Raw genomic sequence first — 115,343 nt, 5'->3', positions numbered from 1 at the left:
TGCGGGAAGTGCACCGGGCCACCCATCCGGCGAAATGGGACCAGCGGGAAGGCGAGCGGATCGAACTGTTGGAAGCCCTGGACCTGGAGAGAGAAGGCGACGACGACTGAGGGCACCATCCACCGCCGCGCTCAAGGTTCACCAATGTTAAGCGAAAAAGTGCCTTGGGGGTTGTAACCTGATAATCTATACGCGCCTTGGCGCAAACGCTCTTTAACTTGTTGATTGCATTGGGGTTGTAGCGGAAATAACGGCGGGCCCGCGTCGGAACAACTCTTCTGGCCAGAGTAATGAAACTGATGGAATCTTAAGTGGCCTAGGAAAAGGCATTGTTGATTTATTGGGTGCCTCGATTTCAGAAGCCCCACTGTATCAAACTCCTCTTATTGATCCATTGCCGGGAGAGGCTTCGAGCTTTGGAGAGGCTTTCGGTGGCTACCAATCTCCTTTTGCTCCACCGCAGTCCAATGAAGCCCAGTTGGGTTATGACTTAGCTCCGGCTGTTTTACTCGGAGTGAGTCTTATATCTAGAAATCCAGTAGCTACGGCCCCAAGGGCTCTTGGCCATTTACGTATCGGCCATACAGTTCCCTGGGCTGATATGACAAAGGCTCAACGTAGGGCATTTCAACACTCTTACTCACGGCATGGAACTGAGTTAGGGCTTCCAAAATGGAAGCAAGGAAATGCAGAAGCATTAAGAGGACAATTCAATAGCGTTGTTGGACATATTCGTGAAACTGGAACCCACTTAGGAACTAGAATAAAACCTTTTAATGGAAGATCAGTGCGGGTCAATTATTTCGAATCAAATATTCAGGGTACTAAATATTACTATTATGAAACGATGAGTGGCCAATTTGTTAGTGCAGGAAAAGCAAGATAAGGGGGGCTGCAATGGAAATCATAGAAATTTATATCCTTTGTAAAAATAGATCCAAAAAGTTGGTTTTCGAATTCCTGGATAAATTTCTTCCCAATAGGGAGGCTTCAGCTGAAGAATACCCGTATCCAGAATACGTTGATCAACCAGAGCATGTCTATAGTGACGTTGCTGAACTAATGGCTGTATTGGATAGCAATGAAGATGAGTCATACTCTCTGTATTGGGATTCTACTGATAACGCTAAAGTTAAAAATGCGATGGTTTTCTATACTGTGGATGGAGGGTTAATCGTTGGTATTGCTGTTGAAGATGATCATAGGGAGGCTTGGCTTAATAAGCTCTCCAATTTAGTTGGCGGTGAATTTGGTTATGTTAGTTTTGAGATGCCTCCCCCTGAGACTGTTCAAGAATTTATAGAATATAGTGAAAAATCAGACCAAGTAAGACTGATTTCTGGAAATATAGTGAAGGGCTAACTTTTGTTGGCCCAATTGATAAGATTCTCAGCTTCCTCTTCTTACTTGATACTATAAATTCAAAATCCCGACAGACTCTTCTGTCGGGATTTATTTTTAGCAGGCTCATTCAACAGTCAGCACCAAACACCCCGCCATCACTCTGACCTTCACCGACGTATTGATCTCAAAACCTGCCTGGCGCAGCCAATGGCCTTTCATCTGAATCCACGGCACGGAGCGGCTGGCAGCTAACTGAGAAGTAGAGGCATCAGCGAGCATGGGAAAATTTGCGGCAGAATCCACGGGTCATATGACAGCTAATACAGGTACGATAGCAGTGCAATGGAATGTTATCGGGCAAGCCTTACTTTCTTCCTGAGAACTGTTACCCTTTTATTTCTCAAAGTAGTTGGGGTTTGGCGGTAGTCGGTCCCTTTCAAAGAAAGAATAAATACTTAAACAGGGCGTTCACTATGCGCGTAAAACCGATGCTGCAGTATCTGGCAGCGACCACCTTGGTTGCATTACTGCAACCCGCGGCAGCGGACCCGGGGGAAAAAGCCTCAGAGTCTCGTTCTCTGCAGTTGAGCGTGTCCCGCGAAGACGCGTCTCAGGCGCAGCGCAACAGGCAAGCCTGGCCGGAGGTGATCAGATATCGCCCGAATGAAGAGGTGCGCATTATCATCGAACTGCGCGGGCCCTCCGCTGCGGAGCAGGCTGGCTTGCGGGCATCGGGCGCTATCGGCACACGGCGGGATATGCGCGCTTTCGCCGCCCGGCAGCAGGAGTTGGGCCTGCGCCAGCGGCAAATGGTCGCCAAACTTCAACAGCGCAAACTGATCGCGAGCCATAGCCACCGCTTTACCCGTGCAATCAACGCCATCAGCGCAACCGCCAGGGTGGATCAGCTGCCCGCTATCGCCGCCATGCCGGAGGTGCGCGCGGTAACGCGGGACCGGCAGGTGCGCGCTTTTCAGACCGGCAGTCCGCAGCAGGTACGCGCGCCCGAGGTGTGGGCAATGCGCGATGCGCAAAGCAGGGCCGTCCAAGGGCAAGGGACCAGCATCGCCATTATCGATTCCGGTATCGATTACACCCACGAAGACCTGGGCGGCTGTTTGGGCAGCGGCTGTCGTGTGGCCGGTGGCTACGATTTCGTGAACGACGATAGTGATCCCATGGACGACCACTTCCACGGCACCATGGTGGCCGGCGTGGCTGCGGCGGTGGCGCCCGCTGCCAAGCTCTACGCCTACAAGGCGCTGAATAGCGATGGCATTGGCAGCGGGAGCGACGTCATCGCCGCCATCGAGGCCGCGCTGGACCCGGACGGAAATCCGCAAACGGACGACGCGGTGGACGTAATCAATCTTAGCCTGGGCGGCGTGGGTGGAAACAACTCGGTTATGTCCGACGCCGCCAACAATGCCATGCGCGCCGGTGTCGTGGTGGTCGCCGCCGCCGGCAACGACGGTCCCTTTCTCAACTCCATTGGCAGTCCCGGTTCCGCAGAGGAAATCGTCACCGTGGGCGCGGTGGATGGGGTGGGCCACCTGGCGGACTTCAGTTCGCGCGGCATGTTCGGCATTAGCCTGGACCTGAGCAGCAACAGCGTCAAGCCGGAGATGCTCGCGCCAGGCGTGGCTATCACCAGTGCCAACCTGGGCGGCGGCCTCCGCACTGAAGACGGTACTTCTTTTGCCGCGCCCCATGTGGCAGGCGCCGCGGCGCTGCTGCGCCAGCTGCACCCGCAACTGACCAGCGCCGAGATCAAGGCGCTGCTGGTCAACCGTGCCGCGCAGGTAGCTGGCCAACTGGCCGAGGTGGGCAACGGGCAGTTGGATGCCTTCGCGGCCGCGAGCGCGCGTTTTCTGGTCAGCCCGCCGACCCTGTATGCGGGGCACTTCGGACAGGGCGCTCACAGTCGAAGATCCCTGCAGGTGACGGTGAAAAACCTGGGCGCTCCCGCCGAATTCTCAGTTGCGGACGAGGGTACTTTCCCTGCCGGCGCCGACTTGGATCTTTCCACCGACCAGTTCGAGTTGGAAGCGGGTGCGAGCAGAGCCCAGCTTGTCGATCTGAATGTCGATCACGGTCGGGTGCCCTACCGCGAACCGCTGGAACTCGCCCACGATTCGGCGCTTGAATATTTATCCGGCGAAGAGCGGGTGCGCCTGCCAGTAGCCTTCCATCGCGCGGAGGTGCTGGCCATGCGTGAATCCGAGGCGCCGGGGGAATTCTGGTCCTATTCCGCATTTTTGTTCAATGAGAGCTGGTCTGCCTGGAGGCAGCTCTCCCATTTCGAAAGTGCTGAACCGGTCCTGCATATGGCGGTGCGTGACGAGCCGATCAATATTCTGTTCAGTACGGACGTCCTTGCTGTCAGTACGGACGTTTTCGCTGCTGGAGAGCGGTATGACGTTTGGCATGCGTTTGAAAACCGGCACACGTCCGATGGTGAATTGGTAGTGCCTGCAAGAGTTCGGGGGGCTGGTATTCCCCCTCTGCAAACAGAAAGCGGCAAGACGCTCCAGTTTATGGAACAGGTACTTGAGCTGACCCACCCTGAAATGCCCGGAGCCTTGAGCCTAGGTTACGGTGGGGATACGCCGATGAGAACCCTGCGCAACCTGTCTGATAACTTCCATGTCAACTATATGGGCCTGGCGGAGGAAGGGAGCGCACACCCGCAGGACCGCAAGCTGTATACGGTTAAGCACGGCCAACAGGGCATGGCTGAAGATCTGCACTTCGATCTCAGCAATCCCGGCAGTACGCAATTGCTGATCAGCAATCCGTTCTGGAATCGGGAGGGTTATGCCGTGGGTTGGGGGCTCAAAATGTACGAGTCCGTTAGCAACTGGAGGACGATACCGAGCGAGTTGACCCACAAATCGTCACTGCTTACCCTGCATGGGCACGAGGAGGATATCACCGCTTGGCCCACATTTTTGAATTTAAATGTCCCCCTACGGGAAGATTGGACCGTGAGAACCGACAGCAACGAAATTTCCGTCGGCCGCACGGTCTACCGCAAGCTGCGGCGTAGCGATGAGGACTTCACTATCCCCGAGGTAATACTGGAGCGGTCCAGTGGAATCATGCTTATGGGCCAGGGTCCCAGGTATTTTGCCGGGGGCCTGCGCAATGACAGCGGTTTTTATCGCTTGCTTCCCAGCGACGGGGGCTCCACTTCTTCTTCCTTGATAATGGACAGCTGGGGCAACGGCTACAGCCGGGAGACGAGATACCGCGCCCTGTGCCTGCCCGGCGATAGTGAATTGAGCAGCGGCGACTTTATTCCAGAGTTCCTGTTCTTCGCCGGCAGCGAATGCACCTCGGTGCAGATGGATTTCGAGTACACCACGTCTCTCGGTGAAGATGATTACACCTCCAGCGCCCGGGTACAGCTCAACAATCTGGACGGTGTCGCCGCGCCGCGTATCGCTATGCTGGAATTGCTGGACGACGGCGTGATTTCCCACTATGCGCGCCGCAACGCCAAGCTGTTTTTGTCCCTCGAAAGCCAGTTGCCACTCGACTCCGTGACCACCGAACTGGCGCTGGACGGGGGTGACTGGTTGTCGCTGGAGACCGCACCGGTGGACGGTCGCTACCTTGCCCTGGTGCCCGAAGTGTCGGAATCTGCCGTCGCCGACCTGCGCATTGTTGCCACAGACAGTGCCGGCAACAGTGTGCAGAACACGATTCGCGGCGCCTTCGTGCTGGGCTTGAATGCGGCAACGGTAGTGGATACCGATAATGACGGCGCGGTGGACAGCGAAGATGCCCAACCCTTTAACCCCCGCTTCCGGCAGGCATCGAGTTCAGGCGTGAAGTTCAATTCGGGTACTGCGGGCGATCGCGAGGCGAGTCCCGGCGAGGAGGATGTGGTGGTGCAGGTATTTAGCCTGGAGACGGACGTAGATTCGGAGCTCAACACCCTGACCTTGCAAGCATCCGGCAGCGGGGACGACGGATTGGATATCGCCCTGGCAACACTCTACCTGGACAACAACAGCGACGGAAACCTGGATGAGGGCGACACCCTACTTGCCAGCAGTGGATTTCAAACAGATAACAGCGACCTGACTTTCCAACTCGACATGCCGGGACCGCTGGCGCTGGAATCTGGCGAGGGCCATTTCATCGTCACTTACGACTTTGTGCAATGAAGGAGCGCAAACTGATGAACGGGAAAAACTTCATGCTTAAATCTGCGGTCCCCGCTCTGCTGCTGGCTCTGAGTGCTTGTGGCGGCGGTGGCGGTAGCGGTAGCGGTGGCTCGGACAGCCCGATAAACCCGCCGCCTGGCGATTCCGTACCCAAAACCTTCTCCAGCAGTATTACCGCCGTGGATATTCGCCGAAAAGACAGCGGTGATTCGCTGCCGGTATCCGGATTGCCTGGGAAGGGTGCAGAAATTACGCTGAGCGAATGAATTGCTTTTGGGTATAGGAAGTCTAAAAGCCTTTTTGCCATCCACAAGCAAACACCAACTGTAGCGCTCCACTTTGGGTTCTGTCGCAAACTTTATGTCTGGCCGAAATACACCGATGATCTGGGCGCAGTTACCCTGCGGCCGCCATAAACTGGCGATAGGCTGGTATGTCAGCCTGTCCCAGTTGCCCTTTTCGGATCATATGTGCTGCTTCAATTTCATCGAGAGTGACAGCGGCTGAAAGCCCATCATAGGCTTGGTTACCCTAGCTGCGACAAGAATCCCACGGTAACCCTATTGAACTCGGTTATAGCGTTTCAAGCCATCGCCTTTACCTCAGCCACGGCCATGTCAATCTCTGCAGATGTGTTGAGCAGGCTCGGTGCGAAGCGGGCGTAGGAGTTACGGTAGGGTGTAGCGCTGGCAATGATCCCTTTGCCGCGCAAGCGTTTGACAACCTCCACCTGGGGCACGCCCTCAACATCGAAGCATACCAGGCCGGATGACAGTTCCGGTGATATCGGCGTGTAGAGCTTGACGTGGTCCAGCTCGGCAAGTCCCTGCTTGGTCTGCGTATTCAGATCGTGGATACGCTCCTGCACCCGCGCCTTGCCCACGGCGAGGTGCAGGTCGAAGGCCGCGGGCAAAGCCCAGCGGCTCTCGAATGAATGGAAGCCGCCCGGGGTCATGTGCTGACCTACCGGCACCTTATCCGGCGTGGTCTGGCCCAGCCAGACGCTGTAGCTCTCGCTAAAGCTGGGAATGACGGGGCGAGCCATAGACCAGGCGCGCTCGTTGCCCCAGATGACGCCAGTGCCGCGCGGGCCGAAGATCCACTTATGGGTGCCGGCCATAAAGAAGTCGCAACCCAGCTGGCTGACATCTTGATCTTCGACGCCGAATCCGTGCACGCCGTCCACGCAGAACAGAATCTGGTCCTCCTTGTCGCGTTTGAAATTGATCTCGTCGATGACGGTGGACATGGCCTTGATCGGCAGCTTGACGCCGGTAGAGGAGTGCACCCAAGTGCAGGCGAAGACCCGGGTCTCGGATTTAATGGCATCGTGCAATCGGCTGCAGACGCCGTCCACCGACACCAGGGCCGGATCGTCGTACAACGAGATCTGACGAACGCTGGCCCCAGTACGCTTGGCGCGCAGCTGCAGCGATAAGTCGGTGGAATAATGGTCGTGGGTGGTTTGCAGTACCTCCGTACCGGGGGCGAGCTGCAGCCCACTGTAAACCATGGCCAGGCCCATGGTGGTACTGTCGGTGAGCGCGATGTGACTGCCGATGCCGCCCATGTAGCGCGCCGCGCTGCCGGTGATCTTGCTATCGATGGTCTTGTAGTGGCGGTGCCAATAGTCGGCAGGGTTCTCATCGAAGGCCCTACGATGCGTTTCGATCGCCTCGGCAACCGGGCGCGGGTGCGAAGCCAGCAGAAATGTTGCCAACTGTATATAGTCACGGGTCAGTGGAAATAAGTCTCGAAATGCGTTCCAATTTGTCGCGGCAGCACCGATGCTCGTTGGGGCAGCTTGGGCTGCGCCGGTGCCGTTCAGTGTGACGGCGCCAATAGCCAGCCCCGCCCTCTGCAGAAACTCCCTTCTCTTCACGGTTGTGCCCCCCCAGAACGCATTCCATAAACCTTCAACATAGACCACAGGGATCGGAATGCCAAACGTTCAGCAGCAATGCTCAATTTGAACGCTATTGTAGCTAATTCAGCTCAGGTCGGAATCTTATGACCAATCACTTGGGAAATTCTACGGCCACAAAGTAAAACGTTACACGCTACTCAAAAAATTTTTACTGAACTACCACTTGTAAGGCTGGGAAGAACCTCGCGTGCGCTGTTATTGTAGCGAAGGAATAGGTCGCCACTCAGTGGCTATGGAGTTTCGTTGCTTAGCCCTGGCCGCTTTTCGTCTGTGAATGCTCCCAAAGTCTCTCCGTGATGCCCACCATTTATTGCAAATCTACCCTGTGGAGTGAAGTCCACATTTTCTGGATCGGAAAACAGAGGATCAACAAACTGCGAGACCTGGTCAGGATCAGATTGCAAATGTGTATGAAGCGTGTCGGTGAAAGCACTCGTCCAATCGCTAAAGCTATTAAACGTTTGAGGATTTTCGCCTCCAAGGTCCAGTAGCCATTCGGGGCCCGTTGAGGCAGTGTAGTCTGTGTGCCAGAAAAGGTTGTAATCCATCTCACTGATATTAGTTGAAATACCCAGTTGGCTGGAAGCCCGGGTAATCAGGAGGTCTCGTTCAACATGGCTGAAAATATTATTGTAAATGGTAACGTCAGTCATGCCCGAGAGGTTTACTGCAATACGTTCGATATCGTGAAAGGTATTGTTGACAACACTGAGATCTTGCGATTGCTCTCTGGTGTTTCCCATGTCCAGGTCAATAGCACTGGCTGTTTCAAGGAATAAATTGCCCTGAATTTGCAGTTCGCTTATCTTGCTGTCTGCGTAGGGGGCACCATTCAGTGAATTAGTTGTTCCGACAACTGCCTTGTCGAGCAGTTCGAAGTGATTGTCTTGAATAATGATATCTGACAGTTGTTTATCATTTTGAGTCTGGAGTCGAACACCGGTGTCGGAATTGGAGAAGTGGTTCTGCCTGATGGCTATCTCCGTGATGTCACCGCTGTCTGCGGTCACGATGGGAGTGTTACTTTCCCTATCGCTCTGGTAGATGTCGTGGATTAAATTGTTGCTGATCTCCACCTGGCTGGCACGTGACAACCTTATACCGCCAACATTTCTGTCACCATATACATGGTGGATATGGGTGTTGCGGATCTTGATACCGTTGGATTCACAGTCGCCGAGCGATGATGAAACCCCAGAAGAGTGTACATTTTTGATCTCAAGGTTTTCAATAACAACATGGCTGGCGCACAAAAGGTAAATGCCAACCACGCTGTCTTCGTCGGTCGAGGTAATGCCCTGGTCAATAACCGGTGCAGAGGTGTCGTTACTTGTATCACCAGCAATGCGGATCGGGGCGTCTGCTGTTCCGCTGTTGGCCAGTGTAAATCCTCGTATGGTTTCACCGGGGAAGCGATAGTTAGTTCTGTATTGGCGACCGCCTCTGATAATGATGGTATCGCCTGCCTGCACCTTTTGTAGCGCATCCTGCAAGGCTTGGCTGCCATCGACTTCGTAGGTTTGAGTGTTTGGGGGCGGTGGTGCCTGGGTGTCTGGGGTTACAACAGAGACCTCCCCGCCGGACCCGGATCTGCTGCAGGCGATAATCGATATGGCTGTGCATGCTGCGACGGAAAGAGGGAGCAAAACCCTTTTAGTCTTTGTAGTGGGCATTTTATAAGTACTCAAATGAATCGTTGTAAAAAATAGCGAATTACCATCGAGGCTAAGCCAGGTTTCAGCAATCTTTCCGGCATTGGTGGCGTGCAGAGAGACACATAGGTGAGCCGGGGAATGAATGCGCAAAGATCGAATCTGCGCTTGAATCTATACTGGAATTCCACCAAATAGCGCCGCGCATATTCAGGGCGGATTGCATGGTGATAGGTGCTGCGCAAGGCACCCGTTGAATTGTCGGGTACTGTATTCACCTGATCAAGCTCAGGCCCTCCAACGCAAGCGCGGCCACCACCACAGACAATCGGATTGCGTGTGCAGTTTGCCCTGGTAACGGCCTGGAAGTACGCGAGGCCATCTGAGATGGCGGTGAGAAATTTCATCATTTTAATGCCTTTCTGAAGCTGTACCTTGTTGCGAGCTATGATGGAATTCTTTTCAGATCAATGAGATGCCTGTGTTTATAGACACACTTAAATGTCACTTAACAAGTGATGGCACTCAAAAAATGATATGATATACTATACGTGTTTTGGCGCTTGGGCAATTCTGCAAGGGTATCTTCTCTGATCGTATCTGAGCAGTGTTGTCCGGGTTATCGTTTGTGAAAATACGACGTTTTGCTGCTCGAATAATTCATAAATTATCGAATAACTTATAAATAAAAGATAAGGAGATCATCCATGCAGAGTATCTTGAAATGGATTGCCGCGGGCGTGTTGGGTGCCCTGGCTGTTCAGTCCCACGCGCAACACAGCGATGTTACATTTGACGTTGACAACGGTCAGATTGTTATCGAGCTTGAAGGGCATATGCACGAATCAGGTAAAGGCGAGGCCCCCGAAGGGGGTGTCCTTACCAGCGGTGGAGAGGTATTGTTGTTTGAAGCCGACTTCTTCGATTTCGGTCTGGGCCCCTTTGCCACAGACGATCCGGGGTACGCCTCCCATGAAGAGACTGATGTGTTGAACCCCGGCGATTTCATCGGTTTCTCGGGTGTTGCTACATTGCAGTTCTGGGACGGTAGTGCCTGGACGACGACGACAGCTGACCAAGTGACTGTGGTCGATGTTTTTGGTGCAGAGACCGTATTTAGTTCCGCAGGCGTAGCCGCTGGCAGCTCTGGTTTTGTCGGTGTTGCAGATGCTGTGGGTGGTTTCCATTCACATATCGATTATGAGATCAACCCGGATGCAGCGATGGGTGCTTACCTGATTGAAATGCAGTTGTTGGGCTTTGACAGCACGGGCAGCAATCAAATTTATGGCACATCTGAGAGCTACTACATCGCATTCAACTTTGGTTTAGATGAAGCGGCCTATGAAGCGAGTATCGACGCTTTCCTTGCCAATGCCTCTGCCGTAGTGCAGCGACAATAATGATGTCCTCTGTACTGTTACGCGTGGGGGCTTGGTGCACACAAGAGGTTTAAATCACCGCCCCCCTGTCTTCCAGTCTGCTTGACAGGCATCTGGCCCGCTCCGCGGGCCCTTTAACTCATTCACTCAACTACATACATGAGGTATCAAGTGCTGAAGGCGTTTAGGCAGGTAGCAGGTTGGTTCGTCGTCCTGGCTATCCCCCAGCCGGGGCTAGCAGAAGATCCCGAGGACAAAGAACATGAAGAGATTGAAGAGGTCACTGTCTCTGGCCAGAAAGAACCAGGAGCCCATGACCAGTTTCGAACCGGTCAGTCTGGCGTAGTCCTGGCTGGCGATGAACTTCGCCTTGAGATCAGCAATACCCTGGGAGAGACATTGGCAAGCCAGCCGGGGGTTCACAACGCCACCTTTGGGCCCAGTGTTGGTTTGCCAGTATTGCGTGGTTTGTCTGGTGTACGCGTCAGGATCATAGAAGATGGCATCGGAAGCTGGGACGCCTCCTCGCTCAGTCCAGATCATGCTGTCGCTATAGAGCCAATACTAGCAGAACGCATAGAGGTACTTCAGGGCGCTTCAAGTATTGAGTTTGGCAATGCTGCGGTAGGGGGCGTCGTACACGTCGATACACAGCGTATCCCCTTTACAAAAGCAGGGCAGTCACACTCTGGTGCTGTTGAGTGGAGAACAGAACTTATTAACGATCACGCTCAAACAACCACTGCCGCAAAGTTCAATATTGAGAATCAGCGCTTCGGTTTTCATATTGATGGGTACAACAGAAATCACGATGATGTCGAGATCCCCGCTTGCGCCATTGATGTCGCGCGTGTGAATCGCCAGTTTGGTTTTGATGCAAGTCAGTCGAATACCTGTGGCTATATTGCCAACAGTGATGCTGAGGCGAATGGCTATTCGATCGGTGCCGCATTGACCGAGGAGCACTGGTACATCGGCGCTTCGGCCCGAAATATGAAATACGACTACGGCATACCGCCGGGAAGTCATACAGAACCTCGAGACAGTGGCCACAGCCACGGTGGTAGCGAAGGTGGTGATCCGCTGATCCGTATTGATCTCGAACAACAGCGTTACGACTTTAGAGCGGGCTATCGATTTCAGCAAAACGTTTTACAGCAGCTAGAGCTGCAGATAGCGACAGTAGACTACGAACATTTCGAAATGGAGAGAGGATTAGCGGGTACGCATTTTGTCAATGATGTAACCGAGGCAAAACTGAGTCTTGAGCACAACCTTGCTGCAGGCCTTGAGGGTGTGATCGGGATGGAAGCCATTGATCGCTACTTTTCTGCCACGGGTAGAGAGAGCTTTGTGCCACCCTCGGATGTGACCAGTTTTGGCGTGTACCTGGTAGAAAAATGGCAGCGCGGGGCCTGGACCTTTCAGGCGGGCGGACGTTTCGATGTCACGGAGATTCGCCAGCGCGAACTCACAGCCCCCCTTCGCCCCGATAATTATCAGCTCATGCACGCGCCCATTGAATATAAGACCGGCAGTTTCCAGCTGGGTGTTGACTATGGACTGGAGCACCATCAATGGTTCGCAGCACTCGGCAGACATCAGCGTACGCCCGATGTCCATGAGTTCTTGTCATTGGGGCCACATTTGGCGACCCGCAGTTTCGACCTCGGTTTGCTGCTGCGCTCCAATGGTGATATTCCAGACGCAGAGCTGTTTAACACCTTGGAATTGGGGTGGGATTGGTCGCACGGCCTGGGCAGTACCCACATCAGGCTATTTCGCAGTGAGGTGGATGGGTTTATCTATCAGAATAATACGGGGATTTTCTACGACCTCGCCGAACAGCTATTTCGTATTAACTGCGTTCGGCTAGCCGAGTGCCTGCCCGTTTATGAATACCAACAGAACGATGCAGTAATACAGGGTGGCGAAGTGCAATGGCTGTGGCCTGGTGTTTCTGTCGCTCGCGGTACCTTGCAAGTCGACTGGTTTGTAGACTACGTGGAGGGAAATTTAGAAGGTGCTGGTGACAGTGGCACTGGTAATGAAGACATTCCCCGAATGCCACCCTGGCGTCTTGGCGCAGGGGCTGAATGGTCTTCGACGCAATGGTTGTTCGATATCACGGCGACTTATGTGGCTGCGCAAAACAACCCCGGCGCCTTCGAGACAGAAACCGACAGTTATCTTGAAGTGAATGCGAGTTTGCACTACAGGCTGACGGGATGGCTGGACAATGCCAGCGTGTTCCTCAAAGGCAAGAATTTGAGTGACCAGGAAATTCACAATGCTACATCATTTATTCGAAATTTTGCTCCGGAGCCAGGTCGTTCCCTGGAGTTGGGGCTCAGCTGGGAGTGGTAAGATGGGGATACGATGTGTGGTTTGCTGCTATAGGCAGTTACGGAACTTAGTGGGCGTGCTATTGCTGGTCGCAACAAGCCTGAAGGTGAGCGCTCAACACCGCAGCTGTAACGACTTTGGACACTTTGACCTTTTCATTGATATTGTCCCACCGGCTGCAGTAGGCGCTAAAATCCTGGTCGACTCTGCGGGCTCTTTTCCGCTCAGTGCGGATACCGGCAACATCGTGGTGCCGGCAGATTTTGGTGACCTTCCCGGTGGACCACACAAAACGGATGACCCTGGTTGGGTGGTAAATACCGGCGGCCTTTTAGATGGCGAGAAACTGTGGTTTCGTGCTTTGGGAGCGCTCCGCTACTGGGATCCAACTATCGAGGCGTGGATAGGCCCCGTCAATGGGGAGCGCGTACGGTATTTTGGCACTATTCCTTTCGAAGTTTTTTTGCGAAACGATCCGGTTGAATTGGCATTCTACAAACAGGGAACGATATGGTCGTACGGCGGTCTCGAAGGCCCCCTCGAATCACCAATCGACCAGGCTGCGCCGGACGGCAGCATGCATACGCACCTGGATTTCTGTGTGGAAGCCGCCGATGGTGACTGTGCGCTCCGTGGAGTTGGGCACACTGGCAATCCATCGACCGGTGCCTATCTGATAGAACTGCAGTTATTTTCCGATGCGGGAGCAGGTGAGAAGTACAGAAGTTCGCGACCTATACAGGTCTTATTGAACAACGGCTTGACCGGGGATCAGTGTGGGACCGCGATCAACGCGTTGATTCAGCCAACTAATGTCGATTCGTCTGAGGCCCTGCCGGGGGCAGGGGTGCTCATCATGACGGGGTACTAACGCACACGGACCTGTACTGTGTCTGTAGCTTCGTCTGTTCATAGAGTACCCCTTTGAAAAAGGGGGTACGCTACGACATATCGACTGGCCTGGAAAGCCTGGGGCTGGTGAGGCACTTACCATTATTCCACCGTGTTTCGCACATCCGCTCACTCAGTTTCAGCGGCACTGGTGATCCACTCCAGGGTTGGCGCAGTACGGTGATGGGTTGCCTGTTCATAGCTGTAGGCAGCCCCGATCAACAGCGACTCGGTATTGGCACCGGAAAAAAAGGAGATCCCGACCGGCAATCCCTCCACATAACCCATTGGCACCGTAATGTGTGGGTAGCCGGCTACTGCAGCCGGGCTGCTGGCCGAGCCTTCGAATTGATCGCCACGCTCATAGTCGGTCTGCCAGGCCGGCCCCACAGTCGGAGCAATCAACAAGTCCACATCGCAACGATCGAGGGCGGCATCAATCCCCTCTTTACCGGCCAGGCGCCTGGCACCTTCCTGCGCCTGTATATAGGCGGAATCTGTCAATGCGGGGGCTTGTAGAGCGTACTCGAACAACTCCTGCCCAAAGTGGACAAGCTCCTTGTCCGCAAGCTGCTTATTGCCCTCAACCAGCGCCTTAAGGTTATTCACCTCAGGCAGGTCAGCCTGCTCCAGATACGCATTGATGCCCGCCTTAAACTCCGATAACAGGACGGTGAATTCCTGCTCTGAAAACTGCCCGACAGTGGCGATGTCACAGCTGTCGACCAGCTCCGCGCCCTGTGCCTGCAACGCTTTCAATTCCGCATCAAAGGTGTTATCCAGGTTTTGGTCGTAGCCCATCAGATTGCGTACCACGCCAATACGCTTCCCATTCAAACCGTCTTTCTGAAGCGCTGAGCTGTAGTTCACCGTAGAGTCGGTCATGGATTCCAGCAACAGGGCAGCGTCGGCAACGGTGCGTGCCATTGGCCCGGCGGTGTCCTGACTATGGGCGATAGGGATAATGCCACCCTGGCTGATCAGGTTCAGGGTTGGCTTGATAGTGACAATGCCGTTAATGGCTGCCGGGCAGGTCAGCGAGCCATCGGTTTCGGTGCCCACTGATACGACTACCAAATCCGCGGCCACGGCCACGGCCGAACCACCGCTGGAGCCGCAGGGGTTGGCACCCTCCTGATAGGGGTTACGAACCTGTCCGCCCACCGCACTCCAGCCACTGCTGGATGGATGCGCGCGAAAGTTGGCCCACTCACTCAGATTCGCCTTGCCCAGTATAACCGCGCCCGCCGCACGCAGTTTTGCCACCAGAGGGGCGTCCCGCTTGGGCAGGTTATCCTTCAGCAGCAGCGACCCTGCGGTATTTGGCATCTTATCGGCGGTATCGATATTGTCTTTTAGCAGTACCGGGATACCGTGCAGAGGGCCCCTACTACCTTCTTGTGCGCGCTCCTGGTCCAATTGCCTGGCGATATCAAGGGCATCGGGATTCACCACAATGATTGAGTTTAAGCCCTTTTCGCCCTGATCGTACCTGGCAATACGCGCCTGATAGTACTCCACAAGCTGCACCGAACTGAGTTGTCCATCGGACATCATCGCCTGCAATTCCGCGATACTCTTCTCACTCAAGTCTGGTGTCTTGGCCCCACTGCAGCCTGCCAGTGACAATACTGCCCCAAGTGCCAGGATTTTTATCCACTGTGACACGGCCTAACCACCCTCTTCTGATACTTGTTTCAGGACCCTGACCCCCACTGCTTCTATGGGGCCTTATTCACTGCAACCTACCGGATTTCGCCTGTTTTGTCGATCAATGACTTGATCCAGCATTTCAGTACCCCCAGTTACTCACAAGGCGAAAGGGGAGAATACCCTTATCTCGGGACCGTATGAGGCATGGGCGCCGATTACGAGCGTACAGGGCGGTATTCACAGCGTGACCCGAGAGGAGGGTATTCTTTGCTTCCGACCCGGTAGTAAGCCGCTTTTGTCACCTTTGCCATTTCTGACTCATCTTGATGTCGACTTTGGTAAACAGAATTATTTACACTCTTAAATAGTATATCAATGCTGTACAAAATTAAAACATGGTTGCCCATTTGGAAATTAAGATCGCTTGAAATAAGTCTCCCATGAAAGCCTCAACAGCAAATCCTGCCGGCACTTTCTGTTACTGAAACCTATCTGGGGTCCAAAAATCAAAGGAACGGCTATCAACCCGCATTGACCAAGGACTGCCGGAATGAAAAAAGAATTTTGCTAAACAAGCATCGGGTTTTAGTGGCTGAAATAGATCAAATCGCACACACTATTTGATTGGCGAACCTGCCCTGCAGCCCCAATTTAATTTTTGCACTGCGTTCGGTGCAGGAACGGAAAAATGAACACACCCCATTAAATAAGAGCCGAACAAATTGGCCACTGCAGGCCTGAAGTCATTGTTATGAAAACCAAGCCGGGCCGCTAATGCGGCCCGGCGAGGGTTAAAATGCGATCAGGGAGCTACTTAACACTTCTCTGAGAGAAGCGAGCGTGCCACCTAGTTAGTGGTACAAGTTAATAGCCAGGTTTTAGTAATGCCACCAGTGTCACCTCCGGGAGCCGGCACATTGGCCGAAATTTTCACGGGACTTGAACGACCCGGTACGGCATTAACAGGGGCAATAACTGTGATCGCGAAGCGACTGGGACCAATGTCACTGGTATTCCCAACCGAATTCACCTCTGGCTCCACGTCACAATAGTCTGACTCAGTCGTAACCGTCGTACCCAGAGGCAACCTTCCGTTGTACTTATCAGACAGATATAAATAAACTGTACGGGAACCGCTAAGTGAAATATTGACATCATAAGATTCAAGGGGAACATCTGCGCCTGTAAATAGCTCTCCGTAGGGCTCATCTCCTGCTACCAGAATCTCCAACTGAGTACGCGCATGGACCAGTTCCTTAGAGCAGGAACCCGCTATTTCGGCGGCGTCGGAACAGCGAGAGCCGTTATAAATACCATTCCCATGATCATAGACACCATTTTCAATCAAAGATATTAACTTCTCATCGTCACCAGCCGGGGCGGGGCAATTAGGATGGCAACTACCAACTGTCTCTGAGTGACCAAACGCCCCATCTTCATTAAAGTCCACATACGCTTCCGGCAAATCATCGAATTTTTCACCGACGTCATACAACCCGTTTTCATTTGCATCATCAAAGCTTTCCTCTCCCAGCGTATATGCCAGGATTGAAGAGCGCGCGCCATAGGGCTGCCCCAGAAGTTCCGGACAGGGGACACCTCTAGGCACATTAGGGACACTACAATCCGTATTGAAAATGGTTCGAAGCGAAGCCACATTACCATCGTCATCAACGAAGGTGTAGAACAGTGATTTTCGGGGATTCTGGCTTCTCCAGGTCACGGAACATGTACCATTTACAGTAGTACAGGATCCGCTTTCTTCAAAACCGCCGTATTCAGTCTGAAAAAATACTGCGGTATCATCGGGAACGGAGATCTTGAAGAAATCGGTAACAAAAGCAGTGATTGTCGTGGTTAGGCCGTTAAAGTTATCACCACCCGGATTCAGGACCGTAGCAGACGCAGAAAAGTTACCCTGGTACGGTATGCCTGAAGATATCACCAGCTTATTAGACACGGTTGAAGCAACAACCACTCCATTATCCACAATCGAGGCTACTACCAGAACCGGCCCCGCAACGGTACCGGAAGAAACCGACACACTCACTTCGCCCGCTGCATCGGTCACGCCCGAGTTGCTGGTAAGGCTTACCCCTCCGACCTCTGTGGACAATTCGAAGTTGACATCAATCCCATTGGCTGGCAAACCATCCTTATTGAAGACGCGAAAAACAAGGGTTGACGTCTCCTTACCCCCGCTACCTTGAAGAGAAATAATCGCAGGCTCTGCGCTGATAAACTCAATGGAACCTACCTCGGCAGGCGACACCTCAAGCTGGCCACTAGCCGATATCCCTGGATAAACCGCTAGCGCTGCAGTGACAGTATCCTGGCCTTGACAGCCTTCAGCGGTATAGGTCGACGTTGCCGCACCATTTGCCGTAGGCACCGGAGAATCAAGGGTGGCAGCGGGTGGTTCGCTCCGGCTGCAATTACTGGAAAAGACCACCTCTAACGGCTCAGGGTAGCGATCACCATCCGGACCCTGCACAATGACATTTATGGGCGTACTACCAGTAGAAGACAGAATCGGCGCTTGAATATCCAGACTGCCCACCACAAACTGCCCATTGTTCATATAACCGAGCTGTAAAGCAGGCTCTACAACAGTAAATGTCAATGGCGAGAGTGGCGCCTGATCAGTACTAGTGGTATCGTAGGTAACAACTATCTCCCCGGCACTCCCAATCTCCTGCCCTTCAACATCCAGCTCTATCAGTGCGACACCAGTTTCATTAGTCAGTATTTGTCCACTCTCGGGTGTCAAGCTACCCAAGGTTGTGCTGACACTCACGTTACCGGAAACAACAGGATTATCATCGTTATCCTTGACAGTCACCTGGACATGTACTGGCTCCAGTGGACTGGGATTATCAATCTGCTCACCAGTATCAATATCACGCAATTCTACAGCAATACTATAGGAGGCATCCGGCTCCTGTGTAGTATCATCCGGGGCGCTAAACCCGTTATCGCTACCGCCTCCACCACCACAGGCGGCCAGTGAAACTGCAATGGTCAACCACAGGAACCATCGCGAAATTGATTGGTACAGCGTAAGAGTGTGCATCTACTTATCCTTCACAATATCTTTTGCACCCAGTGGCAACGGTCAGCATCCCCCCAACTGGGTGTTTACAGCCTTTACCGACATGGCTAAATACGTTTTAGTTTTCATTGACCACTCATACAGGTGAGAAGCCAATTGGTACATCTGTTGGTGTGTTTGGATAAAGAGCCGCTTTGTCAAAAAAACACTCCAAAGCACAAGCCCAACAGTCGCCATTGGAGACTATCCTGAATCAGTGCCATAAATTCAAGCTCTTTGTGTACCACCGTGTGCGCTTCTTCGATCAAGAGCATGGCCCGGGCGCACTTGATGCACCGCAACGCCCTCTTCAGCCTGCTGGAGGAGTCTTACTATCTGGCTGTCTGTCGGTAGGGATTTGTACAATGCCTCCCTGAGCGGGAAACAGGTGTTCGTTAATTTTGAACTGCGATTTTGAAACTTTCATCCGCAAAGTTTATCATATTCAGTGCAGACAGTCCCCAGCCTGATGAAGCGTATCGCCAAACTGGTACAAACGTTTTTCTAAAAAACTGTTTCAAATCTTTCCGGCACTTTGGTCGCCACCACATTGATTTTGTCTTGAATGACAGCTGGCTTTGGTTGTTTAGTCTTACACGGAGTATCCTTGGCAAAATACACTCAGGCACCGGCTGGCTTGCTTCAATGGACGGCACTGGGCCAGCTTGTTGCGGTGTTCAATGACGATCTTTGCTCTTTCCAGTCCCCGTAAAGCCTCCATGCTGGCCGCCAGCTGATTTGCTTCTTTTAGACTTTCATAGAGATCACTGGTAAAGGTGGCCAGCATGGCAACATGCTGAAACAGGAGGCAAGCCCTCCTGCGACAGGAATGCCCTTTAGGCTTGTCACTGGCAGAAACTGTGGACTTCCTGACACCAGCCACCACAGCCGCCGAAAGTGAACGCTCACCTCACCCCAATAAAGCGCAGACCGCACCGGCCCGATGACTGACTGGGCTTAAGCCCGCAATACCCCCCAGGAACCGGTCTTGGACTTCAGTGGCTGATATTTAGGGAACTGAATCCACGTCCCGCCCTACTACCAGGTCATTATCTCAGACAACCCACGAAAGCTGCGTGAACCGAGTGTTTGCGAAACGCTTGCAAATCCTGGGGCAATTTGGGGAAAATTAACACCACTGACATTCTTACGACAAACTGATCAAGTAGAAAAACTGCCAGTGGTACCCAGTTCGATAGTATGTGAGGAGATTTATATATGGATTAGTCTACACCTGAAATATACTACAGGCTTATTTACACAATTTATTGACCAATCGTCTTTTCATCCAATGAGTAAATAATATTCGTCACTGGTAGTATCAATGTTTTTAATATCTTCTGACCTGTTTTAGAAACCTCAGTATCTGGGTTAAATACCGATACAGTATCTTCCGGTTTCGCTATATACAGATCACCCTCCAGCTCGAATGAGTTTTTTTTCAGCAATAATTTTTAATACCTGAGTTAATTCAACGTTGATTCAAATCCGAAGTGCATCACTTGATTAGGTAGAAATTGATTAAAAAGAGGGAATGACAACCAGCCCTTTACACTCACCCTCAACTTTACGATTTACCCACGAAATGATCTGAATCAAGTTATGTTTTGAAACCCGCTTATCGATATACGAGGTATAATGAAGCACTCCTGGTCTTTAGCAAGGTTGCCGGTCTATCTCGTACTGACACCGATTTTTCGCTTTGATTGGCCGCAATCGGGCCGACTGGTCGCTATTCGACCAGATTGAGCAAAAAGCAGGCGACGCAAGACTGGCTATCGATTGACTTTAAAGGGAATCTGCATAAGATGCTAAAAAATTAACCCTGAAAAACGCCAAAGTACAATCAGACAGTTATTTAGTGAGGATAGTGAGGAGCTTTTTCGGAGAGCTAACCTTCAACGGGATTAAGTACCGCTTTAGGCTTAAAGTTATTTTCCATCCACAGTCAGAAGAAAGAATGAACAAGATTTTTACCATTATTGCATTAGCCGTTGCCACCACTTCCTGCATGAAGCTCGAAGTAAAACCTGACGGCATTATTGGGGATACCGTAGATGCCGGCAAGGAGGCCTACAAAAGTATCAAAAGAAGCCGAAATGGTGAAGAGGAGCGTAATTTCTCTCACAAAATAAGCTATAACTCCGCTATCTCTAATGCAGTCAATATCGCTAATTGCAAAAAGGAAATGATGGAGGTTATTTCTGTCTTTGAACTCACCGTATCCAAGATACTGACCGAGTCCTCGGAAATTGTAGGGGAAGACGAACGTAGAAGCGTACAGTGTACTGTGAAGGCAGTAGTACGTAAAAGCACCTGAAATCTCTCAGAGTAAAACTCTACTGTATATACAGCCTCGACACTATAGGTTTAGAGGCTGTAGTCACACACCTAAAGCCCTGATCAGCTGGCCTTGTTCGGGGCCATGAGGGGATGAATTTAATGCGATGCTGATTTATAACGCTATCCACCCCTCGCAAAATTTCACCGTCCAAGGATAGAAAAATGACAAGATACTTGGCCATTTTCCTTGCTTTTATTTCCTCCATGTTAGTTCCTCTTTCAATACAGGCAGATAGCGCACCTAAGGAGATAAACCACCTGATTCAATTTGTCTCTACCTCTGGCTGTACATTCATCCGAAACGGCAGCGAACACAGCAGCTTGGATGCGGTGGAGCACATGAAGAAAAAGTATCAATATTTCTCCAGCAAAATTGACAGCGCCGAAGCGTTTATCGAACTGAGCGCCAGCAAAAGCACCTTTAGCGGTCAGCCTTACCATATCAAGTGCGAAAACCAGCCAAAGGAAAAGTCTCAAACCTGGCTCTTAAATGAACTGACACGGTACCGTATGGCCGAGAAATTAGAAGTAGACGACACTTAACTAGTGGCTGGAAAAGCCGTACAATGCTCGACTCGCGAGAAAACCATCAAAGGGGATAATGATTTTCCTCCCCACCCTCCCCCTTCTGGGAAACCAACTAAAGCGCTGCTTTGAATGGTAAGTCTATGTTTCCCAATAGTCATATCAAAATGGGGTAAGTATGGAAAGTGAACTGCTGTCGCTTCGTGCGGATCTGGCTTTACTGGAACGGGACAACCAGCGCCGCCTCGATACCTTTGAGCGCAGGCTATCGGCCCTTGAGGTGCAGCTGCAGCGGGCTAATGCAGCGCAAAAAGAAGCGTTGCCCGAGGTGACTGCTGAGCTGGAAGATGAGCTGGCCCTTCTTATGGGCACGCATCCCGAGGCCCACCGGGCCGCAGAGCAAACTCAGCCGGCAGCCATAGCTGCTGCAGCGGCATCGCCCGCGCTTAAATCCCCCGAACCCGGGCCTCCCCCCAAAAAAGAAAGTAAACCATCAGTATCCTCCGAATGGTTCCAGGAGGGGGTTGGCCTATTGGTACCGGCTCTGGAACCGCTCAATCGGGTGTGGGAGCCCCTTGTAGGCTTTTATCGTCACTACCAGCGCCAGGGCAAGGCGCCAGTATTCTTTATGACCGCAGCCGGCATTCTGGCGCTGGTACTTGGCTTTGCCTACCTGCTGCAATTCTCTTTCAACGCCTACCTGGGCCCAGCCGGCAAAGTGACCCTGGGCTTTTTAATTGCGGGCGCAACAACCTTTGGAGGCGTGACCTTCAGCCGGCGTATGCCGCAGATGGTAGGCTACGGTTCCGGGCTGATTGCGCTCGGGGTTATTCTTCTTTACCTGTGTGGTTACTTTGCCGGGTCCTACTACCAGCTGGTTCCTATTCCAATTGGGGTAGGCTTGCTAGTGGTGACAACAGGGCTGTCGTATTTACTCGCCCTGTTGTTTGAAACCCGGGTAGTGTCCATGGTGACCCTGCTGGGGGGCGCCACCATGCCGCTGGTGACGAATCATTTGGACCCATCGGCAGTTATTTACCTCAGCTATTTATTCGCACTCGCGCTCGCCATGCTGCATTTGTCCAGGCGGATACGCTGGCCGCAGCTGGCGATGGTGACCATGACCCTGAGTGCCGGTATGTTTGAGTTTTCGATCTCAAACCTCGACGAAACAGCCCCCACCTGGGGGCCACTGCTGCTACTGCACGGCTTCTTTTACGGGTTCGCCCATTACGCCCTACGAGGGCTAAGCACGAAAGGGCTGGAGCGAAGTCGCTTGGTTATTATTGCCGCGAACCTGGTGCTGTTTATCCATATCAGCTGGTCTTTGGCACCGAGCAGCAATGTGCTGGGCTTGGTGTGGCTGCTCAATCTTCTGCCCTGGGTAGCCTTCGCCCTTTATTCACGCTTGCTGTTTGGTTACAACGCCTGCAGTGATTGCGCCCGCGCAGTCCAGAATATGGCTTTGCTACACGGGGGATTGTTGGCTGGCCTGGCAGTCCTGGCGCTGTGCAGCCCCGCTTTATTGGGGATCGTATGGTGCCTTGAAGGCCTGTTGCTGATTTTTCTCGGGGCGCGTTTTGGTTTTACCAGCGTGCGCAGCGAGGGCTACATCGCCCTCGCCGCCGCGGGTCTGACCATGCTGTGGCAAGCTCTGGCCTGGGTAGCCGGTGGAATCGTTCCCGCACCACTGCTGTTGTCATTGAACGCAGACGCGGGCTGGGGTAACTGGCTGGCACTCTGCGCCACTGCCTTCGCACTCACCCGGTTGTTGCGCCATTGCTCCGACCAGATCACCCCAGCAGAGCACTATTTAGCGGCTCTCGCAGATAACGCCTTTGCCCTGTTTTTATCTGCAAGCTTCCTGCTGTCAGTCGCAATCCTCTGGCCCCAGGGCATGTGGTTGCTCGCCCTGCTACCCATGGGTTTCCTGATCTGGCGAGGCCAGCGCACAGGCTCCGCATTTAGCGAGTGGTTGGGGCTCAGTCACTACCTGCTGCTGTTTATCCCGTTGCTGGTGAGTGCATCCATTGTGGGTAACTTCCACTTCTACGACCAGATACCTTATGGAAAGATTGCCAGCGTGGAAGCCTTCCTCAGCCTTTGGCTGATTGCGGCACTTTATTATCGCCCGAATATGCAATCCAGCGGCTTCTCCCTGTCTTTGAAATTGCGCAAGCTGTTTTACGCATTGTTACCGCTATTTTTCCTGCCGACAGTCGCCCATAAAGCCAGCGATTACTTCCCCATCGCTGTGTGGCTATCCTGCGCCATTACCCTCTTCCTCTACACCCGCCTAAGACTGAAATTATTGCAGCAGGAACTGCGTGTTCTGATTACTGGGGCGAGCCTTGTGGCTATTTTCGCTTGCGCTCTGCGGGAGTTTGGGCACTGGCAGGGTATGGCCACAAGTGGACTGCTCTTGGGGCTGGCATCACTGGCTGGCCTTATGTGGATTGGTCGGGGATTGCAGCGAAAGCCCATTGGCCCGGATTGGCAATTGGCCCTGCACCAGGCACTCAAACCGATCTTTCCATTGGCCTTTTACTATCTCGCCGCAACGCTATTTATTATCGGTTACGCCCTGAGCCAGGACTTTGGTCTGGCCCTATTGCTGAGCCAGCTGTACTTCGCCAGCCTGTATGCCTTTAAGCCCAGGCTGGCACCGCTGCGCAACCAGCTAACGCCGTTTTACAGGCTGAGCCTGCGTTTGTTTGAGTGTATTACGTTGCTGCAAGTTGTCGCTGTGATTGCCGGCTCCAGCAAGGCGCCACTATTGGGCCTGTATAATCTGACCGCCCTGGGCATTGCCTCACTGCTGGTTTACCACCGGTTCTTCGCCAATCGAGCCGTATGGCCCGGTCGCCGGCTGTTTAACCTGTGGGCACTGCACCTGACAGCAATCCCGGTTTATATCGCCGTGCTGGCTCAGCTGTTAGAAACCATGTGGCTACCGGCGATATCTTTCGCCCTGGTGGTACACGCGACGCTGTTGCTATTCCAGACCCTGAAACCGGACACCCACAAGCTTCTGAAGTTGTCATTGCTATTGTACGGTGCTGGCGCATTGAAAATTGTGTTGTGGGATATGCAGGACTTTTCTCTGATACAGAAAATTGTGGTCTGCATGCTGGTGGGGTTGTGTATGCTGGGAGCGGCGTTCCAGTATCAGAAATTCCTCACGGCTAGAAATGAAGGGTATTCCTAGAAAACAGCGGCCCTAGTGTAGCGGCGATCAAATAGCTTGGAAAACGTATTGGATCGCCCATAACCCGTTAAACAAACCGCCAGTTTCTGGCAGGATCGCCGGTCACATAAAGATAAAAAGCTAACCGCACCAAGCGCTAAGCCCAATTACACCTCAATTCGGCAACGTATTAGCGCAACAGCCGTAAAACCTTCTGCCCTTTGCCGGCCCGGCGCGGCTAAATATACCCAAAGGGCTCTCCTTTGCGACCTCCTCATGCTTAAATTTTAGACAGTTGTGTAAATCAACGTCAGAAGCTAATCGGTTATACCTTTCTTAACTGTCTAAAGGGCTGTTGAAAAAAAAACAGCCCTAAGGCCAACCCTCTCGATGTGTGGGCGTCTATAATTGTCCGACGATACCCGGCAGCAGCCTGGAAGTTTTGCGGCTGGGCATCGCCGTCCTTTAGGATGGGGAAGATGTCAATTTTTATCTAAATAGAATATATCCGTTTAATATCAAAGGCACGATTCTAGGTGTTAGGCATTCATCGATTGCCTAGATCTTACCTTACGCCTCTTTTGATCGATTACGGCCATATCTCATTCCAATAATAGTTTAAGGTATAAATGTTATTTAGTTACCTGCACCTGAATTATAAACACTTAATTGAGGGTGAAAATTATCTAGCCTGGATCTTATTCAAAAAAGGCATGTGAAAATTCAGATATATAAAGCCAATTTAATTGACTATTATAAGGAGAACTAAACTAATGTTCCAGCTCAATATAAGTAAGAATAAATTTTTTCTCGGCCTAGCTGCACTATTAGTTTTTCTACCATCGAGCCTGACAGCACAAACCAACTCAAAGATACTCTCACACAAAATACAAACTTTTTTGTCGACAGAAAAAGCGCAACAGCAAGTTTCGGCCTTTATTTATTTTAAAGATAAAGGAGACAATCTCGATGCAAAACTGTTAGCAGCAAAGCAGTCTCTTTCATCGCGCGCTTTACAGCGTCGGATTGTCAATCGTGGCATCGATAATCTGGTCGACTTGACCGATATACCGATCAATCCTGAGTACCTTAATTCGGTCAAGGCTAAAGTGAGTAAAATAAGACATCCCTTAAAAGCGCTTAATGCCGTCTCCGTAGAAACCACACCGATAGTGCTAGCGCAATTATCCAAACTAAAATTCATTAAGAAAATCACCTTGGTGAAATCAATCAAGCGTAAACCCGATCCAGTTAGCCCGCCGCAACAACTTAAAGACACGCAGCAGCCACTGCCGAAGCAACCTGAGGTGGCTACTTCGTTAGATTATGGCAATTCTTTTACCCAGAACAATCAAATCAACGTACCCCCTGTTCACGATATGGGCTATAACGGTAGCGGAGTCATCGTGGCTATTTTTGATTCAGGCTTCAATCGATTAACCCATGAAGCTTTTAATCAAATGTATATCGCCGGCACCTGGGATTTTGTCAACGGTGACCCAGATGTGGGTGACGGCGGCATGGGCAACGGTAGTCATGGTACCAACACTCTCAGCACCGTCGGTGGTTATAGCCCAGGCGATTTAATCGGCCCGGCGTACGGCGCGACGTATTATTTGGCCAAAACCGAAAATACCGAATCAGAATTACACGTCGAAGAAGATAACTGGTGCGCAGCGGCTGAGTGGGCAGATACAAACGGTGCGCAAATTATTACCAGCTCTCTAGGTTACAATGACTTTGACTCCGGCGGCGACTACTCTCCGTCGGATATGGACGGTGACACCGCCATCGTTACAATTTGTGCCGACCTCGCAGCAGAAAAAGGTATCGTGGTAATTAACTCTGCAGGTAATGGTGGAAACTCAAGCCAAAATACCTTAGGTGCGCCTTCCGACGGTCATTTTGTCCTGGCGGTTGGCGCGGTGACTTCGTCAGGTTCGCGTTCATCATTTAGCTCGGTCGGGTTATCGGCTGACGGTCGAATCAAACCGGACGTTATGGCGATGGGTTCAAGCGTGCGCGTCGCCAGTTCAAGCTCAAATACCCGCTATTCGTATGCCAACGGTACGTCTTTTTCTTGCCCATTAACTGCGGGGGTCGCTGCGTTATTACTCCAGTCCAACCCCAATCTTAGCGCGTCTCAAGTTCGGGATATTCTACGCAATACTGCCGATAATACGGCATCCCCAAACCGGTTCTACGGGTACGGCATTATTAACGCGTTGGCAGCGGTACAAGCTGCGGCAAGCGCGGAAATACCTGTCGGCTTCACCCACACAACTGACGCCTTAACCGCAAGCGCAGTTGCTAAGCAATCCCCGGAAAAATTCTAGGCCAATTAGGCTAAACCAACAGTCGATAGCAAGCCAAATAAAAAGGCTAAGCTTTTAGCCAAGCTTGAGGGATATCGGAAAGGCAGTCACCAGATGCCTTTCTTTGCCCTAACGCAGGAGCTTGCTGGAAAGCGTATCCTATTGCCTCTGGAGAATACCGGCTGAATCAGCCTGGGTTTGCCGGAGGCAATTTGATTGGAATTATGCCGCTTGGGCAGGCTCGGCTTGCTGATACGCTGGGTACATAGCTTGGGAAACTGTAAAATCCACCTTCCCGCCAGTATCTGAATCGATTACAAACCGCTATTAAGCGGGTATCCGTACCAATTGTGACCTCCTTATGCTTAAATTTAAGACAGCTGAGTCAATCAACGTCAGAAGCTAATCGGATATACCCTTCTTAACGGTCTACAGGCCTGTCGAGGAGAAAAAAACAGCCCTAAGGCCGACCCTCTCAATTTGTGGGCGTCTATGGTTGATTCTTCTCCAACGCCGCCAGACGCTTGCCCCCTCCACGGCAAAACCCAGCGACATTGCCTGACCCAGCCCTCTATAGTCGCCTGAAACTATGACGACCATGTCTTCAAACTGCCCTGTCATGCGGTGTGCTCCCTCTGGACCGGGCCTGGAATATCAGTTCAGCGCATACCAAGCGAATATTAAACGAGTATCAATAGCCGAGCGAAGTCATTACACTAGCACGCCCCCCAACCGGCAGTGACCACAGCAGTGATAAAGCCCCAATCAGTCCAAACTATTGATCTGCCACAGACACGGAGATACACATTGTGAGCGAAGGCAAGACTCAAGGCGTTGGCTCGCTGCGTCCGGTATTCGGTTTTCTCGCCCACTACAAACTGCGCGTTGTGGCTGCCATCGCTGCCCTTCTCTTCACTGCGGGCGCGACGCTCTCTATGGGTAGGGGCGTGCAAGTACTCATCGACAACGGCTTTAACGGTGACTCCAGCGCCGACTTGAAGAGCGCCATTACCTTGCTGATTATGCTTGCAACAGCGATGGCTGTGGGCACTTTTATCCGGTTTTACCTTGTGTCCTGGCTGGGAGAGCGAGTGAGTGCCGATATTCGCAAAGCCGTCTTCGATAACATCGTCCGGTTACACCCGGGCTACTTCGAGACGAATCGCTCGGGCGAAATTATGTCTCGGCTGACCACCGACACCACCTTACTGCAAACCATTATTGGCTCCTCTTTTAGCATGGCCTTGCGCAGCAGCCTCACCACAACAGGGGCGCTGGTGATGATGTTTATCACGAATCTCAAGCTCAGCCTCATTATCACCGTCGGGGTACCGCTGATTTTGCTACCGATCCTCGTGTTTGGCCGCCGGGTTAAAAAACTCTCTAACGAAAGCCAGGACAGTATCGCAAGTGTCGGTAGCTATGCAGGGGAAGTGATTCAGCATATTCGTGTGGTGCAAAGTTACACCCGGGAGAACTTCGAAAGCAGCGCGTTTTCGCGCGAAGTTGAAATCGCCTTTGCCATTGCACGACGACGCATCTGGCAGCGTTCACTGCTCATCTGTGGAGCAATCTTACTGCTATTTACTGGCATGTCGGGCATGCTTTGGGAAGGAGGGCAGGATGTGCTGAGCGGACGCATGAGTGGCGGCGAGCTCGGGGCCTTTGTCTTCTACGCAATCATGGTTGGATCAGGCTTCGCGACAATATCCGAGGTCTGGGGTGATTTACTGCGAGCCGCGGGCGCCGCCGAACGGCTAGTAGAGCTTATTGATACACCCAGCCTCATTTCATCGCCAGAAGAACCCGCTGTTATTGCCCGCAGCAAGCAGCCCGAACTGCGCATGACCAACATCAGTTTCAGCTACCCGACCCGACTCAATCAACGCGCGCTGGACAATTTCTCCCTCACCATAGAAGCAGGCAAAAGCCTTGCACTGGTAGGCCCTTCCGGTGCGGGAAAATCCACTGTATTCGAAATGCTTCAGCGCTTTTACAACCCACAGCAGGGCCGCATTGAACTGGACGGTCACGATATTCGCACCCTCAGCCTGGAGCAGCTGCGAGAAAACCTGGCGCTGGTACCCCAGCAGCCGGCGCTGTTCACCGGCGATGTCCGCTACAACATTCGTTACGGTAAACTCGATGCCAGCGATGAAGAGATCATTGCCGCCGCCCGTGCCGCACACGCTCACGAATTCATTAGCGCGCTGCCTGAGGGCTACCAAAGCCATCTGGGGGAACAGGGTGTTCGCCTTTCAGGTGGCCAGCGCCAACGCATTGCACTGGCCCGAGCCATCCTCAACAATCCCCCCATATTATTACTGGACGAAGCTACCAGTGCGCTGGATACCGAGAGTGAACACCAGGTTCAACTGGCACTACAGGAACTAATGCACGGCCGCACAACTGTCATCATTGCGCACCGCCTGTCCACTATTTTGCATGCAGATAAAATTGCCGTGCTGGATCAGGGCCAGGTCATCGCCACTGGCACACATCAGGAACTGCTGCGCAACTGCGAACTCTACGCCCGTCTGGCCAATCTACAATTTCGCGAAATGAGCCTTAATGAGTCGACTGAAATTACGGCCGATCAAATTTCACGCGCAGTGCCGGATTAATGCCCCTGCAGCTCCGCCTCACCTAAACCCAGTACGGCGAGGCCGTAACCGGCAATCAATTCTGTCAGCATTCGCCTGCCGACCACTGCTTAGCAGGCTGTTGAAATAGGCTCATGTATTTACTGGCTTTGGTACAATGCTCGGGCCGATACCCCACAATGAGATAGTGTATGCGCGGTGCAGATATTACGCAGGAAGCTTTGTTCACCACTGTTAACCTGGAAGAATTTGTCCCCAAATTCCACCCACTGAGAAAGATTTGCCAGGAATTTAATTTGGCATTGCAGCGTATCGACTGGCTGCTCGACTGCGCTTATGCACCGAACGGTAAGGAGTCCATCCCCCCCGAGCGATTACTGCGAGCCCTACTGCTACAGATTTTATTCAGCGTGCGTAGTGAACGCCAGCTGATGGAACAGACACGCTACAACCTATTATTCCGATGGTTCGTTGGCCTCAGTATCGATGATAAGGTGTGGAATCATTCCACTTTCAGCAAGAACCGTGACCGCCTGCTTGCCCACGATATTATTCCCACCCTGTTCGAAGAAGTGGTGCAGATAGCTCGGCAGAAGCAACTGTTGTCGGAAGAGCATTTCAGCGTTGATGGCACCTTGATTCAGGCGTGGGCTGTAGTGGTCAAGTATTTTTGGCCACCGTCTTTTGAGCATTCCAATATTTTTCTTCAGCCACATTCGGCGGCAAACCGTCGTTGTTCTGGTGTGGCCGTATCTGGCTATAGTAGCCGATGATGTAATCGTTGATCGCCTGTTTTGCTGCCGGGAAGCTCGAGTAGCCAGTCTCCGGTACCCACTCCGTCTTCAAGCTCCTGAAGAAACGCTCTGTCGGCGCATTATCCCAGCAGTTCCCACGGCGACTTAGGCTCTGCTTCATCTGGTAGCGCCACAGCAATTGCCGAAACCCCAAGCTGGTGTACTGGCATCCTTGGTCTGAGTGAAACATTACACCTTCAGGCTCACTTCTCGATTCATAGGCCATCGTCAACGCCTTCTTTACTAGCGCCGTATCTGGTGATAGCGACAACGCCCAGCCAACGGGCTTGCGCGCGAACAGGTCCAGAACCACCGCCAGGTAAGCCCAGCGAGTGCCTGTCCAGATGTACGTGATGTCGCCAGTCCAGGCTGTATCCGGTTCTTGAATGTCGAATTTCCGGTCCAGCAGGTTCGGGATATCGACATGGGGCTGCTCTGCCTTCTTATACGCATGCGAAGGAACCTGGGTGCTTTCCAGCCCCAGCAGCTTCATCCTGCGGCCAGCACGGTATCGGCTGAGAGGTGTTCCACTTTGCGTCACTATCTTGGCAATGGACCGGGCTCCCGCTGAGCCGTTACTGACTGTATGTGCGGCCTTCACCAAGGTCTGTAACTGAAGCTCTTCTGGCTTCGGAGCTGTTGGCCTATCGCACCAAACCCGGTAGCTGCTGCGGTGTATATCAAACGCCTCACAAAGGCGCTGAACAGCGTAGCTCTCCTGCAATCGCTCAATTATCGAGAATTGTTCAGCGAGTCCGACATCAAGAGAGCTGTAGCCTTTTTTAAGATTTCTTTCTCCTCTTCGACACGTCTGAGCTTGCGCTCTAGTTCCTGTATGCGTTGCTGCTCCGGCGTCAGGGCGCTTCCTTTGGGTGTTTTACCACCTCGCTCTAAGCGGAGTCTCCGCACCCATGACTCTATGGTAGATTTGCTGACGCCCATGGCTTCGCACGCGGCCTTTACCGTGTACCCCTGGTCAACAACTAGCTGAGCCGCCTCCAGTTTGAACTCTGGGCTAAATTTTCTTTTTGTGCTGGTCATTTATTCACCTGATCTTCGTTGTGAGTGATGTTATCACCCAAAGTCAGGTGGCCAAATTTACTATGCCACTACACTCCATATTTGGGCGGATAAGCAGGCTGGAGGAGACCTTTACCTACACCTTCGCCGGAAGGGCAAAAAATACGACAAGCGCCGTAATGGTAAATCGACACGGGGTCAGATAAGGAATCGAGTGAGCATAGATGACCGCCCTACGGTTGTTGACGACAAATCACGCATAGGTGATTGGGAGATAGATACAATGATAGGTAAAGGTCACAGCGGTGCCCTGGTTACCATCGTAGAGCGGGTGACTAACTTCACAGTATCCGGACAGGTTAACAGCAAGAGTGCTGCAGACGTTACCCAGGCCACTATCGCACTGCTGCGCCCGTTTAAAGAGGTTGTTCACACCATTACGGCTGACAATGGGAAAGAGTTTGCGTATCATGAAAAAATTAGTTCAGCGCTCTCTGCAGATGTCTTCTTTGCCCACCCTTATAGCTCTTGGGAGCGAGGGCTGAATGAAAATACTAACGGCTTGCTGAGGCAATATTTCCCGAAAGATACAGACTTGAAGAAAGTGACACAGGTGGAGGTGAGAAGAGCGGTGAAAAGACTAAATTCTCGCCCAAGAAAAGGGCTGGGATATAAAACACCAAGTCAGTTAATGAGCAATCATAGGGCTGTGTTAGCAGCTTAGGCTGTGATGCACTTCGGAATTGAATCCAAGTATATATAAATGAATAAAATAGACAAAATTATGAGAATTGCAAATATTATTTTAATAAACATTAAAACCAGCCTCCAACAGTTCCAATTATATTTCCTATAGTTTGGCCTAATTTTCCAGCATTTCCAACAGAATCAACACCAGTTAAAATATTTGACGCCCCTTCAGCAAAACCTTTTGCGAATCCAGAGGAAAATTGACTTAATGGGGATTTCTTAAGGCCTGGGTTTGTAGCATTAGATATATATTGCTCAGTTTTTGGGTTATAGGGTTAGTGAAAGCGGGCCCGTTAGAGCCCGCTTATTTTGTAAATTAATTTTTTACCATATTATGCCAAATTTTTTCCATAAATGAATATGAACGCGCATTGCTAAAGCGCTGAAACCGCCAATAAAAGCATAATTAAACAACCAAATTGTTTCGTTTTTTATATTTTCATTAAAAATAATTAAAATGTTTTTAAAAGTATTTGTATAAACTAAAAAACAAACCGTTAAAAATACTAATGCCCAGTACAAAATAGGAACAAAACCCCATTTATTAAATTTTAAATTATTCACCTTAATCAGCCTTGCCAATTATATTTACGTTAATATTGCCTGTTAATGATTTACTGCTGCGCATTCCATCATGATAAAAAGATGACGTGATAATATGTATATCACCAGCTTTCATACTGGAAAACCCTATTTTTGTTTGAGTCATAGCTAAACCAGAAGCCGTACCTATTGCTGTGCTTTTAACTAATCCAGTTTTTAGTACTCCTGAAATAAAACCACTTGCCAAACCTGTCGGAAAAGCAACCATTAGAGCGTTTAAAGAATTTATATATAACTCTTGTTTTTCAACATCACTAGAATTTATATGTTTAATTTCTTGTGTGACTTTACACGCTTGTTTTCCTTTACAATAAGCAGCGGCTTTTCTGTAAGCGGAGGAAGCTGCTTCTCTGACAATTGGGTCTGAATAAGGATCTTGACCCCAGTTTAATGTATGGGTAGAGCCGCGTTGGTTAGGTCTACAAGGCATTCCTGCGCGCGCGTAATCGTCACAATCTGCCTCTTTTACAACCTCTTCTATTTCCTGATGTTGTTCGGCCTGTTCTTCAGCTTCCTTTTCGTCTTTCTCTTCCTGGGTCAAGGGCGCATTTACAGGACCGCCAAAAGCACCACCAGCGCCGCCAAAATTTACCCAGTTAGTACTGTCTAAAAGGGAGCGTAGCATACTCATTTCAAAACCAGATAACCCACCCCCGCCGCATGATGCATCGCAATAGACCTCTACTTCCTCCATCATGCTTACAAATCCGCTAGGATCTGTTCCGCTGAGTGGGCTATTCATAATATAGCTGTAACGGTTCCAACTTTGGCTAAATGTGGGTGCTTGTACAATCGGGTCGGGGCTCAGGAAACGGCCCAAAACTGGGTCATAAATGCGCCCGTTCATATGGATTAAGCCAGTTCGGTCTAGCTGTTCATGGTTAGTAAACCCGCGATTTGTGCTGAGACCTTGCGCCGCTAAAATCTCCGCCAATTCGCTGTCACTAATGCTACCGGACCAATCATCGCTTTTGCGGGCGCCGTAGGGGTCAAACGCCAGGGCACCTATTAGCAAATTACCGTCTGCATCTGTTATTTTCTCTACAGAACCTAAGTGATCTCTATGCACATATTCAACCGTATTCATTGTGAGACCGGCGTGATCGGTAATCGCAAATACTATAACATTTGAATCGACGGCGGTTTTCTGTATACGGCGGTAATCTGGATCATTGCCCGGTAAATAGTCCTCAAATTCACCAATAATAAAAGTTTTATCGGTAATGAGTTGTTGTTGGCTTTCATCCCAATAACTGCTTTCGCGGTAGAAGCGCTGGCCGTCTGGCCCGTAGCGGAATCTATCGCGCGCCGTTGGCGTTGTCTTACTGCTGCCTACAACAATTTCCGTTGGCAATTGCCGGGCATTCCAGGTAATCCATTTATCATCCCCTGACGCTGCGTCATAGCGTGTAACCGCGCCGTTTTGGTTGTAGTGGAAAGTATGGGCGGTGCCGTCGATTGTGGCTGAGGTGACAGCATGGGCGCCCGCGTTGGCTGTTTGGCCGTACTGGTACCCTGTAACCTGGTTATCATTGGCAATACTGCTGGTTTTGCCTTGAATGTTACCGAGCCTATCAAAAAGCGTGGTCAAGGTGCGCTGGTTTGCACCATCTAACCAAGTCTGCGCCGTTTCTAGCCTATTTAAACCATCATAGCTAAATAGCTCGCGCTTGGTGGCAGATCCGCCTCCGCTGGCTGTGCGGCTTTCGAGCGTGCCGTTACTGCGCCAGTTGTAAGCGTTGTTTTGTATCTCCTGGGCACCAGTGGATACAATCGCCTCTAATCGGCCTGTGTCGGGGTTGTACGTCTTGGTAGTGGCTACGCCGTTACCATAGTTCTCTTGTGTGGCTTTACCAAAAGCATCAACACTGGTAAAGGTTTTAAGTGTGTTGGTACCGTCAGTAAGCTTTTGCAGGTACCCTCGGCCGTTGTACTCATAATGCACCGCAGAGCCCGCCGGATCGGTCGCAGAAGCCGCGCGGCCGCGTGTGTCATAGGTAAAAGAGCGCGCATAGCTGCGAGTCAAGCCGCCGGCTTTTAGCGTGGTGTCACTGGTTACTCGCTTTGCTGCGCTGTTGTAACTGTTAACTTCTTTAAATACTTGAGCGCCGCCGGTTGTGTATGTGCGTGTGCCCAATGCGCCGATACCGTTTACCGGGTCATAGGCCCATTCTGCTATACCTTCGTCATCTTCCTTAAAGCGCAAGCGCCCTAACTTATCGTAACTAATGACTACGCTTTGCCCGCTATTGTCGGTTTGACTGACTAATTGGCCTAAAGCGTTATATAAATTAGTCACTAGCCCGGCGTCAGGGGAGTCTATCGAAGATTGAAAACCGGCTGAATCATAATCAAAAATCGTTTTCGTTGAAGTGTTATTATCCACCAAAACGGAAGTCAAAAGCCCGGCGCCGTTATAAGTGTATTTTGTCGCGGTACGTTCAGAAGTGCCTACCGCATCGACGGTTAATAATAAATCCCCTAGAAAATCTAAAGTGCTGGTTTTAACCTGGGTTTCTAGGAAATCGCCATTGCCGTTTAAAACGTCCTGCTCATTAGTAATAGTAAAACGCCCAGCGCTGCCAGTGGGTGTATAGGTTGTGCGAACCTGGGAACCGTCAGGGCGGTCTATCCTGCTTACGCGATTACGTGTATCAAATTGATAAGTAATTAACTGTTTTTCATCCCCGACATAGAAAGGCAAAGTTTCTAAATACAGTCGGCCCAAAGAATCGTAATTAAATTCTCTCCTGGTTGTGGCCACTCCATCAAAGCCTTGTGTATCCTGTTGGATGATACGGCCTAAAATATCATAGTAACTTGTACTACTGGGTGTTATGGGTGAATCTGTCGTGATTTGATAAGATGCGGATTGGTTGCCATAAATTGGGCAAACACCAGCAGGGCAGAATTGGCGGGTAGTGGTAAATCCTACGCCGTCGCTATTGGTTGTTTTGACTTCTCTACCGAAATTGTCATATTTTATTTGCGTTGTCTGGTTGTTGAATTTCACCGATTTAGGCAAACCAAATCGCTGGTCATAGTTTACTGTACTTACTTGTTCCAGTGCGTTAGTTAATGTTGTTGGGTAGCGTTTATCTAAATACGCGTTAACTGTAGACACGCGCTCAGGCACGTTAACGCCTAAAACGGTTTCTGTAGCTATATTGCCGTTGCTGTCATAACTAAACGTGATTGTATTCTCATATTGTGAATCATTGGGAAAAAGTGTTATTGATTCAACTTTTTTTGTAGTTCCGTATCTGGTGTAAACGGCATTTTTAACTATGTCAGGCGCAACACTTAAAGGCCCGTCATACTGGCTAAGTTGTTCAGCTTCTTTAAAACCTATTACCCAGTCAGTAGTATTATTCTCAAAACTGGTAAGGGCTTCTACGCTGCGTTTAATACCTGTTACAGAAACGGGTTTAACTTCACCCCAAAAATTTTGATCGGTGGGAGCATTTGCATTCAGACCAAACCGCCCGGTTTTAGTCATGCTGGAAATTAATTCTCCGTAGTCTCCATAACTAGCCTTTTGTGGTGTGTTGATAGAAAACTTATAGCCCAGGGTTTGGCCGCTTTCAAAAACCCATTCTAGAGATTGTTTTACATAGATACTCTTTGAGCTGTTTTGCCCTGTAGATAAATCTAAACTTCCAAACCTGTTTTGGCTTTTTGACAATATTTCGCCGCTACCGGGGTAAAGCCCTATATACTGTACTTCTCTAGCAACATTTCCAATATATGGATAATCTAAGCGAAATTGACGATAGGTGACAATATCGGAACTAGTGTCATGTATTCTTTGCGCGTAGTAACCTAAAAACCCTCTACGCTGAGTACTAATAAACCCGGTCCCCTGGTAAGCATATTTGGTTTTATGCCACCCGTTCGCATTACCGCTAGAGCGCCATACTTCAGAAACCAAAGACCGGTATTTGCCATTATCAGCAACTAAAGGGGCAGCATTTGGTGGCGCAATACCATTACCAAAAGGGCGCTCGCTAAATTGTCCATTATTCGAGTTATCCGCAATAGTCTTAAATTTAAATTGTACTTCACGGCCTAGAGTATCAGTAAAACCAGATATTCCGGTTTTAGAATCTATGGCGCTATTATCTTGTGGTGTCAACCAGTCAAACGCCATAGGGTTTAAGCACTGCTCATTATTACCGTTTTCATCAAACGCGCATTTTTGAACATACTTTAACCGGCGATAATCTTCTATTTCACTTTCGTCTTCAGAAATCAGTTTATATTTTCTGAGTAGCTTATTATCAAGCAACACTTTTACATGATGCAATAAAACTAATTGCTCTTGCTGTATGTCATTGGCGTCTAACGGCTGCGGCGGGGCATCGCTGCGGGTGCCGTATTCAAACACTATGCGCGCGTCTGCATTGTTACCGTAACTAATTTCTAACGGGTAATTAATACCCTCAACCGTGTCGCGGTGGTAGCGATACTCTATTGCATTTCCGAAAGTATCGGTCACTTTGTTAAGCGACCAGCCAAAATGTGTAGACTTGCCAACTTTTAAACGACTGTCTGGTGTCCGTCCGTACTCGTATATATGACCGTCCGGGGTACGCACTTCAAACCATGTTTTATTATCATCTTTTTTTAGTGTAACTAAATGAAAGTTTTCTTTTTTCGCTCTATAGGTGCTGTTATTGGCCCAGCGATGCCCAGAAACAGTAACTAAAGGCCTGCCGTCAAGGCAAATAGAATCAGCTTCTGTTAACATTATTTTTTCATGGTTGGGCCGCCCGACAGTACAGCGGCGAATGCTACCAAACCCCCCAATACGCCAACCATAGCCTAAATAATCTTCCGGCAAAGATTCAGTATTTCTTTGTCTAAAACGCGCGCCGGAATAATTTATTTTTACTGAAGGTTGTAGATTATTAACGCCAGGCGCTACTTCCATTGGTAAATTGACAAAAATGTCGCCATTACGGGTTATTTCCTTAGAGTAAGGCATTTTTCCGGGGGTTGTACCTTGGGTAAGCACTACCGCCGGTTCTATGCCGTCCAAGTTATGTACTTTAACCCATGAGCTAGTTTTCCAACCGGTACAGGAATTCCCATTACAGGCCTTTACCCGGTAGCGGTATTTATCGGCGATATGACCGCGCGCTGCATAGGTTTTAGCGGTGGAATTATTCAGCTGTAAGGTGTGCCAGCCTTCGGCCCCGCAAGTTTCAACGCCGGTTTTACAGTAGCGCTGTAACTGGTAGGACGTAACCGCACCCAAAGCATTCCAAGTTATATCATAGTCGCCAAAGTCGCTAGATTCTGGCGCATTGATGCTAACCGCGCTAGGCGTGGGCATGGGGATATTTAAAGAAACCGTTTTATAGTTTGCTGGCGGCGTCCATGGACCCCATCCGGCGGCATTGTAGGCCCTAGCCCTAAACCGGTAACTTCCCGACGTGCCAGCGGTAAAACTTGTTGATTTTGACGTTGAGGTAATTAATTTACCGCCGCAATTGCTATAGACAAAAGCGTCGTTATTTCTTGAACATTGCAATTCGTATTGCGTTATTGCATCAAAAGCCCCAGTTGGCGCGCTCCAAGCTACTTGGAAATTCCCGCTCTGAGTACCGCCGCTGGGTTGGGTGAAATTAGTTACTGCATTAGGCTTACGGTCTACCTTTAAATACGCGGAGTACTCCCAATCGCTGTATTTTGTAGCGCTGCTTACTTTTAGATATGACCTCACGCGGTATCGGTAATTACCATTTGGTAAAGAGCCTGATGCGGGTACTCTTATTGATTTTTTATTTATCGCCGTAGAAGAGTAAATGTTTCCCCAACTACCGCTAGAACCGCAAGAACCTTTACATTGTTCAACCTGATAACCAGTTATCGGCGGTGGAGTGCTGGCGGCGCCCCATTTAAAAGTAAAAATGCCGTTTTGATCCTGTCCGTTTTCAGTATTTTTAAATTCAGTGATTCCAGGCGCATTAGGTTTTTTTATAACAATTACTTCGTTTAAGTATGACCAGTTTCTAACCGGCGGGGTGGGGGTTGGCCAGTTATTTTTACGCGCTACGCCGTAACGATATTTATAGCGCCCTAATTCCTGATTTCTGGCTTCGTGCCTATATTTATTATTGCCTAATACTTTTTTTCGGACTGTAAACCACTTGCCAGCGGGGCCGTATTCCTGAATAAAGGCCATATCACAGTCGCTGACAACCAAAGCAGAAAAATCAACGTTGTAGTTACCGTCTGTATCAACAATAGGCGATGCTGTATTAACAGAAGCGGACAAATTTACGCCATCGTTTTTTGCCGCCAATGGTTCTATTATATTGCATGGATCTTTAGGCCTTGCGTATGACATAGAAGTAATAACACTTGAACAAAGTAAAATAAAAATTAAAAATCGTTTAAACATAATTTAACCTGTTAAAATTAAAAATGAAGACAAATTTTTTATCCGATATAAAACTCCTCATATTTACTTGAAATATTTTTACGTGTTCAATCTAAGATTTTTTATTTGTACTGCGGCTTGTCAAAGTGTGCAAATCGTCACTTATCAAAAATTTTGCAATTGAACTTTCACAAATCGGCCTAATTGGTACATATAGATGTATATACACAATAGGTAACAATGACGCGCTCAAAATTTAATGTATGTACAAAATGATAAAGGATTTATCAGGTATATCAAAATGAACTCGATGAAAAATCGGGTAAAAAATTTATATTGATCACTTTTTGATCATATTTTCTGCATAACGATGTGAAGCGTGTCATAAATATTCCATAAGGTTCAATGTATTAGCTAGCTATAGCTAGTCATAACAACTTAGAAGAGAGGCGAACAATGGTGCATAAGGGAAGAGTGAAAAAAAGCCGCCGTATAGATAATAGCGAACCTGATGCTAACACAATACGAAGACCGGAATTTTCCTATAAAAAATTATCAGAAGAATGCAGCAGATGCGGCGCAACTGTCATACCTCCAGAATTTGAACCAAACATTTTAGACATTATTTGTCAGGATATTATGCGCGGTATCACGTTAAAACGTATTTGTGAAAATCCTAAAATGCCTAGCTATAACACTGTTACACGATGGCTCAACAATGATTCAGGTTTTATGCAAAGGTACTTAGATGCGGCGCGTGTACTTGTTTTGATGGATGCCGATGAAAGGGTATAGGAATTATAAACCACCTATTTGCCCTTGATCCAAAGTATTCTACTCGAAATTCCTGAGATTGCTTACCGCTCAAACCCCAAGCTTTAAGTTGAGGGCACTCAAAAATTATCATTTTTTGTTCGGTTTTGTCAGAAAGCCCTTACGAATGGTTCGCTGCGCGTAAGTCGCTCCACCGGTCCGTTGTCAGGCCCGCTGTAAGCTGTGAAAGTTGGCAGTGGTGGCTTTACGTCGTCAATCGAATAGACGAGCCTGCGAAGGATCGAACAGCTTAGCCCGAGGTGGTGCCCGCTCCGGCGGCAGTGTGTGGCGGGGCGTGTCGGTATTGGCGGCTTTCTGCCTAAGAGGTTTGAGAATGTGCTCAATTACTGCCGGATCTTCAATACTGGCAACCACTTTAACGTGACCGCGGCAACGTTCACAGACTTCAATGTCGATGCTAAATACCCGCTTGAGTCGCTGCATCCAGGTCATTGTTCTATGTCGGCCCTCAGGGCTCTTATGCAGCCAGTCACCCTCTGGAGATGCCGGCTTGCCTGGTTTCTTGCCACGCTTAACCGGTGTGATAAGAGCCCGGTGCTTGCTGTTGGGCGCAAAGTTACTGAGTGTGCATGGATTTGAGTCAGCACATCCTCTTCCAACCTCAACCAGGTATTCTCGGCATCGCTCTCAAGCAGGCCACGCCTTTCCAGGCAGCGAGCGATGCGGTGGCTCAGGGTGTGGACGAGCGTACTGAGCGCACTGTGCGTCGGCGCTTTGACGCGATGGAAGCGCTGCTTGGCGCAGGCATCTTCAACATAGGCACCATCGAGAAACGGCATGTGGAAATGGACGTTGAGATTCAACGCGGAGCCAAAACGTTGGATGAGGCTCACCGAGCCGGTTTGTGCCATGGCTTTGGTGTAGCCGGCTTTCTTAATAAGGTGGGTTGATAGGGTGCGGTAAACGATACTCAACACCTTACCCATCAGGTCCGGGTAGGCGAGTAAAAGACCGAGGAAGACCGACAGCAGCGCTGCAGCGCGGGTAGAAAAACGCCGCAAGTGGTTTGACCTGAACAATGAGTGTGATTATTTTCAATTGAACTGGAAGCCAAAATCCTGGAAACGCCGACGTCGCTTTGTGATCGTTCGTCAAGCGAGCAAGGTTCAACAAAAAGCCCCAGTCCAACTCGACATCTTTACAGCATTCGACTACCAGTGGGAATACAAGGTGGTTCTGACGAACAAGAAGCTGACTCCAGCCAAACTGATTGCTTACAATAATGGCAGAGGAAGTCAGGAATCCATTTTGCGGAATTAAAATCCTGCAATCAAATGGACTACGTGCCTACCCGCACATGGACAGGCAATCAAGTTTACCTACTGTCGGCAGTGATCGCGCACAACCTAGCGAAGAAATTACAGATGACAACGATTGCACCACAGCGTTCAACGGAAGAAAAGCGCCCTACATTGTGGAAGTTAAAAAATCAGGAACACTGAGAAAGGAAATCATTCAACGCGCAGGGAGAATTATACGTCCGAAAGGAAAGTTGGTGCTATCAATGGCAAAAAATGACGCAGTAAAAGATGGGATGTTGCAATTTTTGGACGGAATTGAGCGCGCGACATAACCTTAGCGGCTCAGTTTTTTTTGCAACGATAGGGTTCACTATGCACCGAAAAACTACTTATCCCTAATGTGACTAAAGCAAAAATCTACGATCTCCCAAGCTGCTTTTTCAGCAGTGGCAAAATCACCGTCATTTGATACCACTGCAACAACGACATTCGACGCAGGCTCAAACACAAGCAGCGCATACCACATAGTATCTGATCCATTATGCCAATATATAGTCCCATTAAACCAATCGCTTTCGACTCTTTTAGCCCAACCGAAAGCATAATTCTCTAGTTTAACTGTATGCAATTTTCTGTAGTTTTTAGCTTTCAGAAGCTTTCCCGCCCCCAATTCCCCCTGCAAGTGGTCATTAGCATATAAAACAAGATCTCGAAGCGTCATATGTATCGACCCCGCAGGATCAACAACAGAAGACATCTCCGAACCAGGCACGAAAAATCCCAAGAGCCTCCTATGCCCAACAGGCTGCGCGAGTCTTTCCTGCTCTTCGTTTGGGTGCCCAAAACCTGCTGAGCCCAATTTCAAGGGAATAAACACCTCATTGTTCACAAGCTGTTTCCATGAATTACCTGTGGCTTTTTCAGCGATGACCGAGGCAATTACATAGCCTACATTAGAATAGAGATATTTTGTTCCAGGTACAATCTTGGGAGGGCTCCTCAATACACGAAGAACCTCTATCTCTCTTAATTTTTTTTCAGAGTCACCATGGGCAGGAGTCTTGAAAAAAGTCGTATAAAAAGAAAAATTTACTTCTGCACCCGAAGTGGCAGTCAACAATTGCTCAACCGTAACATCCAGCCATGCTTCATGTATATCGGGATATTCCCGGAATACATCCTTAACCCTTGTTTGCCACGTCAGCTTACCATCTTCAATTAGACGCGCAATCATCGTCGCTGTAATGGATTTTGTGATTGAACCTATATGCCATTTGTCAGCATCGGTTACCTCCACCCCACTACCTTTTTTCCTCTCTCCCACAGCGGAAGAGAAAACTATAGATCCATTTTTAGCCGCCATGGCAGCAAGGGAAACCAATCCAGTTTCACGTCTTTTCTTGGCTAGAAGCGCTGAAAAAACTTCCTCATTTTCTAAAATCTCGCTTATTTTCATACTATTGCTGCTCTGTGCAGAGAATGATAAGTCACAATTTAAGAAAATCACTGCAAAATACAGTTTAATTAGAGTTTTTATTGCATAATCTCTACTCATTAGAAAATCTCATAGATAAGTTTTCACTCAATTTTCTTTCTAAAACAGCTTTCTTGAGAAAGAACACCATCGACCTTTCGCCCTCTTCATATCTCAACTCGAAAGCCATAAATGTAACGTTGACGTAACAACTACTTCAGCAATCCACCAATTGTTTTAGCTGAAACTTAAAGTCTTCAAAAAATTCCTGCATTTCTTCTTTACAAAAATACTGGGACTCATATTCTATATAACCGCTAATACAACTGCCTTGCTGGCGCGATATTGTAATTTTCAGAGCATGATGAAACCTATCAACCGAATGCCGAACTTCTACCACTCCACCGCCGAAATCTGATTTCTTCGAATTATATGATTGGTTATGGAAATTTATAAAATTAAAGGCAATATATGTTATACCACCAGTCTTCACTCCAACCAGATCGGAAAGGCAATCAATGGGATAAAGCGAGTAAGTATCAACCATGCTCAAAGTTGCGGATAGTTTCTCTATTGCGGTCACATCATCTTCTATGCCGTTACTACACACTGGCAGTAAATTCCAAAATATCCCAATGGCGCCGACAGGGTCACTGGGTATAGGAATTATAAACCACCTATTTGCCCTTGATCCAAAGTATTCTACTCGAAATTCCTGAGGTTGCTTACCGCTCAAACCCCAAGCTTTAAGTTGAGGGCACTCAAGAATTATCATTTTTTGTTCGGTTTTGTCAGAAAGCCCTTACGAATGGTTCGCTGCGCGTAAGTCGCTCCACCGGTCCGTTGTCTGGCCCGCTGTAAGCTGTGAAAGTTGGCAGTGGTTGGCTTTACGTCGTCAATCGAATAGACGAGCCTGCGAAGGATCGAACAGCTTAGCCTGAGGTGGTGCCCGCTCTGGCGGCAGTGTGTGGCGAGGCGTGTCGGTATTGGCGGCTTTCTGCCTAAGAGGTTTGAGAATGTGCTCAATCACTGCCGGATCCTCAATACTGGCAACCACCTTGACGTGACCGCGGCAACGTTCACAGACTTCTATGTCGATGCTAAATACCCGCTTGAGTCGCTGCATCCAGATCATTGCTCTATGCCGGTCCTCAGGGTTCTTATGCAGCCAGTCACCCTCTGGAGATGCCGGCTTGCCTGGTTTCTTGCCACGCTTAACCGGTGTGATAAGAGCCCCGTGCTTGCTGTTGGGCGCAAAGGCACCGTGAAATCGAGTAAGGTTGACACGAGGCTTGGGCACCAACGCCGCCAGTTTAGCCATAAAATCCAGCGGTTCAAAAATCACATGCGTGGTGCCATTGCGATACGGTGTTTTTAGCCCGTAGCGAACCTGTCCATTGGCCGTCAGAGATAAGCGCTTTTCTGAAACCGCAGGGCGACAAACGTAGCGGCATAGACGTTCGAGTTTATCGTGCTGATGCGCTTCAGCCATTACACCGGCATGTAGGGAAAAGCCTGCGTAGCTGGCCACTCGACTGCTCGTGCCGGTCTTCTCCTTTCGCCCTGGTAGGTTTGCAGAGTCAATACCTTGCGCCCCTGCTGAGGACCCATGGCGATGCGATAGGTTACTGAGTGCGCATGGAGTTGAGTTAGCACATCCTCTTCCTCCTCTTCCAACGTCAACCAGGTATTCTCGGCATCGCGTTCAAGCAGGCCGCGCATTTCCAGGCAGCGAGCGATGCGGTGGCTCAGGGTGTGGACGAGCGTACTGTGCGTCGGCGCTTTGACGCGATGGAAGCGCTGCTTGGCGCAGGTATCTTCAACATAGGCGCCATCGAGAAACAGCATGTGGAAATGGACGTTGAGATTCAACGCGGAGCCAAAACGTTGGATGAGGCTCACCGAGCCGGTTTGTGCCAGGGCTTTGGTGTAACCGGCTTTCTTAATAAGGTGGGTTGATAGGGTGCGGTAAACGATACTCAACACCTTACCCATCAGGTCCGGGTAGCGAGCCAGCAGAAATCGCAGTTGGAAAGGAAAACTCAGCACCCATTGGCGAATGGGTACTTTTGGAAAGACTTCATCCACCAATAGGGCGGCACTTTCTGCCATCCGCCGGGCACCACAGCTGGGGCAAAAACCGCGTCGTTTGCAACCAAATGCCACCAGGCGTTCATGCTGGCAATCTTCACAGCGTACGCGTAAGAAACCATGCTCCAGGCGGCCACACTGAAGGAAGCCTTCAAACTCCTGTTGAATGTAGAAGGGAAGGTTTTTCCCCTGAGCTTCTAGCGAGGCTTTGAATGCCGGATAGTGCTGCTCGACTAACTGGTAGAGCAGCGACTGTTCGGGTTCGTGACGTTCGTAGCTCGGCGATTGATTTGCTGTGGAACCCCTTGCCAATGACATGGGTATTTTCTTTGTGTACTGTTTTTATATACAGTACACCCACTGATGTTCAGGCGTCCAGCCTGGCTGGGTTGAAGCAATGCCTCGTGGCGTGCCACTATCGGCCCCGGATCCAGCAATGGTGATGCATTATCCTTTGCGCCTTTCATGCAGCTCTTCAGAGGACCACCCATTCCCACATCACCAATGAAGGTATCACCGGAACCGGTTGAAACAGAACCGCCGCAGCCGATACTATCCCCTACACGCCCTGCTTTTTTGCCGTTGATGAATACGGTAGCAGACCCGGCAGACAGGGAACGTGGATGAGGAGGGCATTGGGGGCAGCCATGCGGCGCAAATGCATCACCTAGCCTCACGGCCTTTCTGCCATTGATGAAGGTATCGCCGGAAGCGCTAATAGCCGGTGTCGGAGGAAAACAGCCATGGCCTGACCCAATATCTCCCAATCGTGCTGCTTTTGGCATTTCGCCTCTCCTTCAAAGTCAAAAATCAAAATCCGATGAAGCCCGCAACGAGCCCTGAATACCTTTGCGAGGCTTACAGAGGCATCACGGAGTAGCTCAGAAGCTCCTTGGGTTGACAGTTCCGTCACAAACCGCGACCGTTCCCCCAATATCAAGCCCTAACCGGTACCCGAATTCATGCTGAAACCGGCATTTCCCGCTCTCGAACTATTTGCGCAGCTGCCCACCAATGGACTGCTGCTCACCCCCAACAACCGCTTGCGCAACCGCTGCCAACAGCTTTACGCCGCGCAGCAATCGCCCGGCGCCTGCTGGTTGCCGCCACCGGTGGAATCCCTGCGCAGCTGGTTGGACAAGCTTTGGTTCGATCTGCAACAACGCAACTGGCGGCCCGCCCTGCAGCAGGTGCTGAATCGCGAACAGCGGCAATTACTCTGGCAGCGCGCCCTCGACGCATCCCTGGACCGGCAGCTGCTCAACAGCCAGCAACTGTGCCGGGATGCCGATAGCGCCCTGGCGCAGCTGCTCCAATGGCAGCTGATTTCCGATCTCTCGCAAATAGAGGAAGCGCTGGCGCCCCTGCTGGAACAGTTCGCGCTCTCTATGCGCAGCGACGAACTGCCTCTATGCGCCATGATCAAAGCCTTTGCCACTGAGCTTCAGGCCCACAGCGCCATCACCCCAGACCAGCGCGATCAACTGATCCTGCGCGCCTTCCAGGAAGGCATTCTGGAACCGCTGCCGCAAATTGATACCGCCGGTTTCGCCCAGATTTCGCCGCTTGCCGATGCCCTGATTCACGCAGGTGCCACCGCCGTTTTCACACGGCCAGGAATCACCCAGCCAAGTGAATTGTCCGCAGCGGCCTGCGCCAACCTGGATGAAGAGTTGTACCAGGCAGCCCTTTGGGCCGGGCAAAAACTCGCCGAAAATCCCGGCCACAGCGTTGGCATCGTGGTGAACAATCTGGGCCAATGCCGCGCCCAGGTGGAAGCGGTATTTTCCCGCGTGCTCGAACCCCAATACCTGGACCCGCAGCAACCGCGCTACACACTGCCGTTTAACTTCTCCGCCGGTACGCCCCTGGCGCAAACACCGGTCGGCAGCGCCGCCTTGCAATGGCTATCGCTACTGCAAGACGAATGGGATTACCCCCAATTGCAAAATATCCTGTTCAGCCCTTTCTGGGGCGACGACAGTGAAACCTGGCTGCGCAGCGCCCTGTTCCGCCGCTTACAGAAGCTGGAATTGCGCCGCATCGACGGCGCCACCCTGCGCTACTGGGCCGAGCGCAGCGCAGAAATCCTCCAATTGGAATCGCCACAGTTGCCCCGCCAACTGGAACAGCTGGCCGAACGCGCCCGCCGCTGGCATCGAGCCCCGGCAGAAATTTGGGCCGCGCGCTTTTCCGAAACGCTGAAAGCCATGGGCTGGCCGGGCACACGCAATCCCGACAGCCAGGAATACCAACAGCTGATGCAGTGGGAATCCATCCTGGAAGCGTTCGCCGCACTCAGCGCCTGCGGCGGCAACCTCAGCCTCAATCAAGCCCTGCAATTACTGCGTCAGATTGCCAGCCGCACCCCCTTCCAGGCGGAAACCCGCGATGGCCCTCTGCAAATTCTCGGAGTCCTGGAAGCCGGCGGCCTCGCCTTCGATCACCTGCGCCTGGTCGGTTTCGGCCAACAGCAATGGCCCCCGGCACCGGCACCCAATCCGCTGCTGCCAATTCAATGGCAAAAACACTGGAAGATGCCCCGCGCCAGCGCCGAACGGGAATTGGAGCTGGCCCGCGAACTCACCGCCGACTTGCTCAATGCCAGCGGCGATATCGTCGTGAGTTACACCAGTGAAGAAGACGGCGTGCAGCAAGGCTTGAGCAGCTTGTTTGAAAGCCCACAAAAAGCCCAACACTTTGCCGAAGGCGCCCTGCACAATCACTACAGCCAACTGGCCCAAGCCTGCCAACTGGAAAAAGTCGAAGACAAAAAGCTACCACCACTCACCCCCGCCGAGTGCGAACGGGTGCGCGGCGGTGCCTCGGTGCTCAAGGCCCAGGCCCTGTCCCCGTTAAATGCGCAATTGCGCTTCCGCCTCGGCGCCAGCGGTTTTACCCAACCGGATATCGGCCTCGGCCCCGCCGAGCGCGGTAATGTAGTGCACCAGGTATTGGCGGAATTCTGGCAACAGTGCGACACCCTCGCACAACTGCAAGCCATGGACGAAGAGCAATGCCAAGCGCAAATCGAACGCGCGGTGGAGCGCTCCCTCGGCGGTGTGCGCAAAAAATACAATCACCTGCCGATCGGGTTTTGGGCCATGGAAAAGCAGCGCCTGGAGCGCCTGCTGCAACAATGGCTGTCCGTGGAACTGGGCAGGCCCAATTTCTCCGTAGAAAAAGTCGAATGGGAACAGGCCGTGGAAATCGGCGGACTGCACTTTAACCTGCGCCTGGACCGGCTGGACCAACTCGCCAGCGGCGAACAACTGGTGATCGATTACAAAACCGGCGTCCCCAGTATTCGCGACTGGCTAAGCCTGCGCATCCGCGAACCCCAGCTGCCGCTCTACGCCCTATTCCAACCGGACGCCCACGCCATCGCCTTCGGCCAGGTGCGCAATGGCGACTGCAAATGGAATGGCTGCGGAGATCTGGAGCATCCCATCAAAGGTATTAAAGCCGTGGGCGATACCAAAAAAGAATCCCCCTATGGCACCTGGAGCAATCTGGTAGAGCACTGGCGCTACAGCCTGGAATCCCTCGCCACCGAATATCGCAGCGGTGTCGCCACCCTCGCCTTTGATCGCCCCACCGATAACAACAGTGAACTCTGGCCCCTGAACCGCTGGCCAGAAAGGGTGCAAATATCCGAATGAACGACGTTGTGATGACTCCCACCCTGCGCCGCCCTATCGATGCCGACGCTCGCAGCCAAGCCCTGGATATCAGCCGCAGCTTTGCCGTGTCTGCCCCGGCGGGCTCCGGCAAAACCGGCTTGCTCACCCAGCGGGTATTAAAGTTGCTCGCCGCCTGCCAGCAACCGGAAGAAGTGCTCGCCATTACCTTCACCCGCAAAGCTGCCGGTGAAATGCGCGAGCGCCTGATCGACGCCCTGCACAGCGCCCGCGACCAAACCCGGCCAGACAACCCCCACGATGCCATCACCTGGGATTTAGCCCGCGCCCTGCTGGAGCGGGATCGCGAACTGGAATGGGAACTGCTGCAAACACCCCAACGCCTGCGTATTCAAACCATCGACGGCCTCTGCCGCAGCCTCGCCAGCCAACTGCCCATCGAGAGCGGCCTGGGCGCACCGGGTGAACCCCTGGAGCGCACCCAAATCGCCTTCGAGCTGGCCGTGGTGAACCTGCTCAAACACCTCGATGGCGAAATCCCAGACGCAGACCTACAACAGCTGCTGCTCCACCTGGACAACGACCTGGGGCAGCTCAATAAGCTGCTACGTATTTTGCTGGACAAGCGCGAACAATGGCTCGGCCCACTTTTAAGCGTTAACTTCGACGGCGCCCAGGATTATTTCCATTTTGTCATCGACGAACTGGTAGCAGAAAAGCTGCAAGACCTCACCACAGCCCTCGGCAGTGTCGCCGGGGAACTGCTGGAGCTGGCAAGTTTCGCCGGCGGCAATCTACAAAAGGAAAACCCCAGCCACAGCCTGTGCCTCTTCGCCGAATTGGACGATTTCCCCAGCACAGACAGCAGCGGCTTGCCCGCCTGGCTCGCCCTCGGCAGCCTGCTTCTCACCACCACTGGTGATCTGCGCAAAGGCGGCGGCATCAATAAAAAACTCGGTTTTGGCCTGCCGGATAAAAAAGATCCCGAGCGACCCATCGCCGAAGAATACAAACAGCGCATGAAAGACCTGCTGGCGGAACTGGCCGGCAACGAACCACTGCTCTCCGCACTGCGAGAAGTGGGCAAGCTCCCCAGCGGACTGCAACAGAGCCAATGGCAACTACTGCAAGGGCTCGCCCAGGTACTGCCCAAGTTAGTCGCCGAATTAAAGTTGGTCTTCCAACAGCTGGGTGCCACCGATTATACCGAAGTGGCCCAAGCCGCACTGATCGCCCTGGGCGATAGCGATAACCCCACAGACCTGGCCCTAAAACTGGACCTGCAAACCCAGCATATTCTGGTGGACGAGTTCCAGGACACCTCCCACACCCAGCTACAACTGCTGGAAAAACTCACTGCCGGCTGGCAGCAGGGAGACGGCCGCACCCTATTTATTGTCGGCGACGGCATGCAGTCCTGTTACGGCTTCCGCAATGCCAACGTGGGTATTTTCCTGGATGCGCGCAAACGCGGTATCGGTGAAGTCCCCCTGGAGGCCCTCGACCTCCAGGTAAATTTCCGCTCCGAAAGCGCAGTGGTGAACTGGGTCAACGAGACTTTCCAAAGGGCCTTTCCGCAAGCGGACAATATCGGTCGCGGCGCCGTGCGCTATCTGCAATCCGAAGCTTTTAAAGGCAGCAAATGGGCCGAGCCCTCGGTGAATTTTTACGGCTGCATTGATGACGAAGACCGCAACCGCGAAGCCACCCAAGCGGTTGAACTGGTGCAGCAATTACAAGCGCAAGATCCGGAAAGCCGTATCGCCATTCTGGTGCGCAAGAAAAAACACCTGCAAAAGGTTCTGCCAGCCTTAAGTACTGCCAATATCGCCTTCCAAGCCCCAGAACTGGCGCCGCTCGCCAGTAAAATGGTGGTGTTGGATTTACTCAGTCTCACCCGCGCCCTGCTCGACCCCAGCGACCGAATCAGCTGGCTGGCCGTACTGCGCGCCCCCTGGTGTGGACTGCAACTGCCGGACCTCTACACCCTGGCCAACTGGGGCAATGGGGATATCACTGTAACCGATACCAGCGCGCGCCCACTATTTATGGCCTTGCAGGAAGTGGACGATATCGCCCTGCTCAGCGACGAAGGGCGCACACGTCTGGCCCAAGTGTCCCCCAAACTGCTGCACGCCTGGCAACAGCGCGGCCGCAAACCCCTGCGCACCTGGATTGAAGGCCTCTGGCTGGAACTGGGTGGCCCCGCTACCGTTGCGCAAAAATCTGACCTGAATAATGTGCAGGATTTTCTGCAATTATTAGAAGCCTTCGATACCGGCGGCGCCATTACCGACTGGCAACAGTTCACCTTGGCCCTGGAACAGCTCTACGCCCGCCCCGCCCAGGATGCCAAGGTGCAGGTGATGACCATTCACAAATCCAAAGGGCTGGAGTTCGAACATGTACTGATCCCGGGCCTGGACCAAGGCGGCAAACCCGGTAGCGACCAACTGCTGCGCTGGAGCGAATGGCTCAGCCGCGAAGGCGAAAGCCGCTTCCTGCTCGCTCCCAAAAATGCGCGCGGCGGGCGCGACCCGGTTTTTGAATACCTGAAGCACGACAACAGCGAGCGCGAACGCCTGGAAGGCACCCGCCTGTTGTATGTAGGTTGCACCCGCGCCATCCGCTCGCTGCATCTTTTAGCCTGCATCAACCGGGATGAAAAAAAGGGCCACCTAAAAGCCTCCGGCAACGCCGCCCTACTCGCCGGCATCTGGCCCAGTGTTTTGCACCACCAGGAAAGCGACTGGTGCCACTGGCTGGAAGCGGAAGAACCCTTGCTAAACCAGAACGAAGCCAGCAGAGATCACGACTACCTGCTGCGCCTGCCCAACCAATGGCAACCCCAAGCCATGCCCCGGCAGGAATGGCTGGCCCAATACCGCATGCCAGACTACCAACCCAAAACTGAGGAAGAAGACAATATTCCCGAGCTGGGCCAGGTAGCCCTGCGCTGGCTCAAACACGCCGGCACCGTAGCTCACGAAACCCTCGCTACCATTGCCGAGACCAATATTAACGACTGGACACCCAGCAAACTGGAAGCCCAACGCCCCCTATGGCAATTGCGTCTGAAACAATTGGGGCTATCCACCACCAGCCTGGAACGCGCCGCCGAGAAAGTGGAAATCGCCGTATGCAACAGTCTCGACTGCCCCACCGGCCGTTGGCTGTTGGATGGCTCACTAAGGGAATCCGCCTGCGAACTGGAACTGCACAGCGGCGGCCGGCAGTTACGGCGCTCAATTGTTGACCGCACTTTTATCGATAACGAAGGCACTCGCTGGATTGTCGATTACAAAACCGCAGAGCCCAGTGGTGAAGAGAGCCAGGAAGAGTTTATTGCGGCTCAGCTGGAGCAGTATCGGAATCAGTTGGATAATTACCGCAAGCTCTTTTATGCGCGGGGGGAGCGGAATATACGGTGTGCGCTGTATTTTCCGTTGATGCGGAGGTTGGTGGAGTTGGGTTAGGGGGATGTATAGATTATCGTGCGGCTTAAAGCCGCACTCAGTATCATAGTTAGAACGCTCACATTTTTCTGATAAAAACGATTTATGTAAGCATCACTCTACTTTCTGCTTCCTCCAGTTGTCTATGGCAGAGCCAAGCCGTGTTTGATCAACCTCGCCTTGCCATTCCCTCCAAAATTCTATAGTTCCACTATTCGGCTTTCTTACTGGCTCATCTATTCGTATTCTACTAGGCAATAGACTGGCATCACCCACTACCAATGCTTCACCAGTATCGAGCGTAGGTAGTATGTCACTAAAGCTACCCAGGCTATCTGGAAGTAATTTTTTGATTACACCTTGGTCATCAGAATTAGTAAGCCTCATTGAAACAAAATTACTACATTGACTAAGAATTGTTTTATTAACCTCAGATGGCCTCTGGCTAATTACCACCAAACTAAGCCCATATTTTCTACCTTCTTTTGCAATCCTTTCAAAGATTTTTATTGATATATCATCTGCTGATCCGGTGAGATTTCTATTTGGTATATAAAGATGAGCTTCATCACACATCAAGGCAATCGGGTGCCTTTTCTCTAGCGGAGTCCATTGCTGAATAGAGAATGATAATCGCGCTACCAATGAAACCATTAACGGCAATACATCAGATGGCACTTCTGAAAAATCTATAATCTTAACTCCACCAGTACCATTTTCATCAGCACAACCTAACAGTAAATTAGCCAAGCGATTAAGGTAATCAAATTGAAGAACATCACCGCCCCCCTTAAAAAGGAAACCCAACCTCCGGTCTGATATTTTATTTTCGAGCCTGGATATCAATCGACTTAGCTTCCCATTGAACTCTCCAGCTTTGGTACTCCCAGCCTTTGCACCAGCAACTCTCTCTTCATTAATTCTATTCAAACCTTCCATTACAGATGAAAGTTTAAAAGGAACAGGGCTATCTATAGTAAAATTTTCTAATATATCTTTATATTCATCGCCAGATAAATATCTAGTTTTTGCCGCGTTAACCTCTCTAGAAATGATCATCGCCTGATTTGGTGCATTTTGATCACTTCTATCTACGAATAATGAAACCATTGCCTCATAAGAAAGAAGCCAATAAGGCAAAAATATAGTGCCATCAGAAATGGTTCTCCCCGACTCCACATCTCCAGGCCCGGCGATCTTAAAATACTTCACTCCATCACCAGCCAGCGGAGCATACTCGCCATGAAGATCAAAAATAATTGCATTCGAATTTTTTAAGTGTGCGACTTGCTCAATGATCTTTGCAGTCGCCCATGACTTCCCCGCCCCTGTGCTTCCACCTATAAAAGCATGCCGTTGAAAAAACTTATTTCCATTAAGAAAAGCTTCGGCTTTATCATCTAACGTGTATCTACCAAGTACTAAGGAATTTCCATCACTCTCCGAATGAGAAATAACGCGCATAAATGCTGTAAGGTCTTCTCCCTCTAGCGAAAAACAATTTGCTTCAATCTCGGGTACGCTGTCCAATGTTCTTCGGAAGACATTTCGGTTAAGGCCCTCTGCATCGAGCAATGATCCTATCAATGAAACTTTGCAAAGATTCTGTTCATCAAACTCTTCGCCATGATTTTCGTCCTGATCTAGAGTCAACCGCTTTCGGGTAACTTGACTTATAAGACCGATCAAATGTTGCCCTGGCTTGCTGCTTTGTAAAACAGCAAGTCTATTTACTTGCAATCTTTTTAGCTTTTCACTGTCTTCAACAGACACGATTACAGTTGCAGTATCAACTGAAGAAACGGTCCCAAGTGCATCATCATCTGAAAAGTTAAAAATTGCCATAGCTAAGCCCTACATTATTAAATTTAAAAATCCGTCTAAAGACCAACAGTTGCACTCAACCTCAATCGGTTCCACGCATTGAGAGCTATACACTAACGAACCGGGACCATCTCCACACATTTCAATTGCCAAATATCGCGACAATTGGTTTCTACATAAAAAATCCCTTGCTGATTCAGAAAGCTTTTGTGTAACAATAATTATTGAGGCATCACCTCTTGCACAGCGATTCACTAGCTTCTCTTGAATATGATCATCATTAAATCCGAACCCGATACAAAGATATGAGGATGCAGCATCAATGACATCGTCAGCCTCGTGAATAATTGTTTTATATGGCTCTCTATGAGTATTTCGGTATTTTTCATTACCTGGAGTAACTATGAGAGGGGTTAAACCTTCAGGTGTTCTACCAATATTACCAAGCGAACAGACAACCCCTTGCTCATTAATAAACCACCCCAAAGAACCATGTACCTTCCAAATATTAACCTGCCTTGAGGGCTTCAAATAATCTTTTTTTTCTGGAAAGCCCTTATACCCATGTGAAAATCCACAAAAATGATGAATACCTTCCTGTTCACAAGCATACTCTGCCAATCGATCATAGTTTGGAGTAATAATATTGACCTGCCTTACAGTGCTCCTCAGCATATGCCTTAAAAGCTTGCCAAGCGGAAATAGTTCTTGATCAACTAGAGCCTTCTCAAACACGGCAATATCTTCGGGAGAAAGTAGATTCCATGTAGACAATACGACTTTACTTGTTAATGCTGGAGTTAAGCTAACCTTATGAAGAGCGGTTTCAAGATCAACCCCACCCTCAAGAAGGTCGCAGAATTCCCTCCACAATCCAACCTCTTGGCAACTTAAACCCTCAACCTCTACTGATCTAATTAGATGCTGAGATAAAGCTCCCATACCTGACATACCATGAGCAGCGGATGCACCACTACCCAAAATAATAACTGGTGTACTTCCATAATAGTCTTGCGCTTGTTTAGATATTAAATCGATTTCCATACCAGCCATAAAGATTCCTTTTTTACAACTCCACTATTAATAAATGGTGGCTCCATACACCTTCTAAACAGAAGTATAAAATGCTAAGAGTTTCAACAGAAGAACATCACACAAAACAGTAGCTATTCAATGATTTTCTTACTAACGTATCGGAAAATAATATAGGCGCCTAAATTATCTTATTGGAACTTATTTGGTTTTCCCTTTCGCCAAAGCCACGCAAAATCAAAAGATAGCCGTCAAAGTTGTGGTCTATAGCTAGACAAACTCTCACAAGACCAACACTCTGCAAGAGCCACAAAAATTTTCTAAAAGAACCTGCCCACAATAGGAGAAGGTAGCGTGAAGTAAAAATAGAGAAAAGGCGCTGACCCAAGGTGCTGCAACACCAGGGGCCAGCTAACCAAATTGATAAACCGAGTATCAAGATAGCTGTATGCATACTACGCTAGAAACCCGCTCATCTTCAATAAAGTGGAGCACAATCAGCAGCTTGGGGCGATTCCTCAAGCTCTGGGAGCCTAGCGCCCGCCTTTTCCTATTCTGCACCCACCGCCCCCGCGCCCCTCCCCTCACTTCCACCAAGTATCACTTACCAAGCTTCCCCACCAAGGAATGCCCACCCACGGCTTCAGTATCGCCAGGAAACAAATATGTTGGTCCTAAAGCGCCGAACAGGCGAGAATCTAAGAATTGGAACGAATGTCTCGATCACAGTGTTGGAAGTGAAGGGAAATCAAGTAAAGATAGGCATCCGTGCACCCAAATCCCTCCCCGTCCATCGGGAAGAGATCTATGTGCGCATCAATAGAGAACAAAAAGTAGGCAATGGAAGGCGTTGAGGGAAGGTTCTCCAAGGAAGGAGGCTACACCTCAATAAAGGCGCTATTAATAGCTAGTTATCTTCGAGGTATAGGGCAGTGAACTTATACAGCCCTCTTCAAAACTACAAAAAGTCACCTCTCCACAGAAAGGTAAAAGTCAACACAAATTGGATCGAACAAGCAGTATAACTAGCTCACAGAAGACTGTGGTCATTTTTCAACCTATTCTTCTTCATCACTACGATCTATTAGATTTTCCGGTGAGCCCAAAGTGCTATCTTTTTCAAGCTCTTCCTTAATATCTTCAGGAAGTGGCTTGAACAACTCTTTTGCCCTCTCTTCGGCTTTCTTTTTTGCCTGTTCGTATCTTTCTTTATCGTTCATAAGTCTCTTACCAGATAATGTGGATTGCCTTTCTTTGAACCAACCAATTTAAATCCACCATGAGACATATAATACTTTATGAGCTTATCATTCATAGGCTCCATGATGCGAATTTTCTTTGCGCCAATTAAATCTCCATAAATTTCATACGCCAATAGAGAAATACTGAACATTTCACCGGCATATGGACAATTCTTAGGGGCTCTCTCTATAAAATCTAAACGCATTTCGGTGCCCTTGAATGTAGGGCGACCAAGGGACATTGAACATAGAGTATTTCCTAACCAAACTGACATATCGAATGACTTCGGGTAGAAAATCTTATAGCTCCGGGAAAATTCCCAATCCCATGAAACCTTTCGTTCAGCGGTATTCTTCCAAGCCTGGAAAGCATTTAAGGTTTTGTGATCTATGCCTTCAACATTTAGAACGCCCTTCAGGTTTCCGGGCAGACTTTCTTTTGCTATATCTCTTGCTTGCGCTCGAAATACATCATACCGTTCTAACGTTTCCTTATGTGACGGTTGCATTTCTTCTCCTTAAATCTGCTTGTTGAGATCCGCCTTTAGCGGTCACTGGAGGCAGTATTTCCCCGGTTCATTGCGGTCCGACCAACCATGGATATTAATAAGTGAAAGCCTGATATGGATGAGTAATGATAACGCGAATGGCCATTTGAGCCTAGCACCCGCCTTTTCCTATTCTGCGCCCACCGCCCCCACTCCAGCTCCAGACTTCTCTATCCAAACTTCCCCACCAAGGAATGCCCACCCACAGCTTGAGTATCGCGGGTATAGGAAGCATAAACCACCGATTTACCCTCGATCCGAAGTACTCTACTCGAAACTCCTGAGGTTGTTTACCGTTCAAACCCCAGCATTCAAAGTTCAAACCCCAAGTTTTAAGCCGAGGGCATTCAAAATTGATTATTTTTTGTTCGGCTTGACCGAAAAGTCCTGACGAATGGTTCGCGGGGCGCAAGTCGCTCCACCGGTCCGTTGTCAGGCCCACTGTAAGCTGTGAAAGTTGGCAGTGGTGGCTCTTTACGTCGTCAATCGAATAGACGAGTCTGCGCGGGATCGGCAGCCTGGTCTGAGGTGGTGCCCGCTCTGGCGGCAGTGCGTGGCGAGGCGTGTCGGCATTAGCGGCTTTCTGCCTAAGAGATTTGAGGATGTGCTTAATCACTGCCAAATCCTCAATACTGGCAACCACCTTGACGTGACCGCCGCAACGTTTACGGGCTTCAATGTCGATGCTAAATACCCGTTTGAAGCGCTGAATCCAGGTCATTGCTCTATGCCGTTCCGCAGGGCTCTTATCGGAACAGCCGCAAAACCTTTTGCCCTCTGCCGGCCCGGCCGGCTAAATATGCCCAAAGGGCACCCCTTTCAGTTGGATCACTACCTGGAGCTGGTGGACTGGAGCGGGCGGCATTTAGAGCCCAAAAAACCCAGCGCTATTGCCGCCGATACCCCACCCACCCAACAGCGCTTGGGTATCTCCCCCAAACACTCGCTCTACTTCAAGCGTAACTTCGAAAGCCGCTTCAAGTGTTTGGTCGGCGCAGCAGAGAAAGTCCGGCAGGTCTGCTCTTAGTAGCATAAACGCTGGGTACATGGCTTGCGAGACTGTAAAATCTACCTTTCCACCAGTATCTGAATCGATTACAAACAACTATTAAACAGGTATCCGTACCAATTGTGACCTCCTCATGCCTGAATTTTAGACAACTGAGTAAATCAACGTCAGAAGCTAATCGGATATATCTTTCTTAACTGTCTAAAGGTCTGTTTAGGAGAAAAACAGCCCTAAGGCCGACCCTCTCAATTTTGAGAGTCTATGATTGCCTTATACTCTTGAGGCAAAGATCGGCCCGAATCAAAGCCACAGCCTGCTCTATCTCAATAGCCCCAACAGCTGGCAGATTGCCAATCGTCCCGAAACCCTGCTCATGATTACAGGGGACACTAGCACAGACTTGCCTGGAGTTGATCTTATCCCAAAATTAGTACCATTTACCGAAATAGGACACCAAACAAGGCCAAAAAAATCCATTGACGAAATACTGTGAAGCGCATTGAGCATTTATAATACCCTAATGCGGGCGCCGGCCAAGGCGCCACAATTAATCCGCTTGTTAACTATTTTTTTAAATTCCGCATATCTATAATTGGCATAGCACTTTGCCCCAGCATTGTAGAAGGCAATTTACCATCCCATGTTTGAGCCTCGGTAAGTTTTACAATCAAAGGGTTGTCTTTAAGCGCCTTGCCTTTTGCTTCAATGGCTTTAGCTTCGGCTTTGCCTTTGAGGAGTATTGACTGAGCCTCGGCTTCGGCCACTTTTAATATGCCTTTCGCCTTGGCATCCGCAGTGTTTACCGCGCGTAGCGCCTCTAGCCGTTGCCTTTCCAGTTTGTGCTCTTCCGCCGCGGCCAAGTTCTTTTCAGTTTGTTTTATTTCGATGGAGTTGATATATTTTTTGGGAAGAAGAATATTTTCTATTTGTATATTATCAACAACCACGGGGAATCCTTCCATTTCTTCGGATAACCTGTGCTCTATCCCTTGAATAGCTGATGCACGATCTTGAATTAGCTGTTCGGCTTCAAACTGGGGAATGGTATCCTTGGTGGCGGATCGAAACCTGGGATCTAGGATGCGTTGTTCGAATTGATCCAAGCCGCCATATTTTTTGAATAGATCCAATGCTGCCTCCTTATTCACAGTCCAGTTTACAGATACCTCCACAGTTACAGGCATTTGCTCTTTTGTGCTAGAGGCCATTTTTTCAGCATTTTTTCTGGTTCTTACTTCAATCATTTCCACAGTTTCAATAAATGGAATTTTGAAATGCAACCCAGGATTTTGTTGGCCTTTTGCCTCACCAAAACGCTTGACGACCCCGACATGCCCCTCGGTGACTATATAACAGGAGTTAACTATTGCTATTACTAAAATAACAATGGGGAACAATTTAAAATAATTAGACGGAACTAAGAAATTTTTGGAATTCATATTGTTCTTCGATTAGGTTGAGGAAGTATTTTTAATACCTTGGTGCGAAAGTCTCCGCAAGGTGATGGGAATCCGAAGGGTGCCCGCAGGGCTAGAGCACAAATCAAAAATTCTCCAACAGTATATTGATAGGTGGCCGCAAAATCAACATGGGAGCGTGGGTCATCACTGTTCAGGGTTATCGGCAGGGCAACACTTCAGTTTAAAAGATCGCGGATTCAATCCCGGAGTGCATACTATTGATGCGGCCTTAGCTGCGGAGCAGCCCTGCATTAAATTTTTTAGGAGGGTGGAATTCCAAAGTTTTTTCTGGCCTATTCTTTGGATCACATGGGTATAGAAAGTATAAACCACGTGTTTATCCTTGATCCGAAGTATTCTACTCGAACTTCCTGAGGTTGTTTACCGTTCAAACCCCAAGTGTTGGTGTGAGGGCATTCAAAATTTATTATTTTTTTCTGCTTGACCGAAAAGCCCTGACGAATGGTTCGCCGGGCCCAAATCGCTCCACCGGTCCGTTGTCAGGCCCGCTGTAAGCTGTGAAAAGTGGCAGTGGCTGGCTTTACCTCGTCAATGGAATAGACGAGCCTGCGAAGGGGCAGACAGACCGGTCTGAGGGGGTGCGCGCTCTGACGGAAGCATCCATATTGAATACCCGCTTTAGCCGTTGCATTCAGGTCATGGCTCGGTGCCGTTCATAGGGCTCCTGTCAATTTATTATCCCGCGTTCACAGGGCGATTTAAGCTCAACGCAATCATCGGGGATGGGTTTGATACGTCGCGTAGAAATAGTTTGGCTTTAAAACCCTCTCAACGCGCTAAAAACTGGCGATTTTTTATAGTTACCGTCTAACGTGAGAGGCGGTGAAGCGGCCTAGGGTATCCTGTACTTTTAATAGGCAATTGCAGTTTTCCAAACGCAGGCGATTAAAAATATAGGCACCAAAATGATCTTATTGGATTGTAATCGGTTTTCTTCAGGGGTAAAGCGGCGTAAGATTCAAAGGCATTGCTCACCATTACGGGCCGTAATTGGGCAGGTTTCTGTAAACCAACAATAAAAAACCCCAAACGGCCCAGGCAATGTCCAACAGATCCCTTCCTTTATCAGGAGAACGGTAGCGTGACCTAAGAATACGGAAAAGGCGCTGACCCAAGGTGGTGAGACACCAGGGGCCAGCTAACCAAATTGATAAGATAGATATCAAAATGGCTATATGCATAATACGCTAGAAACCCGTTTGTCTTCAATTAACTGGAGCACATTCAGGTGCCTGGAGCGATTCCCCAGGCTCTGGGAGCGTTGCGTCCGCCTGTTCTGCTGTTGCGTCTACCGTTCCCGCGCCCCGCCCCGTCTTGCCTTCCATCGTTACTTTCCAGGTATTCCCATCACGAAAAGTCATCCCGGGATTTGCAACCCGGAAGGAAAAGCTAATGTTGGTTGTAAAACGCCGGCCCGGCGAAAACCTCAGAATTGGTACCCATGTTTCCGTCACTGTACTGGGTATATCGGGCAATCAGGTCAGGGTGGGCATCGCAGCCCCCAAATCCCTGCCCGTACACCGGGAAGAAGTGTACCTGCGCATCCAAAAGGAACGGGCGCAAGGCGATGGAAATGGTTGAGCAGCGGGTGCGCCCCATTACTCTAAACTGCGGTTAGATGGCGGTCATGATACTCTTCAAACCAGGTATCTGCGGCGCTGCTGCCAAGGCGCAGGGACGCTATTGTATATAAATCGTACACATCCGTGTCGATGGGATGCTCCAGGGCGAGCGAAAGTAGTGCGGGTACCTGTACAACGTCATCCAGCCAGGTTTTTAAAACCTGAGTGCCCTCTTCTCCCCAAAAGGCTGATGGTGACTCTCCCTGGGTCAGTACATCTACCTGACGTACCAGGAACGCGATGATGCATTGCCGGGAAGCCGGGGAGTCATCATTCCACCATTCGCTCAGCTGCCTGGATACATTCCATCCCGCACAGGCCAGTGTGACCAAGCAGGTTTCTACTTGCGCAGCATCTTCCCAGCGTCCCCACTGCCACCACGCGTTTAAAAATACAGCCACTGCGTTTTGCTCAGGCTCTGGCCACCTATGCCATTCTGCGTATACAAGCTTGCCGGCGATTACCTCACTATAATGAGCTAATGGCATATCAGTGGCGATAAGTTCGAGAATCCTGGGTAGGAAATGCTTGAAGTCATCGTCTCCACCCCAGGTGGTCATCGCTTTATGGACAAATCTCTCAAGATCACTGCTGGTTAGCTCACCTAAAGGCGCACTATTTAGCGCTTTATGGTCTTCCTCTAAGACACAGCAAGGGCAACCACTGATATCTGCGGAACGGGGATACCGGGCGAAGGTATCGTAGGCATTCTCAATAGCGGTTTGTAACGCTGAAGAAGGCAACTTCATAATCTGACTCAGTAAAAAAAAGGGACTGCTGGAATGCGGCTTTAAAGACAACGGTGAGCGATAGTACCAGGCCGCAGTTGAGGATTGGGGAAAATCAGCTGCCCCCCTTATCAGTAAATGGACACCTGATGATACGTAAACCCCTCCTTGTAGCTACATCGGGTAACTGCCGCCGGTATTAAGGTTCCCTGGTCGTTGGCGCAGCCAGTGGGGTTTGTTGTGTAATTTGAGTAATACAAAGCGTGGCGTGCTCGGTAATCTGTTGGCTTTCGACCCCTGCTGTGTGTGCTGCCTTGTCAAGGCAGCGCCTTAAAGAATCGATACCCTCTGTTTTCCGGTCTCCTTTGGGGGCGTTTTTGCCTCTTTCATCACATTGAAAAGAGCAACGGTGGTGATCCAGCGAGCCTCCTCGCTGGCAGACTTCCAGTCAGCCAGCGAGATCGTGGCAGCAATATCGCGAATTTTTTGTGCGTCCTGTGATTTCTGAATCTTCCCGAAGAGAATAAATAGTAACCAAGAAAGCAAAAGCAAGCATACAATCAACCTGCCGCAGCCGTTGCGGGTTTTATCCGCATTGATAGCCTCCCCACAATCCTGGCCTGAGCACCCAGGCTTTAGGTTGTCTTTTTTACAAGCCTCGCAGGAATCATGTTTGCGCTTTGGCATGTGTGACTACTTAATCCCTCTGGATTTTTTGCATAACAGGAAACGTAATAAGCGCGTGAACTACCGCGCTTAATAACAGTAGGTAACTCATCCACTTGTTGCCTGTTTCTTCAAATCCATGCCATAGGTTTTGAGTAAATACTCTGCAACCTTTCCCTGGTGCATCCAGGATAATATTACCTTTTCTTGGTCAGGGCAATCACGCCAGAAAGGATTATGTAGTTTGCCACTGGAGATTGACTGTATATTCCGCTCAGTAAAACTGTACAAAGCCTGAGCGTGTTCGGGTTGCTCCATTCTCTGTAAATAGAAACTGATGTCACTTTCTATATGGGAGATCGCACATAACCAGGAATCCACCTTCAAATTATCATCTTCGCTCTTAAGTAATTGTAAATACTTCTTTCTTGATAGGCCTTTAATGAGATCTTTTTTTCTCTTATCCCATTGGCTGAATTTAGCTATGGCTATAGCTCCATAGATAATCTCCGGATCTACCCATTCGAATTCATCCTTCATGAGCAGATCGAAAACCCTGGGAAACAGATACATAAAATCATCAATTGAACCAACCGTTTTAAGTGCAGAGCAGGCATAAGTTTCTATTTCACCAGGAGTTATCTCTACCAATTTCTTTGTGGCAAGCACTTTTAACTGTTTTTCACTAATGCAGCACTCACAACCACTTATTTTCCGTGGCGGTTGAAACTCCGAGAAAGTGAGATAAAGGGCCACAGATTCATTCATAGGATTTCCAAATTACCAACCAGGCTCAGCACCAGTAACGCAGTATAGAGTTTGATCCTGAAAATAAACCACTTAACGAAAAATCGTCAAGCTTCTTTTCATGATCTTGATAGTGCACACTTAGGCTAATCAATACGGCCCCAGTATAGATAAAAGACGTTGGCACCCAGGGCCGACCAACCCAATTGATCACTCAGTATCAAACTGGCTCTATGGAAATACGCTAGAAACCTGCTCGCCTTCAATAAAGTGGGGCCCCGTCAAGGGCTTGGCGCGGTTCTCCCGGCCCTGGCAGCGTTGCGTCCGCCTTTTCTGCTTTACCGCTTACCTTTCCCGTGCCCCGCCCCACCCCACCTTGCTTTCAACGGTTACTTTCCCAGTATTCCCACCACGAAAAGTCACCCCAGAGATTGCGATCCAGAAACAAAGGCCCATGTTGATTTGAAAACGCCCGCTAAGCGATAACCTCAGAATTGGTACCAATGCCTCTCACAGTATTGGGTATTACGGGCAACCAGGTCAGGGTGGGCATCAAGGCCCCTAAATCCCCGCCCGTGTACCAGAAGGAAGGGTATGCGCGCATTCAAAAGGAACGGGAGGTGGGTGGCTAACAATCAGCCATGTCCCCAAGAGGGATTGCTCGATGGGGTCGTGTTGGGTAACGGGTTAATCTATCGACAATCCGACCATTTTGGCACTCTCCTGCCAGAGGCTGTCCCGAAGATTGTCATTGCTCGCCTGTGCAGAGGGGTCGGGATAGGTGAGTTCACCGCGCACCAGTGAAGCGTAAACCCGCCCAGTTGGCGGGGTTGCGTCACCCAGTGCCAGTTCGGCCAGCGCTTGCCCGGCGCGTTCGGGGGATCCCGGGTACATCATCGGAATGAAGGTGCTGCCCAGGCGAAGAAAAAAATGCAGAATAGCACTGTTCATCAGGAGCTGTTGCCACCTTGCAGAGTGACGCGCCAAGGAGGTGCCAACCGTTAAACCCGGGTTATAGGCAATAATCTTGCATTTTTTTTCCCTCACAGTGTCCTGAAGGGTCAGCGCGCGTGCCGTCAGCAGATTGCATAGCTTTGACGCGGCGTAGGCTTTCATTCCCGAGCCGTCCGCACGGGGGCTTGACCATGTGTGAATATCCAGGGGCTGGGGGGCTTGCGCGTGAACATCGCTGGTTGTAATGATTATCTTTCCTTCAGGCGCCATATTGGGCAGCAGTAGCCGCGCCAGCAGGTAGTGGGCCAAATGATTGACCGCGAAGGTGGTTTCAAATCCGTCCTCGGTTTTCTGGGCCGTGTTACTGAGGGCGATACCTGCATTCAGCACAAGGGTATCAATCCGGGCACCTGCCAGTGCTTTCTGAACCTTGCCGGCGAATGCGCGCACACTGGCCAGTGATGAGAGATCGAGTGGCAATGATTCACCGTACTCTGAGGGCGTGCTCCGGGTTCCCACTATGACACGCCGGTTTACAGTGGCGATCTGCTTTACTGCATGGGTACCGATGCCGGCAGTGGCGCCGGTCATCACGACTAAGCGCGGGCAAACGGTATCTCTATTATCCATCTTGGACATGACAATCTCTGCTCTGCTGATTAAAGTAAACGTTGTTGAGTTCTGCTCTTAGTTTTCACTCTTTGATTCCGGTATTGTCACCATCATTGCTCGGGAGGGAAGTGACATCATAAGCTTGTCCAATCTCCAGAGTGATAAATTCAGAGGGTTTGAGGTTAGCTTTCTTTTTGGCTTCCTCAAGTAGCTCGATCGGTTCGCTAATGGCTTCGGCCGTGAGCTGGAAGGCTCCGTAGTGCATGCCAATAGACAGGGAGGCTTGAAGCTCGGTGTGCGCTTGTACTGCCTCCATAGGGTCCATATGCACGGCTTTAAAAAATTCCCTGGGGGCGTAAGCACCGATTGGTAAGAAGGCAATATCTACCGGGCCAAAGCGGTCAAATGTGCGCTTATAGTGATCGGCATAGCCGCTGTCGCCGCCAAAATATATTTTCTGGCCATTAATTGCCAGCAGAAAACCGCCCCATAGGGTTGAATTACGATCGGTTAACCAGCGGCCTGAGAAATGTTGTACATCAAGGAACCAGAGTTGGAAATTGTCTGCAACTTTGGAAGATTCCCACCAGTCCAGTTCGATAAATTGTCCAGCACCCGACAGGCGTTCTCCTACGCCCAGGCCCATGTATATATTAGGATTATCCCGTTTGACCAACGCTTCTATGGATTTGAGATCCAGATGATCATAATGATCATGGCTGATAATAATGACATCAATCGGCGGTAAGTTTTCCAGGGTGATACCCGGTTTATGAACACGTTTGGGGCCTACGAATGAAAAGGGGCTTGTGCGTTCAGAGAACACCGGATCAGTAAGAATATTAAAGCCCCCGGATTGAATTAAAAAGGTGGCATGATTAATAAAGGTGATACGGGTATTGGAGCCGTTCACTCGCTTGAATGGTGAACGATCATCCTTTGTTTCAACCCATTCCGGCCAGACCGCAGGCTCTACCTCAGATTCAAATGAGGCCCGGAACATTTCCCAAAAGGACAGGAACTTGACCGGATTGGTATTTTTAAAGACATCGCCTTCAAAATTTGGGGAATGGTGTCTCTGGTCTACGTAAGCGCTGGCACAAGCTGCCAGCAAAACAACAAAGATACCAGTGGTTATACTTCTCATATTCAGATGACCTAAAAAGTGTGTGCAATTGCACCAGAGGGTTACGCTAAAATTGGCTGTATTAGTACTGCTAACGGACCCCATAGCTTTTCGGCTTTTTGTGCATCAAGCTCGGCGTCCCCTTCGGGCAGGGATTGCTTGTTGTACAGGGTTTTCGCTGATGTTTTTCAGCGCTTTAGTACCCCATGCCAGGGCCACCATCGACAGTAGTCCAGCGACTATTGCGCCTAACATCAAAGGTTGTACGCTCATATTGAAGGCTCCACCGATCAGCGAGCCAAACGCTAAAGCGATACAACCAGATAAAAAACTGATGATTGAATTTGCCAGCCCTGCAATATGGCCAAGGGGTTGCAGGGCAATGGCGTTCATATTCCCCATCAACAGGCCAAAACAGAAAAAGATCGCTGAGATAGCCGCAAGAAATTCACCCAGATGGGGAGTGCCGAACTGGCCGAGGAGGACCATCAAACCACTGACCGCGACTACCCCAAACAGCGCGAGCCGGCAGATGTCTTGCAAACCAAAGCGTTTAACCAACCTGGCATTCAGGACGCTGGCCAAACCGATGGAGACGGCAGCCAAAGCAAAATAAAAAGCGAATAATTCACCGGCGCTGAAAATAGCACGGTAGATCTGCTCCGCCGACAGGACATATCCGATAAAGACCCCCTGAATTAGCCCCAAGGCGATCATATGGGTGCAGGTTACGCGGTTTGACAAGGTCGTTTTGAGTCCCTCCAAGATCGGCGCAAACCCACCGGCGCGGCGCTTGTCGGGAGAGAGGGTTTCAGGTTGGCGCAGCCAGACCCAACCTGCCACCACACAGCTTAAGCCGAACAAAAGCCAGAAGATGGCTCGCCAGTCAGCCAAAGACACAATACCCTGACCCAGGATCGGGGCTATACAGGGTACCAGGATAAAAAACGACAGGGCCAAAGACATAATCCGTGCCATTTCAGGCCCTTCGTAGCGATCACGCACAATGGCAAGCGGCACAATGCGTAACGCCGCGGCGCCAACTCCCTGCAGGAACCGGCCAGCCAGCATGGGGTAAAAATCCCCTGCCAACACCGAAACCAGGCTCCCTGACATAAATAGTGCAACACCGATGAAAAGGATCGGTCTTCGCCCGAAATGATCGGAGAGGGGGCCGTAAACAAGCTGCCCCAGCGTCATCCCAAGGAGAAGGACGCCAATGATCAGCTGCCCCCCATCCCCCCCCAGCAGGTTAAAGCTCTCGGTTATTTGTGGTAGGGCCGGTAGCACCGCGTCTATGGAGAGGGCACCCAATGAGCTCATTATCGCGACTAGTGCTACGAACTCGGTGTCGCGCTGTTTGCTCATCGTGGACATATTCTCCTCGGTTTCAATATTCCGCCTGGTGTGCTGTTGCAAAGCATACTAACAGTCGGCATATTATTAACAACACGCATGTTATTGAGGTTATATATGCCTAATCCTGAGGTATTAAAGCTGGATGTGAAATTGCTAACCATTTTTTGTGCGGTTGCGAAGGAGGGGGCGATCTCAAGGGCGGCAAAACGCCTGAATGTCAGCCAGCCACTGGTTAGCCACGCGCTGGATCGGCTGCGTATTGCTTTTGGCGATCCCCTGTTCGTCCGTGCTGGGCGAGGGATTGTGCCGACTGAACGCGCCCTTTCTTTAGCACCTGAAATATCTGAAATCCTCGACCGCCTGCAGAGCCTTACCGCGCCGGAACCTCAGGACCTGACCCAGATCTCAACCCGGTTCTGCCTGGCAGCGTTTGACTATGAACGCCGTCTGATCACTCCCGGTTTATTGGCAAGGATTTTGCGTGAGACCCCATTGGCTAGCTTGCGTGTGATCCCGTCCAGCCGGGACGTTGTGAGTAGCCTGCGCGGGCGCGAGTGTGATCTGGCCATCACGCCCATTTCCCCTTCAGACCAGTTGGATATTTACAGTGCTCCCCTGTTCGAAGACGTGGCTATGTGTTTTTTTGATCCTGAAATGATCTCAGCAGACGAGGTCCGTTGCGACTTTAGCGCACTGCCCCATGCCTCCGTTCGTTTTTCCTTATCGGGCACCCCATTAGAAGAGCGCATCTTCGAAGAGCACGGGATTGCACGGAATGTCAAACTTGAAGTCTCCAGTTTTGAGGCGCTTCCATCACTGATGCGCGGCACGCGGCTGATTGCCATCCTGCCCTCTCGCCTGGCTGCAGATCTGTTTGCCGACTTTGCGCATATCCCCCCCCCATGCCCGTTTCCTACCAGTTGCTTCAACATGGTATGGCACAAGGCCACCCATCATTCTTTACCTCATCAATGGTTCCGTGCTGCCGTGCGCAAGGCCATACCTCCATACCCTCTTCTCGCTAAGCCAGGACACGATTGAGCCCTTTTAAAGAATATTCGAAGGCCGCACGGTAACGCCCGCAGAAGATGAGGCCGCAGAAGATGAGGCCGCAGAAGCCATGGCCCAGAGTTATAAATTAATCACAGATAAGCTCGCTGCATTATTGCCAGAGGAAATGTTGGAAGCCAGGGTACGAATGCTCTTGGTAGCGCTCTACTGGCCGGCAGATTAAGGCTACTGAATTCCCATTCTGATCGGAAAATATACACAGGAGATAGGACTACCTTACAAAGGTACTAATGAATAGAGAAGTATCCGGACGTTGGTGCAATTATTTTCACGTAGGAGCGCATGAATAGGACTAATACCAAAATTACTACCGGATCGGAAGGAAAGAATACCCCTCTCCCAGGACACGCTCTGAATACATCCTTGTACGCTCGTAATCGGCATCCATGCCTCATACGATCCTGGGAGAGGGCTATTCTTCCCTCCTGCTTTGCTAGTAGGTGTCCGAATACTTACCCACTCATTAGTCACTCTAAATATTGGACAGAAATCACTTCAACAACTACGGGACCTATCTTGAGCAAGTAGTTTGCTGAAACCACACCGCTTTTATGTTGATAAAGCAAAGGCCGGCAGTATACGTTTTTCGATTAAATCTAAGGTCTTTTCGTCATCCCCGCGACCAGTGATAGCAATAATCAAATCCAGGTCTTCAATGGCTATCACATACTGTCCACCGCCGCCCCAACCAAACTTTGCCACATATTTTTTGTTACCCACATGCATATTGGTTCGCCAGAAAAAATACCCATAGGAAAAGTTGGTGTAATCGAAATCATCAGCAGTTGGAACTGCAACCTTGCCTGTCGCCTTAGCAATAAACGCTTCCGGAATCAGCTGGCGGCTATTCCATTTGCCCTTATTGATTACCAAATTTCCCCACTTGATCATATTGCGCGATGTCATCATGGCCCCCCATGCACCTTCGGGCACACCACTGACATTTTCACTCCAGTGATAAATATTGATCCCCATCTTCTCAAGCAACTCATTTTTAATAAAGTCATTAGCAGAGCCGGGAACAACGGCATCCAGAACCAGCATTGCGATTCTTGGGTCTGAAGATTGATATAAGTAGGTTTGTGATTCAGAAGTGATCGGTTTACTATGACTCAAATAGGTTTGCACCAGCTTTTGCCCTTTTAACTGCTTGGGATTTTTTAATATGGCACGAAGCTTGTCTTCTTCAATACGGATACCTGAGCGCATGCTCAGTACATGGTCCAGTGTAATACGATCTGCACCTTCAATGAGTTGCTTTCTATCCAATTCTTTAAGAAAGGAAATGACTGGCTTGTCTAAATCTGCCATGGTCAAATAACCCAATTCTATCGCTCGCCCAATCGCCAAGGCTGTATAGGCCTTTGTCGCCGACGCTTGTGGGTGGGGCAAATTGACGCGACCAAGGGAAAAATAGGATTCAAATACAAGCTTGTTACTTTGGGCTATTAGCAGACTATCGTAAGGGGTATGTTGATTATCAGCAATTTCCTCGGCCAGTTTATTCAAGCTAGCTTTGATTGCATCAATCTCACCGACAGAAATACCATCTTTTCTATCAGCTGGGGCTGTATCAATAAAAGCTTTATTAAGTTTCGGCGTTGACTTTTCCAGGCTTGGGAAGTCACTACTGTGATCAGGCATATTTACTTCAGGTGCCAACCTGCCTCCTGCTTCCGCAAAAGAGCTTATGCTGCAAAATATGCTGATTGTAATTAGCCTTTTAAGGCTTCTATTTGTAATCATCATATATCCTGAAATTGTAGTTAGAGAAATTTTTTAATATCAATTGATTTAATATCGATTAGGGTTTCAATCGGTCGGCAAGCCAGTAGATGCTGCGGACCGATGTCTTCGGAAAAGCCGTAGTATGGTCGGCTGACTCAATAACCACCGATTCCAGTGATAAATTAGATAGCTTACGACGTTTTAATTGACTGACCAATCTCTCTACATTCGAGCCCAGTTCCTTCTCTAAAGCACCATAAGAAATAAAAACATTTGCTTGTTTTGGTAGATCTATTAATGCCTTATGGGAATCTGATTCAAACTGAGCGCTTATAAAAGAACCTAGTGATCGGGATGGACTACCTAAAATATAGTTTTGAAAAGTATCCGGTTGGCTAAACAAGGTATAAACACCAAAGAGACCGCCAAGTGAGTAGCCGAAGTAGGTACGGTTGTGTGGGTTCGCGCGGTAATTGCTTTCGATATGCTTTATAACGTCATTTCGTATAAACGCGAGATGCTTGTGAGCCTCACCCTTACCAGCTTTGTTATCCTCGGCAAGTGCCGGTTTAAAGTCCCGAAATCTACTCGACCATGCGTTTTTAGCCTTTGCTAGGTTTTTTTGCCAACTAATACCCACTAAAATCGCATCTTCGATGGCGTACTCTGCGGTTGCAGATAGCATTTCAACGGCCCACATAGCGTCGGTATAATAAATAACCGGATGTTTTTTGCTACCACTTTTATCATAGCTTTCAGGCAATTTTATCAACAGCTCATATTCTCTGTCGTTGCTAGAGTCCTGAATGGGCACCACCTGGATTCGGCGTAATTCCAGGGGCTTAGGCTCGCCTGCTTTCAGGGTTGCTACAGGGAGTAATAACAGAAAGGCTACTAGTAAGCGCTTTTTCATATCGGTGCTCATACTGTTATATTTGATCGAAGAAGCGATCAATGTAAACGGGCTGACCTTGAAATACGTGACGCACACCTGACTTTTAGATGACTTTGTGCTGATGCCACTTAATGTCTATTTATCAATGAGTTACAAGGTCAGCTTTAGCTGTAATCAGGGTTTATGCTAGTATCAGTTCCAAACTTTGATCAGGTAAGTACATCAATGGCTTTACAATATTGGGTGGGCGACTTCTTCGTTGACTTATCCAGGAATCAGATCACCAGAAATGGGCAATCTCGAACGATTCCCCCAAAAGCCCTCGCAGTCTTAACTTACCTGGCAAAACACCAGCGAAAAGTCGTGAGCCATGATGACTTGCTCACCGAGGTCTGGCCCAATACAGTAGTTACGCCAAATACACTGCAAAGAAGTATTGCGCAACTCAGAAAAGCACTGGGCGAAGATCGAAAGCTACAGTCCTATATTAGAACTCACGCCAAACAGGGCTACAGTCTGGAGTGTGATATTGTTTGGGAAGATGATTATTCCGCCAAAAAAGGGGGAACGGAGCCGCAGGAGAAGGCTATCTCTCCTGAGTCTCAAGTAAATAGGAAGCCTAAACAGCCAGATCATCAATCCCAGGTCTTTAAACCAAGTAGATATCTAGTCAGTTCGATTGTAGGGCTTGTATTATTAGGCTTCATTGGGTTCAAATTTTATACGCCCAAGCATACTTCTCAGCTCATATTTGACCGCTTACAAGCGGTAACCGCAACCGATCGTAAAGAGTTTGCCCCCACATACTCGCCCGATGGCCAGTACATTCTGTTTCACCGTTACTTGGATAAACTCTGTGTCAATAAAATCTGGGCCAGAAATATTCACAGTCAAAAAGAAACTCAATTAACCCCAGACTGGGGCACTTACGGCCGACATACATTATCGCCCGATGGTAAAACACTCGTATTTATTGCAGCAGAAGATTGCACCAAACCACTAACCCAGAATGTGTGTTACGACCTGGTAAGCTTGGACTTCCAAAAGGCTCTAGTGGGTCAACCATCGGCAAATGTTTTAATGCGATGTAAAAATTCGGCAATTAGTAATCCAGTATGGATAAACGACAATAATCTCGCTATTCTGCAAAAGGTGTCCCGTCGTTGGCGGTTAATCAACTATTCAGTTAATAATAATACGAGCCGCGTCCTTTACGACCTGGAGGATGGAAATCTAGTCTACTTCGATTACTCGAAAAGCGAAGACATAATAGCTGTAATCAGTAATCATCAGGATGGCCAGCTTTATATAGATATGCTCGATTCGAGCGGACAAGTTTTATCCAGCCACCCGGTAGATTATCCAGATGAAATACCGGAACACATGCGCATTTCTCCTAATTTTTCTCCACTAAATGAGCGGTTAATCTTTAGCACTGGCAGACGGTTCTTTTCCCTATCTTATGATGGCAAAGTCAATAAGCTTAATTTGCCTCTGGACCAACCCGCCAGCTCACCCTATTTTCATCCAGATGGGCAAAGAGCACTCTTAATTAAGGGCCGGTACGATAGTGATATCGCATCAATCCCTCTTAGCCAGCCTGAAGCAATCAGCATGCCGTCCGAAGCAGATGTCAGTAAAATCTATCCAAGCACAACACGGTCAATCTTGGAAGATGATGATGGCATTTTCCAACCCAATGGTAATTTGATCGCATTTACTTCTAGGCGCTCTGGTGACGACCAGGTGTGGATAACTGACGGCCGTGATTTACAGCAGCTCTCCCAGTTTCCAATGGATACCAATATCTACGGAATGAACTGGTCAGCCGACGGCCAAAGTATTCTGGTAAACGCCAATAAATCACTCACTCAAATTTATCTGGATGGCAGTATCAAGAATTTTTCACTAGCACATCCTGTTAACCGACAATTTCAGTGGGATAGTGTAAATAATACCGTGTTGTTATCTTTGACAATTAAAGGCATTACTAAATTTGCAGAAGTATACCTCGAAGGCCCGGAAGTTAAGGTTATCAATGAAAAACAGGTTAACTGGGCACAAAGAAGTGAGGATGGTCGGTTGATATATCTGGATCATATGAACCGATTCTGGCAGCCCGGCCCTGCAGAAGATCAACTCATCGAAAAGTTGGCTCTTCAGGGAAGTGAAAAAAGATTTGTTTTGAAAGAGAATGTAATTTATTCAATTAACCGAGACAATCAATTATGGTCATACGACCTTAAGACAGACAACTTCAATCCGATTAGAGAAATGCACAAAGACATTGACTACCTAACAGATATCAATCAAGAAAGTCTGCTTATTACTTATGTTGTTTCAGCAAAAAAAGAAGTGACTGAGCTTTTCTTGCGAGAATAATAAACTTCACCCAAAACCGAATGAAACAAGGATACCGATAACTACCGTACAGGGGGATATTCACAGCGCGCCCTGGGAGAGGGTTATCTTTTCCTTCTGCCCCAGTAGTAAAAAGTGCTCAGTCGGCGTATTGCTCCAACAGTTTCCACAGTGCTCAGAAAAATCACAATCTACCAGAATAATTTCCCTACTGGGCCAGATAGTTGATGCAAAATCTGGACCAGCCCTCAGAGTGAAGGATAAAGTCCTGACACAACCGATACGCCAGTGTGCCATTAACCACGGGTATCTTTTAGCGATTCTTCCCAAGCAACGACAAGCTTGCTTCTTCCGCCCCTCAATTCCTTGTATTTGCCCATTACCCAGCGCATCTACGGTGATTTTCGAATAGGGTATGACCAGCAAGTTGATGAGCGCGAAGCTCCTGTTTACGAGGCTTGTAAGTGCACTGTACGGATTCGGTTCTTGGATCTTCTCAAGGGAGAGCAAGTCAGCATTTGTGGAAGCCGGACAGCGTCAGCAGGAAGTCAGCTAAAAATCATTAGCACTTCAGGTATTTTAATTTCAGTTGACTTAAACTCAATTTCTTCATTTAGCCTCAAAAGAGAAAAGCCTAATTAATGTGAACTGTTATAAGACCCCAAGCCCGAAACAAATGGAAAACTCCTATGCAAAACATGTCAAAACAGCTGTTTTTGAGCGTCTGCTTATCATTCGTAGCCACTGAGACCAATGCTGCTGAAACCATCGCTATCAACCCAATCAGCATAGTACCGCTATTGGACGGCCGTTGCGGCAATGATGAATGGCAAGCAGCAACAAAGATCGAACTACCGGCGCAGGCTTCCATTTATCTATTGCATGATAAAGACTACTTCTACATCTGCGCCAAAGGCAAAGCAGAAGACATCACAGTCTTAGACCTTTACATAGAACATACAGAAACTGGCAATCTCCACAAATTTCATCTCTCCGCTCAAATGGGGGAAAGTGTACTCACAGACAAAGGATGGGAAGGTGTATCCGGCAAGTGGATTCTCAAGGATTATGCTGGATTCTGGGTACCCTATTCTGGACTTGAAGATCCTGAAAATAGAAAGGGCCCAAAATGGGCTAAAGGAACACACAGGCAAGTCCAAGTGTCACGCAATAAATTTCCGGGTAACACTTGGAATATGATGTTTGGCGTAAGCGCCATTAATCACGAAGGTAACTGGAATTCAGAATTTTTTTATCCCGAAAAAGCAGTAGCTACCGATAAGTCGACCTGGAGAAGGCTTTCATTGTCTGAATAAGGGCTCTAAATTCGATTATCAGGCTGCTGAAAAATCCTCTTCAGCTGAGTTTCTTAGATCTCGAAGACCGAAATCGAAAACTGAGCGAGCGTGACCCGCTGATTACTCTGCAGGAACTGATTGGTTGGGAAGGCTTTCGGAACACTTTGAATAAAATTCGCACCAAACTGCGAAAAAGTAGTGCAGACGAAAGCCCTTCGATGTCATTCTAATGTTCAAAGCGCTGATATTGCAGCATTTGTACAACTTATCAGACGATGAACTGGAGTATCAGATATGCGACCGCTTTACATTTTTCCGGTTTCTCACCCTGAATCCGGAAGACAGAACACCGGACGCCAAGACAATCTGGCTGTTTCGCGTACAACTGGTGAACGCTGAGTCTATGAACCCCCTCTTTCTCGAGTTCGATTTTCAGCTTGATGCACAGGGCTACAAAGTTCACAAAGGGCAAATAGTTGATGCCAGTTTTATTGATGCACCGAAGCAACGCAACAGTCGAGATGAGAATGAGAAAATTAAGACCGCCAAAGTACCGGAAAGCATCGAGAAAAAACCAAACGTCAAGCCCCAGAAGGATCTGCATGCTCGCTGGACCAAGAAAAATAATGAGACCCACTACGGGTATAAAAACCACGCCTGCGTGGACAACAAGCACAAACTGATCCGAGATTACGAGATCACCTCTGCCGAAGTGCACGACTCCCAGGTGTTCCATGAACTGCTGAGCGACAACACTTCCAAGGAAGTTTGGGCAGACAGTGCTTACTACAGTGAAGAAAGCGAGACACGGAAGAGAACCGTCGCAGGTCCAGAGTTCGAGTTAGAGTCGAGCACGTATTTGGGTCAATGGAAAATAAGCAGGGCGGTATGCTCGTGCGGTCTATTGGGATTTGGCACGCTGGGGTTAAGGTTGGCATGATGAATTTTGTGTACAACATGCGTCGATTTGTAAGCTTGCAGAGCCGATGTGCGCCCGTTGCATAAGGAATAAGGAGGAAACTTTCTCAAAACAGACCGAAATACCTCTGAAACTCATCAAATATCGTTTTTTGTGACCTTTAATGAAATTATGGTCGACAAAAAAGGGGCACCGAGTGCACTGAATTTTGGCAGTTTTATGTGAAGTCATAGAGGTGCCCTAAAGTCAGGTCACCAAAACGACATTGGCAACTCTTACACAGATACTACCGGGTCGGAAGGAAAGAATACCCCTCTCCCAGGACACGCTGTGAATACATCCTTATACGCTCGTAATCGGCATCCATGCCTCATACGATCCTGGGAGAGGGCTATTCTTCCCTCATGCCTTGCTAGTAACACTGCCTGTCTGGCTGTGTATCATCCTTTCCCTGCCGGGTAACGCCCTGACTCATACAGTGAGGACAGCTCACTCCATCGGGCCAGCAATGTTGGCGTATCTGTTCGTAACACTTTGTATTATCGAGGAGATCGTGAGGTTTCACCATGAGACTGCTTTAAAAGCGTTCAGCAGTCAATTCCATCGATAACGTCTCAAATTCTCACTTTCCCGAAATCCATAAAGAGCCATGATTTTATTAGAAATTATTAAAGAGTTGATGCAGAATTGCTTCCGGGATAGTAATCAGGACAATAGTGGTCACAGTGACCACTATATAAATGTTATGCTTTCTCAAGCTTCATTAGATACAGGTGATTAAAATGAAAAATATATTTGCTTTCTCTATTTTACTGCTTACTTCAATAGTCTCATATGCTCAGGACCTATCGCGCGACTCTCAGTTGGATCCATTAGATATATGTTTAATTACCGGTCTACCCCCGTCGGATGTGAAATTTGAAAAGATACAAAAAATAAAAATAGGGAAAAGTTCGTATGGTAGTGTTACTGATATTTTGCCAAAATTTGCTAATAAAGCTAAATCGCTAGGTGCTAATGCTGTTGTTAATTATATAGGCTCACAACGATTTGGGTTTTGGCCATGGCGCTTTGTTCGGCCCATCGTAAGAGGTGAAGCCGTAAAATTAAATATTGACTCAGAGAAAACATGTAAAGATGCTGGTGGTGCAACGGTCAGAGATGTTATAGCTACCAACAAAGAGCCGCATAAAATTTAGGAACAACAAAGCCAATCAGTGTGACACAAAACCTGCGCTTTACTCTGGTTTTTGTCCTCCTTCTGTCGGTGTTATTGCGGCAGGTACCCTATTAAATGGTAGACACAAGAAGTTACTTCGCGTTAGTAAAAATAATCCAGCCCCCAATTTGAGGAAGGATATGACACTTGGAAACAAACCTATGATCAAGGCAAAGCTGGTGCATTTGATATACCTTTAAAGGATACACTCGCTGCAATACTCGGAGCAGAGTGGGTTGAAAAGAAATGAGCCTAATCGGGTAAAGGCGGGTTTCTAACCCGCCTTCCACATCACCGTACCTGCGGCTCCGCATACGGCGATTCATAAAAACCCCGCTCGGGGTGTAAAATTTCAACCAGATATTCCTTACCGAACAAGCCCTGGATTCCCAGGGAATGCATTGCTGATGCCTTGCTGCACTGCAAACGTCTTCGCCAGCCGGTACGGCCCCTTGCAATTCAATCCGAGCGATATGGCCCGGCGTTCCGGTACGCCCGGTTTGATGAGATTGCAGATACGCGCTCGGGCCGGCGCCACTGCTTGGTGGTGCGATAATAGTCGCTCTTCTGAGCGTCTGGCGGTACCGCGCATTGATCGGCGCAGTGTATTTTTCGCCGGGTTCTACACCGTTAGCGTCGGTTGGATTTTTGCCCTTGGCATTGATTGACACAAACGGTTTCGGGGGCAAAACCCTGGCGGCTTTGCCCTTGCCCATCAGCAAAACGGCCACCGGCCATCTTTTCTCCGCCGGGGCAATTACAACAGCAGCCGGCGCACATCCGCCAGCACACTGACCAGATAGGTCAAAAAGCGTCCCGCATCGCTGCCATTGACCGCGCGGTGATCGTAGGATAACGCCAGTGGCAACAGCTTCCGCGGTGCAAACGTCTCGCCATTCCACACCGGTTTCACAGCCAGTTTGGAAATCCCGAGGATGCCCACTTCCGGGGCATTGACAATCGGTGTGAAGCCGGTACCGCCAATCGCACCCAGGCTGGAGATGGTAAAACAGGCGCCCTGCATTTCCTTCGTCTTCAGTTTGCCGTCGCGGGCCTTCATGGCTAACTCGCTGGCTTCCGCCACCAGTTCGTACAGCCCTTTTTTATCCACGTCCCGAATCACCGGCACCATCAGGCCCTTGGGTGTATCCACCGCCATCCCCACATGCACATAGTCCTTGCGCACAATCTGCTCGCCATCCTTGTGCAGGGACACATTAAAGCTGGGCTCTGCACGCAGGGCCGCGGCCACCGCTTTCAGCAGAAAGGGTACCGGGGTGAGCTTTACGCCGCGCTTTTCCGCTTCGGCCTGCATGGACTTGCGGAAATCCTCCAGTTCAGTGATATCCGCATCGTCGAACTGGGTTACGTGGGGCACATTGAGCCAGTTGCGGGACATATTGGCCGCGGTAATCTTGTGGATCTTGCTCATGGGCGCCACATGCACCGGGCCGAACTGGCTGAAATCGATATCCGGCATCTCGGCGATACCGAGCCCACCGTCAACGGCACCGTGCTCGCCTTTTTTCACCTGCTCGCGGATATAGTGATGCAGGTCATCCTTGGTCACACGGTTGCGCGGCCCCGAGGGCTTTACCCTGCTCAGGGTAACGCCCAGTTCCCGCGCCAGCTTGCGCACGGCAGGGCCGGCGTAAACCTGAGCGGCTGCCGTGAGATCCCGCCCCACCTGGTAACCCTTTTGAGCGGCCGCCGACGGTTCAGACGGCCGGGACACCTGCTGTTCTGGCGCACTCTGGGTAGGGGTGGCCGACGCCTCTGCGGCTGCCGGGGCGGGCACCGCTTCAGTAGCAGCGGGCACCGTTTTCAGCACCCCCAAGGTATCGCCTGTGGAGACTTTATCGCCCTCTTTTACGGCGATGGAAACCACGGTGCCGGCACTGGGGGAAGGCACGTCCATGGACGCCTTGTCACCCTCCACTACGATCAGCGAGTCGCCCTCGGCAACAGTGTCACCGGGCTGTACACAAATCTCGATCACGTCCACCGCATCGGCGCCACCCAGATCCGGAATCAGGATAGGCGCCTCTTTCGGCTCGGCACTGGCAACGGCTGCGGGCGCTTCCACTACCGGCTCGGGCTGGGCTGTCTGTGCCGGGGCCCCAGCGGGCTCCTCCATGGGGGCTGCCGCCACATCGGTTTCAATTTCGGCAATCACATCGCCCGCGGAGACCTTGTCACCCTCCTTTAGGCTGATGCTGAGGATTTTGCCAGCCACAGGGGCCGGCACATCCATGGAGGCTTTGTCGCCCTCCACCACAATCAGTGCATCCTCCTGCGCCACGGTATCGCCGGGTGCAACCGGAATTTCAATAACATCGACCTGATCGGCACCACCGAGGTCAGGCACTTTAATGACTTGTTTTGCCATAGGGACTCTGCCCTCTCCTAGCTGATGCGCGGGTTAACTTTTTCGGCGTCGATCTTAAGCTTCACGATGGCCTCGGAAACCGTTTGCGCATTGATCACGCCCTGTTTCGCCAGCCCGTTCAGCGCGGCGATTACCACATAATTGCGGTCCACCTCGAAGAAGCGACGCAGCTGCTCACGGCTGTCACTGCGGCCAAAACCATCGGTGCCCAGGGTTGTGAGTTCACCATCGATAAACTCGCGCAGCGGCTCCACGTAAGCGCGGATGTAATCGGTGGCGGTGATCACCGGGGAAGTATTGCCCGCAAACTGTTCGGTAATCCAGGCTTTGCGCGGCTCGGCTTCCGGGTGCAGCATATTCCAGCGCGCTACATCCTGGCCCTCGCGCGCCGCTTCCACGGCGGAGGTGAGGCTCCAGACATCGGATGTCACACCGAACTGGTCGGCGAGGATATCCGCCGCGGCCAGTACCTCCCGCAAAATGGTACCGCCGCCGATCAGCTGTACATGCTGCTTCGCGTTTTTGCCCTTTGCGCCTTTCTTGGCGTTGGACTGCAGTTTGTAGATACCGTGAATAATGCCTTCTTCCACGCCCTGGGGCATTTCCGGCTGAACATAGTTCTCGTTCTCGATGGTGATGTAATAGAAGAGGTTCTTCTGCTCTTGGTACATCTCCTTGAGGCCGCGCTGCATAATCACCGCCAGCTCATAGCCGTAGGCGGGATCGTAGCTGCGGCAGTTGGGGATGGTGGAGGACAGCACGTGGCTGTGGCCGTCCTGATGCTGCAGTCCCTCGCCATTGAGGGTGGTGCGCCCAGCAGTGGCACCGATCAGGAAACCCCGCGCCTGCATGTCGCCGGCAGCCCAGGCCAGGTCGCCCACGCGCTGGAAGCCGAACATGGAATAGTAGATATAGAAAGGCACCATGGCCACACCGTGGTTGCTGTAGGCGGTCGCCAGCGCCATCCAGGCGGACATAGCACCGGCTTCGTTGATGCCTTCTTCCAGCACCTGGCCTTTCTTGTCTTCCTTGTAATACATAATCTGACCGTGATCCACCGGGGTATAGCGCTGCCCCTGGGAGGAGTAGATACCCAACTGGCGGAACAGACCTTCCATACCGAAGGTACGCGCTTCGTCTGGCACGATCGGTGCGATATTTTTGCCAATGTTTTTGTCTTTCACCAACGCGGCGATGGCGCGCACAAACGCCATGGTGGTGGAGATTTCCCGTTCGCCGGAACCTTTGGTCAGGGCACTGAAGGCGTCGAGGCCGGGCACTGCCAGTTTCGGGCACTCAATGGGGCGGCGCGGCAGCGGGCCACCCAGGGTCTTGCGGCGCCCGGCCATATATTTCATTTCCGGGCTGTCCGGAGTCGGGCGGTAGTAAGGCACCTCTTCCAGTGCTTTGTCGGTCAGCGGAATCGCAAAGCGATCACGGAAGCGCTTGAGTGCATCCAGGTCCAGCTTCTTCACCGAGTGGGTATCCATCGCCGCTTCACCGGCGGCGCCCAGGCCGTAACCTTTCACGGTCTGCGCCAGAATCACGGTAGGCTGGCCTTTGTGGGCCATAGCCGAAGCATAAGCTGCATACACCTTGTAGGGGTCGTGCCCGCCGCGGTTGAGCTTCATGATCTCGTCGTCGGACATGTCCTTGACCAGCTCCAGCAACTCCGGGTACTTACCGAAAAAGTGCTCCCGGGTATAGGCACCGCCGTTGGCTTTGAAATTCTGCATCTCGCCATCGACCACCTCATCCATGACTTTCTGCAGCAACCCCTTGTCGTCCTTCTCCAGCAGCGGGTCCCACAGGCGGCCCCACAACACTTTGATCACATTCCAGCCGGCGCCGCGGAAAACCCCTTCCAGCTCCTGTACGATCTTACCATTGCCGCGCACCGGGCCGTCCAGGCGCTGCAGGTTGCAGTTGACCACAAATACCAGATTTTCCAGCTGTTCGCGGCCGGCCAGGGAGATTGAGCCGAGGGTTTCCGGCTCGTCGCACTCACCATCGCCGAGGAAAGCCCACACCTTGCGGTCACCGCGCGGGGAGAGGCCGCGGGCGGACAGGTAGCGCATGATATGCGCCTGGTAAATCGCCTGGATGGGGCCAAGCCCCATGGAAACGGTGGGAAACTGCCAGTAGTCCGGCATCAGCCAGGGATGCGGATAGGAAGACAGGCCGTTGCCGTTCACTTCGCGACGGAAGTTGTCCAACTGCGCTTCATCGAAACGCCCCTCCAGATAGGAGCGGGCGTAAATGCCCGGTGCACTGTGGCCCTGGAAGAAAACCAGGTCGCCGCGCTCCTCGCCTTCATTACCGCGAAAGAAATAATTGAAGCCCACGTCGTAGAGCGTGGCCGCGGAGGAGAAGCTGGAGATATGGCCGCCGAGGCCGTCGTTGTTCTGGTTGGCCCGTACCACCATCGCCAAAGCATTCCAGCGGATCAGGGAACGGATACGGCGTTCCATAAACAGGTCGCCAGGCATACGCTTTTCCGCGTTGGGCGGGATGGTGTTGCGGTAAGGGGTGGTGATCGCCGCGGGCAACTGCACACCCTCATCGGTTGCGCGGTCGGACAGCTGCTTGAGGAGAGAGGCTGCGCGCTCTTTGCCGCTGTAACGGATAACCGCCTGCAGCGCATCCAGCCACTCCTGTGTTTCGAGGTTATCGGTCTCTTCGTGCATCAAGTGCTCCTCGGCGAATCAGGCGACGTCGGGTCGGTCTATTTCTCAAAAATCGGTATGTGGGCAGACTGGGGTGTAGGCAAAAAACACTTCCTTTCTTGGTGGCTCCGCCAGTGCGTCTGTCCCGTTGGCGCAAGTGCAATGTGTGCACTTTCATTGGATCGCAGCGAAAAGAGAGCTGCACCATTCCGCTGTCGCGATTGCCCGGTTTAAGAGTAATTATCAATACCAGGCGTCACGCAGTATGGCGGACAAAACCCCATTTTCGGTTGTTGGCGGAGGCGATTGTAGTATTACTACAAATAATTTTCCAGACAGGACGGTTAGTAACAAATAAAACCAAAACGCAAAACAATTATTTGCCATTTTGCGAAAATACCGGAATATTTGATGGAAATTTTCAGGAAATAAGCTACAAAATCGAGTCCCAAACAAAGATACCAGTCACAGTCGAACCGGCTTCCCCGTGGACTGATATTCAGCGTAGACCAGATACCGCAAAGACCCTCCCGCTGCAAGGGCATTGAAGGGGTAACAGGTCACCAGCAGCAGTCCACGCTCGGCAAAAATCGGCAGGCGCTCGTGCGTACTGTTCACAATACGCCTCTCTGCAACCCGGTAAGTATGCCAGCGGCCATGGTGATCTTGCAGGTAAACAGCGCTATCCCGTCGCACTTTTTCCAGCCCCGCAAAGTGGGTGTCCCTGTGCGCTGCAATCACGGTGGTACGAAGCTCACCCGGATGCCCCGAACCGGCCAGCATACCCGGGCCGAAGGCGAGGGATTGACCACTGCCGCCAGAGAGGACCATCAACGGCGACTGCCCTGCCAACTGGAGCCTGGCCACAGGCCAGGTATCCGCCCAGGGCCAGGGCTTTTGCCGAACCCCGCTCTGCAGCTGCTCCTCCCAGGCATGGGCAATCAGGATTTGTGCCAGCTGCGCCTTGGCCAGCAGCCAGCCCGCAGATCCCAGCTGCCATAGCCCCGCCGCCAGGCACAACAGGAAAAACAGGGTGCGCATCACGGGCACACATGCCCAGGCCCGGCCTGGATGCCGCCTCGGAATCGGCGCAGGCCCGGCGCCACCCAGTACAAGAGGCCGCACAGCCCGCCCATCACGGTACCGCGCATCCGGCGCCCGCGACGCAGCAGCGCCGCAAATCCGAGCAGGCCGGCTGCGGCCAGCAACTGGGCGTAGATTCCGGTGGCGGTACTGGGATAGGCCTGGCGCTGCAAGACCTGGCCTTTCGCTGTCATATTGGCCACAGCGCTGCGCGAGAGCGCCCCTTTGGCAGGGCGCACTACGGTTTCCTCAATCGCGACAAAGCTGGTATAGGGGCTCGCGAGCTGGTGGCCCAGGGCGAGCTGCAGGATTTGCGCGCGCAGGGCCAGGCCCGCATCACTGCCCTCCCCCACCTGCAGTTGCTGGTCGCGCAGGGCTTCAATTTTACTCCGCGCCCACAGACTGCCGAGGCCGCCGGAGCCGGCCGCGCCATCGCTCTTGAGCGCCAGCCTGCGCACAAACTGTTTACCCGCCATACGCCCGCGCAATTGGATATCCCCCTGCAGCTTATCCCCGTCAATCCTCGCCACCAGTTGCATTGCCTCGCCGCGGTAGAGATCGGGGATGCGCTTGGGATAGGCATCGGCTGTCACACCCGAGGGCCAGCTGAGCTGCAGATCGGTGGCCATGGGATTTTCCAGCTTGGCAAACAGGGCCTGCATACGTCCGCGCACCTCGGCGATATCGCCAATGGTGACAAAGGTGCCGCGCCCAAACTGCGCGGCCTTGCGCATAAAGTGGCTGTTGGGCGCCGAGCCGATACCCACGGTAAACAGGCGTGTGTTGTTTAGATGTTGACGAATCACTTCAAATAGCGCCTGCTCATTGCCCACGGCACCATCGGTGATAAAGACCACCTGGTGTACCAGGCCGGTGTCGTCCGGCAACTGCTGTCCCAGGGCCAGGCGCAGTGCCGGTGCCATCTCCGTTCCACCACCCGCGTTTAAATGCTCGATTTCCTGGCGCGCACGGCGGATATTCTCCGCGTTCGCCGCTACCGGGCGCGGAAACAAAGCCCGGGTGATACTGTTAAATTCGATGACATTAAAGCGGTCACTAGCGTGCAAGCGGGAAAGTGCCAGAATCAAACCTTCCTTGGCCTGGCGAATGGCATTCCCAGCCATCGAACCTGAAGTATCAATCACATAAACCACCTCTCGGGGCAGGCGCTGACTGCGGATGCCATCATCCGGAGGCAATAGCATCACCTGCAGGTAGGTATCGGTGTTCTCCCCGTCACTGTCCTGTGTTTCCACCCGCTCGCTAAACAGGGCCGCGCGGGGCGATGTGGAATTATGCGGCTGCCAACTCAGGAAAAAATCCCGGTCCATCCGCGCAGTGCCCTCACGCAGCTGAATGGTGTAAAGCCCGCTCTCTTTATTGTCGACATCAAAGGTGTGATATGGACTGTTAATCTGTGCCAATGGCAGGCCACTGTGCAGCTCCACCTCAATGGCAATTTTATGGCTGCCAATAGCCTCAAGCTCTTCCGCCGGCTGCATTAAGGGGGTAATCGCCGCTGCATCCGGCACCTGGCTTGTGGGCAGGGCCCAGCCATTCTGTTCCGTAACCAACGCCAACCCTTCACCACCAAGCGTTGGCAGCGGGAGGGGCGCGCCGGCAATATAACGGGGTGTAAGGGTGGTGGGCATACGCAGGGAGAAACTCCCCCCATCGTAAGTGACCGGTTGCAGATAGCGGATATTGACCTGCACCGTTTCTCCCGGCGCGATATTGGCCACCTTATTGGTGAACAGGTTGGGGCGCTGCTGCTCCAGCAGGGCCGCGCGCCTGCCCGCTGCACGGGCAACCTTGTACATCTTCGCTGCCTGTTTGCGCTCGTGCACCTTGCCGACAATACGGCGCTCGCCCAGTTGGATTTCCAAGCCCGCCACTGCCGCCTGCTCCGGCAGCGGCAGTGCGTAAATGGCTTCCCGCCAGTTGTCGCTGGTATTTTGAAACTCCTGTTGCAGCTGCACCTCTGCAACCAGTCCACGAACGATCATTTTGACCCGGCTGGCCAGGTGTACCGCGGGGATATAGCGCCCCGTTTCTGTACCGGCAAAGAGCAAATCACCGGCTTTTACCTCGTCCAGGGTAACCATTTCCAGCGAGGGATCGTTATCATTGCCCATATCACCGGGAAGCTCCTGCGCATGCACCTCTGCACCGATGGCGGCTATCACTACGGCCAGCACCACCACAATAAACAGCAGCCAGCGGCCGGAACCGCCGCTGCGCTGGCGACGACGGTAGTATTCTTCCGTTGGCAACATCAGGTCATCTTTGTGAAAGCGCTGCCCAAACAATATCACCCTGTTCACAAACTCCCCTCCATCCTTTTAATTGATTGCAGGAGGTATTAAACACAGGGAAGCGGGCAAAACCCGGCAGTGATTCGGGCGAAAGTGAGGAGCAATAATGGCGAAATGTGGCGGGCAGCAAATTGCAAAGCTGCAAAAGCAAAGCCGGGTTTTGCAGAGGGCAAAAAAAACCGGCACTTGTGCCGGTTTTTTTACGCCTAAGACCCGATCAGTCGACCAAGTCGTAATCCCTGCGCAAAATCTCTGTCAGTTCTGCTTTTGGGTTATCGGACATTTCGAGCTTCTGGCCTGTAATTTTCTCCGCGATACCCACATAGGTGGCGGAGAGGTCCATCAGCATGGATTGCGGCAGCGCGTTGTCACGGGCCAGGGCCAGGCGCTCTTGCATACGGTCCTTGTTCAGCAGGATATCGGCATCCGCAAAGTGATTCAGCAGGGCCTGGCGGAAACCCTCCTTGGAGTTTTCCACAACCTTGCCTGTGCGGTACTGCTCCCCGTCCCAGATACGGGAGGAGTCCGGGGTGCCTACCTCATCCATATAGATGAGCTTTTGCGCACCATTGGCATCGGTGACATAACCGAATTCGAACTTGGTGTCGACAAAGATTTGATCGAGCTTTTCCAGCTCTGTAGAGATTACATCAAAGCCCTCTTTCAACAGTTTTTCGTATAGGTCAATATCCTCGGCACTGTGAAAATTGAAGGCCGCAACATTGTCCTCAATATCCCTGCGGGTGATATTCACATCGTCCGCTTCTGGCACGCCGGGAATATCTTTGAGAATACCTTTGGTGGAGGGGGTGATCAGCAGTTCGGGCAGTTTCTGGTCTTTTTGCAGGCCGTCGGCAATCTCGATGCCACAGAACCCGCGCTCGCCCTTCTGGTAGGCGCGCCACATGGAGCCGGTGATGTACTGACGGGCGATGGCCTCAATCATGACCGGACGCGCCTTCTGCACAATCCACACCAGCGGGTGCGGAATATCCAGAATATGGCTATCGGCCAGGCCCTGCTCCTTGAACCGTTTGAACCAGTGGTTGGAGATGGCGTTCAGCGCCGCGCCCTTGCCGGGCACACCGCGCAGGCCATCTTCACCGGTCCAAATACAATCAAAAGCGGAAATACGGTCGGAAATCACCATCACCGCCAGAGGGGCGTCCGGCGCTACCGGGTAGCCTTTTTCGGCAATCAGACGGCGGCTGTCAGCCCCGGTCAACCAGTAAACGGAGCGGACTTTACCGCTGTGGATGGGCTTGTTAGTACGGATCGGCAAGTCATTATTGACCGCCAGGACTTTGTCAGCCAGACTCATGGGCGCTCACCTGTTTGAAGGGACCAACGAAAGGAAAGCGCGGCATTCTAGCAAATGCCGCTACCCGCAGACAAAGAAAAGATAGGCATTAAGCGCGAAAATTCCGCGATAAGACCGCTGCTGGGAGCGAATATACCGCCGTAATAAAAATGATAGGAAACACTGTGGCACAAGTGCTGTGATCCAGCAGACGCACAATCGCGATAGAATGCCGTGCAGTGAGTGCGCAATACTCTAGGAGAAGAGTGGAGATGACAAAGATTGCGGTGATCCTTACCCAGGGCTTTGCCGATTGGGAATACGCTCTGATTGCCGGGACCGGCGGCCCGTTTTACGGTATGCAGATCGAGTTCTTCGCCCCGCAAGCAGAGCAGCTAGTGTCCCAGGGCGGGCTGACAGTGGTCATCTCCCGCCAATTGAACGAGATTGACGATTTTCAACCCGCAATCATTGTCGTTGTTGGCGGTACCCTATGGGAAACCACACAAGCACCTGATATGACCAGCTTACTGAGCACTCACCATAAACAGGGCGGCACCGTTGCCGGAATTTGTGGGGGAACACTGGCCTTGGCCAGGGCGGGTATTTTCAATGACGCGGACCACACATCGAACAGTGCGGCGTTCTTAAAGCAGCACGTCCGGGGCTATAGCGGTGAAAAACACTATCGTGAAAGTGCCGCTGCTGTATCTGATCAGGGTGTGATCTCCGCACCGGGAACGGCTCCGGTTTCCTTCACCGCAGCGGTATTTGAAGCCGCTGGTTTACCAGCGGACACGCTGATGCAATTCAGAGCCATGCTCGCTGCCGAGCACGCTGGTTAAAACCTGGCCACTCACACACCATCCGGCCAAGTTCGCCAGCGGTCCCTCTGTCTCTACCAGAACCCGCGGTTTCAGACCCCCGCTCAACGCTGCTCCGGTATCTTCCTGGCTTCCCATTCCGCCTGGTGCTCACTGGTGGGCCAGGCGCTCATAATGGCTTTGAGCAGGGTTGCCAGGGGAATGGCAAAGAAAACGCCCCAGAAGCCCCAGATGCCGCCGAAAAAGAGTACCGCGAGGATAATCGCCACCGGATGCAGATTGACTGCCTCGGAAAATAACAGGGGCACCAGCACATTGCCATCGAGCAACTGGATGATGCCGTAAGTGAGTATCAGGTAGAAGAACTCATTACTCCAGCCCCACTGGAACAGGCCGATTGCAGCTACCGGAATGGTCACCACGGCTGCGCCAATATAGGGGATCAGCACACTGAAGCCCACTGCCACCGCCAACAACAGCGCATAGTTCACCCCCAGAAACAGGAAGGCGGCGTAGCTGACCACTGCAACTATACCGATTTCGACCACCTTGCCACGCACATAGTTGGCCACCTGGTCATTCATCTCATACCAGATCTGATGTAGCATGGGGCGCTCTTTTGGTAGCAGGGAGGTACACCAACGGATCAGCTGATTGGAATCCTTCAAAAAGAAAAATACCAGAATCGGCACCACCACCACGTAAATCAGTAATCCGGCAAAGATTGGCAGGTTGGTCAGGGAGAAGGCCAGCAACGTCTGCCCGATACCCCCCAGTTCACTGCCGAGGATATCGAAGATCTCGTCTATCTGCGCTGCGGAAATCAGGCGCGGGTAGCGCTCGGGCAATAACAACAACAGCTCCTGACCGCGCTGCACCATATTCGGCAATTCCGCACCCAGCCGCACCAGCTGGCGCCAGATAATCGGCAGTACGACAAACAGCAGTGCCACAATGGTGCCCACCAACACCATGCAGGACAGTGTTACCGCCAGCCAGTGGGGCACCCGCCAGGATGTCAGTTTCTGCACCATGCCCTGCATCAAAAAAGCGATGACCAGAGCGGTGAGCACAGGGGCCAGTACCACCCCGAGAGTGGCCAGCACCACCAGAGCCACGGCAAGCAGCAATACGAGCAATACTACTTCTTCCTGGCTGAAGTAGCGGTTCACCCAGCTTTTTACAATCGAAAACATAGATTCTCTGGATTGGTTGTTCATTTGCCAGCATATAGCCAATATAGGAACGTGTTGTTACGCTGCTCGGCGCGCAGCAGGGATCTGCCACTCAGAGCGGCAAAACTGTGAAAATCCCGCCATGAGGCCTCATCCGTGGCCAACACACACAACAGGGTGCCCGCCTCATACTTACCCAGGGCCCGGCGCAGGGCCAAAAGGGGTTGCGGACATGGCAGCTCCCGCGCATCCACAACCGCAGCCGCTTCCCATTCGGGGGGTGGCTGCGTGGACGCTGTCTCACTGGGGTTCAGTGCCATTGGTTACTTGGTCACAGGCTTTGGATGGCTGCGGATTATAGCGCGGAATCCGCGCCAGATGCCGCTAGCGCTTTACGCTTTTTTACCTGCCGGATGGCACTTAGGTGAACCTTATAGGGTCCTCCAGGTCAAATCCTCGACAGTCCAATGGGGTTGCGTATAGAGTTGGACTATAGATCCTTCACGGACAGACTGAGCAGTAATCGAGATGACTGACCCCCAAAATACCTTACCCCAACCAAGCGACAACCTGCCTTTTCTGCACTGCTTTCGCGCCGGCCTCACGGCATTGGGCATCGGACTGCTGCTCGTAGCCACCCCCATCACCCCCATCACCGCCAGCGCAGACAGCGAAGAGATCCGCCTGCCGGAACTGGGCGATAGCTCCAGTGGGCTTGTATCCCGCAAACGCGAAAAGGAACTGGGACAGATGTGGCTGCGCATCTTCCGCAGCCAGGTTCGCACCTCCAACGATGCGCTGCTGCAACAGTACGTGGAAAAAACCGTAAAGGGGCTTGCAGAGTACAGCCCACTGGAAGACAAACACATTGATGTGGTCGTGGTGAATAATGAAACCATGAACGCCTTCGCGGTCCCCGGCGGCATTATGGGGGTGCATACCGGCCTGTTCCTGTTTGCAAAAAATGAAGACCAGTTTGCCTCGGTCATCGCCCATGAACTGGGCCACCTGAGCCAGCGGCACTATGCCCGCTCTCTGGAGGCCCAGCGCAACAGCACTATTCCCACACTCGCCGGCATGCTCGGCGCCCTGGTAATTGCCGCAACCGCTGGCGGCGATGCTGGCCTCGCCGCCATAACCGCCACCCAGGCGGCGGCCCTGGACAGCCAGCTGCGCTTCAGCCGCAAGAATGAACAGGAGGCAGACCGGGTTGGTATCGAAACCCTGGCCAAATCCGGGCGCGACCCGGATGCCGCCGGGGAGATGTTCGAGCAAATGCTCAAAGCGACCCGCTACTACCGCCGGCCGCCTGAATTCCTCCTCACCCACCCAGTGACCGAAAAGCGGATTGCCGACGCCAAGCTGCGCTCCCAGCGCATGGACGACATCCCCCCCAGCGACAGCCGCGACTTCCACCTGATGCGCGCCCGTATCCGCCTGGCCACCGAGCCCACGCCTCAGCAGGCCATCAAACGCTTCCAAGCGGAACTGGGTGGAATCAACGATAGTGAAGACGCCGCCCGCTACGGTCTGGCACTGGCACAAATCGCCGCCGGCAAGCCGGATACAGCTCTGGATACCCTGCAGCCGCTGCTGGACAGAGAACCCTCAAAAGCGGCTTTTGTGCTCGCGCGGGCCGATATCGACCTGGTGCGCGAAGACTACACCAGCGCCAACAGGCGCCTGGAACACGCGCTCGACCGAAACCCCGGCGACCACGCCCTGATTATGGGCCTCGCCAATGCGCACTTTAAGGCTGGCAATTATCTCGCTGCCGAGCGCATCCTGGCCAAATACAGCCGCGTGCGCAAAAAAGATCCCTCTGTTTGGTACCTGCTGGCAGAGACCCATGGCCTGGCCGGGGATATCGTCGGTGTGCACGAGGCCCGCGCCGAGTACTATATCCTCAACGGCGTCTTCGACAAGGCCCTGCAGCACCTGCGCCACGGCGTCCGCATGACCAAGAACGATTATCAGACCCACGCGATTCTTGAGCAGCGCATGAAAGACGTTATCAAGATGCAGGAAAAGGCCAAAGAACTGTAACTGCGGGAAAAATGCGCAGTCATTGGCGGTAGATGTGAAAACCTGACACTGCCTCCACTGCCTTGCCACAAAGCATTCCGACCGAAAGGCATTCAGGAAATAGCACCGGTTCTATGCTGCCGCTTGGGCGGGGGGGGGGGGGGAGACCCCTTGAGGGCGGCCAACAATTGGGGCAACATCTTCTTCAAAAAATATTCAAAAAAATGCCAGCCAGTTTTTTCAACTGGCTGGCATTAGCGCAAATGCGGTTTTTTGGGTGGGCGTAAAAGCCGGCTTACATCATGCCGCCCATACCGCCCATGCCACCCATACCGCCCATGTCAGGAGCAGCAGCGGGCTTGTCTTCCGGCACTTCTGCAACCATGGCTTCGGTGGTAATCATCAAACCAGCAATAGAAGCAGCGGCCTGCAGTGCAGCGCGGGTGACCTTGGCTGGGTCCAGGATACCCATTTCCAGCATATCGCCATACCCAGCAGTAGCGGCGTTGTAACCGAAGTTACCTTCGCCCTGCTTCACTTTGTCTACCACAACAGAAGCTTCGTCACCTGCGTTGGCAACGATCAGACGCATAGGCATTTCCATAGCGCGCAGAGCGGCTGCAATACCATGGTTCTGATCTTCGTTAGCACCAGTGACAGAAATGGCCTGGGTAGCGCGAATCAGCGCGGTGCCGCCACCGGGTACCACACCTTCCTCTACCGCGGCACGGGTCGCATGCAGTGCATCTTCAACGCGGGCCTTCTTCTCTTTCATTTCCACTTCAGTGGCGGCGCCCACTTTGATCACGGCAACGCCACCAGCCAACTTGGCTACACGCTCTTGCAACTTTTCCTTGTCGTAGTCGGAAGTGGATTCTTCAATCTGCGCGCGGATCTGGGTAACGCGGGCTTCGATATCTTTTACCTCACCTGCGCCGTCCACAATTACGGTATTTTCCTTGGACAAGGTGATGCGCTTGGCGGTGCCCAGGTGCTCCAGGGTGGTTCCCTCCAGGTCAAGGCCAACCTCTTCGGAGATCACGGTGCCGCCGGTCAGGATAGCGATGTCCTGCAACATGGCTTTGCGGCGATCGCCGAAGCCGGGCGCTTTGACAGCAGCGACTTTAACAATTCCGCGCATGCTGTTTACCACCAGAGTGGCCAGCGCTTCCCCTTCAACGTCCTCTGCGATAATCAGCAGCGGCTTGGAAGCCTTGGCCACTTGCTCCAACAGCGGCAGCAGATCGCGGATGTTGGAAATCTTTTTGTCTACCAGCAGAACAAACGGATTTTCCAGCTCGGCAGTCATGTTCTCCTGGTTGGTGATAAAGTAGGGAGACAGGTAACCGCGGTCGAACTGCATACCTTCCACAACGTCCAGCTCGTTTTCGAGGCCGGAACCCTCTTCAACGGTGATGACGCCTTCTTTGCCAACTTTTTCCATGGCTTCGGCGATAATGGTACCAACACTCTCATCGCTGTTAGCAGAAATGGTGCCCACCTGGGCAATAGACTTGCTGTCGGCACAGGGGGTGGACAGACTGGCGATATGGTCAACAGCCGCGACAACCGCTTTGTCGATTCCGCGCTTGAGATCCATGGGATTGAAACCAGCGGCTACAGACTTCAAGCCTTCGGTCACAATCGCCTGGGCCAGTACAGTCGCCGTGGTGGTGCCGTCACCGGCGGTATCGGAAGCTTTGGAAGCAACCTCCTTCACCATTTGCGCACCCATGTTTTCGAACTTGTCTTTCAGTTCGATTTCCTTCGCTACAGATACCCCGTCTTTGGTGACCGTGGGCGCGCCGAAGGATTTGTCCAATACCACATTGCGGCCTTTCGGGCCCAGAGTGGTCTTAACGGCGTCGGCCAGGATATTTACGCCTTTGAGCATTTTCTGACGGGCGTCGTCAGCGAAAACTACGTCTTTAGCTGCCATGATTCATATTCCTCAGATTCTTTGTGCGAGTAGCGTTAAAGGCCCAATTAGCCTTCCAGCACGCCGTAGATGTCACCTTCACTCATGATGATCAGCTCTTCGCCATTCACCTTGAGGGTATTGCTATCGGCGTAGCGGCCAAAAACAACGGTGTCACCCACCTTGACAGACAGCGCGCGAACATCGCCGTTGTCCAGCTGCTTGCCTTCACCTACGGCCAGGACTTCGCCCTGATTCGGCTTCTCTTTAGCAGCACCTGGCAGAACAATACCGCCAGCTGACATCGCTTCCTCTTCCTTACGGCGCACTACGACGCGGTCGTGTAAAGGACGAATTTTCATGGATAAGCTCTCCATTGAGTCGTTTTAGGGTTTTCCAACATTGGCGGTACCAATCGTTTTGACCGGTAACCTCGCCCCCACTCTGACCGGCAGAGCCGGGGCTAAAATCAGAGTTGAACCCTATCTATGGGCGCGTGAATGGATTTCAACACTCTTATGTGAAAAAACTGTAGCGATACCTGGCGACAACAAAATTTGTATATTTTTTAATCAAATTATTGTTTCGGGCGCTTATCTCCAGCTGAGTGATGCTCATTCCGGGAAAACTCCCCTTCAATAACATCACTGCCACGTTTGCGAGCATGGGAATCCTGAAAGCCGCCTGGCCGCACAATGGTTACATGGCGTAATAAGCGCCCGAGCAGTAATTGGCGCAACCCCGGCACCAAACACGCGAATCCGAGGGCATCGGTTATGAATCCGGGGGTTAACAGCAGAGCGCCACCAACAGCAAGGAAGACGCCCTCCACCATTTCCCGCACTGGAATATCCCCGCTACGGACCTTCTCTTGTGCCCGCATCAGGGTTGAAAGCCCCTGGCGGCGCAGCAATGCCAAACCAACAACCGCTGTCAACAGTACCAGACCGATGGTGGGTAAGGCGCCGATTTCCCTCCCAACAGTGATTAACACCCACATTTCAAGTACAGGGAGGGCTATAAATAACAGCAGTAAGAGGCGCATAGAAAAAATTCCTAACTGGCCGGGTACAGGGTGTGCGAAGGGGTTTCAGCACCTTGACATCCTGTATTAAATGGCGTGGGCAGGCAACTAATTCAAGGGCATCTCTTTCAACATCACATCAGAAGCAATGAGGAGGGTTTGATGGCAAACGAACAACAGGATAGCCTGGATATTCCCGCAATTGGCCGCACCCGTCACCTGGCTGACGATTTACTGGCCGAGGCGGACATTCGGATAAACGGGGACAGGCCTTGGGATTTGCAACTCCATCGCAAGGAGGCGCTCGACGAGATCATAGCCCACCACAGTATGGGGCTCGGCGAGACTTACATGCGGGGAGACTGGGATGTCCAGGCACTGGACCAGTTCTTTTATCGTCTGTTGGCTGCTGACCTGGGCCGACACATCAAAAACTGGCGCAATGCGTGGCGTGTCTTTCGCAGCTATGTACTCAACCTGCAGAGCCGGCGGCGTGCTTTCAATATCGGCCAGCATCACTACGATCTTGGCAACGAATTCTATACAACCATGCTGGACAACCGCCTGGCATATAGCTGTGGCTACTGGCCCGGTGTCGAAAGCCTGGATGATGCCCAGACGGCAAAGCTCGACCTGATCTGCCGCAAGCTGGATTTACAACCGGGAATGAAATTGCTCGACATCGGTTGCGGCTGGGGCAGCCTGATCGGTTATGCCGCACAAAAATATCAAGTGGAGTGTGTTGGAATAACGGTCTCCAGCGAACAGAGCGCTTATGTCAAAGAGCGCTACCCCGATCTCCCAATCACGGTTCACTTACAAGACTACCGTGACCTCAACGAATCGTTCGATCGTATTGCCAGTGTGGGGATGTTTGAACATGTTGGGCGCAAAAATCATCGCACCTTTATGGAGGTCGTCAAACGCTGCCTGAAAAAAGACGGGCTTATGCTGCTGCATACTATTGGGAAAATTCAACCCACCCCCAACAATCCCTGGATCGACAAATACATCTTCCCCGATGGGGAGATCCCCGCGGCGGGACAAATTACCCTGGCTGCACAGGGCCTACTGGTCTGTGAGGACTTGCACAATTTTGGCCCGGACTACGATAAAACCCTGATGGCCTGGCACCGGAATTTTGAGCGTCACTGGCCGCACTTTGCCGACCGCTACGGCAGACGCTTCTATCGTATGTGGCGCTACTATCTTCTTTCCTGTGCCGGTGCCTTCCGTGCGGGTAAAATACAATTGTGGCAATGGATTTTTTCCAACGACCGATCCCGTGGCGTAGAGCGCATCTGCTAAAGGGAGATGGCGATTTGTTATCCTGGCAACCTGGCTTGCCGGGATAGACATTTGCTGATGAACTCCAGAGCAGGAAAATTTCTGGCGGGAATTCAATGCCGGGCACCCCACAAAATACATACTTGCAGCAACCGAAATTTGACCTGAGGGGGGCTTTGAAATTTGTTGAACGTCCGATTTTAGCACTCTGCAAATAGGGTGTCTTACAGCTTGAAAATGCGCATTTTCACTATCTCAGCACACCTAGGGCTTGCGTTATTATAGGAAAATCAACGACAGACTGGTAAGGCAGGAGAGAGGGATACCCCTCTCCCAGAATTGTATAAGACATGGATGCCGGGTACGATCGTACTAGGATGTATTCACAGCGCGTTTTGGGGAAGGCGTATTCTCTCCTTACGGCCCGGCAGCAACTGCGCCAAAGGGTTTTTCAACACTTTTTCGCAGCATGGGCAACCCGTCAAACGACGGATTGCCCATGCACAACTTTTTTATTTTTCACCCACATCTCAGTGACAAAGCCAAAGTGTCACAAACGAATTTCCAGGAAATTCAGCAGATTGTGTCATTACCCCGGTTGTACACATAAACACATAAAGTACTCGCTGCGTTCCACCCAGCCACTCCGGTGGGCTACATAGCATACCGGCTCATCATCAAATTGGTTTCCATAGATCCAATGGGATGAAGGGTCATTGATACCTTCAAAAATAATAGAGGCATCTCTGGTCACCTTACACACCGCCGCCCGCTCACTATCCTGATCCATATCGCTACTTTTTTCCTGCTCAGCCCGGGCACCAACCCATATCTCACAGGTCCGAGGGCAGGTTAAGGGGCCTGCCCCCTGAATAAAATTCGGAAACCAGCCCGCTTTATATAAGTTCATGGATAAATCTTGAATAGGATCAGCCAAACTCATCATTGAAAAACCGGAAATAACAGAAGCAATTAAAAAATTGAATATAGATTTCATGGTAAATTTCCTTTTTATGAATGGAGCACCCCTAACAACACTACAACCTTACCTGAAAATCCGAGCAAATCTCAATGATAAATATCCTAAATCACGTTATTAATCGAACAATCAAACAGATTACCTAGGTCCTATTTTAAATGCGGTCCCTGTAAATCCTCCACAGCCGCATAAACTTACTTGCACACCAATAAACAGCACTATAAGAAATCCGACAGGATTCCTTTATCTTATGTTAATTCGGCAGATTCAACTGCCGGATCAATATGACATTTTTGGGATAATGGTCAGTATTGAGCCTCTAGAAAACTACTGAAAAGTCAGGAAAATTAGGCAATAGTCCATTAATTTTCTTCATTCAAAATTATTTATTGCACATCTAAAAACGATCTGTACTTTTCAGCTATAGTGTTTTGTAATCTTGAATTCAACCTAAGCATTCAATCAGAGACGCTCGAAAACGTCGATTTGGTATTGAATGATTTAAATACAGCCTTTCATGCACGGTGTTTCACTGATGGCAAATGCTAAATATCATCGGAACAATTGATTCTAGCGCTACTGTTGCAGATTCTTTTCAGATTTCGAACTGAATGTCCGCTTATAAACAAATGAATTAGGATCTAATATTCCGTTGGTTTGTTGATCTTGGCACTGATGACAAAGTTTGATATCCGACGGATTGCATTAAAAGTCGAGACAGAGTGATGGCCTGCACTATCGTTGATCTATTCTTTGAAGCTATCAGGAAGTGAGCTTAGGCAAGATGGAAGCGAATTGGTGAATGCCAAGACTGGATGATGTGCATTAGTTTGCTACAAACAGTTCGTCTTGCCAGTCAGGCAAAGCAACTAGGGCATTCCGATCCCAAACCAATATATAGAATATCAGCAGAATAAGAAACTTGACGGTCTGAAACCGGCAAGAAGAATTCAAGAGTGGTAAAAATAAAAGCAACTTGATTAACAATGCCATCCAATGCGAAATAATGAATTGCAAAAATATGTGGTTTTTCAAAAGGTTATCAGTACAAACCACGCTTATATTGACAATCGATTGAGCCCGCATTATCGAATGGGCGCTAAACGATTGTCGGTATGTAATCCAAATAGCGAAGAATCATTCTGCACCGGCTGGAGTGCATCACTTCTTACACGCTATCTGGATTTTTGGGGGCTCATGAGACAATTGTGAGCGGCCCGATCTCCCTGCCTGGTTTCTATAGGCAGGATGGTCAGGATATGTCTGTCAATCGATCTTGTGTGGCGTCTTATTTTGTTCAAAAAAATGGAATCCAACATGAAAAAAATAATATTCATTGTAGCGTTGTTAATGCCTGGTTTTGCCGTAGCCGTGCCAGACACCTGGATCGAGGTGTTTGATGGGGCAGGTGTTCTGGTGGGCCATGTTACAGAAGTCAAAGTGGGTGGCCAGGGCCACAATACACCCAGTGCCGGCTGGGTGCGCGGACTGAGTACCGCAGTCGACCCAGCCACGGGTGGTGAACTGGGTACCTTCCGGTTTGTGGCGGACATGATGATGGTCACGCATCACAATCGTGTCTATTTCACCGGGGCGGGCTGTGCGGCTGGCGGCGGGCCGATTTATTTTGTAGTCGAAGACAATCCAGCACCCGCTGATACCATGAATGCGGAAGGCCGCGCGGGTATATGGATGAACGCGGAGTGGGTGACAGCGCCCTTGCCTGCCGGGCCGCTCCCGCCGGCCGCTGCCTACATGGACCCCTTTGGCCCCTGTCTGCCCAATCCCGCCGGTGTGCTCCCTGGTGCAGCCTCGCAATACCGCATGGGTGCAGGCATTACACGCGCTTATGCACCGCCATTTGGCGTTATGTAGGCAGACTTCTCGCGGGCTCTCACACAACCCGCAGCGCACATCCAAAAATCAAATATGTATCGCGGGTTTCCCACTCGACCAGCGCATCACGCAGATGGCCGAGTGGTTTTTCGGCGCTAGGGCGTCCATTTACGATCAGAAGCCCGACAGCATAGCGGTATGGGCCAGGCAAGTTAGTCTATACAGTCGCGAGATAGATAGCCGACCATATCGGAAAAGAATTAGTGGACCTCTAACAGGCTACTTTAAAACCGCGACTCAGGCAGGAGTGCCCTTCCTCCCTGGCAGAAATCTTGCAAAAATGTCTTATTCCATAAGTCGTTTAGTTACAAACCGGCAGGCTATAAACAGAAAATTGGCTTGAAAAGCGTTTTTCAGCAGTCGGCAAACCCATTATAAAACCATGTATCAACTGAGTACCTGAGTCTGCATAGCAGTCTGAACACCTACTATCATCATTTGCACCCCAATGACTGCCAGGATCAGCCCCATTAAGCGCGTGATAATATCAAGCCCACTCTTACCGGCTACCGATAAAATTTTCGAACTAAAAATAAAACAGAAAAAAGTGATAATGCACAGAATCGCAAATACAACTATCGTCACAATGATTTCTGGCCATCCATCTGCAGCCGAATAACTCATTGCCGTGGCAATAGTGCCCGGCCCAGCCAGGAGCGGTACGGCCATCGGGGATACAGCAATATCGGCACCATCCTTCTTTTGAGACGTATGCAGTTTTGAACTTGCCCCCTGGAGCATATGGTAGCCAACCAAAAAGACGATAACACCGCCTGCTATGCGCAAAGCAGGAAGGGTGATACCAAACAAGTGAAAGATTGATTTGCCGAGCAAAGCAAACAATAAAATGATAATAAAGGTTATGACTAGAGCCTTGAGTGCAATTTTAACCTGCTCAGTCTTGTCCTTGTCCCCGCTCAACCCCGCAAATACTGTCGTATTTGCTATAGGGTTCATAATTGCAAAAAACGCCATAAAAACGATTAAGGCGTGTTTAATCAGTGGGGTCATAGGATATTACTCTTCCGAAAAATTAAGAGATCTGTAGGTGGTCGTATTGATCATTATTATCCCGGTTCCCCCTTCTTGTGTAAAGGCGCGCCACCAGAGTGTTTTCTGCCCCCTATCCTGAGAACGAACAAACCTCCAATGACACAAATCAGACTCATGGTTCAAAATATCACCTTGGTTACAACCAAGCGGTTCCAAACTGTATAGGTATCAATATGACCCTTCCTCCAGTCCCTGTGCACCGGAGCTGGCAAAACCTGCCGGTCACCCCGTTTCGCTGATACTGCTCCAGCTGATGAAGCTCATACACACAGAACAACAAAGTCCACAGCCCAAACCTGTACCCACGAGAAAGGGGGTAACTCTTATCTAGGAACTATGGCCACACAATTGCCAGAGCTACACAAACTCTAGACACAGGCAACCCGGGAACAGCCCTGACACTGCGGGTGTGCACAGAGCAACTGTACCAATGTATGTACAGAGTTGGCACAGCCGAGCCAGGCAGCCAAAATGACAATAGCCCCGTTACCACTTTCCTGGTAACACCGAAAAATCAAAATTTTATGCTGCCGCATCCAAACTCCCTCCCCGGTTCGTCAATAAAAGCATTGGCAATCGGCATCTGTCGCTGATAGGGCTCAACCCAGCGCCGACCCCATGGCCAAGGCTTTGGTTTCCATGGTGTTATCGGCGCTGATCGACGCTAGCCGTTGTGGAATTTGGCAATCAGACAAGAAGACATAGATGAAAAACAAGTACTTAAAAGCTGCAGCACCTATATTGGTGCTGGCAGTGGGTTTTGGGGTCGTGCAATGGATGTCTGCCGCCAAACCGGCGCCGGAAAAAAAAGAGGAAGAGCAACGCCTGGTATCGTTACTCTATACCGAGGCCCGGGAAGAATCGGTTCAGCTTACCGTCACCACTCAGGGGGTAGTCCGCCCACATACCGAGATAGACCTCACCCCTGAGGTTTCCGGCCGCATCACCCATATTGCCGCCAATTTCGCCGAGGGCGCCGGGTTCGAAGCCGGTGAAACCCTGATCCAGTTGGACGATGCCGACTACCGCCTTGCACAGGCCCGCGCCGAAGCCGGGGTAGCGCAGGCCCAGGTGCTCTTGCTACAAGCACAGGCGCAAGCCAGCATCAAACACCAGCAGTGGCTCTCTACCACCCCAAATAAAGAACCGACACCCTTGCAGGTCAATCAGCCCCAGGTGCAGGAAGCCGAGGCCAACCTGCACTCCGCCAAAGCGGAACTCGCCGACGCAGAACGCAACTTGGCGCGTACCCGTGTCAAGTTGCCGTTCCGAGGCCGTGTGATCCGTCGCGACACAGGGGTGGGCCAGTATGTCAGCACCGGCACGCCGCTCGGTCGTGTATTTGCCACTGATCTTGTGGAAGTACGCCTGCCGCTCACCGATTCCCAACTGTTGGAACTGGGGCTGTCCATGGGCTTTGTTTCCACGACTGCCCATCCCGGGCCGATCGTAACCCTGTCCGCCCAGGTGGGCCGGTCCCAGCGCCAGTGGCGGGGGCGCATCGTGCGCACCCAGGCGGCTATCGACCAGCAGACGCGTTTGATATACGCCATTGCGGAAGTGCGGGACCCCTATGGCAAAGGTGCCAGCGACGGGGTGCCCCTGGCAGCAGGGCTGTTTGTGACCGCACAAGCAGAAAGTGCGCAGGCACACCAGGCGTTGGTATTGCCTCGGGAGGCCCTGCGCAATGCCGATACGGTATACGTGATAGATGAGGATAACCGCCTGGATATCCGCACCGTGGAGGTAGTGTCCACCTCGGAAAATCGCGTCGTGGTCGCCGCCGGCCTGGCCGATGGCGAGAAGGTGGTGATTTCCACCCTTGCCAATGCCGTGCATGGGATGCAGGTTCAGCCCGTCACCCAACTGGCCCAAAAATAAAAACGGAAAGCGCGCATGAACAAGTTGATCGAATGGTGGGCGCGCAACAGCGTCGCCGCCAACCTGATGATGGTGGGTATTTTCGTCACTGGCATCCTTGGCTTTGTCGACATGGAACGGGAAATGGACCCGCAGGTGCGTTTCCCGGGACTGGAAATCGAGGTCTCCTGGCCGGGGGCAGCGCCACAGGAAGTGGAAGAACAGGTAGTGGCCCGAATCGAAGAGGCCGTCAGTGATCTCGACAATATCGATTGGGTACGCTCCACCTCGGCCGAAGGCTATGGCGGCGTCTATATCTTGGCGGAAAGTGATGTCGACTTTCCCCGATTTATGAATGAAGTCAAAATCCGTGTCGACAGTATCTCCTCCTTCCCGCGCAGCATAGAACCCCCGCAGGTACGCCAATGGGTCAATCGCGACGAATATATCCGCGTTGCTATACACGGTAACCTGGGTGAGCGTGAGCTGAAGCGCTTGGCGGAGCAATTGCGACGCGAAGCGGTCGCCCTGCCCGCTATCTCGGTGGTGGAGCTGTTCGGTACCCGCATGGAAGAGGTCTCCATTGAGGTCAGCGAGCAAGCGCTGCGCCGCTATGGCATGACGTTTCAGGAAGTGGCTGACGCCATCCGCGCCAACTCCCTCAACCAGTCCGCCGGTACCGTGCGCACGGAGGTAGGCGCCTACCAGCTCAAGGTCCGCAACCAAGCCGATACCGAGCAGGAGTTTGCCGATATCATCGTGCGCCAGACTGCCGATGGCGGCACCATTCGCATCGGCGATATCGCCAACGTTGTGGATGGTTTCGTGGACAACGAAATCCTCGCCACCCTGAACGGTGAGCCTGCGGTGCTGCTGCAGGTGATGACCACCGAGACCATGAATATCGTCGCCGCATCCGATGCTATCCGCCAGTGGATCGCCGAACGCAGCGAAACATTGCCAGCCGGAGCTGAGCTCACCCTGTGGACCGATAACGCCGAGGACTTCAAAGGCCGCATGCACACCATAGGTACCTCTGCCTTTCAGGGGCTGCTGTTGGTGTTGCTGGTGTTGGTATTCAGCTTGCGGCCAAAAGTCGCCTTTTGGGTGGCAATAGGCATTGCCACAGCGTACGCCGGTGCATTTGTCCTGCTGCCCAGCGTGGGGGTATCCCTCAACATGCTGTCCACCTTCGCTTTCCTGCTGGTGCTGGGTATCGTTGTCGACGACGCTATTGTGGTGGGAGAGAGCATCCATACCGAATCCCACCGCCCGGAACACCAGGAGCCAGGTGGCAGCCTGCGCGCCGCGGTACTGGGCACACAACTGGTGGCCAAACCGGTCGTTTTTGCCGTGGCGACCACGATCCTCGCCTTTCTGCCGTGGATTTTTATCAGTGGTTCCACCAGCGAGTTCACCCGCCATATCACCTGGGTGGTAATCCTTGCACTGGCGTTTTCCCTGGTCGAGTGTCTGTTTATTCTCCCTGCGCACCTGCGCAACCTCAAGCCACGCACCAAACTCGGCCGATTTGGGCGTGTGCAAAAGCGCATCGCCGATGGCATTGTCCATTTCGCCCACAATCACTACCGTCGCATTGGCCAGTGGGCCGTGGAGCGGCGCTATCTGACACTGAGCATTTTTATCGCCACCCTGATGATCGGCATAGGTATGTTTGGCAGCGGCTGGGTGAAGAAGGGCTTTATGCCCGACATCGAATCCGACGAAGTGACTGTCAATGTCGTGATGCCCGAGGGGGCGCCCTACAGCCGCGCGCTGGAAATACTGGCCCAACTGCAGGATGCAGAAAAGCGCCTTGAAGAAGAGGTAAACCAACGCACAAACGGCCAGGGTGCCCTCATTGAGAACTGGTATACCCGCTCCCGGCGCGACAGCGTGATCGCCATAGTGCAACTGGCCCCGCCGGAAATGCGCGACATGTCCGCCAAGGACGCCGCTCTGCGCCTGCGGGAGCTGATCGGCGAGATCCCCGATGCGAAAGAGGTATCGGTACGCTATGCGCTCAACGACAGCGGCCCCGGATTTGAACTGTCCATTCGCCACTCAGACCTGGCCGTGTTGCGCGCCGCCACCGCCGACCTGGAATCCCAGCTGCGCACCTACGAAAACCTCTACGACGTACGCAACAATCTCGAGGGCGCTTCCGAGGAAATCCGTATTGACCTCAAGCCCGGTGCGGCCAAGCTCGGGTTGACTCTGGCGGAGGTCAATCGCCAGGTGCGCCAGGCGTACTTCGGTGAAGAAGTGCAACGTCTGCCCCGCGCCGGCCAGGACGTCAAGGTGATGGTGCGCTATCCGCTGGCTTCGCGCCGCTCCATCGAGAGTCTGAAAGATTTCCGCGTGCGCACCGCAGATGGCCGCGAGGTGCCGTTGCTGGCCATCGCCGACCTCGAATATGCGCCGGGCATCAAGCGCATCCAGCGCTGGAATGGCAATCGCGCGGCGCGGGTGATGGCGGACCTGAAAGACGATGTGCGCGGCGACATCATGAAGGACCTGAATGAAAACTTTTTCCCCGACTGGGAAAAGCGCTATCCGGGCATTATTCGCGGCGCCGTGGGTCAGGCGGAGGGCGAAAAACGTTTTATTCGAGAGGTGCTTGGTCTGTATATCATAGCCTTCTTTGCCATGTACAGTCTGCTGGCGATCGCCTTCCGCAGTTATTCCCAGCCGATCCTGATCCTGATCGCCATTCCCTTTGCCTTTGTCGGCGCCATCTTTGGCCATGCCGTCACCGGTATGACCTTGGCCATCTTTAGCTACTTCGGCATCGCAGCCGCAGCCGGGGTGGTGGTCAATGACAACCTCGTGCTGATGGACCACTGCAACCGGCTGCGCGATGGGGGCATGAAACCCCTCAAGGCAATTGTAGAGGCCGGCGTCGCCCGCTTTCGCCCAATACTGCTGACCACGGTCACCACCATTGTCGGCCTGCTGCCAATGATGCTTGAGCAGAGTATGCAGGCTGCCTTTCTGCAACCAATTGTTGTGGCGCTGGCCTCTGGCGTTTTTGTGGCGTTTTTCGTCACCCTGCTGCTGGTACCGTCACTGTATGCGATTGGGCAGGATATCAGCGCACTCCCCGCAAGGGTACGAAACCGGATACTGACGATTGTGACCGGGAAAATACCCGCTAACCAAGCGGCAAACGCAGAATAGAGACCGGCGAATACCGGTGCAGTCAGGGTTGTGCCGGTATTCACGCGCCGTTGCCTAAGACCTTAGAAAGGTTAGCTCCGATGTCATATGACATCGCAGAAATTTCGTAAAAAAGGGCTTTTCATTTACCGTGAGTTAATCTAAATCGAACCCAGCCAGGAAAGAAAGATTAGATTGTTTTGGAGAAAATGGGAAAAAGGGATTTTGGCTGGTCTTGCCTGTAAAGGATTCAGATCCACAATTCATCCAATTTGTATTCTTTATCGGTATTTCCTTCAACCTCTTCCATCCATATACCATTCACGGGCAATGACGGACAAAATTCCCAATCACTGAATGCATGCCTTAGGTTTTCACGGCAACGATAATTGCGGTCAAAAACAGCGAGTAGAAAATAGCAACCAACCCCAAAATAGCTAGAGGACGCACTGGTAAAGGATAGCGTTTAAACAGCAAGTAGCACCCAGAAGCCAACAGCGCAAAGATCGAGGATGTGTGGATCAGCACATTAACCAAGGGATGTGAACCAAATGTTTTATCAAGGAAGACACCAACGGCTGTCAAGACAAAGGTAATCCCGATCATTAGCCCTGCGGCCCGCAGAGCGTCTGCTTTGGTGAGTGCAATCGTATCGTCTTTGGCACGGTTAATCATAGTGATTTCCCCCTTGTTTATTTGGAGTGATTCTCCGACAACTGGTATTGAGCCAGGGTTCAGCCAGGCATCCAGGGCACCTGCAAGTAAATCCCATAAAGTGCACATGCTCACAGGTTCAGATTCTAAATATTCGGCAAGTTCCCATCGGTATCGTCGTTGCCAGGCAGGTGGATAAAGCCTTAACAAGCATTTCATATCGGGCACCCATCAAGCCGGTTCCGACCGATACGCCCTACTGCCGCCATTGCCTCCAAACGCTCACCAAGTGCTTTTTGCCCTATCGAGGTCAGTTTGTACACGCAGCGTCCTTCTTTGGTATTTTCAGACTGTGGCCGGATAAACCCACGCGTTTCAAGACGACCAAGGGCACCGTAAAGTGTCCCAGGCCCCGGCTTGTAACCAGTTAATTGGTAGATGTCCCGGGCAATCGCATAGCCATGTCGAGGGCACTCCGCCAGGCTAATAAGAATCAGAACAGCGGGTTCGGTGAATCGGCCGAACTGGTTGAGATCGTCGCGTTTCGGCATATGAATGACTATGAATTACGTTTTGCGATATAGTACGTTAAACGTAATTTTTGCGCAACCCCCCCTAAATGCTCAAAAAGCGGTGGCCAAAATGACCACTACAAGCTTGCGCCCATTGAGCACATTACTTATGTCAGACGCTGGGTTATTTGCTACCCACCCTGTTTGCACCGCATAACGGAATGCGCGGCACACATCCTGCAATACCCGCGGAGAAGCTCTTTACACAGTATGGCAGCAATCAATATTTATATATTCGAGTGCTATTCCTTCATCAATTTAGTGCGTGATTTCAAGAATCTGGCGCAGTATATATCTTTCCTCTCACTTGATTAAATTTGTGTGTAAGTAATATTTCTATTGAAGGCCACTCAATATTTCAATCAGTAAATTTTTATATCGTTGCCATAAATTCGTCACCGCCACTGTCTATATTCTAACGGCGCACCCATCCATATCGATTGGTAATCCCCCCATTTTTACCCGCAGCCAAAAGTAGAGGTTAAGCCACCATCAGCGGTGGTTTACCGCCATTTGCTTTGTGTGGCCGTCGGTGATTGTAAAACCATAACCATTCAGTTGCATAATCCTGAACCTCTTCAAGGCTGTCGAAGAGGTGCTTGCTGAGCCAACTATACCGAATGGTTCTGTTGGCTCGCTCGATATAAGCATTTTGTTGTGGTTTGCCTGGCTGGATGTACTCGATCCGTATTCGCCGCTTTTTCGCCCATGCTACAAATATAGTTTCCGCTTTTATTTATAGTAATAGGCTTATCATTTTCCAGAACTGCAGAAGTTTGCGAATATAGGATCACATATAATTTATCAACATCTATGTTCGCAGTCAGTTGGTCATTTTCTGAAAGCTGTAACTGATATTCATCGTACTCATATCCTGAAATTTTCCCTGAATACTACTCTCGGTATATCTTCTGATCAGTACCCAGGGTACACCCACCGAGAATGAGATATACAAAAACAACGTGTATCACTTTCATCAAGAAATCACCTCCTTCTAACACAACAGGGTAGTGATGCCTGCCATCATAGCTTAACATACCGATATCTCGAAGGCTTGTTTCAAACCCTGGTTTGGAAAATCACCTGCTTTCCTGACAGAGTAACGCTTAGGCCCTAAAGACGAATTGTGGTCATAAAAAAGCCCCACCGGATTAACCTGGCGAGGCTTCCAAAAGGGGGGATGGTTCCGCTGCGCATACTTCGCGACAGCTTAGCTTAATCAATACACATGCGCACTAGCAATACATACAGTCTGTATTAGAGGTCTATGCTGATCAACCATATCTATTGGAAACTTTATTATATTGCTCTTGTGCAGCACGTTTCCATCCGTGCCTAGAGTAAGCATTCTTACTTATTACCTCTACGTGTGGAAATAAGAGTTCATTCATGATTTGCGCCACAGCTTGAAGCTCCGCGGTTTTTCCGTCAATCCCTCCCATGGCACCCCATGCACCCGATTGATTCGTTATTACCCAATGACTTGCACCAAAGTGTGAAGTGCTCCAATGTATCTCTCCTGCAAGTGTAGCTCGCTCACTTAAGGCTCCATGTCCAATTTTTTGCTCTCCGTAATGACGATCAAAGCCGAATGCTATTTCGCATGGAAGAGGACCCTGATTATGCGCTTGCTTGTCTTTAATATATACCCAGAGCAGTGGCTTGTTGCCTGCTTTTAAGAAATTGAATAGATCATTATGGAGATGCTGTACAGTTACCGCTGTACCAGCCGCTACCGCTCCCACATTATTAATTTTATACTTCGCTATTAAGTTTTTATTTCTATGCTGATTTTCAATTTCCTTTATGCCTCTTGCGGAATCAGTATTGTGCGGCATATTTTCTCTCCTAAACGTTAAACCACTTTTTACGCGCCTTTAACAAATCTACAATTCATACCTCATTGACGCTAGCTCAATTTCAGTATACAGAAGGTTTAGCAGAAATCTGTAGATCACCCCTCACACCGGGAAGAACCAAAGACGCAAAGCACACATAAACAACTTATTAGCACTGTGTTAATTACTAGATTGTAATGCTTTTTTTCTTGCCAGAAATTCAATTTCATCATCCATATTATCATCAAAAGAAAACGCATAAATTCGCCAATCTTCCTTTACTTTAAAAAACTGAAATTCGAATCGAATCGGTTGCCGATCATAAGCCGCCAAATAGGTCACATGAACGAAAGCATCTTCAACATTGTACGTGTCAATTTTTTGAAGTGTGTTCATTTCGCCTACCAACCCTGATAATGAAGCTAGCTGATTCTTTATGTTAAGCACTTGGTCTGAAACAGATGACATGTAGGGATTTGTTTTATAAATCGAGGATACAGATTCTTCAATTTTTCCTTTTTTCAAAAGATTAAAAAAGGAGTCTATTTCCGCTTGGTACCCATCTCCTGCAGCATTTGCCGCAACAGAACTTATTAAGATTGTAAGTAATACAAAATATCTCATTTTCTCTCCATATGAGGGTTAACACCAGGACCTATCAAGATGTACAGCATTCGATCACAAGCGAGAAACTTGTTACAATTTCAAAAATTGTCTTGTACAAGTGTACCCAAGTTCTAACGCAATTCTTGCCATATTGATTTTAACGCATTGCAGTATATGGCGTCCTTGACCGAAATCAACACCTTACACATTCGCATCACAGAGATCAAAAGTCTCGCAATCTATCGGTACCGGGCTCTCCCTGCGTACTGGTAGCATCCTTCGGCCAAATGCCGCCATACGAGGCCAGTTTACTGAGCCCCCTGCACGTTCAGGATAGGCTCTGGACCACTCCTATAGGCGCTCGCTAATGCTGATTTAATTCACTCCTCCGTCTCTGCAAACAACGATTTCAGGTTATCCAGTGGCTGGCGTCCAACCACCTTGGATCGCTTCTGAGCGCTCTGGCCTGGAAGTCTGCTGGGCTCAAACGTCCGGAATATGTGCTCTCCAAGGGCCGGTATACACATATCGAAAAACTCCGCGTAGTTGGGTGGCCAGCTGTCGATTTCAGCCTGCCTTCTGGTTTCTGCTTTCTGTACTCAACATAATTCATCCCACGGCGCCATGCCATCTCGCTAAGCTCTTGGGTCTTCTTCGCCCACAGCATGAAATCCTCGCCGTAGCAGGCGGTGTCGCTGCTGGAGGCGGCTTCCAGACCCTGGCGGATGGGTTCCATAGGGTTTTCCTTGCTTGGGAAGCGGTACTCTTCCTGCCAGTGCAGGTCCGGGCCGAAGAAGGTTTTGGCCTGTTTCACATACCGGGCAGCTTTACGAAGTGCACAGCTTGTCTTCTGATAGGTTTAAGCGAATGGGATATGACGTAAAGGGCACCTCTAAAAATTACTTTTTTGGTGCCCATAAGCACCGAATAATGGGGGTTCCAGGACGATAAAATTAAGGAAAACTCAATTTATAGAGATGCCCTAAAGTCAGTGCAGCAGCTAATGGCTCATACCGATGAGCGCGTGACACAGGCTTATCAGGCCGGGCATGGCATCGACTACGAGGAAATCAGTATTTACTTGGATGAGCAGGTAATTGGAAGGGAATTCTGGATAGGAAAAATTTAAGCGGAAAAAAATGGCTGCAAAGGCCCTTTTTTCATTCCTGCGAGTTTGCGCTCAGGCTTGTATTCACCTGATAAGAAACCGCAAACCTGCCCTCGCAATCCCATGATATACACAGGAAATTTGGTGGAGCTAAGCAGAATCGAACCGCTGACCTCAACACTGCCAGTCTTCCGTACACAAAAACGCAACTCTTTGAGGTATATGGGGAAATGGTCTTTTTGTTCACAATTCAATGATTTTACGTCGAGCAATGGTGATGCAAGTAGATTTTAGCGACACTCTGCACGGTCAACTCCTGCCTTTATATCTCTCCAACTTATTGTGCAAGCATTGTTCATGCGTAAATGAAAAGGGCGACTATCCTAAATGGACTCTGCAGGTGCAGTTAATGCTTTAGGCCAATGCAGACAAGATACTATAGCATCCTTTCGACCTGACCAATGTCAGGACTCACGGAAACTACCCGGCTATTGAAATCGATCAAATAGAAATAAATCGAGATCCTAACGATTATTATGCCGAGGGTGGAAATCAAAAACTGCGGTCATTCAACAATATTTCGGAGGTAATGGTAGACGCACTAGGTGAGATAGTGCAGCGCCGGCTAGCGCATTTGCAAGATCGCTTTTCTTGAACACCTTCATCTGGTATTTTTATTCAGAGGTCAGTTGCTTTTAGTGTCACACTTTCTATCTCTTTCTCAACAAAACACACTAAATATATGTGTAATAGTCCGCCTTTTCTAGCTCCATTAAGATATGCACTTACAAGTTGCAATATAGATCACAAAGAGGAGAGGTTTATGAAATTTAATTCATTGCTTAAAGTCGCTTTTTATATACCAATACTGTCACTGCTCGCCTATTCCCCTTTTAATCTCGCTGACAGCCACAACAAACAACAAAAGAAGTCCACTGAGTCCAAGCAGGTCGCTGGCGAGAAAGCTTGGTCTGAAGCAGGTGATGACAAGAGGTTCACCATACTCAAGGCTGACCTGACCATAGCGAATGAAGAAATACTTAGCAATAAAGATGTGAATAGAGAAACACCTAAAGATGCTCAGGGATTTTTTGTCGGAGCTTATAACAACCAGACTCACATGCTAAATTTTATGGTTGGATACAGTGACCTTTCTGAACCAGGAATATTTATGTCACATTTTCACATGCGTTGCTCTGGCGATGGCAAAGAGCCTCCTATTTGCAAACCAGGCAACCCCAGTGGTCCAATAATCCAAACGATTTGTGGCACGCCGACACAGCCTGGCATGGTCCCTGACTGGCCCACCACAAAAACCGATAAGGGCAAACATGGACTTGAAGCAATGTGCTCAGAGGGCAACAGTGGATTCATTATAGGGAAATGGGTAGTGGAGGAACCTTATCGAAAAGGTTTACTTAATGAAAAGATTTTCGTTAATTTACACACCAAATCGAATCCAAAAGGTGAAGTTTCTGGAATCCTGGTAAAGCGAAAATAGTACATGATTTTAGGGCACCTTAAAAATTACTTTTTTGGTGCCCATAAGCACCGAATAATGAGGGATCCAGGGCGATAAAATTAAGGAAAACTCAATTTATAGAGATCCCCTTTAGATATATAGCTACAAATGGATAAGGGGAGAAATCAGCTGAATCAGTTTAAACGGGCTGTTAAAACGCTCCATTTCAGGATTGAGTGAGGCTTTGAAGTGTTGCATAATCTACTTGGTTTATTCGAGATTAATAATAGTTCAAAGCTGACGGTACTACCAGATTCGGCACCCGATACAAACACTCATCGGTCGCCTCACTCCCCAATCACCACCCGCAGGTTCACCGTGCACTATATGCTTCTGTTCAGCTTCTCGCACTTGGGGCCCTTGGCCACAAAGCTGATTTGGCTAAATCCCTGTAATCGCACCTTAATTGTGGCGCCTGTTATGTTCAGGCAGCGTCAGGGCGGAACAATCGCAAAACTCGGTTTTTAGTGTGCTCGCGCAACTGGTATCTGTGAGAAATCAGTCGTATAGGCTGGCGATAAAAACTCGCGTTTCATCTTCCAGTTTTCAGAGAGTTTCGCGCTACCCAGAACTACTTTCCCCCGGCCAAACCGTTTGTTGACTGCCGAAAGGCAATTGGCTACACCATCAGCTTTTGTCGAGTTCACGCCAAACAGGTCACTCTGAGATTCAGACGCAATCTCAAGGGTAGATAACATCACAGCAGCGCGCCGGTATTCATGACCTCTGACAAACGCTTCCCGCAAGCAGCTGCGCGCCGCCTGTGCCAATACTTGCGGTGCACTGCTCGCTGGACTGAGGGCTGTGTAGGCGGACTGCTCTAGCCAGTCGCCCCCCGGCGCCCTGCCCTGTATTGAGACAGCCAGCCTCCCAGCTACACCGTTCTGCGCTTCAAGCTTTTCGCAAGTCAACAGCACATGGTTCGCGATTGAAGCCATCAGCCCATCAAAGTCAGTAATGTGCTGACCGAACATGCGCCCGGATACGATTTCGTTTTTCGCTTCATCTAACGGTGTCAGCTCGATACAGGGTATCCCCTGCAGCTCACGGATGGTCCGCTCGATAGTGACCCCGAACGCCTTGCGCATAGTGGGTATATGGGATACAGACAGGTCCCATGCGGTTTCAATACCTATTGGCGTAAAACGCCGCGCCAGTCTGCGACCAATGCCCCAAACCTCACTGACCGGTAGTTGCTTTAACAGTTGCTGGCGCTGATATTCGGAGCTAAGTTGCAAGACGCCGCCCGGAATACCGAGCGTTTTCGCAAAATGGTTACACACTTTCGTGAGCGTGCGTGTAGGCGCTATACCGGCGCAGCAAGGCATTGATGTCCACTGGCACACGGCAGCAACCAAACGCTGGCAATGGGCTGCCAGTTGCTCACCAAAGCCACGGAAATGCAGGAAGCTCTCGTCAATGCTGTACTGCTCCACATCGGGACAGAACTGCTCCAGCGAGGCAACAAATCGACAGGACATATCGTGGTATAGCGTGTAGTTGCTGCTGCGAGCCACGACCCCATGTTCCTCAAATAGTTTGCGTACCTCGAAAACGGGGGTTCCCATCTTCACATTCATCGCCTTAACTTCAGCACATCGAGCAATGACGCAGCCGTCGTTGTTGGAATAGACCACAACGGGCTTGTTCCGAATACACGGGTCAAAGGCCCTTTCCGAGGACACGTAGAAATTGTTGATGTCTACCAGCGCAATTTGGTTCGACTGTAAGTCCCAGCGCTTCATTCTGGCCTCCTGTGGCGCGTCAGACTGGCGATCACGACACCATCCAGGTCGTATTTCGGAGCGCTCTCAAGAGCAATGTCGGGGTATTCCGGATTGCCTGACACAAGGCGGTCTGGTCTCGTCCGGTACTGCTTGACCAGGAACCCCTCAATACACCCAGCGATAACAATATCGCCGTCATGCAGGTCACAGCTGCGGTCAACCACTAACAGGCTTCCGGGGTGGATACCATTGTCAATCATTGATCGCCCTTCGGCCCTCACCAGGTAGGTGGCGTAAGGCCGACGGATAAGCCAGCTGTGTATCGATTCAGGTGTGAATCCAGGGTCAACACGGCGTCGGTATAACCTCACAGTAGCTGCTACCACGATGCCAGCGCTCACCTCCGGCATAGACTCACAAGGCCAAGACAGTAATTCATCCACTTCAGTAAACCAAAGCTGATCTCCTGCCACAGGTCGTAAAGACTGATCCAGAATCAGGTAAGTACGGCCGCCGGCGCCGAACGGCACGAGTTGACAGTTGACTCTTTGAGGCCAGAGCCAATCGTCGATGACCAATGGCTTCGCCGCGTAAGCCGCTGCTGGAGATGGGAAACCCGCCGAGACGGGAATCAGAATTAGGGGAACCGGAATAACTGTACACATATACAGTATTTTGAGCAAGCCTCGCCAACTGGTCAAGCTCGCTAGATCAAATCACCAGCAGACAGTCGTAAGGGACCAATTCCCGGCCTTTAAATGGTAAATATTTCTAAAAAAATCGATATTTAAGATGTCGTGTCTAGCCCTTTGCTTACTGCAATTACCTTACCCGCGATGGCTTGGGGCTGGCTCAGGCCGACACTTTTAGCAGGCTGCTAGCTAAGATGGAGGGTTCTTCACTACAAACGCCCCAGGTTGGTCTCTTTTCCTATCTAACCAAATGTTACATCTTCAGATTTGATCCCAAGACAGTTTTCATTCATTAGTTTTTCTCATAAAGGGGTAGATGGATAGCTCAAGTCCCATGAAGAATTTAGGGCCAATCGGAAAGCATGCCCTCCACCCACCAATAGCACCTTGCTAACCTTTTCTACATTCACGATCTACAAGCTTCAATAGCGTTGGCATTCGATGTTTACCATGCATTGAAGAGATATAATTCTTTGCTATCTGATCCCCAATGCCTACAGCCGTAACATACAATGGCTTTTTACTCTCCCCTCTAAATACTTCTGACTCGGATTTTGAATCTTTAAAAGCCGTTTTTGCGACACCGATAATCGGTATTTTTTTATCTAATGTTTCGTACAAACGCATACCTAAGCCTGGCTTGAGCTCTTGGCCCAACACAACATAACCATCAATAACTATAATATCCGGGGTTAAATCATAATCATTTAATAGCTTTAGAATACAGGGCATCTCCCGCCTGTAAAACTGTCCAGATTGATAACTCCTAACATTAGTTATTTTTGAATGAATTACTCTATCCGGGGCTTCATCACTCCAACCACTAAAGGTAACACCAGCAACTATCGCGTTATCAATTCTATAGTCTACATCAACAGCTAAAATCATTAAAGATTAACCCGCTCCCAATTTCCGCTATCGTTTTCTCGAAAAATTGAAACCCATTCAGAAGGATATCCATGCATTGCGTAGTACTGGAATAAAGCCTCACTCTCTGTAATTTCTATATGGGATAAATAATAAATCCAGTCTTTTGCTTCAGAACCAGACTTTTCATATTTCTCATATGAAAGCTCACACATACCCTGAAAATAATTATCCAATTCATTAATTTGGGCTAAGATACTTCTAGCTCTACTAATATCTTTGCGATCAACACTCCCATCCTTACTTGTTGGCAAATAGATTTCAACGCCAACGCCATCTATCTCTATTAATTTATAGAAAGTTCCTTTGATCTCCTCTTGTATCTTTGCCTGATCAAATAGTGTTAGCAGCTCATCTGACTCGTATCTATTTCTTGGAAAGTTATTCATACTTCGAACCATTAACATAGCGGTCATCGTGATTACTATTATCCTTATTGCTGTTTTCAAAGCAATAGCATCGTGCGGACAACTGTTATACCGTAGTGGCTAGCAGATCAAACAGGAATTCTTTCACTCCCCAATCACCACCCGCAGATTCACCGTGCGCTGGATACACTCCATACGCCAAGTTCCCTTGTTTACTTCTTCGTTCTCGGTTCCCTCGGCCACGGCGGCAGCTTGTAGAGTTTCCACCTTGCCTGGGGTTTGCCAAGGCGTGCCGGCAGCATTGTTGCGCAGCTGGTTGTCCGTGGTGACGAAGGCACCGACCATCTTGTAGGCAAACTGGTCGGGACTGCCGTCCTGGTCCAGATCAATGGGATTGCGCACCTGCGCAATGCGCACAATATCACCGGCATAGATGCCACTGGTCAGTTCATAAAAGTGTTCGCCTTCTCTGGCATTGCTGATGCCAGTGGCTTGAATGTACTCAACCATGTTGCTTCCTTTATTAGGGCTTGTGCCTTTGGTTGTGGGTAATGACCCGATGCTGGGAATCCACACCGGCGGCGTAGCTGATATTGCCCACACTGATCTTGTACACGGTGCGCAGGCCGGCACATTCGACCTGCTCGACGGTTTCCCAGGTGAGGGGTTCTTCTTCGTGCAACACACCCAGTTTTACCCCCTGGCAATGCTGGGCTTCATACACTGTGCCTTGAGAATCAGTCACCGGGGTTTCACGGCTGCAAATCACCTGGGCACCGCTTGCCATGGTGAGTAGTACACAAGGCACCTCCTGCTGGGGCTTTACTGCCTGAATCGCGCCTGGGTGGGTATCCCTATCGCCAAGGTCCCAACAGTCGATCAGATCTCCCGCTTTGCAGTGATCCGCCTGCAGCTTTTCTGTCAACCAGGTGTCGGCAGCCACGCACCAGGGATCGTCCGGTATGGTGCCGCCACCGCCATTGGCAGGTGTCCGGATAGTGCCGACCGAGCGGCGCCAGGTGTTGGCGGCAAGTCTGGTGAAACTGGTGGTGGCCTGATAGGTAACCGTGCCGCCATTGAGTTCGGGATCGTCACAATAAACGTAATATTTCCTGCTAAACGACAAACCGCTGATACTGCCGCTGTTGTAACTGATGGTGCCAAAACCGAACTGCAGTGTGTGCGCAGCCACGGTGATTCTGGCGGTGCTGCCGACATCGGCGGCGGAGAGTGCGGAACTGGTGGGCAGGCTGGCAATGGCGGACTGGATTAATGGCAGGTTGCGCTGGTCCTGCACTTCCACCACGTCGATCTTGACGTAGTCGATTAACATGTCTCCCGTTTTGTTGGAATAATTCCCAAAAAAAAGCGGGGTGATAAAACGCACATTGGCCTGCAGTTTGGCAGGGTTGCCAATATGGTTACCTTCGCGAGCGGTACTGTACACGGCATTACCACTGGCATTGCCCTTTACATAGGCCACCAGTCTTTGCCAATACTGCCCCACCAGATTCAGGTTGGCGGCGAGCACATAGTGCTGGCTGCTGTAGGTGTCCGCTCCGGTGACATTGCAATAATTACCATTGGCATCGAAGCCAGCCAGACCCGCGTAGAGGGTTCGGGTGGTGTCCTCATGGTTGTAGAAATAAACACGAGCTTCAATCCGATACAGCTTATCGGGATCAAAGGGCACCTTATCCCGATGATGCATTACCACATAGTCGTTAAGGCGGGCTGCACCGCCACCGACTTTACTGGAGCCGCCAGAGTAGTAACTCATAGCGCCGGAGCCGGAGATTTTCACCCAGTACTCGCGATACTCCACACTGGAAAAATCCTCCATAAATGTATGGCGCGTGGTACGGAACTGCGCACGCTCCTCAAGCGTGGCACCCACGGTGGCACCATCCTCCGGTTTACCGCTGCCATGCACCTGCGCCCACTCCGACTGCTGCCCTGCCCTGTGGGCAATCTCATTGAGCAACGCCTGCCGTTTGTTGAACACGTCCGCCCAATTGGCATTCCACACGGTGCGACTGATGGTGGTGGTGCTGCCGGTGTGGTTCCAGGCCGGCGACAGGCCGCCCAGATAACTGCTCAATGCAGACACGGCATTGTTGTAGGCGGTTTTTTCGCTGGTAACGCCAAAATAGGTCGCCTTGGCATTGATTCCAGACTGCGCGCCGGTAATCTCCTGCCAATCCCGCACCG

83 protein-coding genes and 8 pseudogenes (1 of these 91 running past the window's edge) are annotated in these 115,343 nt (G+C 50.8%); 37 read left to right on the top strand and 54 right to left on the bottom strand.

What is annotated here, in order from left to right:
- The 3 genes from ACL7TT_RS07155 to ACL7TT_RS07145 form a co-directional block, all read left to right on the top strand.
- On the top strand, positions 1-110 hold the 3' end of the coding sequence (locus ACL7TT_RS07155; RefSeq protein WP_413394271.1) for a tyrosine-type recombinase/integrase. The gene continues 517 nt to the left of window position 1, outside the view; the window shows 110 of its 627 coding nt (coding positions 518-627); its start codon lies beyond the left edge, outside the window; it ends in the stop codon at positions 108-110.
- Between the two features lie 230 nt (positions 111-340).
- A complete protein-coding gene (locus ACL7TT_RS07150) occupies positions 341-886 on the top strand; it encodes a hypothetical protein (protein ID WP_413394269.1) in 546 nt (181 codons plus the stop codon).
- An 11-nt stretch (positions 887-897) separates the two neighbouring features.
- Entirely contained in the window at positions 898-1,362 is a 465-nt protein-coding gene (locus ACL7TT_RS07145; protein WP_413394267.1) for a hypothetical protein, read from the top strand.
- Between the two features lie 105 nt (positions 1,363-1,467).
- Here the strand turns inward: ACL7TT_RS07145 and ACL7TT_RS07140 are convergent, their stop codons facing one another.
- A complete protein-coding gene (locus tag ACL7TT_RS07140; protein WP_413394265.1) occupies positions 1,468-1,623 on the bottom strand; it encodes a SymE family type I addiction module toxin in 156 nt (51 codons plus the stop codon).
- A gap of 194 nt (positions 1,624-1,817) precedes the next feature.
- On the opposite strand from ACL7TT_RS07140, the gene ACL7TT_RS07135 reads away from it, so the two are divergent.
- Positions 1,818-5,519, top strand: a complete 3,702-nt coding sequence (locus ACL7TT_RS07135; RefSeq protein ID WP_413394264.1) for a S8 family peptidase — start codon at positions 1,818-1,820, stop codon at positions 5,517-5,519.
- Between the two features lie 32 nt (positions 5,520-5,551).
- A complete protein-coding gene (locus tag ACL7TT_RS07130; RefSeq protein ID WP_413394263.1) occupies positions 5,552-5,785 on the top strand; it encodes a hypothetical protein in 234 nt (77 codons plus the stop codon).
- A gap of 317 nt (positions 5,786-6,102) precedes the next feature.
- On the opposite strand, the gene ACL7TT_RS07125 is transcribed toward ACL7TT_RS07130, so the two are convergent.
- The 3 genes from ACL7TT_RS07125 to ACL7TT_RS07115 all read right to left on the bottom strand — a co-directional run bounded on the left by ACL7TT_RS07125 (position 6,103) and on the right by ACL7TT_RS07115 (position 9,508).
- Positions 6,103-7,401, bottom strand: a complete 1,299-nt coding sequence (locus tag ACL7TT_RS07125; protein ID WP_413394262.1) for an aminotransferase class V-fold PLP-dependent enzyme — start codon at positions 7,399-7,401, stop codon at positions 6,103-6,105.
- A gap of 275 nt (positions 7,402-7,676) precedes the next feature.
- Complete coding sequence (locus tag ACL7TT_RS07120) at positions 7,677-8,939, bottom strand: right-handed parallel beta-helix repeat-containing protein (protein WP_413394261.1); 1,263 nt, start codon at positions 8,937-8,939, stop codon at positions 7,677-7,679.
- Between the two features lie 191 nt (positions 8,940-9,130).
- Complete coding sequence (locus ACL7TT_RS07115) at positions 9,131-9,508, bottom strand: transposase (protein ID WP_413394259.1); 378 nt, start codon at positions 9,506-9,508, stop codon at positions 9,131-9,133.
- Between the two features lie 297 nt (positions 9,509-9,805).
- Between ACL7TT_RS07115 and ACL7TT_RS07110 the strand changes: the two genes are divergently transcribed.
- The 3 genes from ACL7TT_RS07110 to ACL7TT_RS07100 all read left to right on the top strand — a co-directional run bounded on the left by ACL7TT_RS07110 (position 9,806) and on the right by ACL7TT_RS07100 (position 13,697).
- Entirely contained in the window at positions 9,806-10,501 is a 696-nt protein-coding gene (locus ACL7TT_RS07110; protein WP_413394257.1) for a hypothetical protein, read from the top strand.
- A 150-nt stretch (positions 10,502-10,651) separates the two neighbouring features.
- On the top strand, positions 10,652-12,847 hold the full coding sequence (locus tag ACL7TT_RS07105) for a TonB-dependent receptor (protein WP_413394255.1): 2,196 nt from the start codon (positions 10,652-10,654) through the stop codon (positions 12,845-12,847).
- A gap of 1 nt (position 12,848) precedes the next feature.
- Entirely contained in the window at positions 12,849-13,697 is an 849-nt protein-coding gene (locus tag ACL7TT_RS07100; protein WP_413394253.1) for a hypothetical protein, read from the top strand.
- A gap of 149 nt (positions 13,698-13,846) precedes the next feature.
- On the opposite strand, the gene ACL7TT_RS07095 is transcribed toward ACL7TT_RS07100, so the two are convergent.
- From ACL7TT_RS07095 to ACL7TT_RS07085, 3 genes are all read right to left on the bottom strand, one after another.
- On the bottom strand, positions 13,847-15,385 hold the full coding sequence (locus tag ACL7TT_RS07095) for an amidase (protein WP_413394251.1): 1,539 nt from the start codon (positions 15,383-15,385) through the stop codon (positions 13,847-13,849).
- An 832-nt stretch (positions 15,386-16,217) separates the two neighbouring features.
- On the bottom strand, positions 16,218-18,443 hold the full coding sequence (locus ACL7TT_RS07090; RefSeq protein WP_413394249.1) for an Ig-like domain-containing protein: 2,226 nt from the start codon (positions 18,441-18,443) through the stop codon (positions 16,218-16,220).
- 610 nt (positions 18,444-19,053) lie between these two features.
- A complete protein-coding gene (locus ACL7TT_RS07085) occupies positions 19,054-19,248 on the bottom strand; it encodes a hypothetical protein (protein WP_413394247.1) in 195 nt (64 codons plus the stop codon).
- Positions 19,249-20,421: 1,173 nt separating this feature from the next.
- On the opposite strand from ACL7TT_RS07085, the gene ACL7TT_RS07080 reads away from it, so the two are divergent.
- The 6 genes and pseudogenes from ACL7TT_RS07080 to ACL7TT_RS07055 form a co-directional block, all read left to right on the top strand.
- Positions 20,422-20,781, top strand: a complete 360-nt coding sequence (locus ACL7TT_RS07080) for a hypothetical protein (RefSeq protein WP_413394245.1) — start codon at positions 20,422-20,424, stop codon at positions 20,779-20,781.
- Positions 20,782-20,966: 185 nt separating this feature from the next.
- The gene (locus ACL7TT_RS07075; protein ID WP_413394243.1) at positions 20,967-21,347 is read left to right on the top strand and encodes a DUF5329 family protein; all 381 of its coding nucleotides are present in this window, start codon (positions 20,967-20,969) and stop codon (positions 21,345-21,347) included.
- Between the two features lie 160 nt (positions 21,348-21,507).
- Positions 21,508-24,537, top strand: a complete 3,030-nt coding sequence (locus ACL7TT_RS07070) for a DUF2339 domain-containing protein (RefSeq protein WP_413394241.1) — start codon at positions 21,508-21,510, stop codon at positions 24,535-24,537.
- A gap of 752 nt (positions 24,538-25,289) precedes the next feature.
- A complete protein-coding gene (locus ACL7TT_RS07065) occupies positions 25,290-26,852 on the top strand; it encodes a S8 family serine peptidase (protein ID WP_413394240.1) in 1,563 nt (520 codons plus the stop codon).
- A 788-nt stretch (positions 26,853-27,640) separates the two neighbouring features.
- Positions 27,641-29,455 (top strand): ABC transporter transmembrane domain-containing protein, encoded by a 1,815-nt coding sequence (locus ACL7TT_RS07060; RefSeq protein ID WP_413394238.1) that lies wholly within the window; start codon positions 27,641-27,643, stop codon positions 29,453-29,455.
- A 170-nt stretch (positions 29,456-29,625) separates the two neighbouring features.
- Positions 29,626-30,087 (top strand): annotated as a pseudogene (locus ACL7TT_RS07055) (transposase); the annotation flags it as partial.
- A 7-nt stretch (positions 30,088-30,094) separates the two neighbouring features.
- Here the strand turns inward: ACL7TT_RS07055 and ACL7TT_RS07050 are convergent.
- Positions 30,095-31,269, bottom strand: a protein-coding gene (locus ACL7TT_RS07050) for an IS3 family transposase (RefSeq protein WP_413394237.1) whose coding sequence is annotated in 2 segments (ribosomal slippage) — positions 30,095-31,020 and positions 31,020-31,269 — 1,176 coding nt in all. Because the reading frame shifts where the segments join, the coding sequence is not laid out codon by codon here.
- A 73-nt stretch (positions 31,270-31,342) separates the two neighbouring features.
- Here ACL7TT_RS07050 and ACL7TT_RS07045 point away from each other — a divergent pair.
- Positions 31,343-31,972, top strand: a pseudogene (locus tag ACL7TT_RS07045) (IS30 family transposase); the annotation flags it as partial.
- Between the two features lie 350 nt (positions 31,973-32,322).
- Here the strand turns inward: ACL7TT_RS07045 and ACL7TT_RS07040 are convergent.
- Both ACL7TT_RS07040 and ACL7TT_RS07035 read right to left on the bottom strand, forming a co-directional pair.
- On the bottom strand, positions 32,323-32,562 hold the full coding sequence (locus ACL7TT_RS07040; protein ID WP_413394236.1) for a hypothetical protein: 240 nt from the start codon (positions 32,560-32,562) through the stop codon (positions 32,323-32,325).
- Position 32,563: 1 nt separating this feature from the next.
- The gene (locus ACL7TT_RS07035; protein ID WP_413394234.1) at positions 32,564-39,010 is read right to left on the bottom strand and encodes an RHS repeat-associated core domain-containing protein; all 6,447 of its coding nucleotides are present in this window, start codon (positions 39,008-39,010) and stop codon (positions 32,564-32,566) included.
- 435 nt (positions 39,011-39,445) lie between these two features.
- Between ACL7TT_RS07035 and ACL7TT_RS07030 the strand changes: the two genes are divergently transcribed.
- Positions 39,446-39,784, top strand: coding sequence for a terminase small subunit-like protein (locus tag ACL7TT_RS07030; protein ID WP_413394233.1), 339 nt, complete (start codon positions 39,446-39,448; stop codon positions 39,782-39,784).
- 231 nt (positions 39,785-40,015) lie between these two features.
- Here the strand turns inward: ACL7TT_RS07030 and ACL7TT_RS07025 are convergent.
- Positions 40,016-40,773 (bottom strand): annotated as a pseudogene (locus ACL7TT_RS07025) (transposase); the annotation flags it as partial.
- Positions 40,774-41,045: 272 nt separating this feature from the next.
- On the opposite strand from ACL7TT_RS07025, the gene ACL7TT_RS07020 reads away from it, so the two are divergent.
- Positions 41,046-41,396 (top strand): hypothetical protein, encoded by a 351-nt coding sequence (locus ACL7TT_RS07020; RefSeq protein WP_413394231.1) that lies wholly within the window; start codon positions 41,046-41,048, stop codon positions 41,394-41,396.
- A 53-nt stretch (positions 41,397-41,449) separates the two neighbouring features.
- On the opposite strand, the gene ACL7TT_RS07015 is transcribed toward ACL7TT_RS07020, so the two are convergent.
- From ACL7TT_RS07015 to ACL7TT_RS07000, 4 genes and pseudogenes are all read right to left on the bottom strand, one after another.
- Positions 41,450-42,619: a serine hydrolase domain-containing protein gene (locus tag ACL7TT_RS07015; protein WP_413394230.1), complete on the bottom strand. Its 1,170-nt coding sequence runs from the start codon at positions 42,617-42,619 to the stop codon at positions 41,450-41,452.
- 136 nt (positions 42,620-42,755) lie between these two features.
- A complete protein-coding gene (locus tag ACL7TT_RS07010; RefSeq protein WP_413394228.1) occupies positions 42,756-43,313 on the bottom strand; it encodes a hypothetical protein in 558 nt (185 codons plus the stop codon).
- A gap of 120 nt (positions 43,314-43,433) precedes the next feature.
- Positions 43,434-44,947, bottom strand: a pseudogene (locus tag ACL7TT_RS07005) (transposase).
- Entirely contained in the window at positions 44,863-45,414 is a 552-nt protein-coding gene (locus tag ACL7TT_RS07000; protein ID WP_413394227.1) for a PAAR domain-containing protein, read from the bottom strand. The pseudogene ACL7TT_RS07005 and the gene ACL7TT_RS07000 overlap by 85 nt, the downstream one beginning before the upstream one ends.
- A 177-nt stretch (positions 45,415-45,591) precedes the next feature.
- Between ACL7TT_RS07000 and ACL7TT_RS06995 the strand changes: the two genes are divergently transcribed.
- Both ACL7TT_RS06995 and ACL7TT_RS06990 read left to right on the top strand, forming a co-directional pair.
- Positions 45,592-48,291 carry a PD-(D/E)XK nuclease family protein gene (locus ACL7TT_RS06995; protein ID WP_413394226.1) on the top strand — a complete coding sequence of 900 codons (2,700 nt, stop codon included), beginning with the start codon at positions 45,592-45,594 and terminating at the stop codon, positions 48,289-48,291.
- The gene (locus ACL7TT_RS06990) at positions 48,288-51,746 is read left to right on the top strand and encodes a UvrD-helicase domain-containing protein (protein WP_413394224.1); all 3,459 of its coding nucleotides are present in this window, start codon (positions 48,288-48,290) and stop codon (positions 51,744-51,746) included. Before ACL7TT_RS06995 ends, ACL7TT_RS06990 begins: the two co-directional genes overlap by 4 nt.
- A gap of 93 nt (positions 51,747-51,839) precedes the next feature.
- Here the strand turns inward: ACL7TT_RS06990 and ACL7TT_RS06985 are convergent, their stop codons facing one another.
- Positions 51,840-53,570 (bottom strand): ATP-binding protein, encoded by a 1,731-nt coding sequence (locus ACL7TT_RS06985; RefSeq protein WP_413394222.1) that lies wholly within the window; start codon positions 53,568-53,570, stop codon positions 51,840-51,842.
- Positions 53,571-53,579: 9 nt separating this feature from the next.
- Complete coding sequence (locus ACL7TT_RS06980; protein ID WP_413394221.1) at positions 53,580-54,602, bottom strand: SIR2 family protein; 1,023 nt, start codon at positions 54,600-54,602, stop codon at positions 53,580-53,582.
- A 644-nt stretch (positions 54,603-55,246) separates the two neighbouring features.
- On the opposite strand from ACL7TT_RS06980, the gene csrA (ACL7TT_RS06975) reads away from it, so the two are divergent.
- Positions 55,247-55,435 carry a carbon storage regulator CsrA gene (gene csrA / locus ACL7TT_RS06975; protein WP_413394220.1) on the top strand — a complete coding sequence of 63 codons (189 nt, stop codon included), beginning with the start codon at positions 55,247-55,249 and terminating at the stop codon, positions 55,433-55,435.
- A 204-nt stretch (positions 55,436-55,639) separates the two neighbouring features.
- Here the strand turns inward: csrA (ACL7TT_RS06975) and ACL7TT_RS06970 are convergent, their stop codons facing one another.
- The 3 genes and pseudogenes from ACL7TT_RS06970 to ACL7TT_RS06960 form a co-directional block, all read right to left on the bottom strand.
- Complete coding sequence (locus tag ACL7TT_RS06970; RefSeq protein WP_157954055.1) at positions 55,640-55,801, bottom strand: hypothetical protein; 162 nt, start codon at positions 55,799-55,801, stop codon at positions 55,640-55,642.
- On the bottom strand, positions 55,798-56,331 hold the full coding sequence (locus ACL7TT_RS06965) for a hypothetical protein (protein WP_413394218.1): 534 nt from the start codon (positions 56,329-56,331) through the stop codon (positions 55,798-55,800). Before ACL7TT_RS06965 ends, ACL7TT_RS06970 begins: the two co-directional genes overlap by 4 nt.
- Positions 56,332-56,852: 521 nt before the next feature.
- A pseudogene (locus ACL7TT_RS06960) lies at positions 56,853-57,121 on the bottom strand (IS91 family transposase); the annotation flags it as partial.
- Positions 57,122-57,169: 48 nt separating this feature from the next.
- Between ACL7TT_RS06960 and ACL7TT_RS06955 the strand changes: the two are divergent.
- Complete coding sequence (locus tag ACL7TT_RS06955; protein ID WP_413394217.1) at positions 57,170-57,397, top strand: hypothetical protein; 228 nt, start codon at positions 57,170-57,172, stop codon at positions 57,395-57,397.
- A gap of 545 nt (positions 57,398-57,942) precedes the next feature.
- Here ACL7TT_RS06955 and ACL7TT_RS06950 read toward each other — a convergent pair.
- Positions 57,943-58,818, bottom strand: coding sequence for a prohibitin family protein (locus tag ACL7TT_RS06950; RefSeq protein WP_413394215.1), 876 nt, complete (start codon positions 58,816-58,818; stop codon positions 57,943-57,945).
- A gap of 1,434 nt (positions 58,819-60,252) precedes the next feature.
- Between ACL7TT_RS06950 and csrA (ACL7TT_RS06945) the strand changes: the two genes are divergently transcribed.
- Entirely contained in the window at positions 60,253-60,441 is a 189-nt protein-coding gene (gene csrA, locus ACL7TT_RS06945; protein ID WP_413394213.1) for a carbon storage regulator CsrA, read from the top strand.
- 22 nt (positions 60,442-60,463) lie between these two features.
- Here the strand turns inward: csrA (ACL7TT_RS06945) and ACL7TT_RS06940 are convergent, their stop codons facing one another.
- From ACL7TT_RS06940 to ACL7TT_RS06930, 3 genes are all read right to left on the bottom strand, one after another.
- The gene (locus tag ACL7TT_RS06940) at positions 60,464-61,231 is read right to left on the bottom strand and encodes a hypothetical protein (protein ID WP_413394212.1); all 768 of its coding nucleotides are present in this window, start codon (positions 61,229-61,231) and stop codon (positions 60,464-60,466) included.
- 309 nt (positions 61,232-61,540) lie between these two features.
- A complete protein-coding gene (locus ACL7TT_RS06935) occupies positions 61,541-61,897 on the bottom strand; it encodes a hypothetical protein (RefSeq protein ID WP_413394211.1) in 357 nt (118 codons plus the stop codon).
- Positions 61,898-61,984: 87 nt separating this feature from the next.
- Positions 61,985-62,644, bottom strand: a complete 660-nt coding sequence (locus ACL7TT_RS06930) for a hypothetical protein (protein ID WP_413394210.1) — start codon at positions 62,642-62,644, stop codon at positions 61,985-61,987.
- 482 nt (positions 62,645-63,126) lie between these two features.
- Between ACL7TT_RS06930 and ACL7TT_RS06925 the strand changes: the two genes are divergently transcribed.
- Complete coding sequence (locus ACL7TT_RS06925; RefSeq protein WP_413394209.1) at positions 63,127-63,255, top strand: carbon storage regulator; 129 nt, start codon at positions 63,127-63,129, stop codon at positions 63,253-63,255.
- 55 nt (positions 63,256-63,310) lie between these two features.
- On the opposite strand, the gene ACL7TT_RS06920 is transcribed toward ACL7TT_RS06925, so the two are convergent.
- The 3 genes from ACL7TT_RS06920 to ACL7TT_RS06910 form a co-directional block, all read right to left on the bottom strand.
- Positions 63,311-64,216, bottom strand: a complete 906-nt coding sequence (locus ACL7TT_RS06920; RefSeq protein WP_413394207.1) for an SDR family NAD(P)-dependent oxidoreductase — start codon at positions 64,214-64,216, stop codon at positions 63,311-63,313.
- A 55-nt stretch (positions 64,217-64,271) separates the two neighbouring features.
- Positions 64,272-65,336 (bottom strand): MBL fold metallo-hydrolase, encoded by a 1,065-nt coding sequence (locus tag ACL7TT_RS06915; RefSeq protein ID WP_413394206.1) that lies wholly within the window; start codon positions 65,334-65,336, stop codon positions 64,272-64,274.
- Between the two features lie 105 nt (positions 65,337-65,441).
- The gene (locus tag ACL7TT_RS06910; RefSeq protein ID WP_413394205.1) at positions 65,442-66,683 is read right to left on the bottom strand and encodes a multidrug effflux MFS transporter; all 1,242 of its coding nucleotides are present in this window, start codon (positions 66,681-66,683) and stop codon (positions 65,442-65,444) included.
- Positions 66,684-66,728: 45 nt separating this feature from the next.
- Between ACL7TT_RS06910 and ACL7TT_RS06905 the strand changes: the two genes are divergently transcribed.
- Positions 66,729-67,715 (top strand): LysR family transcriptional regulator, encoded by a 987-nt coding sequence (locus tag ACL7TT_RS06905; protein ID WP_413394203.1) that lies wholly within the window; start codon positions 66,729-66,731, stop codon positions 67,713-67,715.
- A gap of 579 nt (positions 67,716-68,294) precedes the next feature.
- Here ACL7TT_RS06905 and ACL7TT_RS06900 read toward each other — a convergent pair.
- Complete coding sequence (locus ACL7TT_RS06900; RefSeq protein WP_413394202.1) at positions 68,295-69,407, bottom strand: serine hydrolase domain-containing protein; 1,113 nt, start codon at positions 69,405-69,407, stop codon at positions 68,295-68,297.
- A gap of 142 nt (positions 69,408-69,549) precedes the next feature.
- Positions 69,550-70,386 (bottom strand): alpha/beta hydrolase, encoded by an 837-nt coding sequence (locus ACL7TT_RS06895; RefSeq protein ID WP_413394200.1) that lies wholly within the window; start codon positions 70,384-70,386, stop codon positions 69,550-69,552.
- Between the two features lie 207 nt (positions 70,387-70,593).
- On the opposite strand from ACL7TT_RS06895, the gene ACL7TT_RS06890 reads away from it, so the two are divergent.
- The 3 genes and pseudogenes from ACL7TT_RS06890 (at position 70,594) to ACL7TT_RS06880 (ending at position 75,032) form a co-directional block, all read left to right on the top strand.
- Positions 70,594-72,750, top strand: a complete 2,157-nt coding sequence (locus tag ACL7TT_RS06890; protein ID WP_413394198.1) for a winged helix-turn-helix domain-containing protein — start codon at positions 70,594-70,596, stop codon at positions 72,748-72,750.
- Between the two features lie 668 nt (positions 72,751-73,418).
- Positions 73,419-74,045, top strand: a complete 627-nt coding sequence (locus ACL7TT_RS06885) for a hypothetical protein (protein ID WP_413394196.1) — start codon at positions 73,419-73,421, stop codon at positions 74,043-74,045.
- A 26-nt stretch (positions 74,046-74,071) separates the two neighbouring features.
- Positions 74,072-75,032: pseudogene (locus ACL7TT_RS06880) on the top strand (IS5 family transposase).
- Between the two features lie 326 nt (positions 75,033-75,358).
- Here the strand turns inward: ACL7TT_RS06880 and ACL7TT_RS06875 are convergent.
- On the bottom strand, positions 75,359-75,514 hold the full coding sequence (locus ACL7TT_RS06875) for a transposase (RefSeq protein WP_413394194.1): 156 nt from the start codon (positions 75,512-75,514) through the stop codon (positions 75,359-75,361).
- A 214-nt stretch (positions 75,515-75,728) separates the two neighbouring features.
- Between ACL7TT_RS06875 and ACL7TT_RS06870 the strand changes: the two genes are divergently transcribed.
- Together ACL7TT_RS06870 and ACL7TT_RS06865 are read left to right on the top strand one after the other, a co-directional pair.
- On the top strand, positions 75,729-76,145 hold the full coding sequence (locus tag ACL7TT_RS06870) for a hypothetical protein (RefSeq protein ID WP_413394192.1): 417 nt from the start codon (positions 75,729-75,731) through the stop codon (positions 76,143-76,145).
- A gap of 427 nt (positions 76,146-76,572) precedes the next feature.
- Positions 76,573-76,833, top strand: coding sequence for a hypothetical protein (locus tag ACL7TT_RS06865; RefSeq protein WP_413394190.1), 261 nt, complete (start codon positions 76,573-76,575; stop codon positions 76,831-76,833).
- Between the two features lie 89 nt (positions 76,834-76,922).
- Here the strand turns inward: ACL7TT_RS06865 and aceF are convergent, their stop codons facing one another.
- The 5 genes from aceF to ACL7TT_RS06840 form a co-directional block, all read right to left on the bottom strand.
- Positions 76,923-78,554 carry a dihydrolipoyllysine-residue acetyltransferase gene (gene aceF / locus ACL7TT_RS06860; RefSeq protein ID WP_413394188.1) on the bottom strand — a complete coding sequence of 544 codons (1,632 nt, stop codon included), beginning with the start codon at positions 78,552-78,554 and terminating at the stop codon, positions 76,923-76,925.
- Between the two features lie 17 nt (positions 78,555-78,571).
- A complete protein-coding gene (gene aceE, locus ACL7TT_RS06855; RefSeq protein WP_413394187.1) occupies positions 78,572-81,241 on the bottom strand; it encodes a pyruvate dehydrogenase (acetyl-transferring), homodimeric type in 2,670 nt (889 codons plus the stop codon).
- A 444-nt stretch (positions 81,242-81,685) separates the two neighbouring features.
- Positions 81,686-82,261 carry a class GN sortase gene (locus tag ACL7TT_RS06850; protein ID WP_413394185.1) on the bottom strand — a complete coding sequence of 192 codons (576 nt, stop codon included), beginning with the start codon at positions 82,259-82,261 and terminating at the stop codon, positions 81,686-81,688.
- The gene (locus tag ACL7TT_RS06845; RefSeq protein WP_413394183.1) at positions 82,261-84,627 is read right to left on the bottom strand and encodes a marine proteobacterial sortase target protein; all 2,367 of its coding nucleotides are present in this window, start codon (positions 84,625-84,627) and stop codon (positions 82,261-82,263) included. The genes ACL7TT_RS06850 and ACL7TT_RS06845 overlap by 1 nt, the downstream gene beginning before the upstream one ends.
- 208 nt (positions 84,628-84,835) lie before the next feature.
- Complete coding sequence (locus ACL7TT_RS06840; RefSeq protein WP_413394181.1) at positions 84,836-85,939, bottom strand: phosphoribosylaminoimidazolesuccinocarboxamide synthase; 1,104 nt, start codon at positions 85,937-85,939, stop codon at positions 84,836-84,838.
- A gap of 251 nt (positions 85,940-86,190) precedes the next feature.
- Between ACL7TT_RS06840 and ACL7TT_RS06835 the strand changes: the two genes are divergently transcribed.
- Positions 86,191-86,763, top strand: coding sequence for a DJ-1/PfpI family protein (locus ACL7TT_RS06835; protein ID WP_413394179.1), 573 nt, complete (start codon positions 86,191-86,193; stop codon positions 86,761-86,763).
- An 83-nt stretch (positions 86,764-86,846) separates the two neighbouring features.
- On the opposite strand, the gene ACL7TT_RS06830 is transcribed toward ACL7TT_RS06835, so the two are convergent.
- On the bottom strand, positions 86,847-87,938 hold the full coding sequence (locus ACL7TT_RS06830) for an AI-2E family transporter (RefSeq protein WP_299947116.1): 1,092 nt from the start codon (positions 87,936-87,938) through the stop codon (positions 86,847-86,849).
- Positions 87,939-87,958: 20 nt separating this feature from the next.
- The gene (locus tag ACL7TT_RS06825) at positions 87,959-88,237 is read right to left on the bottom strand and encodes a sulfurtransferase TusA family protein (RefSeq protein WP_413394177.1); all 279 of its coding nucleotides are present in this window, start codon (positions 88,235-88,237) and stop codon (positions 87,959-87,961) included.
- Between the two features lie 208 nt (positions 88,238-88,445).
- Between ACL7TT_RS06825 and ACL7TT_RS06820 the strand changes: the two genes are divergently transcribed.
- Positions 88,446-89,963 (top strand): M48 family metalloprotease, encoded by a 1,518-nt coding sequence (locus ACL7TT_RS06820; protein ID WP_413394176.1) that lies wholly within the window; start codon positions 88,446-88,448, stop codon positions 89,961-89,963.
- A gap of 274 nt (positions 89,964-90,237) precedes the next feature.
- Here the strand turns inward: ACL7TT_RS06820 and groL are convergent, their stop codons facing one another.
- The 3 genes from groL to ACL7TT_RS06805 form a co-directional block, all read right to left on the bottom strand.
- Entirely contained in the window at positions 90,238-91,881 is a 1,644-nt protein-coding gene (groL, locus tag ACL7TT_RS06815) for a chaperonin GroEL (RefSeq protein WP_299947119.1), read from the bottom strand.
- A 47-nt stretch (positions 91,882-91,928) separates the two neighbouring features.
- The gene (locus ACL7TT_RS06810) at positions 91,929-92,222 is read right to left on the bottom strand and encodes a co-chaperone GroES (protein WP_299947120.1); all 294 of its coding nucleotides are present in this window, start codon (positions 92,220-92,222) and stop codon (positions 91,929-91,931) included.
- 215 nt (positions 92,223-92,437) lie between these two features.
- Entirely contained in the window at positions 92,438-92,905 is a 468-nt protein-coding gene (locus tag ACL7TT_RS06805; protein ID WP_299947121.1) for an FxsA family protein, read from the bottom strand.
- 141 nt (positions 92,906-93,046) lie between these two features.
- Here ACL7TT_RS06805 and cfa point away from each other — a divergent pair, with 141 nt between their 5' ends.
- Positions 93,047-94,192 (top strand): cyclopropane fatty acyl phospholipid synthase, encoded by a 1,146-nt coding sequence (gene cfa / locus ACL7TT_RS06800; RefSeq protein ID WP_299947122.1) that lies wholly within the window; start codon positions 93,047-93,049, stop codon positions 94,190-94,192.
- A gap of 568 nt (positions 94,193-94,760) precedes the next feature.
- Here the strand turns inward: cfa and ACL7TT_RS06795 are convergent.
- On the bottom strand, positions 94,761-95,168 hold the full coding sequence (locus ACL7TT_RS06795; protein ID WP_413394173.1) for a hypothetical protein: 408 nt from the start codon (positions 95,166-95,168) through the stop codon (positions 94,761-94,763).
- A 1,299-nt stretch (positions 95,169-96,467) separates the two neighbouring features.
- Here ACL7TT_RS06795 and ACL7TT_RS06790 point away from each other — a divergent pair.
- A complete protein-coding gene (locus ACL7TT_RS06790; RefSeq protein WP_413394171.1) occupies positions 96,468-97,025 on the top strand; it encodes a hypothetical protein in 558 nt (185 codons plus the stop codon).
- Between the two features lie 408 nt (positions 97,026-97,433).
- Here the strand turns inward: ACL7TT_RS06790 and ACL7TT_RS06785 are convergent, their stop codons facing one another.
- Positions 97,434-98,057 (bottom strand): MarC family protein, encoded by a 624-nt coding sequence (locus ACL7TT_RS06785; RefSeq protein WP_299947127.1) that lies wholly within the window; start codon positions 98,055-98,057, stop codon positions 97,434-97,436.
- A 747-nt stretch (positions 98,058-98,804) separates the two neighbouring features.
- Between ACL7TT_RS06785 and ACL7TT_RS06780 the strand changes: the two genes are divergently transcribed.
- Both ACL7TT_RS06780 and ACL7TT_RS06775 read left to right on the top strand, forming a co-directional pair.
- Entirely contained in the window at positions 98,805-99,980 is a 1,176-nt protein-coding gene (locus ACL7TT_RS06780) for an efflux RND transporter periplasmic adaptor subunit (protein WP_413394169.1), read from the top strand.
- 15 nt (positions 99,981-99,995) lie between these two features.
- Complete coding sequence (locus tag ACL7TT_RS06775; protein WP_413394167.1) at positions 99,996-103,139, top strand: efflux RND transporter permease subunit; 3,144 nt, start codon at positions 99,996-99,998, stop codon at positions 103,137-103,139.
- A gap of 345 nt (positions 103,140-103,484) precedes the next feature.
- Here the strand turns inward: ACL7TT_RS06775 and ACL7TT_RS06770 are convergent, their stop codons facing one another.
- The 6 genes and pseudogenes from ACL7TT_RS06770 to ACL7TT_RS06745 all read right to left on the bottom strand — a co-directional run bounded on the left by ACL7TT_RS06770 (position 103,485) and on the right by ACL7TT_RS06745 (position 107,602).
- Positions 103,485-103,991 carry a hypothetical protein gene (locus tag ACL7TT_RS06770; RefSeq protein WP_413394166.1) on the bottom strand — a complete coding sequence of 169 codons (507 nt, stop codon included), beginning with the start codon at positions 103,989-103,991 and terminating at the stop codon, positions 103,485-103,487.
- Positions 103,988-104,323 (bottom strand): PadR family transcriptional regulator, encoded by a 336-nt coding sequence (locus tag ACL7TT_RS06765; protein ID WP_413394164.1) that lies wholly within the window; start codon positions 104,321-104,323, stop codon positions 103,988-103,990. The genes ACL7TT_RS06770 and ACL7TT_RS06765 overlap by 4 nt, the downstream gene beginning before the upstream one ends.
- A 502-nt stretch (positions 104,324-104,825) precedes the next feature.
- A pseudogene (locus tag ACL7TT_RS06760) lies at positions 104,826-105,059 on the bottom strand (integrase core domain-containing protein); the annotation flags it as partial.
- Between the two features lie 559 nt (positions 105,060-105,618).
- On the bottom strand, positions 105,619-106,182 hold the full coding sequence (locus tag ACL7TT_RS06755; RefSeq protein ID WP_413394162.1) for a hypothetical protein: 564 nt from the start codon (positions 106,180-106,182) through the stop codon (positions 105,619-105,621).
- 180 nt (positions 106,183-106,362) lie between these two features.
- Positions 106,363-106,806, bottom strand: a complete 444-nt coding sequence (locus ACL7TT_RS06750; protein ID WP_413394161.1) for a hypothetical protein — start codon at positions 106,804-106,806, stop codon at positions 106,363-106,365.
- Positions 106,807-107,197: 391 nt separating this feature from the next.
- Complete coding sequence (locus tag ACL7TT_RS06745; RefSeq protein WP_413394159.1) at positions 107,198-107,602, bottom strand: hypothetical protein; 405 nt, start codon at positions 107,600-107,602, stop codon at positions 107,198-107,200.
- A gap of 189 nt (positions 107,603-107,791) precedes the next feature.
- Between ACL7TT_RS06745 and ACL7TT_RS06740 the strand changes: the two genes are divergently transcribed.
- Together ACL7TT_RS06740 and ACL7TT_RS06735 are read left to right on the top strand one after the other, a co-directional pair.
- Positions 107,792-107,917 (top strand): hypothetical protein, encoded by a 126-nt coding sequence (locus ACL7TT_RS06740; RefSeq protein ID WP_413394157.1) that lies wholly within the window; start codon positions 107,792-107,794, stop codon positions 107,915-107,917.
- A gap of 802 nt (positions 107,918-108,719) precedes the next feature.
- A complete protein-coding gene (locus tag ACL7TT_RS06735) occupies positions 108,720-109,397 on the top strand; it encodes a CHRD domain-containing protein (protein ID WP_413394155.1) in 678 nt (225 codons plus the stop codon).
- A gap of 485 nt (positions 109,398-109,882) precedes the next feature.
- Here the strand turns inward: ACL7TT_RS06735 and ACL7TT_RS06730 are convergent, their stop codons facing one another.
- The 6 genes and pseudogenes from ACL7TT_RS06730 to ACL7TT_RS06705 all read right to left on the bottom strand — a co-directional run.
- A complete protein-coding gene (locus ACL7TT_RS06730) occupies positions 109,883-111,163 on the bottom strand; it encodes a Y-family DNA polymerase (RefSeq protein WP_413394153.1) in 1,281 nt (426 codons plus the stop codon).
- Positions 111,160-111,555 (bottom strand): LexA family protein, encoded by a 396-nt coding sequence (locus ACL7TT_RS06725; protein ID WP_413394336.1) that lies wholly within the window; start codon positions 111,553-111,555, stop codon positions 111,160-111,162. The genes ACL7TT_RS06730 and ACL7TT_RS06725 overlap by 4 nt, the downstream gene beginning before the upstream one ends.
- Before the next feature lie 672 nt (positions 111,556-112,227).
- Entirely contained in the window at positions 112,228-112,725 is a 498-nt protein-coding gene (locus tag ACL7TT_RS06720) for an endonuclease V (RefSeq protein ID WP_413394151.1), read from the bottom strand.
- On the bottom strand, positions 112,725-113,153 hold the full coding sequence (locus ACL7TT_RS06715; RefSeq protein ID WP_413394149.1) for a hypothetical protein: 429 nt from the start codon (positions 113,151-113,153) through the stop codon (positions 112,725-112,727). The genes ACL7TT_RS06720 and ACL7TT_RS06715 overlap by 1 nt, the downstream gene beginning before the upstream one ends.
- A gap of 123 nt (positions 113,154-113,276) precedes the next feature.
- On the bottom strand, positions 113,277-113,642 hold the full coding sequence (locus tag ACL7TT_RS06710) for a hypothetical protein (RefSeq protein ID WP_413394147.1): 366 nt from the start codon (positions 113,640-113,642) through the stop codon (positions 113,277-113,279).
- Positions 113,643-113,655: 13 nt separating this feature from the next.
- Positions 113,656-115,343 (bottom strand): annotated as a pseudogene (locus ACL7TT_RS06705) (hypothetical protein); the annotation flags it as partial.

Source organism: Microbulbifer jejuensis (assembly GCF_047289955.1).
Lineage (GTDB): Bacteria > Pseudomonadota > Gammaproteobacteria > Pseudomonadales > Cellvibrionaceae > Microbulbifer.
The sequence above is the reverse complement of the archived record's forward strand: the minus strand, read 5'-3'. Positions and strand labels throughout refer to the sequence as shown.

Excerpts from the sequence above, each read along its gene's own strand:
- ACL7TT_RS06740 (WP_413394157.1), top strand. The coding sequence starts at position 107,792 with ATGGCTCATACCGATGAGCGCGTGACACAGGCTTATCAGGCCGGGCAT.
- ACL7TT_RS07030 (WP_413394233.1), top strand. The coding sequence starts at position 39,446 with ATGGTGCATAAGGGAAGAGTGAAAAAAAGCCGCCGTATAGATAATAGC.
- ACL7TT_RS07010 (WP_413394228.1), bottom strand. The coding sequence starts at position 43,313 with ATGATAATTCTTGAGTGCCCTCAACTTAAAGCTTGGGGTTTGAGCGGT.
- ACL7TT_RS06840 (WP_413394181.1), bottom strand. The coding sequence starts at position 85,939 with ATGAGTCTGGCTGACAAAGTCCTGGCGGTCAATAATGACTTGCCGATC.
- ACL7TT_RS06785 (WP_299947127.1), bottom strand. The coding sequence starts at position 98,057 with ATGACCCCACTGATTAAACACGCCTTAATCGTTTTTATGGCGTTTTTT.
- ACL7TT_RS06955 (WP_413394217.1), top strand. The coding sequence starts at position 57,170 with ATGCCCAAAGGGCACCCCTTTCAGTTGGATCACTACCTGGAGCTGGTG.
- ACL7TT_RS06820 (WP_413394176.1), top strand. The coding sequence starts at position 88,446 with ATGACTGACCCCCAAAATACCTTACCCCAACCAAGCGACAACCTGCCT.
- ACL7TT_RS06920 (WP_413394207.1), bottom strand. The coding sequence starts at position 64,216 with ATGTCCAAGATGGATAATAGAGATACCGTTTGCCCGCGCTTAGTCGTG.
- ACL7TT_RS06805 (WP_299947121.1), bottom strand. The coding sequence starts at position 92,905 with ATGCGCCTCTTACTGCTGTTATTTATAGCCCTCCCTGTACTTGAAATG.
- ACL7TT_RS06775 (WP_413394167.1), top strand. The coding sequence starts at position 99,996 with ATGAACAAGTTGATCGAATGGTGGGCGCGCAACAGCGTCGCCGCCAAC.
- aceE (WP_413394187.1), bottom strand. The coding sequence starts at position 81,241 with ATGCACGAAGAGACCGATAACCTCGAAACACAGGAGTGGCTGGATGCG.
- ACL7TT_RS07145 (WP_413394267.1), top strand. The coding sequence starts at position 898 with ATGGAAATCATAGAAATTTATATCCTTTGTAAAAATAGATCCAAAAAG.
- ACL7TT_RS06870 (WP_413394192.1), top strand. The coding sequence starts at position 75,729 with ATGAAAAATATATTTGCTTTCTCTATTTTACTGCTTACTTCAATAGTC.
- ACL7TT_RS07035 (WP_413394234.1), bottom strand. The coding sequence starts at position 39,010 with ATGTTTAAACGATTTTTAATTTTTATTTTACTTTGTTCAAGTGTTATT.
- ACL7TT_RS06930 (WP_413394210.1), bottom strand. The coding sequence starts at position 62,644 with ATGAATGAATCTGTGGCCCTTTATCTCACTTTCTCGGAGTTTCAACCG.
- ACL7TT_RS07020 (WP_413394231.1), top strand. The coding sequence starts at position 41,046 with ATGGCAGAGGAAGTCAGGAATCCATTTTGCGGAATTAAAATCCTGCAA.
- ACL7TT_RS06810 (WP_299947120.1), bottom strand. The coding sequence starts at position 92,222 with ATGAAAATTCGTCCTTTACACGACCGCGTCGTAGTGCGCCGTAAGGAA.
- ACL7TT_RS06970 (WP_157954055.1), bottom strand. The coding sequence starts at position 55,801 with ATGAACGATAAAGAAAGATACGAACAGGCAAAAAAGAAAGCCGAAGAG.
- ACL7TT_RS06985 (WP_413394222.1), bottom strand. The coding sequence starts at position 53,570 with ATGGCAATTTTTAACTTTTCAGATGATGATGCACTTGGGACCGTTTCT.
- ACL7TT_RS07015 (WP_413394230.1), bottom strand. The coding sequence starts at position 42,619 with ATGAGTAGAGATTATGCAATAAAAACTCTAATTAAACTGTATTTTGCA.
- ACL7TT_RS06725 (WP_413394336.1), bottom strand. The coding sequence starts at position 111,555 with ATGCCGGAGGTGAGCGCTGGCATCGTGGTAGCAGCTACTGTGAGGTTA.
- groL (WP_299947119.1), bottom strand. The coding sequence starts at position 91,881 with ATGGCAGCTAAAGACGTAGTTTTCGCTGACGACGCCCGTCAGAAAATG.
- ACL7TT_RS06710 (WP_413394147.1), bottom strand. The coding sequence starts at position 113,642 with ATGGTTGAGTACATTCAAGCCACTGGCATCAGCAATGCCAGAGAAGGC.
- ACL7TT_RS06910 (WP_413394205.1), bottom strand. The coding sequence starts at position 66,683 with ATGAGCAAACAGCGCGACACCGAGTTCGTAGCACTAGTCGCGATAATG.
- ACL7TT_RS06825 (WP_413394177.1), bottom strand. The coding sequence starts at position 88,237 with ATGGCACTGAACCCCAGTGAGACAGCGTCCACGCAGCCACCCCCCGAA.
- ACL7TT_RS07140 (WP_413394265.1), bottom strand. The coding sequence starts at position 1,623 with ATGCTCGCTGATGCCTCTACTTCTCAGTTAGCTGCCAGCCGCTCCGTG.
- ACL7TT_RS06730 (WP_413394153.1), bottom strand. The coding sequence starts at position 111,163 with ATGAAGCGCTGGGACTTACAGTCGAACCAAATTGCGCTGGTAGACATC.
- ACL7TT_RS06765 (WP_413394164.1), bottom strand. The coding sequence starts at position 104,323 with ATGCCGAAACGCGACGATCTCAACCAGTTCGGCCGATTCACCGAACCC.
- ACL7TT_RS06885 (WP_413394196.1), top strand. The coding sequence starts at position 73,419 with ATGCAAAACATGTCAAAACAGCTGTTTTTGAGCGTCTGCTTATCATTC.
- ACL7TT_RS07080 (WP_413394245.1), top strand. The coding sequence starts at position 20,422 with ATGAACAAGATTTTTACCATTATTGCATTAGCCGTTGCCACCACTTCC.
- ACL7TT_RS06795 (WP_413394173.1), bottom strand. The coding sequence starts at position 95,168 with ATGAAATCTATATTCAATTTTTTAATTGCTTCTGTTATTTCCGGTTTT.
- ACL7TT_RS06995 (WP_413394226.1), top strand. The coding sequence starts at position 45,592 with ATGCTGAAACCGGCATTTCCCGCTCTCGAACTATTTGCGCAGCTGCCC.
- ACL7TT_RS06735 (WP_413394155.1), top strand. The coding sequence starts at position 108,720 with ATGAAATTTAATTCATTGCTTAAAGTCGCTTTTTATATACCAATACTG.
- ACL7TT_RS06835 (WP_413394179.1), top strand. The coding sequence starts at position 86,191 with ATGACAAAGATTGCGGTGATCCTTACCCAGGGCTTTGCCGATTGGGAA.
- ACL7TT_RS06830 (WP_299947116.1), bottom strand. The coding sequence starts at position 87,938 with ATGTTTTCGATTGTAAAAAGCTGGGTGAACCGCTACTTCAGCCAGGAA.
- ACL7TT_RS06980 (WP_413394221.1), bottom strand. The coding sequence starts at position 54,602 with ATGGCTGGTATGGAAATCGATTTAATATCTAAACAAGCGCAAGACTAT.
- ACL7TT_RS07090 (WP_413394249.1), bottom strand. The coding sequence starts at position 18,443 with ATGCACACTCTTACGCTGTACCAATCAATTTCGCGATGGTTCCTGTGG.
- ACL7TT_RS07100 (WP_413394253.1), top strand. The coding sequence starts at position 12,849 with ATGGGGATACGATGTGTGGTTTGCTGCTATAGGCAGTTACGGAACTTA.
- ACL7TT_RS06950 (WP_413394215.1), bottom strand. The coding sequence starts at position 58,818 with ATGAATTCCAAAAATTTCTTAGTTCCGTCTAATTATTTTAAATTGTTC.
- ACL7TT_RS06865 (WP_413394190.1), top strand. The coding sequence starts at position 76,573 with ATGCCTTGCTGCACTGCAAACGTCTTCGCCAGCCGGTACGGCCCCTTG.
- ACL7TT_RS06720 (WP_413394151.1), bottom strand. The coding sequence starts at position 112,725 with ATGATTTTAGCTGTTGATGTAGACTATAGAATTGATAACGCGATAGTT.
- ACL7TT_RS07070 (WP_413394241.1), top strand. The coding sequence starts at position 21,508 with ATGGAAAGTGAACTGCTGTCGCTTCGTGCGGATCTGGCTTTACTGGAA.
- ACL7TT_RS06925 (WP_413394209.1), top strand. The coding sequence starts at position 63,127 with ATGCCTCTCACAGTATTGGGTATTACGGGCAACCAGGTCAGGGTGGGC.
- ACL7TT_RS06875 (WP_413394194.1), bottom strand. The coding sequence starts at position 75,514 with ATGGTGAAACCTCACGATCTCCTCGATAATACAAAGTGTTACGAACAG.
- aceF (WP_413394188.1), bottom strand. The coding sequence starts at position 78,554 with ATGGCAAAACAAGTCATTAAAGTGCCTGACCTCGGTGGTGCCGATCAG.
- ACL7TT_RS07000 (WP_413394227.1), bottom strand. The coding sequence starts at position 45,414 with ATGCCAAAAGCAGCACGATTGGGAGATATTGGGTCAGGCCATGGCTGT.
- ACL7TT_RS06790 (WP_413394171.1), top strand. The coding sequence starts at position 96,468 with ATGAAAAAAATAATATTCATTGTAGCGTTGTTAATGCCTGGTTTTGCC.
- ACL7TT_RS06915 (WP_413394206.1), bottom strand. The coding sequence starts at position 65,336 with ATGAGAAGTATAACCACTGGTATCTTTGTTGTTTTGCTGGCAGCTTGT.
- ACL7TT_RS06990 (WP_413394224.1), top strand. The coding sequence starts at position 48,288 with ATGAACGACGTTGTGATGACTCCCACCCTGCGCCGCCCTATCGATGCC.
- ACL7TT_RS06895 (WP_413394200.1), bottom strand. The coding sequence starts at position 70,386 with ATGAAAAAGCGCTTACTAGTAGCCTTTCTGTTATTACTCCCTGTAGCA.
- ACL7TT_RS07110 (WP_413394257.1), top strand. The coding sequence starts at position 9,806 with ATGCAGAGTATCTTGAAATGGATTGCCGCGGGCGTGTTGGGTGCCCTG.
- ACL7TT_RS07115 (WP_413394259.1), bottom strand. The coding sequence starts at position 9,508 with ATGATGAAATTTCTCACCGCCATCTCAGATGGCCTCGCGTACTTCCAG.
- ACL7TT_RS06965 (WP_413394218.1), bottom strand. The coding sequence starts at position 56,331 with ATGCAACCGTCACATAAGGAAACGTTAGAACGGTATGATGTATTTCGA.
- ACL7TT_RS06715 (WP_413394149.1), bottom strand. The coding sequence starts at position 113,153 with ATGAATAACTTTCCAAGAAATAGATACGAGTCAGATGAGCTGCTAACA.
- ACL7TT_RS06770 (WP_413394166.1), bottom strand. The coding sequence starts at position 103,991 with ATGAAATGCTTGTTAAGGCTTTATCCACCTGCCTGGCAACGACGATAC.
- ACL7TT_RS06890 (WP_413394198.1), top strand. The coding sequence starts at position 70,594 with ATGGCTTTACAATATTGGGTGGGCGACTTCTTCGTTGACTTATCCAGG.
- ACL7TT_RS06850 (WP_413394185.1), bottom strand. The coding sequence starts at position 82,261 with ATGCGCACCCTGTTTTTCCTGTTGTGCCTGGCGGCGGGGCTATGGCAG.
- cfa (WP_299947122.1), top strand. The coding sequence starts at position 93,047 with ATGGCAAACGAACAACAGGATAGCCTGGATATTCCCGCAATTGGCCGC.
- ACL7TT_RS06940 (WP_413394212.1), bottom strand. The coding sequence starts at position 61,231 with ATGAAGTTGCCTTCTTCAGCGTTACAAACCGCTATTGAGAATGCCTAC.
- ACL7TT_RS06935 (WP_413394211.1), bottom strand. The coding sequence starts at position 61,897 with ATGCCAAAGCGCAAACATGATTCCTGCGAGGCTTGTAAAAAAGACAAC.
- ACL7TT_RS07075 (WP_413394243.1), top strand. The coding sequence starts at position 20,967 with ATGACAAGATACTTGGCCATTTTCCTTGCTTTTATTTCCTCCATGTTA.
- ACL7TT_RS06780 (WP_413394169.1), top strand. The coding sequence starts at position 98,805 with ATGAAAAACAAGTACTTAAAAGCTGCAGCACCTATATTGGTGCTGGCA.
- csrA (WP_413394213.1), top strand. The coding sequence starts at position 60,253 with ATGTTGGTTGTAAAACGCCGGCCCGGCGAAAACCTCAGAATTGGTACC.
- ACL7TT_RS07085 (WP_413394247.1), bottom strand. The coding sequence starts at position 19,248 with ATGCTGGCCACCTTTACCAGTGATCTCTATGAAAGTCTAAAAGAAGCA.
- ACL7TT_RS07130 (WP_413394263.1), top strand. The coding sequence starts at position 5,552 with ATGCTTAAATCTGCGGTCCCCGCTCTGCTGCTGGCTCTGAGTGCTTGT.
- ACL7TT_RS06755 (WP_413394162.1), bottom strand. The coding sequence starts at position 106,182 with ATGCCGCACAATACTGATTCCGCAAGAGGCATAAAGGAAATTGAAAAT.
- ACL7TT_RS07065 (WP_413394240.1), top strand. The coding sequence starts at position 25,290 with ATGTTCCAGCTCAATATAAGTAAGAATAAATTTTTTCTCGGCCTAGCT.
- ACL7TT_RS07135 (WP_413394264.1), top strand. The coding sequence starts at position 1,818 with ATGCGCGTAAAACCGATGCTGCAGTATCTGGCAGCGACCACCTTGGTT.
- ACL7TT_RS06750 (WP_413394161.1), bottom strand. The coding sequence starts at position 106,806 with ATGAGATATTTTGTATTACTTACAATCTTAATAAGTTCTGTTGCGGCA.
- csrA (WP_413394220.1), top strand. The coding sequence starts at position 55,247 with ATGTTGGTCCTAAAGCGCCGAACAGGCGAGAATCTAAGAATTGGAACG.